Annotated in this window: 71 protein-coding genes and 1 tRNA gene; 30 read left to right on the plus strand and 42 right to left on the minus strand. The window is 66.5% G+C overall.

Annotation, left to right across the window (positions count from 1 at the left end; all coding sequences use genetic code 11):
- Positions 1-390: 390 nt before the first annotated feature.
- The 3 genes from HAV22_RS28245 to pepN all read right to left on the minus strand — a co-directional run bounded on the left by HAV22_RS28245 (position 391) and on the right by pepN (position 4,447).
- Positions 391-466: transfer RNA gene (locus HAV22_RS28245), tRNA-Thr, on the minus strand.
- A gap of 181 nt (positions 467-647) precedes the next feature.
- Complete coding sequence (locus HAV22_RS28250; protein WP_166864320.1) at positions 648-1,649, minus strand: class 1 fructose-bisphosphatase; 1,002 nt, start codon at positions 1,647-1,649, stop codon at positions 648-650.
- A gap of 140 nt (positions 1,650-1,789) precedes the next feature.
- Positions 1,790-4,447, minus strand: coding sequence for an aminopeptidase N (gene pepN / locus HAV22_RS28255; RefSeq protein ID WP_166864323.1), 2,658 nt, complete (start codon positions 4,445-4,447; stop codon positions 1,790-1,792).
- A gap of 216 nt (positions 4,448-4,663) precedes the next feature.
- Here pepN and HAV22_RS28260 point away from each other — a divergent pair, with 216 nt between their 5' ends.
- Entirely contained in the window at positions 4,664-5,299 is a 636-nt protein-coding gene (locus HAV22_RS28260) for a DUF4136 domain-containing protein (protein WP_166864326.1), read from the plus strand.
- A gap of 733 nt (positions 5,300-6,032) precedes the next feature.
- Here the strand turns inward: HAV22_RS28260 and HAV22_RS28265 are convergent.
- From HAV22_RS28265 to HAV22_RS28280, 4 genes are read right to left on the minus strand one after another with little or no spacing between them, the layout of a single operon-like run.
- A complete protein-coding gene (locus tag HAV22_RS28265) occupies positions 6,033-6,179 on the minus strand; it encodes a hypothetical protein (protein ID WP_166864329.1) in 147 nt (48 codons plus the stop codon).
- Complete coding sequence (locus HAV22_RS28270; protein WP_166864331.1) at positions 6,176-7,156, minus strand: quinone oxidoreductase family protein; 981 nt, start codon at positions 7,154-7,156, stop codon at positions 6,176-6,178. The genes HAV22_RS28265 and HAV22_RS28270 overlap by 4 nt, the downstream gene beginning before the upstream one ends.
- Before the next feature lie 17 nt (positions 7,157-7,173).
- Positions 7,174-7,554 carry a methylglyoxal synthase gene (locus HAV22_RS28275; protein ID WP_105376228.1) on the minus strand — a complete coding sequence of 127 codons (381 nt, stop codon included), beginning with the start codon at positions 7,552-7,554 and terminating at the stop codon, positions 7,174-7,176.
- Positions 7,555-7,571: 17 nt separating this feature from the next.
- The gene (locus HAV22_RS28280) at positions 7,572-8,501 is read right to left on the minus strand and encodes a DMT family transporter (RefSeq protein WP_166864334.1); all 930 of its coding nucleotides are present in this window, start codon (positions 8,499-8,501) and stop codon (positions 7,572-7,574) included.
- Positions 8,502-8,631: 130 nt separating this feature from the next.
- On the opposite strand from HAV22_RS28280, the gene HAV22_RS28285 reads away from it, so the two are divergent.
- The 4 genes from HAV22_RS28285 to HAV22_RS28300 all read left to right on the plus strand — a co-directional run bounded on the left by HAV22_RS28285 (position 8,632) and on the right by HAV22_RS28300 (position 13,468).
- Positions 8,632-9,441, plus strand: coding sequence for a DUF2182 domain-containing protein (locus HAV22_RS28285; protein WP_166864336.1), 810 nt, complete (start codon positions 8,632-8,634; stop codon positions 9,439-9,441).
- 103 nt (positions 9,442-9,544) lie between these two features.
- Entirely contained in the window at positions 9,545-10,270 is a 726-nt protein-coding gene (locus HAV22_RS28290; protein WP_166864340.1) for a YebC/PmpR family DNA-binding transcriptional regulator, read from the plus strand.
- Positions 10,271-10,330: 60 nt separating this feature from the next.
- Positions 10,331-11,602, plus strand: coding sequence for a phosphoribosylamine--glycine ligase (gene purD, locus HAV22_RS28295; protein ID WP_166864342.1), 1,272 nt, complete (start codon positions 10,331-10,333; stop codon positions 11,600-11,602).
- 126 nt (positions 11,603-11,728) lie between these two features.
- Positions 11,729-13,468, plus strand: coding sequence for an alpha-L-fucosidase (locus HAV22_RS28300; protein WP_208296406.1), 1,740 nt, complete (start codon positions 11,729-11,731; stop codon positions 13,466-13,468).
- A 62-nt stretch (positions 13,469-13,530) separates the two neighbouring features.
- Here HAV22_RS28300 and HAV22_RS28305 read toward each other — a convergent pair whose 3' ends face one another.
- From HAV22_RS28305 to HAV22_RS28315, 3 genes are all read right to left on the minus strand, one after another.
- On the minus strand, positions 13,531-15,693 hold the full coding sequence (locus HAV22_RS28305) for a sialidase family protein (protein ID WP_166864345.1): 2,163 nt from the start codon (positions 15,691-15,693) through the stop codon (positions 13,531-13,533).
- A 179-nt stretch (positions 15,694-15,872) separates the two neighbouring features.
- On the minus strand, positions 15,873-16,466 hold the full coding sequence (locus HAV22_RS28310) for a PEP-CTERM sorting domain-containing protein (RefSeq protein WP_166864349.1): 594 nt from the start codon (positions 16,464-16,466) through the stop codon (positions 15,873-15,875).
- Positions 16,467-16,526: 60 nt separating this feature from the next.
- Positions 16,527-18,881: a dockerin gene (locus HAV22_RS28315; RefSeq protein ID WP_208296407.1), complete on the minus strand. Its 2,355-nt coding sequence runs from the start codon at positions 18,879-18,881 to the stop codon at positions 16,527-16,529.
- Positions 18,882-19,423: 542 nt separating this feature from the next.
- Here HAV22_RS28315 and hemF point away from each other — a divergent pair.
- From hemF to HAV22_RS28355, 8 genes are all read left to right on the plus strand, one after another.
- A complete protein-coding gene (gene hemF, locus HAV22_RS28320) occupies positions 19,424-20,335 on the plus strand; it encodes an oxygen-dependent coproporphyrinogen oxidase (RefSeq protein ID WP_166864352.1) in 912 nt (303 codons plus the stop codon).
- The gene (locus HAV22_RS28325) at positions 20,332-20,991 is read left to right on the plus strand and encodes a nicotinate-nucleotide adenylyltransferase (RefSeq protein ID WP_166864355.1); all 660 of its coding nucleotides are present in this window, start codon (positions 20,332-20,334) and stop codon (positions 20,989-20,991) included. Before hemF ends, HAV22_RS28325 begins: the two co-directional genes overlap by 4 nt.
- On the plus strand, positions 20,991-21,677 hold the full coding sequence (rsfS, locus tag HAV22_RS28330; protein ID WP_166864358.1) for a ribosome silencing factor: 687 nt from the start codon (positions 20,991-20,993) through the stop codon (positions 21,675-21,677). Before HAV22_RS28325 ends, rsfS begins: the two co-directional genes overlap by 1 nt.
- 6 nt (positions 21,678-21,683) lie before the next feature.
- Positions 21,684-22,154: a 23S rRNA (pseudouridine(1915)-N(3))-methyltransferase RlmH gene (gene rlmH / locus HAV22_RS28335; RefSeq protein WP_166864362.1), complete on the plus strand. Its 471-nt coding sequence runs from the start codon at positions 21,684-21,686 to the stop codon at positions 22,152-22,154.
- 4 nt (positions 22,155-22,158) lie between these two features.
- Positions 22,159-22,779, plus strand: a complete 621-nt coding sequence (locus HAV22_RS28340) for a Maf family protein (protein WP_166864365.1) — start codon at positions 22,159-22,161, stop codon at positions 22,777-22,779.
- 143 nt (positions 22,780-22,922) lie between these two features.
- Positions 22,923-24,398 carry a ribonuclease G gene (gene rng / locus HAV22_RS28345; protein WP_166864367.1) on the plus strand — a complete coding sequence of 492 codons (1,476 nt, stop codon included), beginning with the start codon at positions 22,923-22,925 and terminating at the stop codon, positions 24,396-24,398.
- An 86-nt stretch (positions 24,399-24,484) separates the two neighbouring features.
- Positions 24,485-27,337, plus strand: coding sequence for a beta-galactosidase GalA (gene galA / locus HAV22_RS28350; RefSeq protein WP_166864370.1), 2,853 nt, complete (start codon positions 24,485-24,487; stop codon positions 27,335-27,337).
- Between the two features lie 391 nt (positions 27,338-27,728).
- On the plus strand, positions 27,729-28,832 hold the full coding sequence (locus HAV22_RS28355) for a glycosyltransferase family 9 protein (protein ID WP_166864373.1): 1,104 nt from the start codon (positions 27,729-27,731) through the stop codon (positions 28,830-28,832).
- Between the two features lie 533 nt (positions 28,833-29,365).
- Here HAV22_RS28355 and HAV22_RS28360 read toward each other — a convergent pair.
- From HAV22_RS28360 to HAV22_RS28390, 7 genes are all read right to left on the minus strand, one after another.
- On the minus strand, positions 29,366-30,175 hold the full coding sequence (locus tag HAV22_RS28360) for an ABC transporter substrate-binding protein (RefSeq protein ID WP_166864375.1): 810 nt from the start codon (positions 30,173-30,175) through the stop codon (positions 29,366-29,368).
- A 19-nt stretch (positions 30,176-30,194) separates the two neighbouring features.
- On the minus strand, positions 30,195-30,926 hold the full coding sequence (locus HAV22_RS28365) for an energy-coupling factor ABC transporter ATP-binding protein (protein ID WP_166864378.1): 732 nt from the start codon (positions 30,924-30,926) through the stop codon (positions 30,195-30,197).
- Entirely contained in the window at positions 30,923-31,633 is a 711-nt protein-coding gene (locus tag HAV22_RS28370; protein WP_166864381.1) for an ABC transporter permease, read from the minus strand. Before HAV22_RS28370 ends, HAV22_RS28365 begins: the two co-directional genes overlap by 4 nt.
- A gap of 9 nt (positions 31,634-31,642) precedes the next feature.
- Entirely contained in the window at positions 31,643-32,509 is an 867-nt protein-coding gene (locus HAV22_RS28375; RefSeq protein ID WP_166864384.1) for a formate dehydrogenase accessory sulfurtransferase FdhD, read from the minus strand.
- Positions 32,510-32,517: 8 nt separating this feature from the next.
- Positions 32,518-35,319 (minus strand): formate dehydrogenase subunit alpha, encoded by a 2,802-nt coding sequence (gene fdhF, locus HAV22_RS28380; RefSeq protein WP_166864387.1) that lies wholly within the window; start codon positions 35,317-35,319, stop codon positions 32,518-32,520.
- Positions 35,316-37,016 (minus strand): NAD(P)H-dependent oxidoreductase subunit E, encoded by a 1,701-nt coding sequence (locus HAV22_RS28385; protein WP_166864390.1) that lies wholly within the window; start codon positions 37,014-37,016, stop codon positions 35,316-35,318. The genes fdhF and HAV22_RS28385 overlap by 4 nt, the downstream gene beginning before the upstream one ends.
- Positions 37,017-37,203: 187 nt before the next feature.
- A complete protein-coding gene (locus HAV22_RS28390) occupies positions 37,204-38,880 on the minus strand; it encodes an OFA family MFS transporter (RefSeq protein ID WP_166864393.1) in 1,677 nt (558 codons plus the stop codon).
- A 132-nt stretch (positions 38,881-39,012) separates the two neighbouring features.
- Here HAV22_RS28390 and HAV22_RS28395 point away from each other — a divergent pair, with 132 nt between their 5' ends.
- Positions 39,013-40,533, plus strand: coding sequence for a class I adenylate-forming enzyme family protein (locus tag HAV22_RS28395; protein ID WP_166864396.1), 1,521 nt, complete (start codon positions 39,013-39,015; stop codon positions 40,531-40,533).
- Here HAV22_RS28395 and HAV22_RS28400 read toward each other — a convergent pair whose 3' ends face one another.
- A complete protein-coding gene (locus HAV22_RS28400) occupies positions 40,534-40,770 on the minus strand; it encodes a hypothetical protein (RefSeq protein ID WP_166864399.1) in 237 nt (78 codons plus the stop codon).
- 186 nt (positions 40,771-40,956) lie between these two features.
- On the opposite strand from HAV22_RS28400, the gene HAV22_RS28405 reads away from it, so the two are divergent.
- Both HAV22_RS28405 and HAV22_RS28410 read left to right on the plus strand, forming a co-directional pair.
- Positions 40,957-43,209 carry a family 1 glycosylhydrolase gene (locus tag HAV22_RS28405; protein WP_229421480.1) on the plus strand — a complete coding sequence of 751 codons (2,253 nt, stop codon included), beginning with the start codon at positions 40,957-40,959 and terminating at the stop codon, positions 43,207-43,209.
- A 266-nt stretch (positions 43,210-43,475) separates the two neighbouring features.
- A complete protein-coding gene (locus HAV22_RS28410) occupies positions 43,476-44,411 on the plus strand; it encodes a DUF535 family protein (RefSeq protein ID WP_166864401.1) in 936 nt (311 codons plus the stop codon).
- Between the two features lie 161 nt (positions 44,412-44,572).
- Here HAV22_RS28410 and waaF read toward each other — a convergent pair whose 3' ends face one another.
- The 3 genes from waaF to HAV22_RS28425 are packed head-to-tail and all read right to left on the minus strand — an operon-like array spanning position 44,573 to position 48,586.
- Complete coding sequence (gene waaF, locus HAV22_RS28415; RefSeq protein WP_166864406.1) at positions 44,573-45,625, minus strand: lipopolysaccharide heptosyltransferase II; 1,053 nt, start codon at positions 45,623-45,625, stop codon at positions 44,573-44,575.
- Positions 45,622-47,352, minus strand: a complete 1,731-nt coding sequence (gene msbA, locus HAV22_RS28420; protein ID WP_166864409.1) for a lipid A export permease/ATP-binding protein MsbA — start codon at positions 47,350-47,352, stop codon at positions 45,622-45,624. The genes waaF and msbA overlap by 4 nt, the downstream gene beginning before the upstream one ends.
- The gene (locus HAV22_RS28425; RefSeq protein WP_166864412.1) at positions 47,345-48,586 is read right to left on the minus strand and encodes an O-antigen ligase family protein; all 1,242 of its coding nucleotides are present in this window, start codon (positions 48,584-48,586) and stop codon (positions 47,345-47,347) included. The genes msbA and HAV22_RS28425 overlap by 8 nt, the downstream gene beginning before the upstream one ends.
- Positions 48,587-48,668: 82 nt before the next feature.
- Between HAV22_RS28425 and HAV22_RS28430 the strand changes: the two genes are divergently transcribed.
- Positions 48,669-49,478 carry a glycosyltransferase family 2 protein gene (locus HAV22_RS28430; RefSeq protein ID WP_371869770.1) on the plus strand — a complete coding sequence of 270 codons (810 nt, stop codon included), beginning with the start codon at positions 48,669-48,671 and terminating at the stop codon, positions 49,476-49,478.
- Here the strand turns inward: HAV22_RS28430 and HAV22_RS28435 are convergent.
- Both HAV22_RS28435 and dnaE read right to left on the minus strand, forming a co-directional pair.
- Complete coding sequence (locus HAV22_RS28435) at positions 49,429-51,048, minus strand: methyl-accepting chemotaxis protein (RefSeq protein WP_166864417.1); 1,620 nt, start codon at positions 51,046-51,048, stop codon at positions 49,429-49,431. The two genes, HAV22_RS28430 and HAV22_RS28435, sit on opposite strands and share 50 nt — an antisense overlap.
- Positions 51,049-51,478: 430 nt before the next feature.
- Positions 51,479-54,973 carry a DNA polymerase III subunit alpha gene (gene dnaE / locus HAV22_RS28440; protein ID WP_166864419.1) on the minus strand — a complete coding sequence of 1,165 codons (3,495 nt, stop codon included), beginning with the start codon at positions 54,971-54,973 and terminating at the stop codon, positions 51,479-51,481.
- A gap of 143 nt (positions 54,974-55,116) precedes the next feature.
- Between dnaE and HAV22_RS28445 the strand changes: the two genes are divergently transcribed.
- Genes HAV22_RS28445 through HAV22_RS28455 form a run of 3 tightly spaced genes read left to right on the plus strand, consistent with a single transcriptional unit; the run spans position 55,117 to position 58,045 of the window.
- A complete protein-coding gene (locus HAV22_RS28445; protein ID WP_443098494.1) occupies positions 55,117-55,962 on the plus strand; it encodes a sulfurtransferase in 846 nt (281 codons plus the stop codon).
- Positions 55,959-56,237, plus strand: coding sequence for a hypothetical protein (locus HAV22_RS28450; RefSeq protein ID WP_166864425.1), 279 nt, complete (start codon positions 55,959-55,961; stop codon positions 56,235-56,237). The genes HAV22_RS28445 and HAV22_RS28450 overlap by 4 nt, the downstream gene beginning before the upstream one ends.
- Positions 56,237-58,045 (plus strand): glycosyltransferase family 4 protein, encoded by a 1,809-nt coding sequence (locus HAV22_RS28455; RefSeq protein WP_166864428.1) that lies wholly within the window; start codon positions 56,237-56,239, stop codon positions 58,043-58,045. Before HAV22_RS28450 ends, HAV22_RS28455 begins: the two co-directional genes overlap by 1 nt.
- Positions 58,046-58,055: 10 nt before the next feature.
- Here HAV22_RS28455 and HAV22_RS28460 read toward each other — a convergent pair whose 3' ends face one another.
- From HAV22_RS28460 to HAV22_RS28500, 9 genes are read right to left on the minus strand one after another with little or no spacing between them, the layout of a single operon-like run.
- Positions 58,056-58,838 (minus strand): PIG-L deacetylase family protein, encoded by a 783-nt coding sequence (locus HAV22_RS28460; protein WP_166864429.1) that lies wholly within the window; start codon positions 58,836-58,838, stop codon positions 58,056-58,058.
- Complete coding sequence (locus HAV22_RS28465; RefSeq protein ID WP_166864432.1) at positions 58,828-59,688, minus strand: GNAT family N-acetyltransferase; 861 nt, start codon at positions 59,686-59,688, stop codon at positions 58,828-58,830. The genes HAV22_RS28460 and HAV22_RS28465 overlap by 11 nt, the downstream gene beginning before the upstream one ends.
- Positions 59,685-60,062 (minus strand): GtrA family protein, encoded by a 378-nt coding sequence (locus HAV22_RS28470; protein WP_166864435.1) that lies wholly within the window; start codon positions 60,060-60,062, stop codon positions 59,685-59,687. The genes HAV22_RS28465 and HAV22_RS28470 overlap by 4 nt, the downstream gene beginning before the upstream one ends.
- Positions 60,050-61,036, minus strand: coding sequence for a glycosyltransferase family 2 protein (locus HAV22_RS28475; protein WP_166864509.1), 987 nt, complete (start codon positions 61,034-61,036; stop codon positions 60,050-60,052). Before HAV22_RS28475 ends, HAV22_RS28470 begins: the two co-directional genes overlap by 13 nt.
- A gap of 32 nt (positions 61,037-61,068) precedes the next feature.
- On the minus strand, positions 61,069-62,736 hold the full coding sequence (locus tag HAV22_RS28480) for a hypothetical protein (protein WP_166864440.1): 1,668 nt from the start codon (positions 62,734-62,736) through the stop codon (positions 61,069-61,071).
- Positions 62,737-62,741: 5 nt separating this feature from the next.
- On the minus strand, positions 62,742-66,434 hold the full coding sequence (locus HAV22_RS28485) for a glycosyltransferase (RefSeq protein ID WP_166864443.1): 3,693 nt from the start codon (positions 66,432-66,434) through the stop codon (positions 62,742-62,744).
- The gene (locus HAV22_RS30920) at positions 66,434-67,711 is read right to left on the minus strand and encodes an FkbM family methyltransferase (RefSeq protein ID WP_208296408.1); all 1,278 of its coding nucleotides are present in this window, start codon (positions 67,709-67,711) and stop codon (positions 66,434-66,436) included. The genes HAV22_RS28485 and HAV22_RS30920 overlap by 1 nt, the downstream gene beginning before the upstream one ends.
- Entirely contained in the window at positions 67,711-68,958 is a 1,248-nt protein-coding gene (locus HAV22_RS28495) for an ABC transporter ATP-binding protein (RefSeq protein ID WP_166864446.1), read from the minus strand. Before HAV22_RS28495 ends, HAV22_RS30920 begins: the two co-directional genes overlap by 1 nt.
- Positions 68,955-69,668 (minus strand): ABC transporter permease, encoded by a 714-nt coding sequence (locus tag HAV22_RS28500; RefSeq protein ID WP_208296409.1) that lies wholly within the window; start codon positions 69,666-69,668, stop codon positions 68,955-68,957. Before HAV22_RS28500 ends, HAV22_RS28495 begins: the two co-directional genes overlap by 4 nt.
- 376 nt (positions 69,669-70,044) lie before the next feature.
- Between HAV22_RS28500 and HAV22_RS28505 the strand changes: the two genes are divergently transcribed.
- On the plus strand, positions 70,045-70,959 hold the full coding sequence (locus HAV22_RS28505; protein ID WP_166864453.1) for a PAS domain-containing protein: 915 nt from the start codon (positions 70,045-70,047) through the stop codon (positions 70,957-70,959).
- 79 nt (positions 70,960-71,038) lie between these two features.
- Here the strand turns inward: HAV22_RS28505 and HAV22_RS28510 are convergent, their stop codons facing one another.
- From HAV22_RS28510 to HAV22_RS28520, 3 genes are all read right to left on the minus strand, one after another.
- Positions 71,039-72,496, minus strand: a complete 1,458-nt coding sequence (locus tag HAV22_RS28510; protein ID WP_166864456.1) for a DEAD/DEAH box helicase — start codon at positions 72,494-72,496, stop codon at positions 71,039-71,041.
- Between the two features lie 369 nt (positions 72,497-72,865).
- Positions 72,866-73,483: an LON peptidase substrate-binding domain-containing protein gene (locus tag HAV22_RS28515; RefSeq protein WP_166864459.1), complete on the minus strand. Its 618-nt coding sequence runs from the start codon at positions 73,481-73,483 to the stop codon at positions 72,866-72,868.
- Between the two features lie 52 nt (positions 73,484-73,535).
- Positions 73,536-73,967 (minus strand): cupredoxin domain-containing protein, encoded by a 432-nt coding sequence (locus HAV22_RS28520; protein ID WP_166864462.1) that lies wholly within the window; start codon positions 73,965-73,967, stop codon positions 73,536-73,538.
- Positions 73,968-74,196: 229 nt separating this feature from the next.
- Between HAV22_RS28520 and HAV22_RS28525 the strand changes: the two genes are divergently transcribed.
- A complete protein-coding gene (locus HAV22_RS28525) occupies positions 74,197-76,464 on the plus strand; it encodes a CHASE domain-containing protein (RefSeq protein ID WP_229421481.1) in 2,268 nt (755 codons plus the stop codon).
- A gap of 25 nt (positions 76,465-76,489) precedes the next feature.
- Positions 76,490-77,788 carry a cytochrome P450 gene (locus tag HAV22_RS28530; RefSeq protein WP_229421482.1) on the plus strand — a complete coding sequence of 433 codons (1,299 nt, stop codon included), beginning with the start codon at positions 76,490-76,492 and terminating at the stop codon, positions 77,786-77,788.
- Between the two features lie 5 nt (positions 77,789-77,793).
- Here the strand turns inward: HAV22_RS28530 and HAV22_RS28535 are convergent, their stop codons facing one another.
- Positions 77,794-78,249: a glycine zipper 2TM domain-containing protein gene (locus HAV22_RS28535; protein ID WP_229421483.1), complete on the minus strand. Its 456-nt coding sequence runs from the start codon at positions 78,247-78,249 to the stop codon at positions 77,794-77,796.
- 268 nt (positions 78,250-78,517) lie between these two features.
- On the opposite strand from HAV22_RS28535, the gene HAV22_RS28540 reads away from it, so the two are divergent.
- The 4 genes from HAV22_RS28540 (at position 78,518) to HAV22_RS28555 (ending at position 83,617) form a co-directional block, all read left to right on the plus strand.
- Entirely contained in the window at positions 78,518-80,566 is a 2,049-nt protein-coding gene (locus HAV22_RS28540; protein ID WP_229421484.1) for a TonB-dependent receptor plug domain-containing protein, read from the plus strand.
- 11 nt (positions 80,567-80,577) lie between these two features.
- Positions 80,578-81,057, plus strand: a complete 480-nt coding sequence (locus HAV22_RS28545; protein WP_166864472.1) for a YfiR family protein — start codon at positions 80,578-80,580, stop codon at positions 81,055-81,057.
- The gene (locus tag HAV22_RS28550) at positions 81,054-82,919 is read left to right on the plus strand and encodes a putative bifunctional diguanylate cyclase/phosphodiesterase (RefSeq protein ID WP_166864475.1); all 1,866 of its coding nucleotides are present in this window, start codon (positions 81,054-81,056) and stop codon (positions 82,917-82,919) included. Before HAV22_RS28545 ends, HAV22_RS28550 begins: the two co-directional genes overlap by 4 nt.
- A gap of 116 nt (positions 82,920-83,035) precedes the next feature.
- Complete coding sequence (locus tag HAV22_RS28555) at positions 83,036-83,617, plus strand: DJ-1/PfpI family protein (protein WP_166864477.1); 582 nt, start codon at positions 83,036-83,038, stop codon at positions 83,615-83,617.
- Between the two features lie 21 nt (positions 83,618-83,638).
- Here HAV22_RS28555 and HAV22_RS28560 read toward each other — a convergent pair whose 3' ends face one another.
- Together HAV22_RS28560 and HAV22_RS31740 are read right to left on the minus strand one after the other, a co-directional pair.
- Positions 83,639-85,636, minus strand: coding sequence for an alpha/beta hydrolase family protein (locus HAV22_RS28560; protein ID WP_166864480.1), 1,998 nt, complete (start codon positions 85,634-85,636; stop codon positions 83,639-83,641).
- Between the two features lie 92 nt (positions 85,637-85,728).
- On the minus strand, positions 85,729-87,048 hold the full coding sequence (locus HAV22_RS31740; protein ID WP_166864483.1) for a GGDEF domain-containing protein: 1,320 nt from the start codon (positions 87,046-87,048) through the stop codon (positions 85,729-85,731).
- A 220-nt stretch (positions 87,049-87,268) separates the two neighbouring features.
- Between HAV22_RS31740 and HAV22_RS30925 the strand changes: the two genes are divergently transcribed.
- Positions 87,269-87,490, plus strand: a complete 222-nt coding sequence (locus tag HAV22_RS30925) for a hypothetical protein (RefSeq protein WP_208296410.1) — start codon at positions 87,269-87,271, stop codon at positions 87,488-87,490.
- A 69-nt stretch (positions 87,491-87,559) separates the two neighbouring features.
- Here the strand turns inward: HAV22_RS30925 and HAV22_RS28575 are convergent, their stop codons facing one another.
- Complete coding sequence (locus HAV22_RS28575) at positions 87,560-88,081, minus strand: DUF1579 domain-containing protein (RefSeq protein WP_166864486.1); 522 nt, start codon at positions 88,079-88,081, stop codon at positions 87,560-87,562.
- 10 nt (positions 88,082-88,091) lie between these two features.
- Positions 88,092-88,814 (minus strand): NIPSNAP family protein, encoded by a 723-nt coding sequence (locus HAV22_RS28580; protein WP_166864489.1) that lies wholly within the window; start codon positions 88,812-88,814, stop codon positions 88,092-88,094.
- Between the two features lie 81 nt (positions 88,815-88,895).
- Between HAV22_RS28580 and HAV22_RS28585 the strand changes: the two genes are divergently transcribed.
- Complete coding sequence (locus HAV22_RS28585) at positions 88,896-89,861, plus strand: helix-turn-helix transcriptional regulator (RefSeq protein WP_166864492.1); 966 nt, start codon at positions 88,896-88,898, stop codon at positions 89,859-89,861.
- Positions 89,862-89,916: 55 nt separating this feature from the next.
- On the opposite strand, the gene HAV22_RS30930 is transcribed toward HAV22_RS28585, so the two are convergent.
- Positions 89,917-90,300: a hypothetical protein gene (locus tag HAV22_RS30930; RefSeq protein ID WP_208296411.1), complete on the minus strand. Its 384-nt coding sequence runs from the start codon at positions 90,298-90,300 to the stop codon at positions 89,917-89,919.
- Positions 90,301-91,292: 992 nt separating this feature from the next.
- Here HAV22_RS30930 and HAV22_RS31580 point away from each other — a divergent pair.
- Positions 91,293-91,619: a tyrosine-type recombinase/integrase gene (locus HAV22_RS31580; RefSeq protein ID WP_371869771.1), complete on the plus strand. Its 327-nt coding sequence runs from the start codon at positions 91,293-91,295 to the stop codon at positions 91,617-91,619.
- A 37-nt stretch (positions 91,620-91,656) separates the two neighbouring features.
- Here HAV22_RS31580 and HAV22_RS28600 read toward each other — a convergent pair whose 3' ends face one another.
- Positions 91,657-91,980 (minus strand): hypothetical protein, encoded by a 324-nt coding sequence (locus tag HAV22_RS28600; protein WP_166864501.1) that lies wholly within the window; start codon positions 91,978-91,980, stop codon positions 91,657-91,659.
- Positions 91,981-92,467 lie beyond the last annotated feature (487 nt).

A 92,467-nucleotide genomic window follows, 5' to 3' on the forward strand; every position in this document is an offset into this window, starting at 1 on the left:
CTGCGAACTGCTCCTGTTGCGGTTGAATGCCGGGACTGCTGAATCCAGCAATCAAGTCGCCCAGCATAGCCTTTGCGCGGAACAAAGGCCAGCTACGACGGGGAAGATGATCGCACGAAACTAAACAGTTAAGGTCGTCGTACTGGATCTCGCTCGCAGCTAATATATGGCCAAGTGTTAGCGGCATCGACTGCAGATGAAATCCACAATACCCGCAAACATTCACTTAACATCCATAGGTGAAAAACGACCGAAACCCGCATGGAGACTAGGCCATGCGGAAACGTAGGCAAAGCTGAGTTACATGGCGGTTAGACGAACGGTGGAAAGCAGCAAAAAGAAAAAAAGGGTTACATGCTTTCGCCTGTAACCCTTTTTCTTACTGCTGTCTGGTGCCGCTGACCGGAATCGAACTGGTGACCTTCGCATTACGAATGCGCTGCTCTACCGACTGAGCTACAGCGGCTAAACCTGTACTACCGTTTAACCTGTGCCTGCATTACCTGCCATCAGACTGCTGGCGGCCCGAAGGCCATCGCTTGCTTGCTCATCCAGATGAGCTGCAGCGCGAAGGAGCCCGCATTCTAACAACAACTTCGAAAACTTGCTAGTCCGGCTCGGCAATTTTATGCAGGACAGGCCAAAAATCATTCCTGGTGGTAGCTCGTCACGCGCTCCACTTCGCTCTTCGAGCCCAGGAACACGGGCACGCGCTGGTGCAGCTTTTGCGGCGCGATGTCGAGGATGCGCTGCCGGCCGTCCGTCGCGGCGCCGCCCGCCTGCTCGACGATGAACGCCATCGGGTTCGCCTCGTACATCAGGCGCAGCTTGCCCGGCTGCGACGGGTCGCGCTGGTCGGCCGGGTACATGAAGATGCCGCCGCGGTTCAGGATGCGGTGCACGTCGGCCACCATCGAGGCGATCCAGCGCATATTGAAATCCTTGCCACGGGGACCGGTCTTGCCGGCCAACATTTCGTCGACATAGCGCGTGACGGGCGGATGCCAGTGGCGCTGGTTCGACATGTTGATGGCGAATTCCTTCGTCTCTTCCGGGATCTGCATGTCCTTCTGCGTCAGCACCCAGGAACCCATCTCGCGGTCCAGGGTGAAGCAGTTGACGCCGTTGCCCGTGGTGAGCACCAGCATCGTCTGCGGGCCGTACACGGCATAGCCGGCCGCGACCTGCTGGCTGCCGGCCTGCATGAAGTCGGCTTCCGTCGGCTGCGTCATGCCTTCCGGCGCCTTCAGCACGGAGAAGATGGTGCCGATCGACACGTTGACGTCGATGTTCGACGAGCCGTCCAGCGGGTCGAACAGCAGCATGTATTCGCCCATCGGGTAGCGGTTCGGGATCGGGTGGATCGATTCCATTTCTTCCGACGCCATTGCCGCCAGGTGGCCGCCCCATTCATTGGCTTCGAGCAGGATCTCGTTGGAGATCACGTCGAGTTTCTTCTGCACTTCGCCCTGGATGTTCTCCGTGTTCGCGCTGCCGAGGATGTCGCCGAGCGCGCCCTTGCCGACCGAGTGGGAAATGGTCTTGCAGGCGCGCGCCACCACCTCGATCAGGAGGCGCAGCGATGCGGGGATGTTGCTGTGGAGACGCTGTTCCTCGACGAGGTATTGCGTCAGGCTGACTCGTTTCATGGACTTCCTTCAGTTTGTGAAAATTCTTTGTTTGCGCTTGGAGCTGTCGTAGGGTGGGCGGCCTCCGCCCACGCGAAACGTTGCGTCATGCCGACTTCCGCGTGGGCACGGGGTGCCCACCCTACGCCAATACGTCCTTCTCAGTTGGCGAGGGCCTTGCCGACCACCTCGCGCACGTCGTTCGACAGCTTCGCCTGCCCCGCCACCTGCTGCAGCGCCCGCTTCATCCGGGCTTGCAAATCGGGCGTGTAGCGGCGCCAGCGGTCCATCGCGCGGGCCAGGCGGCTGGCGACCTGCGGGTTCAACGCGTCCAGCGCGATCACCTGCTCGGCCCAGAACGCGTAGCCGCTGCCGTCCGGCGCGTGGAAGCCCACCGGATTACCGGCGCAGAACGTCGACACGAGGCTGCGCGCCCGGTTCGGATTGCGCAGCGTGAACGCCTTGTGCGTCATGAGGTCGCGCACGCGGTTCACGTCCGTCGTCGGGGCGGCGGCCTGCATCGCGAACCACTTGTCGACGACCAGGGGCTCGCCCTGGAATTCGTCGTAGAAGCGCTGCAGGGCATCGCCCGCCGCGGGCGCGCGCGCATGCACGAGCGCGGACAGCGCGGACGCACGGTCCGTCATGTTCGTGGCGCCGTCGAACTGGCGCCGCGCCAGGTCGAGGCTCGCGTCGTCCGGCGCGGCGCACAGGTAGGCCAGCGCCAGGTTCTTCAGTGCGCGCTTGCCGATCGATGCGGCGTCCGGGCTGTATTCGCCCGGCGTCTGGTTGGCGTCGTACTGGGCCTCCAATTCCCCGCGCAGGCGGGTGCCGATGGCGGCGCGCACGAACTGGCGCGCCGTGTGGATGGCAAGCGGATCGACGACGTCCAACTGGTCCGCGATCATCGTTTCCGACGGCAGCAGCAGCGCCTGTTCGCGGAAGGCCGGGTCGAGCGTGTCGTCGGCGAGGATCTTGCGCATGGCGTCGATGAACACGTCGTCCACGTCCAGCTTCGGATCGGCATTGCCGGCGGCCGCGACCTGCCCGGACAGCTTCAGCAGGCGGCTCATCGCGAGGCGCTGGCCCGCTTCCCAGCGGTTGACGGGGTCGCTGTCGTGGCTGAACAGGTGCACCAGTTCGGCGTCGTTGTAGCCGTATTTCAGGATCACGGGCGCGGAAAAATCGCGCAGGATCGACGGCGTCGGCTGCTCCGCCACGTTCGTGAACGTGAAGGTCTGGTCGGCCTCCGTCAGTTCCAGCACGGCAGTCGTGCCGACAACCTTGCCGTCGACCGTCAAAGGCAGGTCGCGGCCGTCCCGGCCCAGCAGGCCCACGGCCACGGGGACGTGGAACGGCTGCTTCTCGGGCTGGCCGGGCGTCGGCGGGCACGACTGGATCAGGCGCAGCGTGTACGTCTGCGCCTGCTCGTCCCAGCGCGTTTCGGCCTGCACGACGGGCGTGCCGGCCTGGCTGTACCAGCGCTCGAATTGCGCCAGGTCGCGGCCGTTGGCGTCGGCCATCGCCAGACGGAAATCGTCGCAGGTGACGGCCTGCCCGTCGTGGCGCTGGAAGTACAGGTCCATGCCTTTGCGGAAACCGTCGCGGCCCAGCAGGGTCTGGTACATGCGCACGACTTCGGCGCCCTTCTCGTACACGGTGACCGTATAAAAATTATTGATCTCGACGAAGGAGTCGGGGCGGACCGGGTGCGCCATCGGGCCGGCGTCTTCCGGGAACTGGGCCTGGCGCAGGGTGCGTACCTGGTCGATGCGGGTGACGGCGCGGCCGGTGTTCGTGCCAATCATGTCGGCCGAGAATTCCTGGTCGCGGAACACGGTCAGGCCTTCCTTCAGCGACAGCTGGAACCAGTCGCGGCAGGTGACGCGGTTGCCCGTCCAGTTGTGGAAGTATTCGTGGCCGACGACGGCCTCGATGCCCTGGAAGTCGACGTCCGTCGCGACGCGCGGATTCGCGAGCACGAACTTCGTGTTGAAGATGTTCAGGCCCTTGTTTTCCATCGCCCCCATGTTGAAGTCGCCGACGGCGACGATCATGAAGCGGTCGAGGTCGAGTTCCAGGTCCCAGCGCTCCTCGTCCCAGCGGATGCTGTGCTTCAGCGACTGCATCGCGTAGTCCGTCTTGTCGAGGTTGCCCTCTTCCACCCACACCTGCAGCAGCGCCGTGCGGCCGTCGGCCAGCTCGAAATCCTCTTCCTGGCACACGAGGCGCGCGGCGACGAGGGCGAACAGGTACGACGGCTTCTTGAACGGGTCTTCCCACAGCGCGTAGCGGCGACCGTCCGGAAGGATGCCCTCGTCGATCAGGTTGCCGTTCGACAGCAGCACCGGGTACTTGTCCTTGTCGGCGCGCAGCATCACGGTATAACGGGCCATCACGTCCGGGCGGTCCGGGAAATAGGTGATGCGGCGGAACCCTTCGGCCTCGCACTGCGTGTAGAAACTTCCGTTGGACGTGTACAGGCCGCTGAGGGTAGTATTGCTTTCCGGAACGCAAATGGTTTCGATTTCCAGCGTCGCCTCTTCCGGCGCGTTGGGGATGCGCAGCAGCGTGCCCTCGATGACGTAGTCGCCCTCGACCAGCGTCCGGCCGTTCAGGCGCAGGCTCACCAGTTCGATGTCTTCGCCGTACAGCTCGATTTCGCGCTGGGCGCTGGCGGGATTGCGGCGCACCGTCATCCGGTTCGCGACGACGGTTCGGGCGGGGTCGAGGTCGAAGCCGAGTTCCACGGTATCGACCAGATAGCTGGGGGCGGTGTAATCCTTCCGGTAGATGGTCTGAGGCGTATCGGTGCGCATGGTCAGGTCCGCAAAGCCGTTGGTGGGATGCTTATTTTACCAACAGCTTCGCGTACGCTCCGTCCACCTTTCTTTTGTATCGCCATGTACACGCCGTAACCACGCGTAAATGTATCGACGAACATCACGCATCAGGAATAATATGGTCTCCTGAACAAGACCGATTACAGGATTGAAATCCGACACGAGGGGAATACCGAACCGATGGAGTCCATCATGAAACGCACCTTGATCGCCGCGGTCGCATCGCTGAGCCTGTTGCTGGGCGGCTGTGCGACGACGATCCGCAGCGATGTCACCACGTTCAACCAATGGCCCGCCCAGCTGCCCGACAAGAGCTACGCGTTCGAGGCGCCGCCGCCGCAGGACAATACGCTGGAGCTGCAGAGCTACGAAAACCTCGTGCGCGCCCAGCTCGCCCGCCTCGGCTTCCACGAGTCGCGGGAGGCGCCGGCGCTGAAGGTGTCGATGCGCTTCTCCACGATCGACGTGCCGACGCAGGTCATCTACCCGACGTTCGAGCCGATGTACTCGCCCCGCTTCGCCTACATGGGATGGCGCCGGCGCTACTGGGGCGGCTGGTACAGCCCGTTCTACGACCCGCTGTGGGGCCCGCTGCCCGCGTATGACGTGCAGGAGGAGCACCGCTACCACCGCCAAGTGCAGATCTCGATCGCGTCGGCGGCGGACGGCAAGCGCCTGTTCGACGTCACCGTGCGCAACATCAGCCGGCAGATGTCGACGCCGGCCGTGATGCCGGCCCTCGTGCAGAGCGCGTTCGAAGGGTTCCCGGGGCCTAACGGTGGCTCGCGTGTGATCGAGTTGAAGCAGGAGCCGCAGCAGAACGGTTGAATCGGCGCGGCGCATGGTGGGCACGGGGTGCCCACCCTACGTTCACTCGGCACATGGTGGGCACGGGGTGCCCACCCTACGTTCACTCGGCGCATGGTGGGCACGGGGTGCCCTCCCTACGTTCACTCGGCGCATGGTGGGCACGGGGTGCCCACCCTACGTTCACTCGGCGCATGGTGGGCACGGGGGGCCCTCCCTACGTTCACTCGGCACATGGTGGGCACGGGGTGCCCACCCTACGTTCACTCGGCGCATGGTGGGCACGGGGTGCCCACCCTACGTTCACTCGGCGCATGGTGGGCACGGGGGGCCCTCCCTACGTTCACTCGGCGCATGGTGGGCACGGGGGGCCCTCCCTACGTTCACTCGGCGCATGGTGGGCACGGGGTGCCCACCCTACGTTCACTCGGCGCATGGTCGGCACGGGGTGCCCTCCCTACGTTCACTCGGCACATGGTGGGCACGGGGTGCCCACCCTACGTTCACTCGGCGCATGGTGGGCACGGGGTACCCACCCTACGTTCACTCGGCGCATGGTGGGCACGGGGGGCCCTCCCTACGTTCACTCGGCACATGGTGGGCACGGGGGGGCCCTCCCTACGTTCACTCGGCACATGGTGGGCACGGGGTGCCCACCCTACGTTCACTCGGCGCATGGTGGGCACGGGGGGCCCACCCTACGAACACCACGTTGCCGTAGGGTGGGCTCCCCGAGCCCACCAGACACATCCCGTCAGGACAAATACGCCTCGGACAGGAACGTGATCCCCACGATCAGCAGGACGGCCAGCATCAGCACCACGAGCAATCGCCCGAAGCGCGGTTCCGTCGCCGGTTGCGGATCGACCGGTGGTTCATTGTCGTCGCTGAATTCTCTCATGGCAGCAATATCGTCTTGCCGGTCGTCCGGCGCCCTTCGAGGGCGGCGTGGGCCCGGGCCGCATCGGCCAGGGGGAAGCGCTGGTGGATCTCGATGCTCACCTGGCCGCTCGACACCATCGCGAACAGATCGGCCGCCATCGCCTCGCGCTCTGCGCGCGTGGCCGCATACGATTGCAAGGTCGGCCGCGTGAGGTACAGCGAGCCGCGCGCCGACAATTCGTTCAGCGAGAACGGCGGCACGGGTCCGGACGAATTGCCGAAGCTGACCATCAGCCCGCGCGGCCGCAGGCAGTCCAGCGAGCGCGTGAACATGTCCTTGCCGACCGAATCGTAGACGACGGGCACCTTTTCCCCGTTCGTGATCTCCAGCACGCGCTGCACGACGTCCTCGGTGTTGTAGTTGATGACGTGGGCCGCGCCGTGCTGCCTCGCGAGTGCCGCTTTCTCGTCGGCCCCGACCGTCCCGATCAGGTTCGCGCCCAGCGCCCGCGCCCACTGGCACGCGATCAGGCCGACGCCGCCGGCCGCCGCGTGGAACAAAATCGTCTCGCCTGGTTTCACTGCATACGTCTGCTTCAGCAGGTAGTGCACGGTCAGGCCTTGCAGCAGCATCGCGGCGCCCGTCTCGAACGAGATGTCGTCCGGCAGCCGGACGAGCACGTCGGCCGGCATCACGCGCAGCTGGCTGTAGGCGCCATTCGGGCGCGCCGCATACGCGACGCGGTCGCCCGGCCGCACGTGCGTGACGCCTTCGCCCACGGCCTCGACGACACCTGCCGCTTCCTGGCCGAGGCCGTTCGGCAGGTCGAGCGGATACAGGCCCGAGCGGAAATACGTGTCGATGAAATTCACGCCGATCGCGTGGTTGCGCACGCGCGCCTCGCCCGGGCCGGGGTCGCCGACTTCGACGTCGACGTATTCCAGCACCTCGGGCCCGCCCGTGCGGGCGAAACGGATCGCTTTTGCCGTGGTCATGGCCGCCTCCTGGCGAATCAGTCCGCCGTCGACTGCAGTTGCGACAGCACGAGGTGCGCGCTGGCGACGTTCGTCGCGCACGGGATGTTGTGCACGTCGCAGGCGCGCACGAGCGCATTGATGTCCGGTTCGTGCGGCTGCGGGGTCATCGGGTCGCGCAGGAAGATCACGCAGTCGATCTCGCCGTTGACGAGGTGCGCGCCGATCTGCAGGTCGCCGCCGACCGGGCCGGAATGCATGCGCGTCACCTCCAGGCCCAGCTCGTTGATCAGGCGCCCGCCCGTCGTGCCGGTGGCCGACAGCGTGCAACCGCGCAGGAAGTCGACGTATTCGGCGGCGAGCGCGATCATGTCGTCTTTTTTCTTGTCGTGGGCGATCAGGGCGATGCGAGGTTTCATGTTCCGTTCCGTTCGTTTTATGAGGTGGTTTTTTTCTTCGACAGCAGGTAGATCCCGCCCAGCACGAGGCCGGTTCCGGCCAGTTGCACGGTCGTGATCGGCTCCCCGAGGATGGCCCAGCCCAGGAACAACGTGGACACCGGACCGACCATGCCGGCCTGCGATGCCGTCGTCGCCCCGATGCGCTGGACGGCCGCCATCGTCATGAAGACAGGGAAGATGGTACAGAATATCCCATTCACGAGCGAGAGCTCGTAAACGGGCAGCGGCTGCACGAGCATGCTGGCGGGCCGCAGCACGAAGAACTGCACGATGCACGCCACGCTCGACGCGGACATCGCGTACGCGACGAGGCGCAGCGCGCCGATGCGGCGCACCATCTCGCCCGTGCCCAGCAGATAGATCGCGTAGCAAACCGCCGAGCCCAGCACGAGCAGCGAGCCTGTGACCGTGCTGCCCTTGCCGCCCACGAGATCGTGCGCGAACACGAGCACGATGCCGCAGTACGACAACGCCAGCGCCAGCCATTCCGCGCGGCCGATGCGGCGCTTGAAGAACAGCGCCGTGATCATGAGGACGAACGTCGGCGTGAGGAACAGGATCAAGCGCTCCAGGCCCACCGAAATGTACTGCAATCCGCTGAAATCCAGAAAGCTCGACAGGTAGTAGCCGATCAGGCCCAGGCCGCCAAGGCGCCAGCGGTCGCGCACGGCGATCGGCGGCTCGGTCCGCATCTTCCACAGCGCGACGGCCGCGAACACGGGAAACGAGAACATCATCCTGAACCCGATCAATGTGACGGCGTCGATGTGGTACCGGTACAGCAGTTTGGCGACGACGGCCTTCATGGAAAACAGAACGGCGCCGCCGATGGCGATCGCGAGGCCTCCCACGATGGACGGGTGTGTGGTCGGTGCAACGGAAACGTCGCTTGCAGTTTTACTCATCCAACGATTGTACGAGGAATCCATTTTGCCGGCTGAGGACGCCTCCGAACGCGGCCGGGCACACGCGGTCCAACTGCCATCGCTGCTCGACCGCTCGACCGCTCGATCAATACAGGAGGACCACCATGGCATGCCATTTCACGTGCGGCGCCGGCGCGCGATGAGCCGCGCGAGCGGCATCGAGCGCCCGGGCGCCGACCGCACCATCGTCCTCGCCCTGCTGGTGCTGCTCGCGGCACTGTGCTGGGCCTGGCTGCTGTTCGTGCCGTTCCACGCGGGCCGCCCGTGGCCGCCGGGCGCGGGCCCTGTCGGCGGTGCGCATGCCGCCCCGTACCGCGCGACCGACCTCGCGCGGCTGCTGGCGCTCTGGACCGTCGTCATCGCCGCGATGCTGCTGCCGGCCGCCGCGCCGTCCGTGCTGCTGTATGCGCGCGTCAAGCGGCTCGTGCGCGAGCGCCGGGTCTACCCGTCCACCGTCCTGTTCATGCTGGGTTATCTGTTCGTCTGGCTCTGCTGCGCGCTCGCCGCCACGCTGGCCGACTGGCAGCTGCACGATGCGGGCGCGCTCGACGAGACGATGGCCATCGCGCACCCGACGGTAGGCGCCCTCGCCCTCGTCGCGGCAGGTGTCTACCAGTGGACGCCCGCGAAGCACGTGTGCCTCGACAACTGCCGCGCGCCGCTCGCGTTCGTCCTCACACACTGGCGGGGCGGCGCCTGGGGCGCGTTCCGCATGGGCGTCGCGGATGCGCGCTACTGTACCGGGTGCTGTTGGCTGCTGCTCGCGCTCGTGCTGCCGGCGGGCGTGCTGAACGTGCCCGTGATCGCCGGCCTGATCGCCTTGATCCTGGCGGAAAAACTGCTGCCCGGTGGCCATGTCGTCGCCTGCGCGACGGGGCTAGTATTCGTCGGATTGGGCACGGTGTTGTTGTTTCCCTGACAGTTTTTAGGCGGGGTGCCTATGCTAAAATGTCGAGGATTATCATACCCGGGGCCTCCATGATCGCAGTTTGCCGAGGTCCCCTGCTCAAGGAAGACTCGACATGGCTGGACACAGCAAATGGGCCAACATCAAGCACAAGAAAGCCGCAACTGACGCGAAGCGCGGCAAGATCTGGACCCGACTGATCAAGGAAATCACCGTGGCCGCCCGCATGGGTGGCGGCGACGCCAACACCAATCCGCGCCTGCGCCTCGCGATCGAGAAAGCGGCCGACGCGAACATGCCGAAGGATAACGTCAACCGCGCCGTGCAGCGCGGCTCGGGCGGCCTGGAAGGCGTCAACTACGAGGAAATCCGCTACGAAGGCTACGGCATCGGCGGCGCCGCCATCATCGTCGACTGCATGACCGACAACCGCGTGCGCACCGTGGCGGAAGTCCGCCATGCGTTCAGCAAGTTCGGCGGCAATATGGGCACGGAAGGTTCGGTGTCGTTCATGTTCAAGCACGTCGGCCAGTTCCTGTTCGCGCCGGGCGTCAACGAAGACAAGCTGATGGAAGCGGCACTGGAAGCCGGCGCCGACGACGTGATCGCCGACGACGAAGGCGGCTTCGAAGTGCTGTGCGACCCGATCGCGTTCGCCGGCGTCAAGGAAGCGCTGGAGAAGGCCGGCTTCAAGGCCGACTCCGCCGAAGTGATCATGAAGCCGGATACCGAGACGGTGTTCACCGGCGAGGACGCGCTCAAGATGCAGAAGCTGCTCGACGCCCTCGAAAACCTGGACGATGTCCAGGAAGTCTATACGAACGCCGTAATCGACGAGTAAGCAGCAGTCTCCATTCAAGTTCAAGTTTAAGCAGGCATCGCCTGGCAGCGAAAGCAATCCATGAAAATCCTGGTAGTCGGCTCTGGCGGCCGTGAACATGCCCTGGCCTGGAAACTGGCCCAATCCGATCGCGTCCAGATGGTCTATGTCGCACCGGGCAATGGCGGCACCGCGCGCGATGCGCGCCTGGTCAACATCGACATCACCGACCCGGCCGCGCTGGCCGACTTCGTCGTCGCCGAGCACGTCAACCTGACGCTCGTCGGCCCGGAGCAACCGCTGGCGGCCGGCATCGTCAACCTGTTCCGCGCGCGCGGCCTGAAGGTCTTCGGCCCCACGAAGGAAGCGGCCCAGCTGGAAAGCTCGAAGGACTTCGCCAAGGCCTTCATGCATCGCCACGGCATCCCGACGGCCGAGTACAAGACGTTCACGGACGTCGCGCAAGCCCACGCCTACATCGACGAAAAGGGCGCACCCATCGTCATCAAGGCCGACGGCCTCGCGGCCGGCAAGGGTGTCGTCGTCGCCATGACCCTGGAAGAAGCGCACCAGGCGGCCGACGACATGTTGTCGGGCAACCGCTTCGGCGACGCGGGCGCACGCATCGTGATCGAGGAATTCCTGGCCGGCGAAGAAGCGAGCTTCATCGTCATGTGCGACGGCAAGAACGTCGTCGCCCTGGCCACGTCGCAAGACCACAAGCGCCTGAAGGACCACGACCAGGGCCCGAACACGGGCGGCATGGGCGCGTACTCGCCGGCACCGGTCGTCACGCCGTCGATCCACGCGCGCGTGATGCGCGAGATCATCAATCCCACGATCCACGGCATGGCCAAGGACGGCATCCCCTACAGCGGCTTCCTGTACGCGGGCCTGATGATCGACGCGGCCGGTGTACCGAAGGTCATCGAATTCAACTGCCGCATGGGCGACCCGGAAACGCAGCCGATCATGACGCGCCTGAAGAGCGACTTCGTGACGGTGCTGGAACACGCGTGCAACGGCACCCTTGACAAGGTCGAGCTCGAATGGGACCGCCGCACGGCGGTGGGCGTCGTGATGGCGGCGGCCGGCTATCCGGACGCGCCGGCCAAGGGCGACGTCATCGACGGCATTCCCGCCGAAACGCCGGAATGCGTCACCTTCCACGCGGGCACGCAGATCGTGGGCGGCACCCTGCAGACGTCGGGCGGCCGCGTGCTGTGCGTCGTCGGCCTGGGCGACAGCGTCAAGATGGCGCAGAAGCAGGCGTACGAGACGGTGGAGAAAATCCACTTCAACGGCGCGCAGTACCGCCGCGACATCGGCTGGCGCGGCATCAAGTCGGCTTGACGACGTAGCGCGCGCAGCGTGAAAAACGGGACACGGTGCAAACCTTGTCCCGTTTTTTTATCGTTGAGTGTTTAAAATATATAGAATACAATCGCCGCCATCCCACCGTCGAACGGAGCGTAGACCTTGAAGACCACGACCCTGGCACTGGCCGGCATCCTCGCCACCGCCCTTCCCGTCCACGCTGCGCTGCCGGTGCTCGGCCCGATGCCGGCCGTGCCGGCGAAGCTGGCCCCCGACAGCGCAACCATGGGAGACTGGCGCACCGCACCCGCGGTGCACCTGGACTTGCCGGTCACGGACGGCCCGTTCCAGCCGACGTGGGACTCGATCGCACAGCACTACCCGGGCACGCCGGCGTGGCTGCGCGAGGCCAAGTTCGGCATCTGGGTCCACTTCGGTCCGCAGGCGGCGGGCATGAGCGGCGACTGGTACGCCCGCCGGCTGTACGTCCCGGGCACGTCGGCCTACGCCAGCCACCTCAAGGCTTACGGTCATCCTTCGGAGACCGGCTACAAGGAGGTGCTGCGGGACTGGAATCCGCGCAAGCTCGACCCGGCCAGGCTGACGGCGCTGTACAAGGAGGCCGGCGCGCGCTTCCTGCTCATCCAGGGCGTCCACCACGACAATTTCGATTTGTGGGATTCCCGTTATCAGCCGTGGAATGCGAAGCGCCTCGGTCCCAAGCGCGACCTGCTCGGCGAGTGGGCGGCCGCGGCGAAGGCGAGCGGCCTGCGCTATGGCGTCGCGTTTCACCATGAATACACGTGGTGGTGGTGGCAGACCGCGTTCGGCAGCGACCCGACGGGCCCGTTCGCCGGCAAGCCGTACGACGGCGCATTGACCTTGGCCGACGGCAAGGGGCAATGGTGGGAAGGGCTCGATCCGCGCCTGCTGTACGGCCCGGACCTGCGCGAATACAAGGGCGTCACGGCGGCGGCACACACGGACTGGCAACCGCCGCCCGCCGGCATCTTCAGCCGCCACGGCGCCTATGCCGAGTGGTACGCGAAACGGTGGGCGCTGCGCATGATGGACGTGGTGGAACATTACGACCCCGATTTCATCTACACGGACGGCACGAGCGACCAGCCGTTCAGCGGCAACGGGACCGGGACCGGCATGAAGTCGGATGCCATGCAGCTCGTGATGGCGGATTTCTACAACCGCACGCTGAAGAAACGGGGCAAGGTCGACACGTTCAGCATCGTCAAATTCCATCCCAAATTCAACGGCACCGTCAGCACGGAGGAAGGCTCGATCCCGCAGGGCATCCGGAACGATGCACCGTGGATCGCGGAAACGGCCGTGGGCGACTGGTACTACGCCCCGTGGTTCACGTACGATTCGGGCGCCATGATCCGCTACCTGCTCGAACAGGTGGCGCGCGACGGCAACGTGGCGATCTGCATTTCGCCGCTGCCGGACGGTTCGCTGGACGAAGGCAGCATCCGCATGCTGAAGGAAGTCGGCGCCTGGATGCGCGTGAACGGCCAGGGCATCTATGGCAGCAAGGCCTGGGTGCGGCTGGGCGAAGGCGAGGACGGCAAGCTGCGCACCCTGCCCGCCGGGAAGCTCGGGAAGGAACAGGCCGACTTCGCGTTTGGCCCCCACGATTTCCGCTTCACGGTCGGCCGCGACGGTTCGCTGTACGCGTTCACCATGATGGTGCCGAAGCCCGGCACCACGCTGAAGATCACGTCGCTCGGATCGCGCGCGAACCTGCTGGGCAAGCCGGTCACGTCGGTATCCCTGGTCGGTCACGAGGGCGCTCCGCTCGCCTGGCGCCAGGACGCCGATGGCCTGGTCATCACGACCCCACCCGAGATGCCGTTTGCCACGGCCGTCGCATTCAACATTCGCTGACACGGCAAAAAAAACGGGACAGGGCCCACGGCCTCGTCCCGTTTTGTTGAGGTACGTGACGCTTACTGCGGACGGCCCGCCACGAGGCCGCGGCCCATCGTGCTCATGTACACGACACCGAACGTGTTCATGTCGCCGAAGACGACGCCGCCATCGGCACCGTACTGGTGGGCCCAGTCATTGATCTGCACCCAGCTGTTGCCCGTGTCGGTCGAACGGAACATCCCGCGCACGCCGTTCACGATGCCCCACATGAAGATGGTCGGGTACGTGCTGCCTGCGGCCGCCTTGCCGAAGCCGATGCCGCGGCATTCCGTCACGCTGTTGATCTTGCTGAACGACGAGCCGGAGTTGGTCGAACGCATCAGGCCGTTGCCGTACATCGGCAGCCAGATATCGCCCTGGATGCCGGGCGCCGTGCGCATGCGGGGATTACCCCAGGCGGACAACGTGGCGGTGTTGTAGAAGTTGGCGCCGCCGTCATAGCTGACCCAGACCTTGCCGTTATTGTTGTCGTAGGCATAGAACAGGTTGGAATTGACGGTGTCGGCCACGACGGTCGCACCGGAGATGTTCAGGTTGTTCACCGCGGTCCAGCTGTTGCCGTTGTTGACGGAACGGTAGGTGACGGTGGAACCCGACGGGCTGTGCAGCAGCACGCCGCCATTGGCCGACAGCGCCACCTGGCCCTGGCTGCCGTTGATGCTGCCGGAAACGAACCAGTTGACACCGCCGTTCAGCGACACCTGCACCTTGTTGCCGACGCGGGCCAGCACGGATGCATTACTGCCCGCGATCGCCAGGCCGGACGTGTTGCCCATGTACGGCTGCAGACGGGCGCCATAGCCCCACGTGTTGTAGTGGCGGAAGCCGTCGACGTCGCCGAGCCCTGTGATCAGCGGGCCGCCCGGCACGCTGACGCCGCCCAGCACCACGGTTTCTTCCAGGCCGTTCACGTTGAACGTCCAGTTCGGTTGCGCAGCACCGACATTGGTCGACTTGAAGATGCCGTTGCCGGACGTGACCCAAGCGGTCGCGCCGTTGAACGGGTCGAACACCACGGAGCCGGACCAATGGATGCCCGCGTCGACGGCCCAGTCGACCCCGCCGGTGGACTTGGTGCCGGTGGCCACGAGGTCCGTCCAGCTGCCGCCGCCATTGGCGCTGAGGAAGATGCGATCGCCATAGATGGTATTGCCGTCGGAACCGGCCCACTGATTCCAATAGGTATTGATGGTCGACACGAGCACGCGGTTGGCATTCGTGGCATCGACGCTGACGCCGCTGAACGGCGTGGTCATGCCGTTCGGGCTCACGTTGGTCCAACTGCCGTTGTTGACGTTGTACTTCATCACGGCGCCCTGGGTCATCGCATTGTCCGCGATCTGATTCGGATCGATGCCGCCTGGGCCTGCGCCATTGGCGTAGGTAATGTAGAGGTTGCCCTGGCCGTCGAAGGCGCCGCGCTGCGGCATCAGGTTGCCGGGTGCGCCGCTGATGGCATAGAAACTCTGGCCGCCGTTGTCGCTGCGGTAGAGGTTCGGCCCCGTATAGCTGTAGCGCGACACGCCCACGATGATGCGCTGCGCCGCGCCGTTGACGACGCTGGTCGGATCCGGGAGGACGAGGTTGACGCCGTTGCCGTTCGGCGTGGTCGTCACGTTGATGCCACTGAGGCGGGTCCATGTTGCGCCGGAGTCCCAGCTCTTGAACAGGCCGTTGTAGCGGGTGCCGGCGTACAGGACGTTGCTGGAACCCGGGTCGAACGCGAGGCGCTCGCCGCTCTGGCGGCCGTAGCCGTTGCCGTGCGTCTTGAACAGGGACGACACGTCGGTCGTCGTCCAGCTCGCTCCATAGTTCGTGGAGCGCATGATGACGGTCTTGCCGTTGCTGAAGTAGCTGGTGCCCGCCAACAGCACGATGTTGGCCGCGTTCTTCGGGTCGACCGCCATCGAATCGACGCCCATCAGCCCCATGTCGTCCTGCGACATCCAGTCCATCAGCGGCACCCAGCGCGATGCCGAGTTATCCCAGCGGTACGCGCCACCCACGTCGGTGCGGGCGTACACGACGCCTTGCTGCGTCTTGGCCGGGAAGATGCCGGTGACGAAGCCGCCACCGCCCATCGGTACATTGTTCCACGTATAGCCGGCCGAATTCTGCGCCGCCGCGCCGCCCGCGGCCATTGCCGCCGCCAGCACGAGCGTTGTTTTCATCCATTTCATGCTTGTCATCTCCTGATTATTTTTCCCCGATCGGATAGCGCGACGCGTGCCACGGGTAGGGCGACGCATCTGGGCAGCAGCGTGCGGCCCACGTCTCTCCTTTCTCGAGTCAGCCAGGATGGCGCCCGCGCGGTGGCGGGCAAGCAGGGATGCCGGCGGGCGCGGCCCGCCGGGAAAGATCAAGCGCGGCGACGACGCGCCAGGCCGCCCGCGGCCAGGCCACCCACCATCAGCGCCAGCGTGCCCGGCAGCGGCACGGCGCCGGCCGCCGTCACGTCGATGTTGTCGACCTGGGCGAAGCCGGAGGCGTCGACGGTCAGGCGCAGTTCGCTGATGCCCGTCAGGCCGCTCGTCCACGTGCCCGGGCCCTGGATGGCGCCGACCGAGACGCCGTCGGCCGACACGTCGGTGGTGTCGGGATAGTCGACGGAATAATCGAAGCCGTTCAGGTTGAACTTGCCGCCGCCGACGCGGCTCAGCGTCAGGAAGGTGCCGGTGCCGTTGTCGATGCCGTCGAGCCAGTTGAACGTCTGTGGCTCGTACGAGTAGGTGCCGATCGTGACCGCGCCCGGCGCCGCATTGGGCGCGTGCAGCGTCACCAGGAAGCCGGACTGCACGTACGTCAGGTTCGTGCCGTCATACGCCATATTGCTCGGGAGCGGACTGCCGCCGCCGTACGTCATCTCGGTCAGGTCGTCGAAGTTCAGGACGGTCGCGCTGGCGCTGCCTGCGGCCAGGAAGGCGATGGCGGCGAGGATGGATTTGAATTTCATGGGATTCTCCGAAAAAAGTCGATACGGCCGGCGCCACCGAGGGCGCCGGCCCTGCCGTCATCAGTAGCTGAAGACCACGCCACGGCCGTTGCCGCTGGCGTACACGCGTCCGAACACGACCTGGTCGGCCGCCAGGTTGCCGATGCCGGCGTACTGGTGCTTGTCGTCGTTGATCCGGCGCCAGGTCTTGCCGCCGTCATCCGAGCGATGCACGCCCCACGCGCCGTTGACGATGCCGACGATGTAGACCGAGGACGAATAGGTCGCACCGAAGGGTGCCTTGCCCAGCGCGATGGAGGATGCGCCAGGCACTTCGGGCGTCATCCACGTCGGGTTGTTGCCCCAGTCCTGAGTCGTCACGTTCAGGTTGGTCCACGTCACACCCGAATCGGTGGAGTGCAGGACGTTGTACCCGTCCGCCACCCAGATATCGCCTTCGGCGTTCGGATTGACGGCGATCGACGACGATCCGTAGCTCGCCACGCGCGCGCCGGCGCCCACGAACGTCGTGCTCTCGGTGAACGTGTGGCCGCCGTCCGTCGAGTACCAGAAGTGCGACGTGTCCGCCCACTGGTTCCACCATGCGCCGCCCGAGTTGAAGGCATAGACCTTGTTCGGGTTCTTGCGGTCGGCGACGACGCGGTAGCCGCGGCCGATACCCACGCCCGGCAGGGCCGGCAGGTTCGTGTAGGTCCAGGTCGCGCCATTGTCGGTCGTGTAGGCCGGCCGCGAATTCGACGGTGCCCAGACGGCCTTGCCCGGCGCGGTCACGGCGATGCTCGCTTCGCTGCCGCCCGCTGCGTTGGTCGCCGCATCCGGGTGTTCGCTCGCGAAATTCGTCCAGGTCACGCCGGAGTCGGTCGAATAGATGCCGTGGACGCCGTTTTGAACATAGCCGGGGACGCCGATCGCCGCGATGTAGGCGGGATTGGACCAGGCCGTGTCGATGCCGACGCCGTTGGCGAACTTGCCCTGCGGCTCACGCGTGGTTTTCTTGAGCAGGTCGGTCTGCACGTGCACGCCGATGTCGCCGGAGGCGTTCAGCAGCGTGTAGTTGGCGCCCTTGGGCGGCGTCATCAGGGTGAGCGTCGCGTTTTCCTCGATACCGTTGTTGACCTCGTTCCAGGACGGCGTCGGCGACGACGCATTCTTCGTTTCCCACAGGCCGCCGCCGGTGACGTGCGTGATGTGGTCCGGGTTGCTCGGATCGATCTCGACGTCGTCGATCCAGCCGGAGAAGCCCACGTCCGGCGAGTGCGGCATCTGCGTGGCGATCTCGCGCCACGTCAGGCCCGCGTCGTCGGACAACTGGACGATCGGCAGGCCCGCCCAGTTACCCCACGTATTCGAGATACCCAGCGCGATACGCGTCGTCGGGCCCGAACCGGAGACGGACAGGCCACCGATGCCCCAGTTCGTCCATTGACCCGGTTCGTAGCTCTTCAGCAGCGTCCAGTTGGTGCCGTCGAACTTGTACAGCCTGCATGGACCACCGGCACCGGGGCCGATGTCCTTCGTGAACGCCACATAGATCATGCCGTCCTTGGCACGGACCATGTGCGGGATGTGGAAGCCCGTCTCGGGCGTGGTCACGCCGGTCCAGGTCGCGCCGCCGTCGGTCGACTTGTACAGGCTCGCGCTCAAGCCTGCCGCGGCACCATAATCCGGCCCCACCGACACGTAGATGGTCTGCGTGGCCGTGCCCGAACCCGTCGTCGACGTGTCGAACAACACGCCCTCGATGCCGCCCGACGTGCGTCCGGGCAGCGAGCCGATCTGGTCGCCGGGGTATTGGAACGACGTCAGCGACGTCACCTGGTTCCACGTCTGGCCGTAGTCCGCGCTCTTCCACAGGCCGGACGTCCGGGTGGCGTAGTACAACACCGACGACTTGTTCGGATCGACCATCAGGCGCTCGCCGATGGCGCGGCCCGGGTCGTTGGCGCCGGTGCGGAACGGCAGGTCGACGTGCGTCCAGGTGTCGCCACGGTCGGTGGAAATGTACAGGCGGCCGTTCTGACCACTCCAATCGTACAAGCCGGTGCTCATGTATACACGCTTGTCGTCGTTCGGGTCCAGGGCCAGGGTTTCGCTGCCCATGTAGAAACCTTCCTTGACGCCGAGGCCGTCGGTGATCGCCACCCAGCTCGACGTCGTGGCGTTCCAGCGGTAGACACCGCCGATGTCGGTTCGCGCATAGACCACGTTCGGGCTCGTCGGGTGGTAGATCAGCCCGGGCACGTAGCCGCCGCCGCCATACTTCACGCTCTGCCATCGCGTACCCGTGACGTCGGCGCTGCCGACCGTCGCGGCAAAGGATGGCGACTGCGAGGACGTGCTGGTGCCGCTGCCGCCACCGCAGCCTGCAGCGATGCCGGCCACTACACAGGCAAGGGCGAGAGTTTGCTTCTTCATGCTTGGACTCCGAGAAAAAGTGAATCGTGACTACCGGGTTGGCGGACGAACCGCCCGTTTTGTTGCGATGCAGCAGTCCGCCGGGCGCGGACAAAGCCGGCCGCGCCTGCGGAAGATAAGAATGGAAGAGAGAGACGGACGATGCCGCCCAGCGCGCGTCGGCGCTATGGTCGTGGCGGGTGAGTGCGTACTGGCTTCAAAGCGGGTCTCCGATCGTTGTCGTTATTCGGTCATTTCCTTCCGGGTGCTTCCAGGACCCGGATGCCGGCCACTGGGCCGACACGGAAAAGCCGTTGCTGTTGAGATCGAGACTATTAGCAAAGCGTATGTACCGCTTGCAATTGCAACTACGAAAGCTTGAAATGTGCAGAAAATTGAAGAGTTTTATGCATGAGTGGTAGTGGTCGTGCTACCAAGCATATCGGGATATGTTAGCAGTTTCCGGACGGAAACTGATGTGATGACGTGTCGTCTATGACGATCTACCGCATCAGTGTACAATCTCCCGTTCGTTTATTTCTCTCATATTTCCACAATTCAACATGAGCACCCCGAATCCCGCCGCCATCAAGACGTGGCTGCTCGACCTGCAGGCGCGCATCGTGCTGGCGCTGGAAGAGGTCGACGGCAAGTCCTTCCTGCGCGATACGTGGGAACGGGCCGAGGGCGGTGGCGGCGTGTCGCGCCTCGTCGAGGGTGGAAATGTGATCGAACGGGGCGGCGTGAACTTCTCGCACGTGCGCGGCGCCAGCCTGCCGCCATCGGCGATGGCCGCGCGGCCGGAGCTCGCGGGCCGCGCGTGGGAAGCGATGGGCGTGTCGCTCGTGCTGCACCCGCACAATCCGTATGCGCCCACCGTGCACATGAACGTGCGCTTTTTCGAAGCGACGGCGGACGGCAAGGATCCGGTCTGGTGGTTCGGCGGCGGCATGGACCTCACACCCTATTATGGTGACGAAGCCGACGCGCGCCACTTCCACCAGGTCTGCCACGACGCGGTGGCGCCGTTCGGCGCCGAACTGCATCCGCGCTTCAAGCGCTGGTGCGACGATTATTTCTACCTGAAGCACCGCAAGGAAGCGCGCGGCGTGGGCGGCATCTTCTTCGACGACTTCAACGAACTGGGGTTCGAGCAGTCGTACGCCATGATGCAAAACGTGGGCAACGGCTTCCTCGACGCCTACCTGCCGATCCTGCAACGCCGCAAGGACCAGCCGTACGGCGAACGCGAACGCGATTTCCAGGCCTACCGGCGCGGACGCTACGTCGAGTTCAATCTCGTGTGGGACCGCGGCACGCTGTTCGGCCTGCAATCGGGCGGACGCACGGAGGCGATCCTGATGTCGATGCCGCCGATCGTCACCTGGCGCTACGACTGGCATCCGGAGCCGGGCAGCCCCGAAGCAAAGCTGTACACCGACTTCCTGCCGCACCGGGACTGGCTCGCTACGTGACATTCTGTATCGCCCTGCTGGGTGGCAGTTTCGATCCGCCGCACCACGGCCACGTCGCATTGGCCGAACTGTTCGCGCGCCTGCTGCGGCCGGACGAGCTGCGCGTGCTGCCCGCCGGCCAGCCGTGGCAGAAAATGAATGGCCTGGAAGCAGGCGACGCCGACCGCGTGGCCATGCTGGAGCTGGCCTTCGCGGGGAGCACGGCGCCGGTGACGATCGATACCCGCGAGATCGACCGCCACGGCGCCACCTACACGGTCGAGACCTTGCGCGACGTGCGCGCGGAAGCCGGCCCCGACGCCTCCATCGTCTTCGTGATGGGCGCGGACCAGTTGCAGAAGCTGGACACGTGGCGCGACTGGCGCGACCTGTTCGCGCTCGCGAATTTCGGCGTCGCCGCCCGCCCCGGCTACCGGCTCGACGATGCCGCGCTGCCGCCGGCGGTGGCGGCCGAACTGGCGCAGCGGCGGGCGTCGTTCGACGACGTGCGCGCGAGCAGCGCCGGCAAAGTCTGCCTGGCGCATACGCTGGCCGTCGACACCTCGGCCACGCAAGTGCGCGCGGCCTTGCACGCGACGCCCCGTACTGACATAAGCGCGCTGGTTGCGCCGCAAGTGCTAGACTATATTCAACAACATAACTTGTACAAAAACTAATGGATATCAAGAAACTGCAAACGCTCGTCGTCGACGCCCTCGAAGACGTCAAGGGCCAGGAAATCGTCCTGTTCGACACGACGCACCTGACCAGCCTGTTCGACCGCATCGCGGTCGTGTCGGGCACTTCGAATCGCCAGACGAAGGCGTTGGCCGCCTCGGTGCGCGACAAGGTCAAGGAAGCAGGCGGCGACGTGGTCGGGCTGGAAGGCGAAGACACGGGCGAATGGGTCCTCGTCGACCTGGGCGACATGATCGTGCACATCATGCAGCCGGCCATCCGCCAGTACTACCGCCTCGAGGAAATCTGGGGCGACAAGCCCGTGAAGCTGGGCGCCGCCAAGCGCAAGTCGACGACGGAAGGCCAGGATGCGGCTGCGCCGAAGGCGAAGTCGAAGCACCTCGCCGCCAACCAGGAACAAGAAGACGCGAAGCCGGTGCGCGAGCGCAAGCCGGCGGCCAAGAAGTCGGCCGATGCGAAACCCGCCGCGAAGAAACCAGCGGCGAAGAAGATCCCGACGGGCGCCACCGTGAAGGTCGCCGTGTCGAAGACCGCCGCCGCGGACGCGAAGGCCGCCAAGGCCGCGAAAGCCGCCGCCGCACCGAAGCGCGCGACGAAGGCCGCCGCCGACGCCGCCGCACCCGCGAAGAAAGTCATCCGCCGCGTCAAGAAAGCCGAAGAATAAGCGACGATGCAGTTGATCATCGCCGCGGTCGGCCACAAGATGCCGGCCTGGATCGAGACGGGCTTCGCGGAATACGCCAAGCGCATGCCCCCGGAGCTGCGCATCGTGCTCAAGGAGATCAAGCCCGTCGAACGGTCGGGCAGCAAGACGGCCGCCACCGCGATGGCGCTCGAGCGCGAACGCATCGAGGCCGTGCTGCCCAAGGGCGTGCGCATCATCGCCCTCGACGAGCGCGGCAAGGACCTGACGAGCGTCGGTTTGTCGCAGCAACTGGAAGCATGGCAGCAGGACGGACGCGACTGCGCCTTCCTGATCGGCGGGGCCGACGGCCTCGATCCGGAACTCAAGGCCCGTGCCGACGGTCTGATCCGCATCTCCAGCATGACGCTGCCGCACGGTATCGTGCGCGTGATGCTGGCGGAACAGTTATATCGTGCATGGTCAATCACCCAGAACCATCCCTACCATCGAGTGTGACCGAATGAAAGCGCTCGACAAGAAAATCTACCTCGCCTCCAAGAGCCCGCGCCGGCGCGAACTGCTGCGCCAGGTCGGCATCGATTTCGACATTCTCAGCCTCCGCACCGACCCGGTACGCGGCGTCGACGTCAGCGAGGACGCGTACCCGAACGAACCCGCGCAGGACTACGTCGCCCGCGTGGCGCGCGAAAAGGGCGCGTTCGCGTGGAACGTGCTGCACCTGCGCCGCATGCCGCTGCGTCCCGTGCTGTCGGCCGACACGACCGTCACCCTCGACGGCGAGATCCTGGGCAAGCCGAACGACCCCAGGGAAGCGTATGCGATGCTGGAACGCCTGTCGGGCCGCACGCACCAGGTGCTGACGTCGGTCGCCCTGCACTACACCGACGTGTTCGAGCAGGTGACGCAGGTGTCGGACGTGCGCTTCGCCAAGCTGACGCCAGCCGCCATCCGCGCGTATTGCGCGACGCCGGAGCCTTACGACAAGGCCGGCGCCTACGGCATCCAGGGCCTGGCCGCGCTGTTCATCGAGCATATCGAGGGCAGCCATTCCGGCATCATGGGCTTGCCCGTGTTCGAGACGGCGCAGCTGCTGCAGAAGGCGGGCATCAGCATTTTGTAGGGTGGGCCGGGGCGCGCAGCCGGCCTCCGCCCACGCGGACGTTCGCGGTTCGTTGACGTCACGCGTGGGCACGGGGTGCCCACCCTACGCGCGCGTTCTGCCGTGTATGATGTGGTTCTGGACAACAATGAAAACCCGGCCACATGACTGAAGACATCCTGATCAACATCACCCCCCAGGAAACGCGCGTCGCGCTGGTGGTTCAGGGTGCCGTCCAGGAGCTGCACATCGAGCGCACGCTCACCCGTGGCCTCGCCGGCAACGTCTATCTGGGCAAGGTCGTGCGGGTACTCCCAGGCATGCAGTCGGCCTTCATCGACATCGGCCTCGAACGCGCCGCGTTCCTGCACGTGGCCGACATCTGGGAAGCGCGCCCTCACGACGGCGCCAACGGCAGCAGCAGCGCGCCACCCACCCCGATCGAAAAAATCCTGTTCGACGGCCAGGTGCTGACGGTGCAGGTCATCAAGGACCCGATCGGCACGAAAGGCGCGCGCCTGTCCACGCAGATCTCCATCGCCGGGCGCATGCTCGTCTACCTCCCGCAGGACAAGCACATCGGCATCTCGCAGAAGATCGAGAAGGAAGCCGAGCGCGAAGCCTTGCGCGCGCGCGTCATGGGCCTGTTGCCGCCGGACGAGAGCGGCGGCTACATCGTCCGCACCCAGGCCGAGGACTCGTCCGACGCCGACCTCGCCGCCGACATCGACTACCTGCGCAAGACGTGGGGCGCCATCACGAAGGGCGCGCGTACGCGTCCCGCGACGAGCCTGCTGTACCAGGACCTGAGCCTCGCGCAGCGCGTCCTACGCGACTTCGTGCACGACGAGACGGCCGCGATCCTCGTCGACTCGCGCGAGAACTACGTCAAACTCGTCGAATTCGCGCAGGTGTACACGCCCGGCGTGTTGTCGCGCCTGCAGCACTACACGGGCGAGCGCCCGCTGTTCGACCTGTACGGCGTCGAGGAAGAGATCCTGCGCGCGCTGGGCCGGCGCGTCGACCTGAAGTCCGGCGGCTACCTGATCGTCGACCAGACCGAGGCGATGACGACGATCGACGTGAACACGGGCGGCTTCGTCGGCGGGCGCAACTTCGCCGACACGATCTTCAAGACGAACCTGGAGGCGGCGCACGCCATCGCACGCCAGCTGCGGCTGCGCAACCTGGGCGGCATCATCATCCTCGACTTCATCGACATGGAGAACAACGAGCACCGCAACGCCGTGCTGGCGGAGCTCAAGAAGACCCTGTCGCGCGACCGCACGAAGGTGTCCGTCAGCGGCTTCTCGGCGCTGGGCCTCGTCGAGATGACGCGCAAGCGCACGCGCGAATCGCTGGCCCACATCCTGTGCGAGCCCTGCCCCGCCTGCGCTGGCCGCGGCCAAGTCAAGACGAGCCGCACGATCTGCTACGAGATCCTGCGCGAACTGCTGCGCGAGGCCAAGCAGTTCAACCCGCGCGAATTCCGCATCGTCGCGTCGCAGGAAGTGATCGACCTGTTCCTCGAGGAAGAATCGCAGCACCTGGCCATGCTGGGCGACTTCATCGGCAAGCGGATCTCGCTGCAGGTCGAGCGCGGGTATCACCAGGAACAGTACGACGTGATCCTCATGTAACACCGCGTGCCGGTTGCGGAAAATCGTAACCGGCCTCGGTGGTTTTATGGTCGACAGCGGCCGCCGGCCTTGATAGGGTTACGGCCATGCCCAACAGACGCGACTTCCTCAAGAGCGCCGGCGCGCTCGCCACCACCTCCATCTTCGGCCAATCCGCGGCGTACGCGTCCACTGCACGCGCGCGCGCCGCGTCCGTGCCCGGGCGCGCGGTCGTGTCGCTCAACAAGGGCTGGCGCTTCCACGAAGGCGACATCGCCTTCCCCGTCATCCGCGGCCATGGCTGGACGTATGCCAATGCGAAGGCCGGCAGCGCAAGCGGCGCCGCGGCGCCCGGCTTCGACGATTCCGAATGGACCAACGTCGTGCTCCCGCACGATTTCGCCAGCGCCCAGCTGCCCGAGCAGGACGCCAATGTGTCGCAGGGCTACCGCAAGCGCGGCATCGGCTGGTACCGCACCCTGATCCGGCTCGACGAGGCCGACCACGGCAAGCATCTCGAACTGCAGCTGGACGGCATCTCGACGCTCGCCACCGTCTGGTTCAACGGCACGCAGGTCGCGCACGTCTGGAGCGGCTACAACGCCGTCTACATCGACCTGACGCCGTTCGCCACGTACGGCGACGCCCTGAACTCGCTGGCGATCCGCGCCGATGCGAACACCATGCAGGGCTGGTGGTACGAAGGCGCCGGCATCTACCGCAACACGTGGCTCGTCAAGCGCGAGCAGGTGCACATCGTCACGGACGGCGTGTTCGCCCATCCGGTATTCGCCGACGGCCAGTGGACCATCCCGCTCGAAGTCACGCTGTACAACATCCGCAAGGGCACGCAGCGGGTGCAGGTCGAGAGTGTCCTCGTCGATGCGGACGGCAAGTCCGTGGCCGCTTTCACCGCGCCGGCCGACGTCGGCGTGCTGGCGCACCAGGTCGTCACCGGCACGCTGCGCGTGGCGGCGCCCAGGCTGTGGAGCCTGGAAGAACGCAATCTGTACAGCGTGCGCACCCGCGTCCTGCAGGACGGCAAAGTGCTGGACGAAGTCACCACCCGCTGCGGTTTCCGCACGCAGCGCTTCGATCCGGAGCAGGGCTTCTTCCTGAACGATCGCCACGTCAAGCTGCAGGGCGTGTGCATCCACCAGGACCATGCCGGCGTCGGCGTCGCCGTGCCGTACGGGGTGCTCGACTACCGCATGCGGCGCCTGAAGGAACTCGGCGTCAACGCCATCCGCTGCTCGCACAATGCCCAGGACAAGCGCTTCTACGAGCTGTGCGACGAGCTGGGCTTCCTCGTGATGGACGAGAACCGCGTGTTCAACCCGTCGCCGGAACACGTCGACGAGCTCACCTGGCTCGTGCGCTGCCACCGCAACCACCCGTCCATCATCCTGTGGTCGGTGTTCAACGAAGAACCGATCCAGGGCACGGAACAGGGGTACGAGATGGTGCGGCGCATGGTCGCCGCCGTGCACGCGCTCGACACGTCGCGCCCCACCACGGCCGCGATGAACACGGGCCAGTTCGAGCCCGCCAACGCGGGCCAGGCAGTCGACGTCGTCGGCTTCAACTACCAATACCAGGCCTACGACGGGTTCCACCAGGCCTTCCCGACCGTGCCGATGACGTCGTCGGAAGACACCTCGGCCTTCCAGACGCGCGGCGAATACGTGACCGTGCCGGAGAAGCACATCTTCGCCGGCTACGACGACGATGCGTCGTCCTGGGGTTCGACGCACCGGGTCGGCTGGCAGGCGGTGGCCGAGCGTCCGTTCGTGGCCGGCGCCTTCGTATGGACCGGCTTCGACTACCACGGCGAGCCCACCCCGTACGAATGGCCGTCGAATTCCTCGTTCTTCGGCATCATGGACTTGTGCGGCTTCGCGAAGGACGCGTTCTGGCTGCACCAGGCCCAGTGGCGCAAGGAACCGGTGCTGCGCCTGGCGCCGCACTGGAACTGGGCCGGCAAGGAAGGCCAGGCGATCACCGTGATGGCGTTCCACAACATGGACGAAGTCGAGGTGTTCCTGAACGGCCGCTCGCAAGGGCGCCAGAAGGGCGACATCTACGCCATGAACCGCTGGCAGGTGCCGTATGCACCGGGCACGCTGGCCGCGGTCGGCTACCGCGGCGGCAAGGTCGTCAAGCGGTTCGAGGTCGAGACCACGGGCGCGCCCGTCACGCTCAAGCTCACCCCGGACCGCGCATTCCTGCGCGGCGACGGCCTCGACGCGCAACCCATCCAGGTCGAGGCGCTCGATGCGAAGGGCCGCCACGTGCCGCTGGCGCAGCACCAGGTCGTGTTCACGGTCGAAGGCGGCGACATCATCGGCCTGGGCAACGGCGATCCGAACGACACCAGCAGCGAGAAGGGCAACACGCGCGCGCTGTTCAACGGGCTGGCCCAGGTGATCGTGCAGACCCGTGAAGGCAGCGCGGGCCGACTCCGGCTGGGCGCCAGCGCGCCCGGCCTCAAGAGCGCCGTGCTCGACGTCGAGGTGCGCGCGGCCCAGCCGTGGGCCTACCAGGCCACGTCGGAACCGGTGCAGGGCCTCGACGGCTGGCGCTCCTCCCCGCTCAGCGCGGCTCCGGTCGATCCGAACGTGCGCCCCGCCGACACCGACATGAATTCGTGGGGCTGGGTCACGCCCGGCACCCGCGCCAGGCCGGCCGAACGGACCGGCTACGTGCTGTATGCCACGGACGCCTGGGCCTTCGCGCGCGTGCGCAAGCACGGCGGCACCCTGGAATTCGTCGAGGTGACGGGCCCGTGCCAGGTGTTCATCGACGGCAAGAAGGCCGGCGAAAAGACCACGGCCGCGCCGGCACCGCTGCGCATCCCCTTCCCGGCCGGCGACACGCGCTTCCACCTGAGCGTGCTGTGCCCCGTGACGGCCGGCCAGCCGCACGGCCTGAGCGGCGTCGTACGCCTGTTGTCGGCTTGATCACGACGGCGGGCGTCCCGGCGGCGGGCGTCCCGGTCGGCGTGCATCAACGCCGGCGTCATCCGGACGCCTGCCCGATCGCGTAAAATCCTGTCCGCAGCGCCGGCAAGGCGCCGCGCCGACGTCACCGCTACGACCGGGCATGTCATCCTGTCCAGTTCTGTTGCTCGCGCAGGACAATGCATCCAAAAGTATGGCTTGGGGCAACGCTATCGTCCGGTTTGGACTACAATTCGAGACAATTTGTTGAAGATTTTCGAGAGTTGGCGGTAGCGCACACCGACACCAGGCCTCCGGTGCGCGGCCAGCCGACCGGTTAGCGCTGCTGATCGCAGACTGATTCACCGCTGGCGGCGTCGGACAACAACTGGCAGGCGACCCGTAAGAGACAATGAACCTACCCCTCATTCCTTCCGATCTCCTCAAGAAATCGGACAAGATCCTGTTCATCGCCCACCTGGCGTTGGGCGACTACACGTATCTGCAGAACTGCTTCGAGGCGTTCGCGCGCGCCTACCCGCACCTGAAGCTGCACCTGTGGGTGGACGAGGTCCGCCGCACGAGCGACGCCTCGCAGTGGCCGCACCTGAAGAAGAACGTCCTGTACGACTGGCTCGACGCCTGCGACTTCATCGACAAGGTCTACAAGCAGAACTACTCGCCCGAGCTGTTCCGCCAGTCGATCGGCGAAGCGCAGCGCGAGCATTATCCGATCGTCGTCTCGCTGGGCACCCTGCGTCCGCACTTCTACGCCAACCTCGCGCGCGAGATCAGCCCGGACGGCTTCGTGTTCGGCCTGAAGAAACCGATGGGCCTGTTCGGTCTGCACCACTGGTTCAGCTACCGCAAGCTGGACGCGAGCCTCGACCCGGACGCCGCCGACCGCGCCACCGCGCCGCACATCAGCGACGTGCACGCGGAATGGTTCCGCCAGCTGGCCGCCGTCGACATCCCGCCCGCTGCGCGCATTCCGTTCGTGCACATCCCCGAGCAATTCGTGGAGGGCGCCAAGGCGCGCCTGCATGAATGGGGCTTCGACGCGCGCCGGGGCAAGCTCGTGTTCATCAACCCGTTCGCCAAGACGCGCAAGCGCTGCTGGCCCGTCGAGCGCGTGGCCGAGCTGATCGAAACGATGCGCGCGCAGCCGGAATGGCGCGATGCCTGCTTCGTCGTCAACGCCGTCCCGCAGGAAGTCGACAACGTGAAGGCGATGCTGGCCCGCCGCCAGCTCGATCGCACGGAACTGTTCAGCGCGAACGAAAACTTCTTCCAGCTCCCGGCGATGCTGGCCCAGTGCGACCTGATCGTGTCGGTGGAAACGGCCGTGATGCACCTGGCGAATGCCGTCGGCGTGCCGGTCGTCGCGCTGATGCGCCAGAAGACGCCGGAATGGGCGCCTGTCGACAAGGCCAACAGCACCGTCATCACGGCCGTTCAGCGGCATGACTGGGTCAAGGCGATTCCCGTCGATGCGGTGATGCACGCGTTGGCGTAAGCCCGTACGACCCCGTTGAGCGAGGGCCGCCGAGTGCGGGCCTTTGCATACGGTTGCTGGGCACGGGGTGCCCACCGTACGTTTGTTCACGCATACGGTTGGTGGGCACGGGGTGCCCACCCTACGTTTGTTCACGCATACGGTTGGTGGGAACGGGGTGCCCACGCTACGTTTGTTCACGCATACGGTTGGTGGGCACGGGGTGCCCACCCTACGTTTGTTCACGCATACGGTTGGTGGGCGCGGGTGCCCACCCTGCGTTTGTTCACGCATACGGTTGGTGGGCGCGGGGTGCCCACCGTACGTTTGTTCACGCATACGGTTGGTGGGCACGGGGTGCCCACGCTACGTTTGTTCACGCATCCGGTTGGTGGGCACGGGGTGCCCACCGTACGTTTGTTCACGCATACGGTTGGTGGGCACGGGGTGCCCACCCTACGTTTGTTCACGCATACGGTTGGTGGGCACGGGGTGCCCACCAACCGGCGGTCCTCGTAGGGTGGGCTCCCCGAGCCCACCATGCGAACCGTAGATTATTTCGCGTCCGGGAAAAACAACTGCTCCCCCGCCGGCTTGAACGATGCGATCCGCGCCTGCCCTTCCGGCGACGTGATCCAGTCGATCAGCGCCTTCGCGCCGCGGTAATTGATGCCCTTGTGCTTCTCCGGATTCACCGCGATGATCCCGTACGGATTGAACATGCGCTTGTCGCCCTCGACGAGGATCGCGAGCCCCGTCTTCGCCTTGTACGCGCCATACGTCGCGCGGTCCGTCAGCGTGTAGGCGTTCAACTCGGCCGCCATGTTCAGCACCTCGCCCATCCCGAGGCCGGCCGCCACGTAGTTGGCGCCCACAGGCTTCGTCCCCGCCTGCTGCCAATAGCCCTTCTCCATCACGTCCGTGCCGGAATTGTCGCCGCGCGAAATGAATTTCACGTTCGCGGCCGCGATCTTCTTGAACGCGGCGATGACGTCGCGGCTGCCCTTCACGCCCGCCGGGTCGCTCGCGGGCCCCGCGACGATGAAGTCGTTGTACATGACGTCATGGCGGTCGATGCCCCAGCCCTCCGCCACGAACTTGTCTTCCAGCTTGCGCGCGTGGACCAGGGTGACGTCGACGTCGCCGTTCTTGCCCAGCTCCAGCGCCTTGCCGGTGCCCACGGAGATCACGTCGACCTTGATGCCCGTCTTCGCCTCGAACGCGGGCAGCAGATAGCCCAGCAGGCCCGAGTTCTCCGTGCTCGTGGTGGTGGACAGGCGCAGCACCTTGTCCGATTGCGCGTGCGCGCACGGCGCCGCGATGGCGAGCGTCGCGATGAGGGCGAGGATGGAACGGCGGTGCATGGGTATCTCCTTGTTGTGATCAGCGGTGTTCGAGATGCCCGTCGCGCAGCTTCAGCCGCTGCACGCCGGGCAGGTTGATCAGGTCGCGGTCGTGGCACGCGATGACGACGCTGCTGCCCGCATCGACCATCGTCGGGATCAGCGCGAGCACCTGCTCGCGCGCGGCGCCGTCCAGGTTCGCCGTCGGCTCGTCCAGCAGCAGCAGGCGCGGTTGCAGCACCTTCGCGCGCGCCAGCGCCACGCGCTGCTTTTCCCCGCCGGACAGCTTGGTCGGATCGGTGCCGGCGAGGTGCGCCACGCCCGCCCAGGCCATCGCCTCCCCCACGACGGGCCGCACGGCTTCCGGCTTTTCGCCGCGCACGACCAGGCCGTAGCCGATGTTGTCGGCGACGCTCGTCGAGAACAGGATCGGGTGCTGGTGCACGTAGACGATGGCGCGGCGCAGCGCGCGCGGGTACGGGTGCACGCGCAGCACGTCCTCGCCGGCGAAGCGCAGGCTGTCGATCTCGGCCCGTTCCAGCCCGCCCAGCACGCGCAGCAAGGTGCTCTTGCCGGCGCCGTTCATCCCCGTCAGCACGTAGGCACTGTGCGTCGCGATCTCGAGCACGTCGATGTCGAACAGCAGCCGGTCACCGTGGCGCTTGCGCAGGCCGCGCACGCCCAGCAAGGCCTTGCGGCGCTCGTCGCGCTGCGGCACGTCCGCGTTCTCGACCACGGCCGCCGTGATCTGCGAATGGATGCCGACACTCATGCGCGCTCCCGCACCGTGTGGGCGTCGCCCTGCAGCAGCATCAGCGCGCCGTTCATCAGCAGCGCGATCGTGACGAGCACGATGCCGAGCGCGATGCCCTGCGCGAACTCGCCCTTGCTCGTCTCCAGCGCGATCGCCGTCGTGATCGTGCGCGTCTCGCCTTCGATGTTCCCGCCCACCATCAGCGCGCAGCCGACTTCCGAGATCACGCGGCCGAAGCCGGACAATACGGCCGCCATCACGCCGAAGCGCGCCTCGTGCAGCACGCGCACCATCACCTGCATGGGCGACGCGCCCAGCGCGATCGCGGTCTCCGCATAACGCGGGTCGAGGCCCTGCACGGCCGCGAGGGTGAATGCGAGCAGCACCGGCAGCGCGACGATGCATTGTCCGACCACGATGCCGGACTGCGAGAACAGCCAGTGCAGGCCGCCCAGCGGCCCGTGGCGCGACAGCAGCAGGTACAGCAGGAGGCCGATCAGGACGGTCGGCAGCGACAGCGCCGCCTGCGCAAGCCAGATGACGATGCGCCGCCCGGCGAAGCGCCGCATCGCGACGATGTAGCCGATCAGGATCGCAGGGGGCGTGGCCAGCAACAGGCCGACGATGCTCGTCTTCAGCGACACCCACACGATCCGCCACAGATCCGGGTCGCCCGTGAACAGCAGGGCGAAGGCGCGCGCGACGGCATCCGCGATATCGCTCATGGGCTGACGTCAGGCGGAGCGCAGGGTGCGCGCCGTCTCCAGGGCGGCGAGCCATTCGGGCTCGAAGACGAGGCGTTCCTCGCCGGACAGCAGCAGGAAATGGTGGCCGCTGCAGCGCGCCAGCAGCGACATGCCCACCTGCTCCGCCACCGCATGCCCCATCTGCGTCGTGCCCGAGCGCGACAGCAGGAACGGGATGCCCATCTGCGCGCCCTTGATGACCATTTCGGACGTCAGCCGCCCCGTCGTGTAGAACACCTTGTCGGCGCCCTCGACGCCTTCGAGCCACATCAGGCCGGCGATGGCGTCGACGGCATTGTGGCGGCCCACGTCCTCGATGAACCACAGCAGCTCGCCGTCGTGCGTGAACAGCGCGCAGCCATGCACGGAGCCGGCCTGCTTGTACACGGATTGCTGCGTGCGCACCGTCTCGACGATGCGGTGCACGACGGACTGGCGCAGCCGTGCGTCCGGCGGCAGCACGATGCGGTCGACTTCGTCCATCAGCCCGCCGAACACGGAGCCCTGGCCGCAGCCCGTCGTGACGACCTTCTTCGCCGTACGCTCCTCCACGTCGGCGATGCCGCCGCGCGTGACGACGGCCACGGCATCGACCGACCAGTCGACCTGCACGGACACGATGTCCTCGAGCGAGCGCACGAGGCGCTGGTTGCGCAGGTAGCCCAACGTCAGCGCTTCCGGCGCCGCGCCCAGGGTCATCAGGGTGACGAGTTCGCGCTTGTCGACGTAGACCGTCAGCGGCCGCTCGGCCGGGATGTACAGGGTCTCGCGGCGCCCGCGCTCGTCGACGGCCGTCACGGGATGCGTGAGGCTTACGCTGGCCTGCGAAAGCTGCGGCCGATAACAAGAGTTCATGCGAGAGATCATGCCTGCAATTCTGCCATGTCCCCCAGAATCTGGCCGCCACCGTAGGAACCCTGGTGCGCGACCTGCCCGCCCAGCTGCACGCGCACGGCGCAGTACTTGAATTCCGGGATCTTGCCGAACGGGTCCAGCGCCGCATTCGTCAGCCGGTTGATCGCCGCCTCGTAGTAGCAGAACGGGACGAACACGGCGCCGCGCGGCGTGCCGTCGTCGGCGCGCGCGTACAGCGCCACCTCGCCGCGGCGCGACGTGATCGTGATCACGTCGCCCGGCCGGCCGCCCAGGGCTTCCAGGTCGAGCGGGTGCACGAGCGCGACGGGGTCCGGTTCCAGCGCATCGAGCACGCCGGCGCGGCGCGTCATGCTGCCCGTGTGCCAGTGTTCCAGCTGGCGGCCCGTGATCAGCACGATCGGGTACTCGGTGTCGGGCCGCTCGTCGGCCGGGATGATGTCGGCCGGGACGAAGCGCGCGCGGCCGCTCGCGCGCGGGAACGTCTCCGTGAAGACGACGGGCTCGCCCGGATCGCCCTCCGCGCGGCACGGATACGTGACGGCGCCGTCGCGTTCCAGGCGGTCCCACGTGATGCCGGCGATGCTGGGCATCAGCTTGCGCATCTCGTCGAACACGGCGGCCGGGCCGTCGTAGTTCCACGGCAGCCCGAGGCGGCGCGCGATCTGCTGGATGATCCACAGGTCCTGGCGCGCGTCGCCCGGCGGCACCAGCGCCTGGCGGCCCAGCTGCACGACGCGGTCCGTGTTCGTGAAGCTGCCCGTCTTTTCGGCGAAGCTCGACGCGGGCAGGATCACGTCGGCCAGGTACGCCGTCTCGGTCAGGAAAATATCCTGCACGACGAGGTGGTCCAACGCGGCCAGTGCCTCGCGCGCATGGTTCGCGTCCGGGTCGGACATGGCCGGGTTTTCGCCCATGATGTACATGCCCTTGATCCCGCCGGCGAGGATGTCGTCCATGATCTCGACGACCGTCAGGCCGGCCTTGCCGTCCAGCTTCTGCCCCCACGCGGCTTCGAACTTCGCCTGCGCCGCCGGCTCGTCGACGCGCCGGTAGTCCGGATACATCATCGGGATGAGGCCCGCGTCCGACGCGCCCTGCACGTTGTTCTGGCCCCGCAGCGGATGCAGGCCCGTGCCGGGGCGGCCGATCTGGCCCGTCATCAGCGCGAGCGCGATCAGGCAGCGCGCATTGTCCGTGCCGTGCACGTGCTGCGAGATGCCCATGCCCCACAGGACCATCGCGCCCTTGGCCGTCGCGTACAGCCGCGCCACGTAGCGGATCGTTTCCGCATCGATGCCGCAGATCGGCGCCATCGCTTCCGGGCTGTAGTGCGCCACGTTCGCGGCCAGCGCATCGTAGCCGCTCGTGCGGTCGGCGATGAACGCGGGGTCGACGAGGCCTTCCTCGACGATCGTGTGCATCATCGCGTTCAGTAGCGCGACGTCCGTGTCGGGCTTGAACTGCAGGAAGCGGTGCGCGTGGCGCGCGAGGTCGGAGCGGCGCGGGTCGGCGACCACGAGCTTTGTCCCCGCCCTCGCCGCATTCTTCATCCACGTGGCGGCGACAGGATGGTTGACGGTCGGGTTGGCGCCGATGACGATCACGACTTCCGCCCGCGTCACGTCCATCACGGGGTTCGACACGGCGCCCGAGCCGATCCCTTCCAGCAGCGCGGCGACGGACGATGCGTGGCACAGCCGCGTGCAATGGTCGACGTTGTTGCTGCCGAAGCCCGTGCGTACGAGCTTCTGGAACAGATACGCTTCTTCGTTGCTGCCCTTCGCCGAGCCGAAGCCCGCGAGCGCCCGCCCGCCGTGCGCATCGCGGATGCGCGCGAGGCCGCCGCCGGCCGCGGCCAGCGCTTCTTCCCACGTCGCTTCGCGGAACACGTCCAGCACGCGGTCCGGGTCCATCGTGAAGTCGCCCCGCTTCGGCACGCCCTCTCGCCGGATCAGCGGCACCGTCAGGCGTTGCGGATGGTGCGCGTAGTCATAGCCGTAGCGGCCCTTCACGCACAGGCGGCCGCGGTTCGCGGGACCGTCGCGGCCTTCCACGCGGACGATGCGGTTGTCCTTCACGTGGTACGTGAGCTGGCAGCCCACGCCGCAATAGGGGCAGACGGAATCGACCTGCTTGTCGGGCACGGCGAGCGCCGCGCCGCGCGCGGGTGCCAGCGCGCCGGTCGGGCAAGCCTGCACGCATTCGCCGCAGGCGACGCACGTCGATGCGCCCATCGGGTCGCCCTGGTCGAACACGATGCGCGCATTCTCGCCGCGTCCCGCGAGGCCGATGACGTCGTTGACCTGCTCGTCGCGGCAGGCGCGCACGCAGCGCGTGCACTGGATGCAGGCGTCGAGGTTCACTTCGATGGCCGCATGGCTCGGGTCCGGTGCCGGCACCGCGCGCGTGGCGGGAAAGCGGGACGCGCCCACGCCGAGTCTTTCGGCCCACTGCGCGACCTCGTCGTCGCGCGTGCGGGCCGTGGCCGGCAGGTCGGACAGCAGCAGCTCCAGCACCATCTTGCGGGCGGCGACGGCGCGCGCGCTGTCCGTGCGCACCTTCATGCCGGGCGCCGGATGGCGGCAGCACGACGGGGCCAGCGTACGCTCGCCATCGACTTCGACGACGCACGCGCGGCAGTTGCCGGCCGGTTCCATGCCGTCCTTGTGGCACAGGTGCGGCAGGTCGATGCCGGCGCGCGCGGCCGCATCGAACAGCGTGTCGAACGGTTGGGCCTCGACGGCGCGGCCGTCGATCTCGAAGGTCACGTTGAGCACGTTCGCATTCATGATGCCTCCAGCTCGTGCGGAAAATATCGGATGACGCAGTCGAACGGGTTCGGTGCGGCCTGGCCCAGCCCGCAGATCGACGCGTCGCGCATCACCTGCGACAGCTCGCCCAGCAGCGCCGTGTCCCAGACGTCCCGCTCCATCAGCGCGACGGCCTTCGCGGTGCCCGCGCGGCACGGCGTGCACTGGCCGCACGATTCTTCGCGGAAGAAGCGCAAGGTGTTCAGCGCGGCCGCGCGCGCGGTGTCGCGGTCGGACAGCACGACGACGGCGGCCGAGCCGATGAAGCAGCCGTGGCGCTGCAAGGTGTCGAAGTCGAGCGGCACGTCGGCCAGCGACGCGGGCAGGATGCCGCCCGATGCGCCGCCGGGCAGGTAGGCGTAGAACGTGTGCCCGTCCTGCATGCCGCCGCAGTATTCGTCCAGCAGTTCCCGCATCGTGATGCCGGCCGGCGCCAGCTTCACGCCCGGCTCACGTACGCGGCCCGACACGGAGAACGATCGCAGCCCGCGCCGGCCGTGGCGGCCCTGGTTCGTGAACCATTCGGCGCCCCGTTCCAGGATGTCGCGCACCCAGTGCAGCGTTTCCAGGTTGTGTTCGAGGGTCGGCCGGCCGAACAGGCCCACTTGCGCCAGGTACGGCGGGCGCAGCCGCGGCATGCCGCGCTTGCCCTCGATCGATTCGATCATCGCGGACTCTTCGCCGCAGATGTAGGCGCCGGCGCCGCGGCGCAGCACGATCTCCGGCATGTCCGGCACCGGCGGGTCGGCGCGCAGCCGGTCGAGTTCCGTCTGCAGCATCGCGCGCAGGCCGTGGTATTCATCGCGCAGGTACAGGTAGATCGTCTCGATGCCCACGGCCCAGGCGGCGACGAGCGCGCCTTCGAGAAAACGGTGCGGATCGCGTCCGAGGTAGTGGCGGTCCTTGAACGTACCGGGCTCGCCTTCGTCGATGTTGACGGCCATGAGGCGCGGCCCCGGCTCGTGCTTGACGATGCGCCACTTGCGCCCGGCCGGAAAGCCGGCGCCGCCCAGGCCGCGCAGGCCCGATGCCATCAACGTGACGATCACGCTCTCGGGATCGTTGCGCCCTGCCCAACAGGCGCGCAGCAGGCGGTAGCCGCCGGCCTCGCGATACGCGGCGTAGTCGATGTGGCCCATGTGCACGTCCGTGGTGTCGCCGGCGCTCGCCGCCCGCACCGCGTCGACGGTCGCGGCGGTGACGGGCCGCTGGCCCACGAGCGCGGCGGGCGCGCCGTCGCAGCGGCCGATGCACGGCGCGGCCAGCACGCGCACGTCGGCGCCGAGGATCGCGGGCAGCCGGTCCAGCAGGTCGCGCGCGCCGGCCAGCTCGCACGACAGGCCCGCGCACACGCGCACCGTGAGCGCGGGTGGCGCGGGCTCGCCGTCGCGCAGCACGTCGAAGTGGTGGTAGAACGTCGCGACCTCGTAGACCTCGGACTGGGCCAGTTTCAATTCTTGCGCGAGTGCCGCCAGGTGGGGCGCCGACAAGGCGCCGTAGCGGTCCTGAATCTTGTGCAGGTGCTCGATCAGCAGGTCGCGCCGGCGTGGCGCGTCGCCCAACGCAGCCTGCACGTCGGCGAGGGCCTGCGGGTCGACGCGCCTTCCTTTCGGGGCCTCACGCTTGCGCTGGCGGCTCGGGCCTTGCGAAGCGATAGGGATGACGGGGTGGTTCATGGTCGATTCTCACAACGTGAAATGAGCGGTCATGCATGTGCCGGTTGGACGCGTGGGCACGGGGTGCCCACCCTACCCGTATCGCGTCGTGTTGCGGCGATCGTTGCGCCACACGTAGGGTGGGCGGGGAGGTAATGCCGGGGGCATTATCTCCGCCCACGCGTTCAACGCACGTTATCTACGCACGTCACTGGAACAGCACGATGGCCTTCTGCAACGTGATCCACACACCGATCAACAGCGGCACGCCGACCACGGCCCACGCCAGCGCCGCGACGAGCGGATTGCCGGTCGCCACCGTCCCCTCCTCGGCCGCGCCGCCGGCGATCCCGGCCACGCCCGGTGCGCTCGCGGGCGCGCGTCCGGACGCGCCGTCGCGCTCGTGCGCCAGACGTTTTTCTTCCGCCAGTTCCTCCTCGCTCATGAAGTAGCGCGCGGCCACCGGGCGCACCATCAGATTGCACAGGAAGCCCAGCACCAGCAGGCCTGCCAGCACGTACATCACCGTATCATACGCCTGCGCCTTCGGTACGCCATGGGCGATCTGGTATTCGCGGATGTAATTGATGAGGCTCGTGCCGACGACCCCCGCGGCGGACCACGCGGTCAGCAGGCGGCCGTGGATCGCGCCCACCATCTGCGTGCCGAACAGGTCGGCCAGGTAGGCGGGCACGGTCGAGAAACCGCCGCCGTACATCGACAGCACGATACAGAAGAACGCGACGAACAGCGCGAGATGGCCGCCGTGCGCCAGCGTGGGAATCGATGCGTACAGCACGAAGCCCAGCACGAGGAACACGAAATACGTGGCCTTGCGGCCGATGTAGTCGGAGCACGACGCCCACGCGAAGCGGCCGCCGATATTGAAGAGCGACAGCAGGCCCGTGAAGCTGGCCGCGATCGTCGCGATCTGCGCCTTCTGCGCCGCCGTCAGTTCGTTGAACGATGCCGCCACGCCGATCAGGCGGCCGCCGAACACTTCCTGCAGCAGCGGCGACGCCATCGCCAGGATGCCGATGCCGGCCGACACGTTCAGGAACAGCACGAGCCACACGAGCCAGAACTGCGGGATGCCCCACACGCGCTTCACGTGCACGTGGCGGTCGGTGATCATCGCGTTCGCCCCCTTGGCGGCCGGCGGCGTCCAGCCTTCCGGCGCCCAGCCGGACGCGGGCACGCGGTACGACAGCGCGCCGCCGATCATGAAGACGAAGTAGATGGCGGCCAGCGCGAGGAACGTCTCCCACACGCCCACCGAGGTGGCGGTGGCGAAGTGCTTCATGAGGCGGTCGGCCAGCGGCGCGCCGATCATGGCGCCGCCGCCGAAGCCCATGATGGCCATGCCGGTCGCCATGCCGCGCCGGTCGGGGAACCATTTGATGAGGGTGGACACGGGTGAGATATAGCCGAGCCCCAGGCCGATGCCGCCGATGACGCCCGAGCCGAGCCACATCAGCCAGATCTGGTGCAGATAGATGCCCAGCGCGGAGATCACGAGGCCGCCGCACCAGCACAGCGCCGAAACGACACCCGCCTTGCGCGGCCCGGCATGCTCGAGCCAGCCACCGAACAGCGCCGTCGACAGGCCCAGGAACACGAAGAACAAGGTGAACATCCAGCCCAGCATCGAGATCTTCCAGTCGCACGTGGTCGCCGTGATCTCGGCCAGGAAGTCCATGCCGGCCGGGCAGGCCAGCGATTCCTTGATGCCGACCGCCTTCGACAGCGGCAGCCAGAACACGGAGAAACCATAGGCCATGCCGATGCACAGGTGAATCGCGAGCGCGGCGGGCGGCACGAGCCAGCGATTGAAACCGGGCCGCGCCACGGTGTGTTCCTTGTCCAGCATATCCAGTAACGCCATGTTCCCTCCGTGTCGTTGGTTTTTCAGAATGTATATTTCTGGAAACATTTACAGCAGCGCGAGCGTAACACGTGTGGGCAAACGCAGCCATATTTACAGCGGGTATGCGGCCGCCCGGTTATCATCGCGGCCATGATCGACATCCCTTCCCTGCTGGCCGCCCTCCCCGCGCGCATCGACGCGATCGCGCGCACCGCGGCCGCGCGCACGCCCGACGCGCCTGCGCTCGTCGACGGTGGCCGCACGCTGACCTTCCGCGACCTGGAAACCCTCGTCGACCGCCGCGCCGACCAGCTGCGCGCCCGCGGCGTGCGGCCCGGCGACCGCGTCCTGCTGGCCAGCGAGAACTGCGCGGACCAGGTGGCGCTCATCTTCGCCGCGTCCGCCGTCGGCGCGTGGATCGTCAACGCGAACCCGCGCCTGACGGCACCGGAGCTGGACGCGATCCGCGACCACGCCGGCGCCCGCATTGCGCTGTACACGGCGGCCGTGTCGGCGGAAGCGGACGCGCACGCGGCCAGGGCCGGCGCCGTGTTCGACGACGGCCTGATGGTGGGCCCGCTGAACGCGGCCTGCGTGCCGGAAGAAGACGACAGCGTGGCCGCCCTCGTCTACACGACGGGCACGACGGGCAAGCCGAAAGGCGTGATGCTGAGCCACCGCAGCCTGCTGTTCGTGGCGGCCGTGTCCAGCCGGCTGCGGGGCCTCACGCCGGCCGACCGCGCGTGGGGCGTGCTGCCGATCTCGCACGTGTACGGCCTCACGTCCGTGATGCTGGGCACGCTCAGCGCGGGCGCCTGCCTGCACCTGGCGCCCCGCTTCACGCCCGAGGCCATGCTGGCGGCCATCCGCGACGACGGCCTGTCCATCGTGCAAGGCGTGCCCGCGATGTATGCGCGGCTGCTGGAACACGTGGGCGATGCATCTCCGCTGCCGTCGCGCCTGCGCTTCGCGTACGCGGGCGGTTCGCCGCTCGACCCCGCGCTGAAGGCCGCCGTCGAGCGCCTGCTGCGCGTCCCGCTGCACAACGGCTACGGCCTGTCCGAGGCGGCGCCCACCGTCAGCCAGACGCGGCTCGACGCACCGCGCGCCGACACCTCGGTCGGGCAACCGATTCCCGGCGTGGAAGCGCGCGTCGTCGACAAGGATGGGCGCGACGTGGCCGGAGGCAGCCCGGGCGAGCTGTGGGTGCGCGGGCCGAACCTGATGCGGGGCTATTACCGCGACCCGCAGGCGACGGCCGCGGCGCTGCGTCCCGGCGGCTGGCTGAACACGGGCGACATGGCGACGCGGGGCGCGGACGGCGCGCTGTTCATCGTCGGCCGCACGAAGGAATTGATCATCCGCTCGGGTTTCAATGTGTTCCCGCTGGAAGTGGAGACCGTGCTGAACGCGCACCCAGGCGTGACGCAGTCGGCCGTCGTGGGCCGCCTGGTCGCCGACGGCAACGAGGAAGTGATCGCCTACGTCCAGCCCGATCCGCGCCGCACGCCGCTTGAAGCCGAACTGCGTGCGTGGGCGGCCGCGCGGCTGGCGCCGTACAAGCGGCCGGCGCGCATCGTGATGCTGGATGCGCTGCCCGCCGCCGCGAACGGCAAGGTGCTCAAGCACGTGTTGAAGGAGATGGCTGCGGATATGGCCGCGCGGCCGTAGTCACCTGCGCCGCTTCTTCCAGTCGTAGCCGGGCCCCGTCACGTCGACGCCCGGATGCCCGACGACGTCCGGATGCTCGGAACACATCGTCACGAAGCGCACGCCCTCGCCTTCGCGCTGGCGCCGCCGCAAGTCTTCCATGAAGCGCATCGCCTCCACCATCGCCGTCGTCGCGAACGGCTGCGCATGCGGGGTATGGCTTTCCCCTTCCTCGATCGTCCAGTACACCATGTACATGTCGGCTCCTCCTGGCCGCATCGTGTCGGCGCGCGCCTGGCCTGTCAAGGCACACGCGTCCGCGTTATAGCGCGACTGACAATACGTAGGACTTGTCCTAAATCCGGCCTATATGTTCGCCACCCCACACAGGAAGCCGGGCCAGCCGACTAGGCTTACGTCTTGGATCAACAGCAGGACATGCATATGAATCTTAACAACCATATCCAGCCAGCAAGTTCGCCGCTCCAGCTCTGGGGCGGCCTCGAATGCACCGTCAACCGCGTACGCGATCAGTACTTCTCCCAAATGGAACGCAATGGACACGCCGAACGGCTCCAGGACCTGGAGCGCTTCGCGTCGCTCGGCATCCGCGCCATCCGCTACCCCGTGCTGTGGGAGCGGACGGCGCCCGACGGCATCGAGTCGGCCGACTGGTCGTGGTCCGATGAGCGCCTGTCCGCGCTGCAGCAGCTGGGTGTGACGCCCATCGTCGGTCTTGTCCACCACGGCAGCGGCCCGCGCCACACGAGCCTCGTCGCGCCCGACTTCGCCGAGAAGCTGGCCGAGTATGCGGGCGCCGTGGCGCACCGCTACCCGTGGGTCGAGTACTGGACACCCGTCAACGAGCCGTGCACGACCGCCCGCTTCTCCGGCCTGAACGGCGTCTGGTATCCGCACGACACGAGCGAGGAAGGCTTCATCCGCGCCCTGATCAACCAGTGCCGCGCCGTCGTCCTGTCGATGCGCGCGATCCGCGCCGTGAATCCGGACGCGAAGCTCGTGCAGACCGACGACTTGTCGCGCACCTACGGCACGCCCGAGATGGCGGACATCGCGAACTTCTTCAACGAACGCCGCTGGCTGGCGTGGGACATGCTGTGCGGGAAGGTCGACGCGGGCCACGCGCTGTGGGACTACCTGCTCGAGAACGGTGCGGGCGCCGACGAACTGCTGTGGTTCAAGGACAATGCCTGCCCGCCGGACGTCATCGGCGTCAACTACTACATCACGAGCGAGCGCTGGCTCGACCACCGCGCCGAGCGCTATCCGGAAAGCCACCGCACGCAATACCGCGGCATCCCGCACGCCGACATCGAATGCTCGCGCGTGCTCGCGACGCCGACGCCGGGCATCGGCCCGCTGCTGCAGGAAACATGGGACCGCTACGGCCTGCCGATCGCCGTCACCGAGGCGCACATCGACGCCAACCGCGAAGACCAGCTGCGCTGGCTCGTGGAGATCTGGAACGCGGCGCGCAAGGTCCAGCAGGGCGGCGCCGACATCCGCGCCGTCACCGTGTGGGCCCTGCTCGGCTCGTTCGACTGGAACTGCCTCGTCACCGCGTGCCACGGCTATTACGAACCGGGGCCGTTCGACGTGCGCGGCCCGCAGCCCCGCCCGACCGCCGTCGCCACCCTGATGCGCGAACTGGCGAGCGGCCGCCCCCTGTCGCACCCGGTGCTGCAGGGCCAGGGCTGGTGGCGCCGTCCCGGCCGCTTCCTCGCGAAACCCGTGGCGACGCGCACGGCCGTCGCCGACATCGCCGTACGCGGGGCGCTGCGCTCCACGTTCCCGCAGCCGATCCTCATCACGGGCGCGACGGGCACCCTGGGCCGCGCCTTCGCCCGCATCTGCGAGCGCCGCAACCTCGCCTGCCACGTGCTGACGCGGCAGGAGATGGACATCGCCGATCCGGCGTCCGTCGAGGCAGCGATCGTGCGCTTCAAGCCCTGGGCCGTCATCAATGCGGGCGGCTATGTGCGCGTGGACGACGCCGAGGACGACGCGGCGCGCTGCATGCGCGACAACGCCCACGGCCCCACCGTGCTCGCGCTGGCCGCCATCCGCCATGCGCTGCGCTTCATGACCTTTTCCAGCGACCTCGTGTTCGACGGCACGCTCGACCGTCCGTACGTCGAATCCGACACGGTCGCGCCGCTGGGTGTGTACGGCCGCAGCAAGGCGGATGCGGAACGGCGCGTGCTCGATTCCGACCCGCAAGCGCTCATCATCCGCACGAGCGCCTTCTTCGGCCCGTGGGACCAGCACAACATCGTCACGCAAGCTCTCGACGCGCTCGACGCCGGGCGGCCGTTCGTGGCCGCGTCGGACCAGGTCGTATCGCCGACGTACGTGCCGGATCTCGTCAACGCCTGCCTCGACCTGCTGATCGACCGCGAATGCGGCATCTGGCACCTGACCAATGGCGCGGCGCTGAGCTGGGCGGACCTCGTGCGTCGCGCGTGCGCGGCGGCCGGCGTCGACGACAGTGGGCTGGAAGTGCGCACGACCGCCGAGCTCGGGCTGCGCGCCGCGCGGCCGCGCAACAGCGCCATGAGCAGCGAACGGGGCTTGCTGCTGCCGTCGTTCGACGATGCGCTGGCGCGTTATCTGCGCGAACGCGAGATGGCGGAACGGCGCCCGGATGGCCTGGAATCGGCGCACTACGCCAGCTGATCCGGCCCGACCGGCAGCATTAATTTTCCCTGTGGAAACAACGGCTTCCCGTATCTGCGGGCAGTCGTTGTTGTGTTTTCATAATTCCGTCAATACTATATTTACCGTCGGAATTTCTTTAGTTACACTACGTTACTTAGCGTTACTTTACGCCACCCTAGTGCGACTACCATGTCCGACTTCCCTCGCCAGCCGCTACCCGCAGCATCCGGTATGTATGCAGGTTACAGCCTGTTCCCCTCGTCTGCCGCGGCCGGACGGTCGACATGAAACTCTATCGGGAAGAACATGGCTGGACCGAGCGCCTGATCGCCTCGGCGGCGCCGTCGGTCACCTTGCGCTCGGCCGTTCCGCCGCACCTGGCGGGCTTCAAGTCGGTGCGCGAACTCGCGAAGATCCGGCTGCGGGCCGTCCTGCATCCGCGCCAGACGCCGCGCTGGCTCCACCTGCTGAACGCGCACCCGGCCTTTTCGGAATACGTGCGCAACTGCCCGCGCTTCCTGTACAAGGTCTACCGCCCGTACATCAGCCACGCGCTGGATGCCAACGAGCGCCTGGAAGCGATCCGCGCGCACTACGACTTCATGTTCCGGCGTGGCCTGCGCGAGACGCTGGCGCGCGCCAGCGTCGGCCCCGTCGTGCTGGCCGAGGTACCCGGCAAGAGCGGCCTGCCGTACCAGGTCCAGTTGCGCACGGTGAACATGTTCGACCGCGAGGGCGAACTGGTGCTGCAGCTGACGCAGGACGACAAGGCCTTGTACACGGTGGCGTTCACCGTGGCGCCGCGGGACGGCAGCCTGGCCGTCAGCGTCGGCTGCATCCAGGGCGGCAAGACGGAGGATGCGCGCGAGGCGATCCGCACTGCCACGCGCGAACTGCACGGCATCCGGCCGAAGCAGCTGATGGCGACGCTCGTGCGCCAGCTGGGCCATGAATACGGCTGCGAACGGATGGTGCTCGTGTCGAACCGCAACCGCGTGATCTACAAGGCGATCCGCAACGGTCGCGTGCTGGCCGACTACGACCAGCTGTGGACGGAACTGGGCGCGCGGCTGCGGCCCGACGGCGACTGGGAACTGGCGTGCGCGCCGGTGGCGGCGCCGGACCTGGACGGCATCCCGTCGAAGAAGCGGTCGGAGGCGCGCAAGCGGCACGAGCTCGTGAGCCGGCTCGCTGCGGACGTGTGCCAGGCTTTACGATAGACGCAGGCGCGACGCAAACGTCCGCGTGGGCGGGGGGCCGCCCACCCTACGCGCCATTGCGGCCGTAGGGTGGGCACCCTGTGCCCACGCGGACGTTCGCGGTGTGTTAGCGCGTAGGGTGGGCACCCTGTGCCCACGCGAACGTGCGCGGTATGTCGGCGTCACGCCCTGACCGCGCTGTCGCGCTGCGGCACCAGCATCGGCGCCAGCTCGCTCCACACGCTGTCGACACTCATCCGGTTCATGCAATCGTGGTGCCCCAGCGGGCACTCGCGCTTGCGGCATGGCGAGCATGCCAGGCGCAGCGACACGGCGCGCGCCACGTCCGACAGTGGCGGCGCATAGTCCGGGTCCGTCGAGCCGTACAAGGCCACGACGGGACGGTTCAGCGCGGAAGCGATGTGCATCAGCCCGGAATCGTTCGAGACGACGGCGCGCGCCGTCGCCAGCAGGACGATGGCCTCGTCCAGCGACGTCTGGCCGGCCAGGTTCAGCACGCTGGACGCGGCCGCGCCCGCGTGGCGCTGCACCTGCTCGCACGTGTCGCGGTCGTTCGGGGAACCGAGCAGCACCAGCTGCACACCCGGCACGGCAGCGGCCACGCTGGCCGCCAGCGCGCCGTAGTAGGCGGGCGGCCAGCGCTTGGCGCTGCCGAATTCCGCCCCCGGCGCGAATGCGACGAGGGGACGCGCCCGGTCGACGCCGAGGCGCTGTCCCACCTGCGCCATCTCGTCGCCCCCGACGGCAAGGCTCGGGCGCACCGCCTTGCCCGCCGGTCCGGGCGCGCGCGCGAGGGCCGCATAGAACGGCACCATCGACCGGGGCGGATGGTCGTCGTGGTGCATCACGTTTATCATCCCGTAGCGCATCTCGCCCTTGTAGCCGACGCGGCGGCCGATGCCCGCGAGCCACGGGATCAGCGCATATTTCAGCGTGTTCGGCAGCACGTAGGCGTCGGCGTAGCCGCGCGCCGCGAGCATGCGCGCGCAACGCCACCGTTCGCCGAGCTGCAGAGCGCGGTGGCGGAACGGCGTCGCGAGGATCTCGTCGGCCTCGCGGATGCGGCGCCACACGGGCACCACGTGCGGCGGCGCCAGCACGTCGATCGCGCGATCCGGATGCGCCTGCTTGAGAAGGCGCAGCAGCGGCTGGGCCATCACGGCATCGCCGATCCAGTTCGGCGAGATGACGAGCGTGCGCGCCTTCCCGTTCATGTCTCTTCCACCACCGTGGAAAACTGCAGGCGGTACAGGTTCGCGTACATGCCGCCCTTCGCCAGCAGTTGCTCGTGCGTGCCCTGCTCGACGATGCGGCCGTGCTCCATCACGACGATCAGGTCGGCGCCCTCGATGGTCGACAGGCGGTGCGCGATCACGAACGTGGTGCGGCCGGCCATGAGGGTCTCGAGGGCGGCCTGCACGGCGCGTTCCGACTCGTTGTCCAGCGCCGACGTGGCCTCGTCCAGGATCAGGATCGGCGCATCCTTGTAGATGGCGCGCGCGATCGCCACGCGCTGGCGCTGGCCGCCCGACAGGCGCATGCCGTTCTCGCCGATGATCGTGTCGACACCTTCCGGCAGGCGCGCGACGACGTCGGCCAGGTGCGCGGCACGGATGGCGGCCTGCAGGCGCGCCTCGTCGACGTGCTCGACGCCGTACGCGATATTGGCCCGCAGCGTGTCGTCGAACAGCACGACGTTCTGGCTCACGAGCGCCAGCTGGGCGCGCAGCGACGCCATCCTGATGTCCTGGTACGGCACGCCGTCCAGCAGGATGCGGCCCGACTCCGGTTCGTAGAAACGCGTGACGAGGCTTACGAACGTCGACTTGCCGCCGCCCGACATGCCCACCAGCGCGACGGTCTGGCCCGGCTTGACGTCGAGCGAGACATCGTCCAGCGCCAGCGCCTGCGTGTTCGGATAGCGGAACTTGACGTGTTCGAAACGCACGTGGCCCTGCGCGCGCTCGATGGTGCGCGTGCCCGGGTCGTGCTCGACGGGCGCGTCGATCAGCTCGAACACGATTTCCGCGGCGGCGATGCCGCGCTGCATGGGGCCGTTCACCTCGGCCAGCGCCTTCAGCGGCGTCAGCAGCATCAGCATCAACGTGACGAACTGGGTGAATTCGCCGACCGTCATGTCGGCCTTCAGCGCCAGCACGACGACGACCGACAGCGAGATCGACGTGGCGATCTGCGTGACGGGCGTCGTCGCCGCGAACGCGACCGTCATGCGCTGGGAAAAGCCGCGCAGCGCCTCGCTGCGCTGGAAGAAGCGGCGGCTCTCGTACCGTTCGCCCGAGAACACGCGGATCACCTGGTGGCCGCGCGCGGCTTCCTCCACGACCTGCGTCATCTCGCCCGTCACGCGCGTGTTCTCGCGGTTCAGGTGGCGCAACCGCTTGCTCGTCGTGCGCACGATCACGGCCGTGAGGGGCACGACGACGATGGCGACGAGCGTCAGCATCCAGTTCAGCCACAGCAGCGAGCCGAGCAGGCCGACCACGACGAGCACGTCGCGCACGAACGAGATGAACACGGAGTTGATCATGTCCACGACCTGGCGCACGTCGCCGACGACGGTGTTGATCACCTTGCCCGTCGACTCTTCGTGGAAGCGCGCCACGGGCAGGCGCAGCAGGCGTTCGAACGCCTGGGCGCGCAAGTCGTTCAGGACGCGCGAGAGGACCCAGTTGTTGTAGTAGGCCGTGGCGAACGTGCCGATGCCGCGCAGGACGAAGATCGACACGAGCACGCCCGGGATCCACCACAGGCTGAACGGCACCTTGTGCTTGAAGCCCTTGTCCATCAACAGCTTCAGGGCCTCGCCCAGCAGCGGCTGCGTGGCGGCCGTCAACGCCATCGCGAGCAGCGACAGGAACGCGCGTCCGCGATATGGTTTCAGGATCGCCCACAGGCGCTTGATGATGACACTGTTATCCAATTTTTTCTTTCGCGTTCAAACAGAAGCCCATGATGAGGAACACCATGAGCGCATAGAACAGACTGCCCTTCATCGACCAGAAGATCACTTCCGTCAGCCCGAAACCGACGTACCCGAGCACGACCATCGCGCCGCCCAGCGCGGCGGCGAACTGCGGGGCGCGCGTGCCGTCGCGCAGCGCGCGCAGGAAGAACAGCAGCGGCGCGGCCAAGGTGGCGGCCCAGAACGAAAAACCCACCGCGCCGCCCGTCGCCAGCGCCTGCAGCCCGTCATTATGCAGGTGCGGCAGCTGCAGCACCATCGGGTCGAGCCGGCCCATGTGCGCATACTCGGCCAGGCGCGCGCGACACGCGTCGAAGTCCATGCCCAGCAGCGGGTGCTCGCGGATCAACATGGCAGCACCTTTCCACAATTCAAGCCGGGTGCCGACGTTAGTCCACACGTTGCCGCCCTCGTACCAGATCCGCGCATCGCTGACGCCTTCGGCGAAACGCTGCTGCACCCCCAGCGCCGGCGCGAACCAGGCGGTCGCCAGCAAGGCCACGCCGCCGGCCAGCAGCGCACGCACGCGGCGGCTGTCGATCGCAACCACGTGGCGCCCCAGCACGAGCGCCATCAACACGAGGGCCGTCCAGCCGCCGCGGGTGCCCGTCAATACGGACGCCACGAGGCCCGCCAGCGCGGCCATGCCGGCCAGCAAGGCGTCGCGCGCCCGGTCGCGCATGTCGATCGCGCCGGCCAGCGCCAGCAGCGCCAGCACGAGCGCGAGGTCGCCGAACGTGATCGAATTGATGAGCCCGCCTGGCCGGTCGACATGCAGCACGAAACGCTGCCAGGCGATGAATGGCAGCGCCGCCACCGCACCCGCGCTCGCCCCCCACCACAGCGCCCGGCGCGGCGCGCGCACGGCCACGACGAGAGCCAGCGCGCTTGCCGCCAGCAGCATGCGCAGCGGTTTTTCCAGCACGCTCATCTTTTCGCCACGCAACAGCATGCACGCGAGGATAAACAGGAAGTACAGGAGAAAGGCTAGCACGACCCCGCGTACCTGTGCCCAATGGCGCGCGAGCGCGTCACGGCACGGTTTGAAGGTGATCAAGGCGGTGGCCAGGAAGAGGAAACTCGCAGCGCTGACGCCGGGCGAGGTGACGAGGCTCGAAAACGGCAACAGGAAGGCCAGGGCGCCGACCCAGATCCGCATCGGCGCCCGCATGTACGTCGGATTACTGTTCATCGATGTTCTTGTGGGATACTCACGCCCCTGAATACGGCAGTGTACACTGGACCTTATGCGTCACGCACAGACTATCTCGGTCGTGATCACCACCTACAACCGGCCAGATGCGCTGGAGGCGGTGGTGCGGGCATGCTTCGTGCAGAACGACAAGAATTTTGAAATCATTATCGCTGATGACGGCTCGACTGCCAACACGGTTGCCTGCGTCGAGCGGCTCGCGGCGGACGCGCCCGTGCGCCTGCGCCACGTCTGGCAACCCGACGAGGGCTTTCGCGCCGCCATGGCGCGCAACCGCGGCACACTGGCGGCCAGCGGCGAATACATCATCTTCCTGGACGGCGACTGCGTCCCGCAGCGCGACTTCATCGCCCGTCATCGCGCACTGTCGCAGCCCGGCTACCTCGTGTCGGGCAGCCGCATCCTGATGTCGGAAGCGCTGACGCGCCGCGTATTGCAGGATGGGATCGACGTCGGCGCCGCGTCCCCGCTCACGCGCCTGCGGTGGCGCCTGCACGGCGACCTGAACAAGACCCTGCAGCCGCTGGGGTTGCGCTGGCCCGACGCGGGACGCACGTCGCGCAAGTTCTCCTGGCGGCGCATCAAGAGCTGCAACCTGGCCGTCTGGCGCAGCGACCTGGACCGGGTCAACGGTTTCGACGAGAGCTTCACGGGCTGGGGCCACGAGGATTCCGACCTCGTCGTGCGCCTGTTCCACTCAGGCGTGATGCGCAAGGACGGCGCTTTCGCCACCGAGGTGTTCCACCTGTGGCACCGCGAGGCGCAGCGCGACCAGGAAACGAGCAACCGCAACGTGGTCCTGGAGCGCGCTGCGAGCAAGGTTACGCAGGCAACGATCGGGTTGCGCGAGCACGCGCAACCGGCCGCGTAGCGGCCGCACGGGCCCGGGCCGGGGCCTGCGCCTCGATCCGGAAGACGCTCACCACCTGGGCCAGCTTCGCGGCCTGGTCCTGCATCGCTTCCGACGCCGCGGCCGCTTCCTCGACGAGCGAGGCGTTCTGCTGCGTCACCTGGTCCATCTGGGCGATGGCCTGGTTGACGTGCTCGATGCCTTCGCCCTGTTCCTGCGTGGCGTTGCTGATGGCGCCGATCATCGTGCTGACCTTGTTCACGCTGGCCACGATCTCCTGCATCGTGGCGCCCGCCTCCCCGACGAGCCTGGCGCCGTCGTCGACGCGGGCGACGGAATCGCCGATCAGCGCCTTGATTTCCTTGGCCGCGGCGGCGGACCGCTGGGCCAGCGTACGCACTTCGCCCGCGACGACGGCAAAGCCGCGGCCCTGTTCGCCCGCGCGCGCGGCCTCGACGGCCGCGTTCAGCGCCAGGATGTTCGTCTGGAACGCGATGCCGTCGATGACGGTGATGATGTCGACGATCTTCTTCGACGAATCGTTGATCGCCCCCATCGTATCGACGACGCGCGCGACGACGGCGCCGCCGCGCCCCGCCACCTCGGCGGCGGAATCGGCCAGCCGGCTCGCTGCGCGCGCGTTCTCGGCGGTGTGCTTCACGGTCGACGTGAGTTCCTCCATCGACGCGGCCGTCTCTTCGAGCGAACTGGCCTGTTCTTCCGTGCGGCTCGACAAGTCGAGGTTGCCGCTGGCGATCTCGCGCGATGCCGTGGCAATCAAGTCCGTGCCGGCGCGCACGTCGCCGACGATGCCGGCCAGCGCGTCGCGCATGCGCTTCATGGCGGCCATCAGGCTGGCATCAAGACCGGCGCGCACCGGCACGTCCATGCCGAGGTCGCCTGCCGCGATGCGTTGCGCCACGTCGACGGCAGCCTCCGGGTCGCCGCCGATCGAGCGCTCCACGCTGCGCACGACGAACCACACGATGGCCGTCAGCAGCGCGCCGATCACGGCCAGCCATGCGGCCGCACCTGCGAGCTGGGCGCGGAAGGCGTGGTCCAGGTCGTCGATGTACAGGCCCGTCATGAGGTACCAGCCCCACGGTTTGTACGCGGCGATATAGGTCAGCTTGGGCTCCGGCTTGTCCGAACCCGGCTTGGCCCACAGGTAGCTGACGAAGCCGCCGCCGCTCGCCTGGGTGGCGGCGATGCCGTCCACGTAAGGCTTGTGGCCTTCCGGATCGACGGTCTGGTCGATGGCCGTGCCGACCAGCTCCTGCTTGATCGGGTGCATCAGGACGTTCTTGTCGTCGTAGACGACGAGGTAGCCGCTCGTGCCGAAACGCAGCGCGCGCGTGCGCGCCAGCGCCTGCTTCTTCGCCTCGTCGAGAGGCAGCGTGCCGGCGGCGGCCAGGGCCGCGTAGTCCTTGGCGATGGAGGCGGCGATCTCGCCGGCATTCGACAACTGGATCTTGCGCTCCTCGAGGCGCAGGGCACGGCTCTGCACGGCGTTCACGGTGAACACGGCGAGCAGGCAGATCCAGCTGATGAGTAAGGGAAGGAAAAGTTTTTGGCGAAATGTAATTTTCATAGTGGTCAGCGCCGTCGTCCTGGCTTTTACAACGCGGAGAAATTTCCGCTAACCAATATATTTCGCCGGGCGTGGGCAAACGCCAATGGCAGGAATGCAATTACGCCTAAATAATTAAGATTCAGCCATGTGGGAGCGGCGGCCGTACAACACAGTTGGCAAAACGTCTTGCCTGTTCATAATGTGTCATGCGCGCAAAGGTGGGCACGGGGTGCCCACCCTACGATTGTTTTGGTCGCGATCGTGAATACATGCCGTAGCAAAGGTGGGCACGGGGTGCCCACCCTACGATTGTTTTGGTCGCGATCGTGAATACATGCCGTAGCAAAGGTGGGCACGGGGTGCCCACCCTACGATTGTTTTGGTCGCGATCGCGAATACATGCCGTAGGGTGGGCGGCCTCCGCCCACCATGCGTCAACGCGGCTTGATCAATACTCGACCGCGACGTCCTTCGCGCCGAGCTGCAACTCGAGCGCATATTTCAACTCGTCCGACGGCGCCACTCTCCACGCATCGCCCAGTTGCAGGATGCACGGGATGCCCTGCGGCGTCACGCGCAGGCTGACCGGGAGGCCGTGTTCGTGGCGGTACGGCTGCAGGATCTCGGCCAGCTTCGCCGGCGGGATCGTGCACGCGACGTCCATCTCCAGCTTGTGGCCGTACTGGATGCGCGCGGTCGCGATGTCGAACACCTTCTCCGCGGTGATGCGCAGGCCGCCGTTGAAGCGGTCTTCCGACACCTTGCCCACGACGAGCAGGAATTCGTCCTCGCGGAAAACGTTCTTGTGCTGCTCGAACAACTCGTTATAGATCGTGACCTCGACGACGCCGGACTTGTCGTCCAGCGAGACGATCAGGATCTTGCCGCGCTGCGTGAGCTGCGTGCGCACGCCCGTGATCACGCCGCACAGCATGCGGGGGTCGCGCGACGGTTCCAGGTCCTTCAGTTTCGTCTTGGCGAAGCGGCGCACCTCGGCCGCGTACGAGTCGAACATATGGCCCGACAGGTAGTAGCCCAGCGCCGTCTTTTCCTCGGACAGCTTCTGGCGGTCCGTCCACGGGGTCGCCTTCACGTAGTCGGGCGGCGCGACGAGGTCGGAATCGTCGCCGCCGAACAGGCTCACCTGGTTCGCGGAGGCTGCCGCCTGGTCGGCCACTTCGACGGCGAACGCGACGGACGCGAGCAGCACGGCGCGGTCGACGCCGAAGCAATCCATCGCGCCCGCGCGGATCAGCGATTCGACCGTGCGGCGGTTGATCTGCTTGCGGTCGACGCGCTTGCAGAAGTCGAACAAGTCCTTGAACTTGCCGCCGGACTCGCGCGCCGCGATGATCGCCTCGATGGCGCCCTGCCCCGCGCCCTTCACGCCACCGAGGCCGTAGCGGATGTTTTTCACGGGCTTGCCCGTGACGGACGGCGGTGGGCCTTCCGGCGTGAAGCGGAACTGCGATTCGTTGACGTCGGGCGGCAGGATCGTCAGGCCGCACATGTCGATCGAGTCCTCGACGAGGATCTTGATCTTGTCCGTGTCTTCCATCGCGAGCGACATGTTGGCTGCCATGAACGCGGCGGTGTGGTGGACCTTCAGGTACGCCGTGTGGTACGACAGCAGCGCGTACGCGGCCGCGTGCGACTTGTTGAAGCCGTAGCCCGCGAACTTCTCCATCAAGTCGAAGATCTCGTCGGCCTTTTCCGTCGTCAGCCCGTCCTTCGCGGCGCCGGCGCGGAAGATCGCGCGGTGCTCGGCCATCTCCTCGGCCTTCTTCTTGCCCATCGCGCGACGCAGCATGTCCGCGCCGCCCAGCGAGTAGCCGCCGACGATCTGCGCCATCTGCATCACCTGCTCCTGGTAGACCATGATGCCGTAGGTCTCCGAGAGAATGGATTCGGTGCGCGGATCGGGATAGTCGAACTTCTCGCCGTGTTTCCGTTTGCAGAAGTCCGGGATCAGGTCCATCGGGCCCGGACGGTACAGCGCCACGAGCGCGATGATGTCCTCGAAGCGGTCGGGCCGCGCATCCTTCAGCATGCCCTGCATGCCGCGGCTTTCAAGCTGGAACACGGCGACGGTCTTCGCATCCGTCAGCAATTTGTACGTGGGCCGGTCCGTCAGCGGCAGCTTGGACAGGTCGAAATCCTTGTCGGCCGGGTCGAGCGCGCGGATGTAGTTGACGGCGCGGTCGAGGATGGTCAGCGTGGTCAGGCCCAGGAAGTCGAACTTCACGAGGCCGGCGGCCTCCACGTCGTCCTTGTCGTACTGCGACACGACACCCGCATCGCCGCCCTGCGTGTACAGCGGGCAGAAGTCCGTCAATTTGCCCGGCGCGATCAGCACGCCGCCCGCGTGCATGCCGATGTTGCGGGTGATGCCTTCGACCTGCTGCGCGAGCTCGATCAGCTGCTTCACCTCTTCCTCGTTCTCGAGGCGTTCCTTCAGCATCGGCTCTTCTTCGATCGCCTCGGCGATCGACACCTGCTTGCCCGGCTTGAACGGGATCAGCTTCGAGATGCCGTCGCAGAAGTTGTAGCCGAAATCGAGCACGCGGCCCACGTCGCGGATCGCGCCCTTCGCGGCCATCGTACCGAACGTGGCGATCTGCGACACGGCGTCGCGGCCGTACAGGTCCTTCACGTGCTGGATCACCAACTCTCGCTTTTCCTGGCAGAAGTCGATGTCGAAGTCGGGCATCGAGACGCGTTCCGGGTTCAGGAAGCGCTCGAACAGCAGGTTGTATTTCAGCGGATCGAGGTCGGTGATCTTCAGCGCGTACGCGACGAGCGAACCCGCGCCCGAACCGCGGCCCGGACCGATCGGCACGCCGTTGTTCTTGCCCCACTGGATGAACTCCGCCACGATGAGGAAGTAGCCCGGGAACTTCATCTTGATGATGGTGTTGTTCTCGAACTCCAGGCGCGCCTCGTAGCGCGGCCGCTCCTTCTCGCGCTGTTCCTCGTTCGGATACAGCTCGATGAGGCGCTCTTCCAGCCCCTTCTTCGTTTCCGCGACGAGGAATTCGTCGATCGTCATGCCCGGCGTCGGGAAGTTCGGCAGCTGCGGCTTGCCGAGCGTCAGCGTGACGTTGCAGCGCTTGGCGATCTCCACGGAGTTGGCCAACGCGCCCGGCAAGTCCTTGAACAGTTCCGCCATCTCGGCCTGCGACTTGAAGCACATGCCTTCGTTGAAGCGGCGCACGCGCTTGGCGTTCGCCAGCATCTCGCCCTCGGCGATACAGACGCGCGCCTCGTGCGCGATGAATTCGTCCTTGCTGATGAATTGCACGGGGTGCGTCGCGACGACGGGCAGCCCCAGGCGGTTCGCCAGCGCCACCGAATGGCGCACCTGCTGTTCCTGGTTCTGCTGGCCGGCACGCTGGATCTCGACATAGAAATGGCCGGGGAAGATCTGCGCCCAGCGGCGCGCGCACGCTTCCGCCTTGTCCAGGTCGCCGTTGTCGATGGCCTGGCCGATGTCGCCGAACTGCGCGCCCGACAGCACGATGAGGCCGTTCGACTGCGGCACGTCCGGCTCCAACGTGGAAACGGAAGTCGCCAGCGCTTCCAGCCACTCGACGCGGATCTCGGCCCGGCCCTTGTACTGGTTCGTGAGCCACGCTTTCGACAGCAGTTCGCACAGCTGCAGGTAGCCGGTCTTGTTCTTGCACAGGATGAGCAGGCGGAACGGCTTGTCGCGGTTGTCGTCGTTCGTGATCCACGCATCCACCCCGACGATCGGCTTGATGCCCTTGCCGCGCGCCGCTTTATAGAAGCGCACGAGGCAGAACGCGTTGGCCAGGTCGGTGACGCCCACCGCGGGCTGCTGGTCCTTGGCGGCGGCAGCCACCAGGTCGTCAATACGGACGAGGCCGTCGACGATCGAGTATTCGGTATGGACGCGGAGGTGGGTGAAGATCGGGGAAGTCATCTTGTCATTTTACCCCGGACGGCCGGAATTGAGGGTTGCATCCAGGCACGGTGCGAGGCTTGACAAGCGCGCCGGACGTGCTCTTTCGACGGCTGCTGGCTTATAATAGTCGGCTTGTTCCCCGCTTCGCACTGTATTTTACGATCATGCACGTCAACATCGCCGCCTATAAATTCGTCTCCCTGGACAACCTCGACGAACTGCGCCCGCAATACCAGGCGCTGTGCGACGAGCTGGGCCTGAAGGGCACCATCCTGCTGACACCGGAGGGCATCAATATGTTCGTGTCCGGGCCGCGCGAAGCGATCGACGAGTATCTGGCGTGGGTCCGCAGCGACGCGCGCCTGGCCGACCTGGAGTGGAAGGAAAGCCTGTCGAACGAACAACCGCACCGCCGCATGCTCGTCCGCATCAAGAAGGAAATCATCACGATGCGCATGCCGCTGATCAAGCCGGAACTGGGCCGCGCACCGTCCGTGGCGCCGAAGACGCTCAAGCGCTGGCTCGACCAGGGTCACGACGACGATGGCGTCCCCGTCGTCATGATGGAAACCCGCAACGCGTTTGAAGTCGACGTGGGCACGTTCGACAACACGCTGGACTACCGCATCGACAAGTTCAGCGAGTTCCCCGAGGTCGTCGCCAAGCACAAGGATGAGCTCCAGGGCAAGACCGTCGTCACGTTCTGCACGGGCGGCATCCGCTGCGAAAAGGCCGCGATCCACATGCAGAACATCGGCTACGACCGCGTCTACCAGCTCGACGGCGGCATCCTGAAATATTTCGAGGAAGTGGGCGGCGACCATTACACGGGCGACTGCTTCGTGTTCGACTACCGCACCGCGCTCAACCCGAAGCTGGAGCCGACGGAAACCGTGCAATGCTTCGCCTGCCGCGCCGTCGTGACGCCGCGCCAGCAGCTGGCGCCGGAATACATCGTGGGCAAGTCGTGCCCGCATTGCGCGCACGCGGACCAAGCGCAGGCATGAGCGCAAAGCCGGTGCGTTCCGGCCTGGCGGGCGCAATGCGCGCGACCGCACTGTGGTGCGTACGGATCCTGACGCGCCAGGCGCGCGTGAAATGGCTGGCCCGCGCGGCGCTCGAGCGCTTCCCGGCCCTGCAGACGCGCCTGTACGGCGTACTCCATCGTCATGACGTACCGCCGCGCCGCGCCCATGTGCCGCAGGACGTCGGGGATCTGTCGCCCGATACGGAGGCCATGTATCGTGAATTGAAACGGCATTTCGCGGCGAGGACGCGCTGATGCGCATCGTGCTCGACCTGCAGGGCGCGCAGACCGCCAGCCGTTTCCGCGGCATCGGCCGCTATACGATGGCGCTCACGCGCGGCATCCTGCGCCATGCCGGCGACCACGAGGTGTGGCTGGTATTGAATGGCGCACTCGACGAATCCGTGGCGGCGGTCCGTGCCGGCTTTGCCGGTCTCGTGCCGCGGGAACGCATCCGGGTCTTCGAGCCGCCTGGCCGGGTCGCCGAAATGGACAGCCGCGCGGCGCCCCGCTGCCGTGCCGCCGAGATGATCCGGGAACAGTTCATCGCCCTGCTGGAACCGGACGTGGTGCTGGTGACCAGCCTGTTCGAAGGCTATGTCGACGACGCCGTCGGTTCGGTCGGCACGTTCATCGACGGTGCGCGGACTGCCGTCATCCTGTATGACCTGATTCCGCTGCTCAACCAGGATGTTTATCTGGGCTCGCCCGCGCAGCGGCAATGCTACATGCGCAAGATCGAATCGCTCAGGCGCGCCGGGCGCCTGCTGGCGATTTCCGATTATGCGCGTGAAGAAGCCATCGCCGCACTCGACCTGCCGCCGGACCGGATAGTGGCGATCTCGACCGCTGTGGACGAAAGCTTCGTGCCGGCCGAGCCGACCGCCGACGCACTGGACGCGCTGCGCCAGCGCTTCGGCATCACCCGCCCTTTCGTCATGTGCGCGCCCGGCGGCTACGATTCGCGCAAGAACCTGCCCGGACTGATTACCGCCTACGGCCTGCTGCCGGCCGATCTGCGTGCAGGGCATCAATTGCTCATCGCCAGCCGCCTCACCGACCACGACCGCGTGCAACTCGAAAAGCATGCGCAGTCGAATGGCCTGGCCAAGAACGAACTGATCCTGACCGGCTACGTCAGCGACGACATGCTGATCGCCCTGTACGGTGCCGCCGCGCTGTTCGTCTTCCCTTCCCTGCATGAAGGCTTTGGCCTGCCTGCGCTCGAGGCGATGGCCTGCGGCACGCCGGTGATCGGTTCGAACAGCACCAGCATCCCGGAAGTCATCGGGCTCGAGGAAGCGATGTTCGACCCGCGCCGGCCGGAAGCGATCGCCGCGAAGATGGCCGAGGTCCTGGGCGATCCGGCCTTCGGCGCGCGCCTGCGCGTGCACGGGCGCACGCAGGCTGCTAAATTCTCATGGGATAACACGGCGCGACGTGCGCTGCGCGCGCTCGAAGCGCTGGCCGGCACGGGCGCGCCGGTGCGGCCGCGCGCACGGGAGGCACTGCTGCAGGCGCTGGCCGCCATGCCGGCCCTGGCGGCGGACGACGCCACGCTCCTTGCGCTGGCATCGAGCCTCGCTTCCCTGCCGAAGCCGGATGCGCCGCGGCAATTGCTGATCGACGTCAGCGGGATGGACGATGTCCGACCGGTGCGCGAGCTGCTGCAGGCTTCTCCGGCAGGCATGCAGGCCGTTCCCGTGTTCCTCAGTGCGCAAGGCGGGGTGTGGCATTATCGTTACGCGCCGCGCCGTGCGAGCGAATTGCCCGGCATCGACGCCGACTATGTCGCCGACATGCGGGTAGCCGACCTGCGCACGGGTGACGTCCTCGTGTGCCCATGCGCCGACCTGCATGCGCTCGAGGCGGCTGTTGCAGACGGCCTATTCGACCACTTGCACCGGAACGGCATCACGCTGCATCTCGCCGCCGCCGACCCGCTGTCCGCGAACGTGCCGGCCTGGATGGGCAGCCTCGTCGCGCTCGCCGACGATGTCCACGCGGGGGACCCGGCCTGGCCGGCCATCGAAGCCCTGATTCAGTCCCGCTCCATGGCGTGAATCCGCGGCATCACGCGCCGCACCGGCGCCGCCATGCGCGCAAACGATCCTGCATGCGCTCCCACCGGCAGAAATTGCGCGCCTCGTAATAGAGCGTGCCCGCATGGGGCCGCTCCTCGATCCGGTCGAGACGGACGGGCTGCAACGTCTGCCGTCCATCGATCAGGTAATGGAGCAGCACGAACGGGAACAGGCCGATCCAGGTCTTCCACTGCGATGGATAGCGCAGGCACAGGCGCAAGTAGGCAAGGCGCCGCGACAGCGGTATCGCGGAAGACTCGACGGGACCATTCGCCGCCAGCGGCGCCAGCACCCGGAACAGGGGGCCGGGGCAGCGATAGCCGTTGTACAGGGCAAACTGGCGCAGGCGCGGGAGCAGACCCAGCCGGTTGGCGACCTGTGCTGCCAACGCGTGCAGCGCGTCGTGGTCATGATGGCCGCCTTCCCATGCAAGGACGTGGATCGCCCCGATCGTCTCGAACGAAGAGAACCATTGCCCGATCCACGCATCCGCCCGCTCCAGCGCCAGGTACAGCGCCCCGTCATCGATGCCCAGCTGGTCGCCCGCGAACACGATGTCGTCCGGTCCGACACCGAGACTGGCGAGCACCCGCGTCGATTCGGCGTTACGACGTGGCCCGGTGGCGGCGTTCCCCCGCGTCAGGTAGGCGCACACGACCCGTTGCCCGCGCCGGCGGCAGTCTTCGATCACATGGAACACGCCGAACTCGTCGTCCTGGTGGGCAAACAGGAACAGCGCGACGGATCCGGCGCGATGCGGCTCAATAGGCATCGAAATCGAGGAACGAGAAATTGATGCGCTTGTGGTCCAGGTGGCTTCCGGGCGTTGCAAGCGAACGGTAGATGAGGTTCAGCGGCGATGGACGCAGGCGCTGCGGAATGCTGGCATAGCCGCCCTTCCGCTTGACGTCATCGGGCAACAGGCCGAGATAGAGCCTGAACGGCGACAGGGGCGCGCCGCCGGTTGCCGGGGTCGCCGGCGACATATCCGCGGGCAGGGCAAGTTCCGCGTACGCGTGGATCCACGGCCCGAATGCACGCGCATGGAATTGCCACGCATCGCCGCGCCGGCGGCATGCCACCGGATTATGCGGGTTGGCGCAACGCCATTCCAATGCCTGCGTCGTCCACAGGCGCTCGAACGCGCATGGCCGCGCGCTGTCATCCACCGCACCGGTGCGCCCGACGCCGACCAGCGCTTCGAGAGGACGCACGAGCTGGAATCCGAGCTTGCGAATGAAGCCCGGCGTGCTGTTGGCGTTCGCCACGCCATAGACGCCTTCGAACCCGGCGCCGGCGGCGGCGTCGAAGGTCATCGCCGCCAGCTTCGTAAACAAACCTTGTCCCTGGAACCGGGGATGGGTCGCCGTATTCAGCGACAGCAGCACGCGGACGGTGCGCCCGTCGATGCGCGCCTGCGCCGGAATGCACACATAGTGCGCGGCAAGGACACCGTCTTCGCGCGCATCGAATCCGAACGCGTTGCCATCCGGGTTCTGCACGTACAGCCAGGCGATGTACTCCGGCGTGAACTTGTCCGTACCGGGAAAGCAGGCGGAAAACAGGGCGCTGTACTCGGCGAGCGTTGGCTGGTCAAACCCGATGGGAACAAATTGCATCATTTGAAGATCCAATGTTTACTCAGGAAGAAACCGTTCACTGCAACCACGGGCAACGATATCAGTTTTCCCGGTAGCGGCAACTGAAACAACATCAGCGACGCCCCCACGAAGGCCAGTGTGATCAGGTAATTCATTCCGACCACGCAAAGAAAGCGCGTCAACGTCCCCAGGGTGGTGACATTCTTGAAGGTCACCCTGGCATGAAACGCATAATTCACACCCAATCCCGCGAGGAATCCCGTTGTCGTGGCGGCGAATGGCCCCACCCCGTTCGCCAGCAGCAACTGCAGGAAACCGATATCCACCAGGGTGCTCAATACGCCGCCGGCGACGAACACCAGGAACTGCGGCGAAACCTTCATCACTCGTTGCATGGCAGTCGCTCGTAGCCGGCCGTTTTATGCAGCGGCCGCTTCGGCACCGATGCGATGTCGTCCGCCAGGAATGCCAGAATCAGCTGCACGCCCATCAGGATCGGCAACGCCGCCAGCATGACCGTGCCGGCCGGCGTTCCGACGCCCGCACGGGCCGATTCGATCCAGTGCACGATGCCGTACACCGCGCCGACCACCACCAGCGCAAGCCCGACCGGCAATTCGATCGAGGCGAGCGACATCGTGCGCAAATAATAGTTGTAGAAAATGCGTTTGACGAAATTACGGCTGTGCTTCACCAGGAACTCGGTCACGATCTTCGATATCTTGAGATTGCTGACTTCGTCGCCGTAGCGCGCATCCATCGGGACATCGACGACGACGGCGTGCAGGGTATTCAGCCGGAACAGCATATCGGTCTCGAAAAAATAACGGCGGCTGATGCGGTTGAACGGCAGATGGCGCGCGACACCCGCATGGATCGCGGTAAAGCCGTTCGTCGGATCGAACAGGTCCCAATAGCCTGACGACAGCTTGGTCATCAGGGACAACAATGCGTTCCCGACGAGGCGCACAGTCGGCATCGCGCGGATCTGCTCGAGGTCGAAGAACCGGTTGCCTTTGCTGTAATCGGCTTCGCCACGCAGGATCGGCGCGACGAACCTGGCGATGAGGCGCGGATCCATCTGGCCGTCGCCGTCGATCTTGACGATGACGTCCATGCCGTCCTCGATCGCCGCGCGGTAGCCCGTCATCACGGCGCCGCCGACGCCCTGGTTCTCGTCATGCTCGAGCACGCGCACGCGCGGATCGGCGCAGCTGTTGCGCACGAGCGCGCCGGAGCCGTCCGGGCATTTGTCGTCGACGACGTAGATACGGGTCACTTCCGGGCCGATGCCGGCGATCACGCCGAGGATGTGGCGCGTCACCCGGTAGCTCGGGATCACGACGGCGATGCGTCCGGGAGGCAGCATGTTCGCCACGCCGGCCGCGCCGCCGGCCGCCGTTACCACGTCAGGTCCCATCGCTTTGCCTCCAGGTCGAGCCGGCACAATCCGTTCACCGCGTGGCGCTGCGCGTACGCGCGGATGCGGCTCGTGTAGTCCGGCGCGTTCGGATTCTCGAAGTTCCAGTCCGGCGGATTGAACGACGCCACGCCGTTGATCGTCGGGATCTGGTGCAGTTCGCCGATCAGCATGGCGCTGACGTTGTGCGCATAGTGATTGTTGATCCATTCCGACATCGGCGTCGCCAATGCCTGGTGGGCCCAGCCGGACACGAAGAACGCCGTGCAGCCGGGCGGCGGCGCCGGCACGTCGACGCGCTTGACTTCGTCGGCGCGCACGAGCGCGATGTAGCCGTCGTTGATTTCCTCGGCGCCCAGCAACAGCACGAGGACGATCCAGATCGATGCCGGCACCTTCAACGTCGACAGATAATACGCCGCGATCAGCACGACGGGGAACAGCAGGAACATCTGGTACGCCGACACGACGCTCAGCGCGCGCGCACCGGGGAAGAATTTGTAGACGAGCCACCAGGCGCTGTGCCCGCCCACGTTCAGCGTCAGCAGCCACGTGCAGATCGCCGCGAGGCAGGCCGCGCGCAGCAGCGTGTCCACGGGCGCCGCGTCGCGCGTCCGCCGGCGCAGCACGTGGATGCAGCCGAACACGAACAGCAGGAACAGCAGCGGCGCGACCCCGGTGTTGTAGTACTCGCCGTTCGGCGCATAGCCGGGTGCGGCGAACGCGAGGAAGCGGTTGTAGATCTTCCCGAACAGCAGGTTCTCGTTACCGACCTGCAGCACGCCCGCCAGCGGGACGGTATTGCTCAACACGGTGTCGATGGGCCGCATGCCCGTCTCCTGCGATTTCGCCAGGTAGACGGTCAGCAGCGGCAGCAGCGCGACGACGGTCACCACGGCGACGATCGCCACGCCGGCCTTGTGCGCGACGATGTGCTGGCCGAGCGTCTTGCGGCCGGCGCGGCCGATGCCGTAGACGAGGAACGCCAGCAGGAACGTCGTGAAGAAGATGAAGAACCACGTCATGTAGAAGCACGTGATGCTCCACGCGCCGAGCACGATGCCGGCCGCGCAGCCGAAGCCGACGAAGCGGCGCCGCTGCCCGGCGTACAGCGCGCGCACGGCATGCCACATCAGCAGCGCGAGCACGGGCGCAAAAGCGATACTTGCGAGCTGCAGGCGCTGGCCATGGATCGTCAGGCTGTTACTGGCGGCGAACAGCGCCGCCGCGAACAGCGCAAGCCAGAACGGCAGGCGGAAGATCTGTCGGGCGGCGAGAAAGAACGTCCCGAAGCCGATCGCCCTGAACACCATGTTGGTCAGCTCCGTCGTCAGGAACGGATCGAAGCCGAGCGGGCGCACGAGCGCGTAGATCAGGCCGATCAGGAAGTAGCCGTCCGTGTGGCCGAGCGTCTTCGTATAAGGATAAAAATAATACAGCTGCGACCACGGCGCCCTGCCGTGCACGACGTTGGACCAGTGCTCCAGGATTGTCGTCATGATCGCCGCGTCGTAGCGGTCGCCGTACAGCACCGTGAACCCGTTGAAGATCTGGGTGCGGAACTGGACGAACAGTACGAGCGCCACGGTCAGGCAGATGGCGAGCGAGGCGACGAGGCGGGATGGCGGCGTGCGGGGTGTGAAAGACATTCAGGTCAGCTTTCGTGGAAGGAAGCAGCGGTAACGCCGTGCGCGCGGGCCCCTTCGGCCGCCGCCGCATGCAGCGCGTTCATCATGTTGTACAGGCGCTCGCCCAGGCGCGAATAGCGGTGCGCGGCCCGCCAGCGCCCCGCTTCCGCCTGGATGGCGCCCACGCGGGGCGCGCCGGCCGCGACGTCGTCCATCAGCGCGGCGATGCCCGCCGCGATCTCCTGCGGCGCCTGGCCGGGCAGGCGGAACGTGACGGCCTGCACGTCGTCGAAGATCGCCAGCGGCGTGACGGCGACGGGGCGGCCGCTCGCGAGGCCGTAGCGCACGGCACCGCTCGCGGACTCGCCCGTGTTCTGGTACGGGAAGACGATCAGGTCGGACGCGGCCAGCTTGCCGAGACTCGCGTGGTCGTCGAGGAAGTCCGTGCAAAAGTCGACCAGGTCGTCCACCATCAGCCGCTTCGCCAGCGCCTTGACGTCGGCCACGAGCTGCGCCGACTCCGCGATCGGATATTCCGCGTTGACCATGTTCAGCCGCACGTCGCGGCCTTCGCCCCGCAGCAGCGCCAGGGCTTCGACCAGCTGGGGCAATCCCTTGTGCGGCAGGAAGAAGCCGTACGACGCGATCTCGAACGTCTTCGCCGCGCGGCGCGGGGCCGGTTCTGGCCAGTCGAGGATCCCGTGCGGGAACAGGGTGACGTTGTCCAGCAGGCCGTGGCGCTTCAGGCGGTTCAGGTCGGCCGGCGCATGCACGAGCACGCGCTGGCACGCGCGCAGCGCCGGCACGAGGATTTCCAGCCGCTTGTGCGGCACGTGCGCCGGGTCGATCGTCGCGTGCAAGGTGACGACGACGATGCGTCCCGCGGCCCGCTGCGCCAGCAGGAATGCGGCCAGGCGCTCGAGCTGGAAGAAGCCGTAGTTAAACTGCAGCACGAGCGTCGTCACGCCGGCCGCGTCGATGGCGGCAGCCAGTTCGTCCAGGGTGTCGTGGTCGCCCTGCTCCCAGCAGCGCACGACCTCGGGGCCGTCGGCCGCCGTGCGCTCCGCCGCGTGCGCGGCCAGGATGGTGACGTCGGCCGGCAGATTGTGGATCAGGTGCGCCGAATACGTCGCGATGCCGCACTTCGTGTGCCAGCTCGTGACCCAGCCGATCTTCTGCTCGCCCGCATGGGCCGGCTGCGCGAATGCCCGCGCGGCGTCGACGAGGCGCTCGGCCACGTGGCGCCACGTGAACCGCTCCAGCAGCAGGTCGCGGCCGCGATCGGCCTTCGCGCGCCGCTCGGGCGCCGGCAGCGCGCGCACGTCGCGCATCGTGCGCGCGAGATGGTCCTGGTCGGGTTCCGCCCACACGGAGCCGAACAGCCCGAAGTGCGTCTGCGCGGGCGTGAACGTGAAGTCGACGAGCCAGGCCGTCTCCGGATTGCAGAAGTCGAGCTGGCCGCTCCAGCCCGTCGTGATGACGGGCAGGCCGGACAGCATGGCTTCCGCGAGCGGCATGGCGAAGCCCTCGGCGCGGCTCGGCGCGACGAGGACGTGGCATTCCTCCAGCAGGCCTTTCAGCTCGGCGTCGCTCAAGTCCTCCTCGAGGATGACGACGTCCGGGTACGCCGGATTGTCGCGGCGCGCGTCGGCCAGCCACGTGTGGATGTCGTTGTGCGGATTGGCGAACGTCTTGATGACGAGGGTGACGTCGTCGGCGATCGTGAACGCGTCGCCGTAGGCGCGCAGCAGCACGTCGGCGCCCTTGCGCGGGAAGCACGACGACACGTGCAGGAAGCGGAACGCGCGGCCGGGGCAAGGACGGGTGCGGTCGGCCCGCACGCGCAGCCAATGGTCGACGCCGCAGCCCGACGTGCGCATCGGCACGCACACGCCCTGGTCGACCATCACCTTCTGCACGTGCGTCGACAGGCACGTCATGCCCTGCAGGTGCGCGTTGAATGCGGTGGTCCAGTCATGGGGAAACGCCGACTCTTCCCACGCATAATGGTGCAGCAGGTTGAGGCGGCCGCGCATGTCGTCCACGCGCGGCGGATACAGGTTGCGGCTGCACACGTCGGCGTCTTCCTCGCGCAGCGATGCCACGCGCGCGTGCAGCGCCGCCAGCGCCGGATTCGCCTGCAGGAAGGCCGGATCGGGCGCGAAATCGCCCGGGCCCTCGGTCGAGTGCAGCGCCACGTCGTGCCCCAGCTCGCGCAGCGCCAGCGCCGTCTCGCGGTTCAGCAGGGCCAGGCTGTAGCTGCTGTCGAACGGCCCCTCGACGCGCCACGTCAGCTTGTCGGGCAGCACGCGGCCGCGCCGGATGCGGTCCGTCTGCTGCAGGTTGCGCGCCATGACGTCGGCCAGCAGCTTCAGTTCCTCGTCGTCCTGCACGCCCGCCGCGCGGTATTCGCGCGCCACGTCGCGCAGCAGGTCGCGGTAGCGGGCCGCCGACAGCGCCTGCTGGCGTTCCCACGGCATCGCGGCCGCCGGCGCGGCGTCCGCGACGAGTTTTTCCAGCGCAGCGAGCGCGGTCACGGCGCTGCGGTCCCACGAAAACGTGCGTGCCTGCGCCAGGCCGTGCTCGCGCAGGCGCGCGCGCAGGGCGTCGTCGGCCATCGCCTGCTGGATCTTGGCGGCGATCTGCGCCGGCACGGCGGGATCGAACAGCGCCTCGTCGCACCCGATGACCTCGGGCACGCTGGTGGCGTTCGCGCCGAGGACGGGCGCGCCGCACGACATCGCCTCCAGCACGGGCAGGCCGAAGCCCTCGTGCAGCGACGGGAAGACGAACAGCGCGGCCATGTTGTACAGCATGACCAGCTCGTCGTCGGACACATAGCCCGTCAACACGAGCTCGTCGTCGCGCAGCCCTGCCTGGGCGGCCAGCGCCTGCAGGTTGGCCTGGTCGCCGCGGTTGATCTTGCTGACGATGACGAGCTGGTAGGCCGCGCGGTACTGCGCCGGCAGCTGCGCGTACGCCTGGATCAGGCCGTCGAAATTCTTGCGGTGGTCGAAGCCGCCCGGCGCGTACATGAGGATGTCGCGCCGGATGTGCAGGCGCTCGCGCAGGGCGCGCGTCAGTTCGTCCGGGTACTGCATCCGCTGGAAGCGTCCGTCCACCGCCGTCGAGATGTTGACGACGCGGTCCGCATCGAGGCCCAGCGTGGCCACCGCCTCCGCGCGCGAGTAGGCCGAGATGGACAGCAGCAGGTCGGCGTTGCGCAGCGAGTCGATCTTGCGGTCGTAGTACTGGCGCAGCAACGTGGTCGGCAGGTAGACCTCGGGCTTCAGGTAGGGAATGAGGTCGTACAGGATGGCCGCCGTGCGCACGCCGGGCACGTCCTTGTCGATGCGCGTCACGGCGTCGTCGACATAGCCCTCGAACAGGCTCGTGACGAGGACGACGTCGGCCTGCATCTCGGCCAGGAAATGCGCGCGCACGTGTTCCGCCGCGCGCGCGCGCCAGCGGTTCGTCGTCTCGTGCTCGGCGACGGGACGCGGCACGTCGAACACGCGGATGCGCTCGGGCGGCACGAGGCCGGCGAACGCGGTGCGCAAGTCGTCCAGGCTGTCCGGGAAGGCGCCGCTCAGCGCCAGCCACACCTCGTGTCGTCCGGCATTACGGGCGATCGCCTGCGCGATCGATAGCGAATACCGGCCGATGCCGCGGAAGCGGCTTTCCGTCTGCGCGCCCTGGAGGTCGATGAGGATGCGCATTATTCGGCGTCCCCGTCGACGGCCTGCTTGAGTTCCGCGTACAGCCGCGCCGCGCGCGGCGACAGGCGCCGCGTGACGGCGGGCGCGCCGCCCTGCGACACGACGACGACGGGCGCCTCCGCCGCCTTGCCGGCCGCGGCGTCCGACCCCTGCCCCGTCACGACGCGCGCCACCCGGCCCGTCTGGCGCAGCGCCCAGCGTGCCACGCGGCCGGCGAAGCGGCGGCCGCGACTCGCATGCGTGTACGCGAAGCGCAATGGCTCCGTCACGCGCCACGATTTGCTCGCATACACGTGCCCGAGCTCGCCGCCCAGCGCGTCGACCTGCTTGCGCAGGTCTTCCGCCGCCTGCCACCAGAAATAGGCCTTCTGTTCGAGTTCCTTGATCTTGTCCCTGGCCGCGGCGGCCTGCCCGGACAGGGCGGCCAGGCGCGCGTCGAGTTCGGCCGCCCGCTTGGCCTCCCGTTCGGCAGCCGCGCGCGCCGCCTCGCTGGCGGCCAGTTCGGCGTCGCGCGCGTGCAGGCGGCTCGTGAGGTCGGCGACCTGGCCCCGATATTCCGCGACGGCCACGTTGCACAGGCCCCAGCTGGCCTGGCCGCTGACTTCCACGGCATCGAAGATGTTCGGCGGCGCCGAGAAGGCGGCGGCCAGTTCCGGATGCTCGTCCGCGATATAGAAACGGTTCAGGCCATCGAAATAGACGTAGCGGTAGCCGGCGGCGGTGACCAGGTGCTCCCACTTGTCGTGGTCCGTCTCCGTCGAATTCGGCACGGTGGCCTCGACGACGAGGACCCACGGCCGCAGGCGCGTGCTGTCCCAGCCGCGCAGGACCTGCTCCTCGAAACCTTCGACGTCGATCTTCAGCCAGTGGACATCCTTCCCGTCCAGCCGTTCCAGCGCCGACTTCAAGGTCAGCACCGGCGTCTGGAGGCGTTCGACCGCATAGCCCCGTTCCGCCTGGTGGCGTTCGGCATAGCCGGGAATGGCCGTGCTCAGGCCCGTATCGGCGAACACGTTCAGCTCGAGGACGCCCTCGCGCTCGCCCAGCGCCACCTGCAGCACCGTCTCGTCGGGCCGGTCCTCGCGCAGCAACTGCGCGAACGCCGGCACGGGCTCGACGTGCACGCCGCGCCAGCCGCGCTCATAGAACGCCCGGCTGACGGAATCGATGCGGGGATGCTGGGCGCCCACGTCGACGTACGTCCCGTCGGACACATGGCCGAGTGCACGCCACAGCATGACGTCCTCGAAATTCTGCGCGTACGAAAGAAAACCCATCACATGACCTTGACGTCGTTGCGCTCGATGACGAAGCGTGCATCGAGACTGGTGCTGCCGATGAAGAAATCGCGATCGACGTTGATGACGTCGAAGACCAGCAGGTTGTCGACCCACTCGTAGTTGTCGGACAGGTGCGTGTCCGAACTCACGAGCGCGGGCGACACGGAATACGAACCGGGACCGAGCGTGCACGTGAACGGCAGGCGGAACACGATCGTTTCACCGGCGCGCGGCGCCTCGACGATCTGGTGCGTGTGCCACGTGTTGGTGCCCCAGATGATGTGGCCCTGCTTGTCGCGGACCATGTACCCGAGCACGAGGCGCGGCAGGTCTGCGTGGACCGTCACCTGCAGGCGCAGCTCGACGCGCTGGCCGACGTTGACGACGGCCAGTTCCTGCGCCGTCGCCGCGTCGACCAGGCGCAGGTCGGCCACGCGCGCCTCGCCGGAGCCGCTGCGCGTCGTCAGCCAGCCGTTCCTGGCACGGCGCTGCTCGACCGTCAGCTTGGCGTTTTCCTTTTCCGTGATCATCGCGTTGTAGTAGTCGACGACTTCGTCCGGCACGCCGTCCTTCAAGACCCGTCCCTTGTCGATGAGGATGACGCGGTCGCACAAGGTGCGGACGTCGCTCAGGCTGTGGCTGACGAAGATGATCGACACGCCCTGTTCGCGGAACTGGCGGATGCGGTCGAAGCTCTTGTGCTGGAAATAGCTGTCGCCGACGGACAGGGCCTCGTCCACGATCAGCAGGTCGGGCCGGAACGCCGTGGCGACGCTGAACGCGACCCGCACCTGCATCCCGCTCGAATACGTGCGCATCGGCTGGTCGAAATAGGCACCGATCTCGGCGAACGCCTCGATCTCGGGCATCGCCCGGTGGATGTCGTCCCGGGCGTATCCCATCAGGCCGGCCGAGTGGTAGACGTTCTCGCGCCCCGTCAGGTCGCCGTTGAAGCCCATGCCCAGTTCCAGGATGGCGGCCACGCGGCCGCGCACGACGACCTGGCCGACCGTCGGCTGGATCGTGCCCGTGATCAGCTTCAGCAGCGTGGACTTGCCGGCGCCGTTCTGGCCGATGATGCCCACCGCCTCCCCCGCCGCGATCGAGAACCCGATGTCCTTCAGCACCCAGTGCTCGTGCTGAGGGTGCACGCCCGGGAAGAACCACGATGCGACCCGGCGCAGTTCGCTGCCCCAGCGGCGGTATGCCTTGCCGAGGCCGCGCACCTCCAGTTCGCCGCTCATAGCTGGTCCACCATTTCCGGGATGGCCTTGCGAAACAGGACGAGCGACACGAACAGCGACACGGCCGCGATGGCGGCGGCGCCGACCAGCGAGCTTGCCTGCGGCACGCGGTCATACAGGAGGATGTCGTGGTAGGCGACCACGATCGGCACCAGCGGATTGAGCGCCAGCCACGAGCGGTAGGCTTCGGGGATGATGTTCGCCATGTAGACCACGGGCGTGAACCAGTACAGGAATTGCATCGCGACGGGCACCACCTGCCCCACGTCGCGCATGAAGACGTTGAGCACGCCCAGGCCCAGGCCGATGCCCAGGCCCAGCGCGATCGTCAGGGCCATCAGCGCGGGCAGCGCGAGCAGCGCCGTGCCCGGCACATGCCCGAGCGCCCCGAAGATCAGCAGCACCGCGAAGAACAGCAGCACGTTGTTGACGAGCGCACTGCCCACGACGATGAACGGCAGCGCGATGCGGGGGAACGACAGCTTCTTGAGGATGTTGGCGTTGTCGATGAACAGCGTCAGGCAGCGGTTGACGATTTCGGCGAACAGCGACCAGCCGAGCGTGCCGGCCATCAGGTAGATGGCGTACGCATAGCGGTTCGTGATGCCGGGCAGCTTGGACGACAGCACGGCGGACAGGACGAAGGCAAAGATGACGACCTGCGCCAGCGGATTCAGGATCATCCACAAGCCGCCGAGCCGGCTGCGCACGAATTTCGTCCGCAGCTCCGTCCGTATCGACGACGATATGAAAAATCGGTAGCGCCATGCGCCCGACAACATGCCAAACATTGCTGGAATCCCTTTTGGACTGTTCTCTGACGAGGCAGGAGCGCCCAAAAAATAGTTCGCCAGAAAGAGAGCGCGTTGCTAGTTTACAACCGAAATATTTTAACTCATGTACAAAAATTGTGAAAAACGGTATATGTTTGTCAACAGGTAAAAGATGTGTCCAAGTGTTAGCGCAAGGACATCGGTCACCCGCCGCCGCACCTTTGCGGGCGTGCGCGCTTTAACGGTAGGCCCATCGTCACTCCCTTAGGATCGGCCCTGCAGTACATACCGAACCGTTCGAGGAATCATCTCAATGACGACAGGGCGCGACAAGGACGAAGGCCGGCACCGGCAACTGGACGAACAGGGCGGCGGCCAGAGCCATGGCGTGCTCGCCGCCGGCGAGGTCGAGGGCAATGCTTTCGAGCCGATGGGCAATCCGGGGGGCGTGTTCTGCAACGGCGCGTTCCTCGACCTGACCTTGTACAAGGAAGACGACGTCATCGGCCGCAATTGCCGCTTCCTGCAGGGCCCGGAAACGGACCGCCGCACGATCGACGAGGTGCGCAAGGCCGTCGCCGAGGAGCGCGCCGTCGACGTCCTGAACTACAAGGCCGACGGCACGCCGTTCTGGAACGCGCCGTTCATCGGTCCCATCTTCGACCAGGACGGCACGCTGCGGTATTTCTTCGCGTCGCAGATGGACGTCACGGAGCGCCGCCTGAGCCAGGAATCGCACCTGCAGGCGCAGACGATGGAAGCGATCGGCCAGCTGACGGCCGGCATGGCGCACGACTTCAACAACCTGCTGCAGGTCATCAACGGCAACCTCGAAGTCGCCTTGATCAGCCTGGAGCGGCCGGACATGGCGCGCGCCGGGAAGCTCACCCAGCAGCTGCTCACGTTCGCGCGCAAGCAGCGCCTGGAACCGCGGCCCGTCGACATCAACAACCTCGTCGTGGAATTCTCCGAGATGCTCGTGCGCACCTTGGGCGACCGGGTCGGCCTGTTGTTCACGGACGTGATCATGCCGGACGGGATGAACGGCCTGCAGCTCGTCGACGAGGTGCACCGCCTGCGCCCGCGCCTGCCCGTCCTCGTCACGACGGGCTATATGGACGAATTACCGGGACCGGGCCAGGCCCAGGGGGAGCGGTTGAACGTGCTCGCGAAGCCATACAAGCACGGCGACCGGGTCGAACGCGTGGAGGGGGCGCTGACAGCGTAGGGTGGGCACCCCTGTGCCCACGCGTGACGTTCGCGATGCGTTGACGTCCGCGTGGGCTCGGGGAGCCCACCCTACCCGTTCAGGCTTTTGGCAATCCGCCCAGCAGCGCAGCCAGCTTGGGCTTCGCCTTGTTCGATGCGGCCGGTGCCGGCGCCGCTTCCTTGCGCGGGGCGACGGACGGCTCGTACGGCTTGAGGAACCACGGATCGACTTTGTCGCGGCGCGGCGCGCCCATGCCGCGCGGGCCCGGGCGTTCCGTGCGCTCGGGGCGCTCGCCACGCGGGTGGTCCGTCTCGCGACGGCCGCCGCGGCGGTCGACACCCCGGTCCGCGCCGCGGTCGTGGCCGCGCGACGGCGTGAAGCCGGTCAGCTCGCCGCGGGTGATGGTCTGCTTGATCAGTTTCTCGATGTCGGCCAGCAGGCGCTCGTCCTTGTCCGAAAACACGGACAGCGCGTCGCCCGTCGCGCCGGCGCGGCCCGTGCGGCCGATGCGGTGCACGTAGTCCTCGGCGTTGTACGGCAGGTCGTAGTTGATCACGCACGGCAGGTCCGTGATGTCGAGGCCGCGCGCGGCGACGTCCGTCGCGACGAGCACGTCGATGTCGCCCTTCTTGAAGGCGTCGAGCGCCGCGATGCGCTCCTGCTGTGTCTTGTCGCCGTGGATGGCGGACGCCTTGATGCCGGCCTGCTCGAGATAGCGCGCCAGGCGCGAGGCGCCGATCTTCGTATTCGAGAACACGAGCACCTGTTTCAGGTCGCGCGCGCGGATCAGGTGCTCGACGACGTTGCGCTTCTGCTCTTCATCGACCTTGTACAGCACCTGCGTGATGGAGGTGTTCGTGGCGTTGCTGCGCGCGACCTCGATCGTCAGCGGGTCGTTCAGGAAGCTGCCCGCCAGCTTCTTGATCTCGGGCGAGAACGTGGCCGAGAACATCAGGTTCTGGCGCTTCTTCGGCAGCAGGTTGATGATGCGCTGCAGGTCAGGCAGGAAGCCCATGTCGAGCATGCGGTCGGCCTCGTCCATCACGAGCATCTGGACCTGGGCCAGGCTGATGTTCTTCTGCTCCACGTGGTCGAGCAGGCGGCCCGGCGTCGCGATGACGATCTCGACGCCGCGGCGCAGGATCTCGGTCTGCGGCTTCATGTCCATGCCGCCGAAGACGACGGTGGAGCGCAGCGGCGTGTGCTGGGCATAGGCCTTGACGTTTTCCGCGACCTGGATCGCCAGTTCGCGCGTCGGCGTCAGCACGAGGGCGCGCACGGCATGGCGCGCCGGCGACATGCTCGTGTTGGCGTGCGGGAGCAGCAACTGGATGATCGGCAGCGAGAAGCTGGCCGTCTTGCCGGTGCCGGTCTGGGCCGCGCCCATGACGTCGCGGCCCTGCAGGACGATGGGAATCGCCTGGGCCTGGATCGGGGTCGGGTGCACATAGCCCTGGTCCGACAGCGCACGCTCGATCTCAGGCGCCAGGCCGAAATCGGCGAAGCGCACGGTCGGCGCGCCGCCAGTTTCAATGGTGGTCGGTGTTTCAGACATGTTTTCTTTCGGGCAATGAATCGTTGCGTTCTACGGCCGGGCTACTGCCCTGGCAGAGCCAACGCGGGAAAACCGGGGTGACGGGACGCGCTTCGCGCGGCTTGGCCGGGAGCGGTGGTGGCTGCCTGGTCAGCGCCACACGGCGCCGCACGGACGTAGAGAGTCTAAATCGCGCTCAAGGTTACCTCAAATCGTACCCTCTGTATATGAAATCCGCGTTTTGGGGTGCAAATTACAATATTGTCATCTGCCTCGACGCATGGTGGGCGGGGGCCGCCCACCCTACGACAATCTCCGCCGTAGGGTGGGCATTTGAGGCCGGGGGCCTCAAATGAAACGTGCCCACCAACGTCGACCGGACCGGCACCGTTACGAAGTGATGAGGCCGTGCTCGTCGAGCACGTCGTGCAGCAGTTCCAGCCGGATCATGGGATTGTCGAGCATGAGCATGCTCTGCTTCTGGTCATTGGGCAGCGGCAGCAGCTCGCACCAGCGGTTGGCCACCCAGCCGCAATCGTCCAGGCGGAACGGCGGCTGCACGGGCCAGCGGCTCTGCGGCACATCGTGCAGCGACGCGAGCACGCGGTCGAGCGCATCGGACGCGCCCTTCAGGTCGGACGGGATGCGCACGATGCGGTCGTTTTCCACCAATTCGGCCTCGGCCATCCACAGGCCGTTCGTGCGGCGCTCGCTGGCCACCACGTTGAACCGGGCACCGCCGCGGCACACCACCTGCAGCAGGCCGGGCGTGGACGCCGTCGTGTCCTGCACGGACGCCAGCGTGCCCGCGGGCGAGAACCGCTCCTGTCCTTCCGGGGTGCGCACTTCCTGGCCATGGGTCAGCAGCACGACGCCGAACGGTTCGTTCTCGGTCAGGCAATGGCTGATCATGTCGAGGTAGCGCACCTCGAAGATCTGCAGCGGCAGCACGCCGTCCGGGAACAGCACCGTGCTGAGCGGGAACAGGGGTAACGTGATCGTGGCCATGCGCGCATGATGACAGATTCGCCGCGCGGGACGGTGCACGATTGCTGCCCTCTCAGTCGCCCGGCGCTTCGATCGGCAGGGTGCGGACGGCCTCGACGAAGGCCCGCAGGCGCCAGCCCAGCCGTGCCCAGCCGGGGTCCGGCTGGTTCGCCACCCGCACCGTGACGACCTGGCCGAGCGTCGCGTCGCACGCGTACACATAGTCGCCCGCCTGCTCGAACGGCAGGCGGAACACGCGGCCCGGCAGCACGAGCACCTGGCCGAAGACGTGCGGCGCCGTGTCGCGGTTGTGCAGCAGAAGGACGTCGCGCACGCCCAGGGTCAGGCGCACCTCGGCCGGCACCGGCGTGGCGCCTGCCCCGCCGGGCGGGAACACGAGGGTGCGCTCGCGCGTCGGATAGCGCAGCGGCGCGAGCGCCGCCCACAGCAGGACGGCGACGAGGAGCAGCGCGGCGCCCCAGCGTACGCGGTGCAGCAGGCTCATGCGGGCACCACTGGCGCGGGCCGGCTGACGGGGACGAATCGGAAAGGCATGGACTTAGCGTAAAACGCTCATTGTAGCCGGAGCGCGGCGCCGGCCTGTTGTGCGCCCGTCCCGTCCATACGGGCGTATCCTGCACGGGACGGCGCGCTTTGCCATGCCGGCAACGGACCCATGACCGTTCTTCCCTTGTCGAGAACAGCGTACCGCATCCATGCAGCATCGAAACACATTGCCCACATCGTCCAACCGTACGTCCCCGCGCAGCGCAGCCCACCTCCCCATCCTCCTGGCCATGCTCGCGTTCCTGGCCGCGCTGGTCGTGACCTACACGGTGGCGGGCAATGCGCAGCGGGCGGCGGCGGATGAACTGGCCGGCAATTTCAATTTCCGCGCGCGCGACCTGGCCGGCAGCATCGACCGGCGCATGGACGTCTACGAGGAAGTGCTGCTCGCCACGAGCGGCTTCCTGCGCGGCTCGGTCGACGTCGGCCGCGCCGAATTCGCCGAGTACTACGCCCAGCTGCGCCTGAACGACCGCTTTCCCGGCATCGAGGCCCTCGGCGTCGCCGCGCTCATCCCGCCCGGACGCCTGGCCGCCCACGTCGCCGCGATGCGCGCCGCGGGCTTTCCCGACTACGCGCTCAACCCGCCCGGGTCGCGGCCCGTGCTCACGGCGGTCACCCGCATCGAGCCTTTTTCCGGACGCAACCTGCGCGCCTTCGGCTACGACATGTTCAGCGAACCGGCGCGGCGCGCGGCGATGGAGGCCGCGCGCGACACGGGACAGGCGGCGGCCACCGGCAAGGTCGTGCTCGTGCAGGAAGGCGGCCGGGGCGAGCAGGCCGGCTTCCTGATGTACGTGCCCGCGTACCGCGCGGGCCTGCCGCACGACACGGTCGCGGCCCGGCGCGCCGCCATCGTCGGCTGGGTCTACGCGCCGTTCCGCATGCGCGACCTGATGCAGGGCCTGGGCGGCGAGCACGCGGGCGACTTGCAGGTCGAGATCTACGACGGCCTCGCGCCCACGCCCGACGCCCTGCTCTACCGCTCGCCCGCCGCGCAGCCGGCCGGCCGGCGTCCCCTGCTGAGCTACCAGACGGCGGTCGACAACGCCGGCCGCGCGTGGACTGTCGTCGTGCATTCGACGCCCCGCTTCGAGGCGGCGCTCGACCACCGCACGACGGTCGCGATCGCGCTGACGGGCATCGGCCTCGGCGTGCTGCTGGCGCTCGTCGTGTGGCTGCTCGCGTCCGAGCGCCGTCGCGCGCTGCAACTGGCGCAGGGAATGACAGTCGAACTGCGCGCCTCGCGCGACCGTATCGACGCGGAGCGCGAGCGCGTCCGCCTGATCCTGCAGACGGCGTACGACGCCTTCATCGCGATCGCGCCGGACGGCCGCATCACGGACTGGAACCTGCAGGCCTGCAAGCTGTTCGGCTGGCGCGAGGACGAAGCCGTCGGCCGCAACGCGCTCGACCTGCTGCTGCCGGAACCCGAGCGCGACCCATGGCGCGCCTGCCTGGACGAGTTCGCGCGCACGGGCGCGTGCGCGCGGCTGGCCGGCCCCACGGAAGCGGCGGCGCTGACGCGCGACGGCCACGCGATTCCGGTGGAGATCGCGATCACGGCGCTCGCCACGACGCAGGGCTACGGCGTCACGGCGTTCGTGCGCGACATCCGCCCGCGCAAGGAAACGGCCGAGCGCGAACACCAGCGCCAGCAGCGCCTGGAGGAAGCGCGCGCCGCGCTTCTGCGCTCGCAGAAGCTGGAAGCCGTCGGCAAGCTGACGGGCGGCGTGGCGCACGACTTCAACAACATCCTGCACATCATCAGCGCCAACGTCCAGCTGATGCTGCGCAGCGAGGACAACGGCCGCAAACGGCTGCTGAACATCCTCGACGCCGTCGAGCGCGGCAAGAAGCTGGCCGCCCAGCTGCTCGCGTTCGCGCGGCGCCAGCCGCTGCACCCGAGCGTCGTCAACCTGGCCCAGCTCATCGAACGCATGGACACGCTTCTGCACCGCGCGGCAGGCGACAGCGTCGCGATCGACATGGCGATTCCGCCCGACCTGTGGAACGTCCTCGTCGACCCGAACCAGCTCGAGAACGTGCTGCTGAACCTCGTCATCAATGCGCGCGACGCGATGGAGGGCGGCGGCCAGGTCACCATCCGGCTCGCCAACCTGACGGTCGATCCGGCCGACCAGCTGGCCTACCCCGGCATCCGGCCTGGAGAATTCGTCACGATCGCCGTCAGCGACGCGGGTACCGGCATGCCGCCCGACGTGATGGAGCGCGCGTTCGAGCCGTTCTTCACGACCAAGCCGGAGGGCAAGGGCACGGGCCTGGGCCTGTCGATGGCGCACGGTTTCGTCAAGCAGAGCGGCGGCCACATCCGGCTGGCGAGCAAGCCGGGCGCAGGCACGACCGTCACCATCTACCTGCCGCGCGCCCTGCAGGACACGCCCGATCCGGCCTTCGTACCGGTGCCGCATTGATCACGACCGACCCGCTGGAGACAGTTTGAGCAATACCGATTTCCCCCACCACCACGCCGACGCCCTCGATGCCGCACCGCACACGCCCGGCGTCGACAACACGTTCGCGTTCCTCGCCGAAGGCTACGACTTCATGCCGCGGCGCCATGCAGCCCTCGGCAGCGACACGTTCGCCACCCGGCTGATGCTGCGCCGCGCGCTGTGCGTGCGTGGAGAAGACGCGGCGCGCATGTTCTACCAGCCCGGCCGCTTCACGCGCCGCCACGCGCTGCCGGCGACGACGATGGCCCTGCTGCAGGACTTCGGCAGCGTGATGGCACTGGACGGCGACGCGCACCGCAAGCGCAAGGCCATGCTGATGTCGTTGTTCGGACCGCTGGAGCGCCAGCGCCTCGTCGGCCTGGCCGCGGCGGAATGGCGCACGCAGTTCGCGCGCTGGCCGTCGGAGGCGCGCGTGGTCGTGCACGAGGCCGCGCAGGAAGTGCTGTGCCGGGCCGTCTGCCGCTGGGCCGGCATCCCCGTCAGCGCGGGCGAAGCGGCGCAGCGCGCCCGCGAATTCGCGCGCATGATCGACGGCGCCGGCTCGGCCGGTCCGCGCAACTGGCGCGGCCTGCTCGTGCGCACGCGCACGGAGCAGTGGGCGCGCGCCCTCGTCGACGCCGTCCGCGCCGGGCAAGTGCAACCGGCGTTCGACAGCCCGCTGAACGTCGTTGCCCGCCACCGCGACGCCGACGGAGAACTCATGAACCGCAAGCAGGCGGGTGTGGAACTCATCAACCTGCTGCGCCCGACGGTGGCCGTCGCGCGCTACGTCGTGTTCGCGCTGCTGGCGCTGCACGAGCATCCGCACTGCCGCGCGCGCATCGCGGCCGGCGACGACGACTATGCCACGTGGTTCGTGCAGGAAGTGCGCCGCTTTTATCCGTTCGTGCCGGCGATGGGCGGCCGCGCACTGCACGGCTTCGACTGGCACGGACTGCACGTCAAGAAGGGAACGTGGGTATTGTTCGACCTGTACGGCACGAACCGTCACCCGGCCTTGTGGGGCGATCCGGACGTGTTCCGCCCGGAGCGTTTCGAGCGCTGGCAGAGCAGCGGCTTCGACTACGTGCCGCACGGCGGCGGCGACCCGTATTCGGGCCACCGCTGCCCCGGCGAAGCCGTCACCGGCGACCTGGTCCGGTCGGCCCTGCAGTTGTTTTCGGAGGAGATCGCCTACGACGTGCCGCCGCAGGACCTGACGGTCAGCCTGCGGCGGATTCCGGCGCTGCCGGCGAGCGGGTTCGTCATCACGAACGTGCGCGCGCCGGGTTCAGGAACTTAGGCGAATCAGCGGACGAGGCGGCCGTCCAGCACGCGCACGTGTTCGCCGTTGTGGAAGCGCGGCGCGCCCTTTTCCGTGAACGTGCGGTAGCTACCGGTGGCCATCTTCACGCGCACGTCGGTATAGGTTTCGGCCTTCATGTTGCGCTCGATGCGGTTGCCGGCATAGGCGCCGCCGACCGCGCCCGCCACCGTGGCGAGCGTGCGGCCGCGGCCGCTGCCGACCTGGTTGCCCAGCAGGCCCCCCACGACGGCGCCGCCCACGCCGCCCACGCCGCTGGCGCTCTCGGGTTCACGTTTGTACGTATGGTTCGACACGACGGTGCCGCAGTTGCGGCATTCCGCTTCGGCGCGCGCGTGGTGGTCGGGTGCGGCCTGGACGGCGAACGGCGTGGCGCTGGCGGCGGCGAGTGCGGCGGCCAGGACGGTGCGCGTGATCAGACGGGTGGTGGTGCGTTGCATGGTATTTCCCCTTATCGTTGTAACAAACATATACACAGATTAACTGCCGGGAATCAATCTGGAAATAGTGAAACAGTATCAATTGCAAGCGAGTGTAACTTCCCTGTTTTGGTGCATTATGGAATGATGCGTACCATAAACATCAGAATTCTGTCTTTTTGATGCAACTTCGGATGCCAGTGCGCCGAAGTTTCTCTATAGTACAAATAAGTGATTATTTGAAACAATTTGAAGGAGACGTGCCGTTACCGACGGCCGGCGTCATCCCATGTCCGAACGCATCCCGCCGCACGCCGCCGTCCTGCCCCTCCTCGCCTGCACGCTCCAGTTGACCTGCGCCCATGCGGCGCCGGGCCCGGCCGGGACGGATACGCCCGCGGACGGCGCGGGCGACATCCGCACGCTGAGCACCATCCCGCTGGAAGACCTGATGCAGATGCGAGTGGTGACGGCCGCGTCGAAATTCGCCCAGCCGATCAGCGACGCGCCGTCGTCCGTGGTCGTGCTGACGGCCGCGGACATCCGCGACTTCGGCTGGCGCACGCTGGCCGACGCGCTGGCCACGCTGCCCGGCCTGTACGTGACGAACGACCGCAACTACGCCTACCTGGGCGCGCGCGGCTTCCTCCGTCCGGGCGACTACAACAGCCGCTTCCTGCTGCTCGTCGACGGCGTGCGCGTCAACGACGCCGTGTACGACCAGGCCCTCATCGGCACCGAAGGGCTGCTCGACATGGACATGGTCAAGCGCATCGAATTCGTGCCCGGTCCCGGCTCGGCCGTGTATGGGTCGAACGCGCTGTTCGGCGTGATCAACGTCGTCACCCGCGACGGCAGCGGCCTGTCCGGCGTGCGAGGCACTGTTGCCGCCGGTACGCAGGGCGAGCGCAAGGCGCGCACGAGCTACGGCTGGCACGGACAGAACGGCGCCGACGTGCTCCTGTCCGCCAGCGCGTATCACCGCACGGGCCGCGACCTGTACTTCCCAGAATTTGACAAGGCCGACTCGCCCGGCACCAACAACGGCGTGGCCAAGGGCCTCGACTGGGACCGCGCCCAGAATTTCCTCGTCAAGGGCAGCTTCGGCGGCGTGACGCTGTCGGCCAGCCACGTGGCGCGCACCAAGGGTGTGCCGACGGGCTCTTTCGGCGCCGTGTTCGGCATGCCGGACCAGACGCGCGACACGCAGACGAGCATCGGCCTCACGTGGAGCGCCCAGGTCGCGCCCGCGCTGGCGCTCGCGGCCCAGCTGCACTCGGGCCAGGCCGATTACGTGGGCGCGGGGTGGTATCCGGACGAGGCCGGCGCACCCTCCCTGAACATCGACGGCGCCCACGCGCGCTGGTACGGCGCCGGCGTGACCGCCACGCTGACGAACCTGCCGCACCAGAAGATCGTGCTCGGCGCCGAACTGGGCCGCGACGCGCGCCGCGACCAGTACAACTACAACGCCCAGCCATACAAACGGATCCTGGACGACCATCGCGAGGCCAGACGCAGCGCCGCGTTCGTGGAAGACGAGATCCGCCTGCCGGCGGGCTTCCTCGTCAACGCGGGCGTGCGCTTCGACGACCACGAGACGCCCGACGTGCACCGCTACAGCCCGCGCGTCGCGGTCGTGTACAAGGCGACGACGTCCGACACCGTGAAGCTGATCGCGGGCAGCGCGTTCCGCGCGCCCAACGCGTATGAGATGTACTACGCGACGCAAGGCTCGAGCGGCCAGGTCGCGAACCCGAACCTCCAGCCGGAACGCGTGGCGACGCGCGAGCTGATGCTGGAACACGTTCTTTCCGGCGGCGGCCATGCGACCCTGTCGCTGTTCCGCAGCGAGGTGAGCGACCTGATCAGCCAGCAGCCCGTGAACGCGAGCGGCATGCTTATTTTCCGCAACATCGACCATGCCGACGCCCGCGGCCTCGAGGCGGCGCTCGACCGCGACTTCGGTCCCGTGCGCCTGCGCGCGAGCTATTCGTGGCAGCTGGCGCACGGCACGGACGGCGCCGCCATGATCGATTCCCCGCGCCACCTCGCCAAGGCCAACCTCACGGCGCCGCTGGGCTGGCGCGGCGGCCGCATTGGCGCGGAACTGCAGTGCAGCGGCAAACGCATGGCCGACGAGGGCACGGCCGGCGGTTATTGCGTAGCCAACGTCACGGTCTCCGCGCTGGAACTGCTGCCGCGCACCGAGCTGTCGCTGAGCGCATACAACGCGACGGACAAGCGCTACGCCGACATCGCCGGCCCCGCCTTCATCCAGCCGGCGCTCGCGCGCGAAGGCCGGACGCTGGCGGCGAAACTGGACTGGCGATTCTGACCGTGGTCCGCATGCTCACCGTCCTCGCGCTGACCGCCGGCCTCGGGCTGGCGGCAAACGCATGCCTGGCGCAGGTCGATGGCGTGGACCTGAAGGCGGCCTACATCTTCAACTTCGCCCTGTTCACGACCTGGCCGGACGGGAATGCGAAGGCGCCGCTCGTCGTGTGCGCGAGCCCCGACAATGCGCTGTGGCCCCGCCTGCAGGCGCTGAACGGCAAGCCCGTCAACGGCCGGCCCTGGACCCTGACCGACCTCGCGCACCCGAAGGCGCAGCGCTGCGACATCGCCGTGCTGGCGCGCACGGTGGAACGTCCCGCGCTGCCGACCATGGGCACGCTGGTCGTGCGCGACGGCGCCGGCAGCAAGGCCGCGATCACGCTCGTCGAGGACGACGAGCACATCCGCTTCGACATCGACACGCAGGAAGCGGCCAGGAACGGCCTGCGCTTTTCCTCGCACCTGCTGCGCCTCGCGAGGAACGTGCTATGAACCCGACCGCCGCACGACGCCCCGGGGACCTGAGCCGCATGGTCGGCCTCGGCCAGCTGCTGGCCGCGGCGGCCGCGCTCGGCGTCGCCTGCTGCATCCTGCTCGCCTACCAGTTCGTCGCGCTGCGCCGCAGCCTGACGGACGACCTCACGGTGCAGGCGGCGATCATCGCCGACAACGTGGCGGCCACCCTGATGTTCCGCGACCAGGACGCCGCGCACGAGATGCTGCGCTCGTTCCGCCACTCGTCGTTCCTCGCGGCCGCCACCGTGTACGACCGCCAGGACGTGGAATTCGCCGCGTACCGCAACGGCGCCGTTGACGAGACGCCGCCGCTGCTGCGCGACTGGACGCTGTTCGCGCCGCTGTCGGTGGCGCGGCCGGTCCGCTACCGCGGCATGACGCTGGGCCGCGTCGTGCTGACGGCGGACACGGTCGGCATCCGCAACGGCCTGCTGCGCTACGGCGCCCTGCTCGCGCTGGCCTCGCTGGGCGCGCTGGTGACGACGTCGCTGCTCACGCGCCGCTCCAAGGCGCGCATGCGCCAGGCCGAAGCGCAGCTGAAGCACCTCGCCTATACCGACACCGTGACCGACCTGCCGAACCGCCGCTGCACGTACGAGGCACTGGAACTCGAGATCGCGCTGCTCGCCGAGGCAGGCGGCCGCGTGGGCCTGCTGCTGATCGACCTCGACAACTTCAAGGTCGTTAACGACACGGCCGGCCACGCGGCCGGCGACCACCTGCTGCGCCAGGTCGCGAGCCGGCTGCGCTCAACGGCGCGCCCCAGCGACCGCATCGGCCGCATCGGCGGTGACGAATTCGCCGTGATCGTCGCACCGCTGGACGATCCGGACGAACTGGAACGCGTGGGCCGGCGCATCGTCGCCGCGCTGCGCGAGCCGCTGCAGGTCGAGGGCATGGAAGTGAGGCCCACGGCCAGCATCGGCGCCTGCGTGTTGCCGGACGACGCGCGCACGATGAGCGAGCTGCTCAGCAATACCGACGCCGCGCTGTACCGCGCCAAGGCCAACGGCCGCGACACGTTGGCCGTGTTCGAGCGCGAGATGATCGTCGCCACGCAGCGGCGCGCGCGCTTGGAACGCGACCTGCGCCGCCACCTCGACGCGGGCCTGCTGGAACTGTGCTACCAGCCGCAATTCGCCTGCGGGTCGCGCAAGATGGTCGGCGTGGAAGCGCTGCTGCGCTGGCCCCATCCGGAGCAGGGCTATATCTCGCCGGCCGAATTCATTCCCGTCGCCGAGGAAACGGGGCTGATCGTCGAGATCGGCAAGTGGGTGCTGGAGCGCGCCTGCATGGACGCCGTCGCCCTGCACCGCCAGACCGGCACCTGGCTCAGCATGGCGGTGAACGTCTCCGCGCGCCAGCTGCGCGACAAGGACTTCATCGGCGTCGTCGAACGCGCGCTGCTCGCCACGGGCATGCCGGCCGACCGGCTGGAGCTGGAGCTCACGGAAAGCATGCTGATGGAAGACCTGGACGGCGCCGTCGACTTCATGCACAACGTACGCGCGCTGGGCGTGCGCCTGTCGATCGACGACTTCGGCACCGGCTACTCGTCGCTCGCCTACCTGCAGACCTTCCCGATCAACCACCTCAAGATCGACCGCAGCTTCGTCCGCCTGCTGCCCACGTCCGGCACGACGATCGCCGGCGCAGTGATCGCCCTCGCCCACGGCTTCAACCTGACCGTGGTCGCGGAAGGCGTCGAGGAGCCCGAGCAGTTCGACTGGCTGCGCCAGGCCGGCTGCGACTACGTGCAGGGCTACCTGCTGGCGCGCCCGCTGCCCCTGGCGGCACTGCGCGCGCGCGTGCTCGAGGAACGGGTGCCGGCTGCGTGAGCGGTCCGCCCCGGGCAACGAAGCGTGCCCAAAATCAAGCCTTACGAGCCCGGCGCGACGATGGTATCTTTGTCGAGGTCATTCCGACACCCCAGGGAACCTCGAAGGAGAATACGATGGCAGCGAAGAAGATCCTGTTGTTGACCGGCGATTTTGCGGAAGATTACGAGACCATGGTGCCGTTCCAGACGCTGCAGGCGGTGGGCCACACCGTGCATGCCGTTTGCCCCGGCAAGAAGAAGGGCGACAAGGTCAAGACCGCGATCCACGATTTCGAAGGCGACCAGACCTACACCGAAAAGCCCGGCCACCAGTTCGCGCTGAACGCCGATTTCGCCGAGGCGAACGCCGACGACTACGACGCCCTCGTCATCGCGGGCGGCCGCGCCCCGGAATACCTGCGTCTCGACCCGCAGGTCATCGCGCTCGTGCGCGGCTTCGCGCACGCCGACAAGCCCATCGCCGCCGTCTGCCACGGCGCCCAGGTGCTGGCGGCGGCCGACGTCATCCGCGGCAAGCGCGTGTCCGCGTATCCCGCGTGCGCGCCGGAAGTCCGGCTGGCGGGCGGCGACTATGCAGACATCGCGGTCGACGCGGCCGTCACGGACGGCAACCTCGTCACCGCCCCGGCCTGGCCCGCGCATCCGCAGTGGATGGCGCAATTCCTCAAGCGGCTCGGGACGGAGATCGCGCTGTAACGAAGCCGCCCGCGGCGGCGCTCAGTCCGCCGCGTGCGCCAGGTTCTTGTCGAGGAAGGCGTCGACGCGCTTCCAGAAGTCGATGCTGTCCTCCTCCCGGCGCCAGCCGTGGCCCTCTTCGGGATACACGACGTATTCGACGTTGGCATTCGTTTTCCTGACGGCGTCATGCATCTTGGTCGCGTGCACGACAGGCACGCGGCGGTCGTGGGCGCCGTGGGCCATCAGTAGCGGCCGGCGGATGCGGGTGGCCTGCGCCAGCGGCGACACGTCGTCGAACGCGGACGGATCCTTGAGCGGGTCACCGATCAGCGTCTTCATGTCGTACCGGAGCGCATCCTGGGACGCGTCGCTCTCGACGTCCGTGAACATCAGCTTGATGTCCGACACGCCCGCCCACTCGACACCGGCGCGGAAGACGTCCGGATTGCGCGCAAGGCCCATCAGCGTCGCGTAGCCGCCATAGCTGGCGCCCATGATGCCGATACGCTTGGGATCGGCCCACCCCTGCTTGACGGCCCAGGCCGCGGCGTCGGCGAGGTCGTCCTGCATCGTCCGGCCCCACTGCTGCCAGCCGGCGCGGAAGTGCGCGCTGCCGAACCCCGTGCTGCCGCGGAATTCCGGCTGCAGCACGACGTAGCCGCGCGACGCCAGGAACTGCGCCTCGGCGTCCCACTCCCACGATCCGCCCCGCACGTACGGGCCGCCGTGCACGAGCACGATGGCGGGACGCGGTCCGGCGGCCTTGTCCGGCGGCATGGTCACGTAGACAGGAATCTGCAGGCCGTCGCGCGCCGCATAGTGCAGGAAGTCGCGCTTGCCCATCTGCTTGCGGTCGATGGCCTGGTGGGTGCTGCCCAGCCCGATGATATGGCCATCCGCAGGTGTGTACAGGTAATAGGCAGGCGGCAGGCGGTCGGACTTGGACGTGACGACGACGGCGGCCGGCTCGCGGCAGTCCCGTGGGCACGTGACGCGGTTGCCGGCGCCCGGCAACAGGGCGTCGACCTTCTTCTGGATCGCCTGCATGGCCGGGTCGATCCAGGCCGTGGAAGCGGCATCGGACACGAAATGCACGCCGAGGATTTTCTTGTTGGCTAAATCCTGCTCGACACTGCCCGTGAAATCGAAGCCGTCGATGTCGACGAACGGCTCCTTGTCGAGGGTCTTCTTGTCCAGGTCGAAGGTGAACAGGGCCGTCCGTCCCTTGTAGCCGGCGCGCACGTACAGTGTGTTCCGGTTGTCGAACATCAGCGGATCGAAGATCTCGTCCTGGAGGCAATCGCGGTTACTGATCTCGCTCCACGGCCCCTGCTGGCCCTTCCGGTAATAGACGATGCACCGCCCTTTGCCCCGCGTGACGGCCACGCGCGGCTGGTCGGCCGCGTCGAACAGCCAATCCCGGACGAGCTCCGGCTGCGGTCCCGTGAGCATGTCGGTCAGCACGCGCGTGCGCGTGTTGAGGCGGAACGGATGGATCGCCTGCGGTTGCTGGTCGATGTTGTTCCAGCTGAGCTTGCCGACGATGATGTCGTCCGAACCGTCGTGCGTCACGTCCATGAACATATAGTCGGCCGTCAGCACCCGGTCCTTGATGAACGAACCCGTCGTTTCCTGTTTATGGTCCCAGTGGCCGGAGATCAGGTGCGTCAGGTTGGCACCGTCGCGGTCGACGGCGATCTGGTCGTCGTTGCCTTCGAACTCGATTTGCGTGTTCTTCAACGTCAACGTGAGCCGTTGATCGTTGATCCATTCGATATGCCGCAGGCGCAGGCTGTCGAACCTGGCGACAACGGTGACCTTCTCCAGGTTCGCCGTCTCCCGAACAACGAGTGCCTGCTTGCTGTCACTCAAACGGTTCAGCAGTGCGACATAGCGCCCGCTGGGCGACAGCGTCACGAAACTGACGTCGGGATGGGCGAAGAAACTCTCGACGGGAGGACGGTCAGCGGCATGCGCGCACGTGTGTACGGCAAGCAGTGCCACGGCCGTGAACATGGACAACAGGTGACGGTTCATCAGAAGAATTATCGGTTTGATAATTCTATATGGTTGCTCCGCCAACAACTTTTGTCAATAGGAAATTTCTGATCCTGCGCGCGACGTGGCCATCAAGCCGCAGTGGCAGCCACGGTCAGCTCGCCCGGGATATGGGCGCACACGCGGTCGCGGCCGCTCCGCTTGGCGCGATACAGTTCCTCGTCGGCATTCTTGATGACGACGCCGACTTCGTCGTATTCATGATGCTGGGCGACGCCGAACGAGGCCGTCACGCGCAACCCTGCGGGCCACGTGTGGTGGTGCAGCGCGTGGCGCAGGTTCTCCGCCAGGATCTTCCCCTGGTACACATTGGTCATCGGGCAGACGATCAGGAATTCCTCGCCGCCCCAGCGCACGAGCCGGTCGGACGAGCGGATGCCGGATGCGATGACGTTGGCGAATTTGCGGAGCACGTCGTCGCCCACGTCATGGCCATGCGTGTCGTTGATGGACTTGAAATGGTCGATGTCGATGAAGATCACGGCCATCGGATCGGCCAGCAGGCTCGATGTGCTCATCAGCGCCGCGCGCAAGCCTTGCCGGTTCAGCACGCCGGTGAGCGGATCGATATACGCCTGCCCCGCCAGGTCGCGCGCTTCGAGTTCCAGCGCCTTGTTGACGGTACTGAGCAGTTCGATGGCCGCCTCGCTGTCCTTGAGCTGTCCGCGCAGCGAGAGCGTGAGTACGGCCAGCCAGCCGACGGCGCACGCGACCCACGCGCCCACCAGCCACAGCAGCAGGGTATCCCGGCTGATCAACTTGCCGTGCAGGCGCAGGCTGTGCACGGTCAGGATACGCTCGCCTTCGCCGCCGCCGAAATTGGACAGCAGATCGAGGTACACGATGTTGTCGAGGTTGACGATGGAATGTTCGATCGGCGGTTTCGCCATCTCCTTCCACCATTGCGCCACGACGAACCAGTTCATCGGGATCACCATGTGGCCGTTGGACGGCAGGTCGAGCGATTCGACTTGTTCGACCTTGTACGATTGCCACGTGTCGAACCGGGTGTACCCCTCCTCCACCTCGGACACGACGACACCGAATTTCATTGGGCGCGGCCCGGCATACGTCGCATCCACGATCATGTAATCGAAGCGCGACATATCGATGCCCTTGGCGCCCTTCAGGAAATCGAAACTCAGCTTGCAGTGGGGCCAGTCGATCTTCTTGTCGAGGCGGCAATGCATGACGAGATCCTGCCCCTTGCGCTCGACCCATCCCTGCGAAGCGCCGCCTTCGGCCCGGTCGTCCGTGACTTTCACGGGAAAATGACCAGCGCCCAACTCGAGCACTTCCTCCATGCCAACGTGTTGCCAGACGAGCAACGCGATCGTCAACAGCAGCAGGCCGCCAAACACATAGCGGGCGTGCCCCAGAAGACGGGCCACAGGCTGGAGCGAGGATGCAGCAGAAGAGGCCGACATGATTGGTTAACGTAAATATTCATTGCGATATATCAAGATACCTTACCGTTTCGGTGCGTGCAATACGACAGCGACCGTTTGTTTCTGTTTTGTTGCCTTTTAGTAGGGCAGACCTGCTACGGAACGGTGCATTCATTAACAACCGCGTAACCTGTACGTTTCGACCACGCGGGGAAGCGGAGTCATGCAAAATGAGCCATTCGACGTCGACATCGCGCTCGACCGCATCGAGGAAGCCGTCCGTTCGTGGCCCAAGGCAGCCTTATTCCAATTGTCGGACGAAGGATATATGTCGACGTTCGAGCAGCTGCTGGCCTGCATCATCTCGATCCGCACGTATGACGAGGTGACGCTGCCCGTGTCGCGCAGGCTGTTCGCGCGCGCCCGTACGCCGGCGGCCAGCTGACCTGGGTGCCGTTCGGGAAGCACATCTGTACGGGGACCCGGCCGCGGTGTTCGACGTGTCCTGTGCTGGTCATGTGTGCGCAGATCGGCGTGACGGATCATCGCTGCGTTCGAAGTCCATGATCCAGTTCGTTTCCCATGTCGCACCGCCGTCCGCGGAAAACGCCTGCTGCCAACGGGCGCTCGCGGCGGTGATGTCCGTCCAGAGGAAGCGCACGCGGATCGGCTTGCCGTCCAGGGTGTCGTCGGCGAAAAAGGTACCGGAACCGCCCGCGAAGGCGCCGACGACCGCGGTGCCGAGGTCGTGGGGATGGCGGCTGTCGAGCCACCAGATGGACCAGCGCCGCGTGGACGGATCGTAGGCGCGGATCGAGGACGCACGATACGTCCCGGACGGCAGCGCCAGCACGTTGTCGTCGACGTTCGCCTGGCCGTCCAGGATCGGTCGCATGGTACATGTCCCGTCAAACACATCCCACTCGTCGCATCCGGCAAGCCGTTCCTTCAGGCGCCGATGGTGGACGACCCAGTGGCCGACGAGGAAATCGAAATCGGATCGGCCGTCATGGTGGTCATGGTTGTATGCGTTCATGGCGGGATCCTCATGCGTGGATGGCCGAGCGGGCGGTCTGGGCAAGCCGCATGGCGTGCGGCGTTTTCGCCAGCCACGGCGATAACGCCGGCGCCGCGTCGCGCTGCCAACTGCCGCCGGCCACGAACGCGTCGTGGCTCGCCTGGTCCTCGAACACCGCCACCCCGACGAGGACGTGTTCGCCTTCCCGCACGGGCAGCCTGGGGAAATTGTTCGGACTGTGTTCGGTGACATACCAGCCTTGTGCCAGCGCTTGTGCGCGCCGGAGTGTAGGCGCCATATGCTCGCGACAGAAGTCGAGCAGTGCCGGGCCGGCTGCCTCGCGGAGGCTGAACACGGTGACGTCGACGAGCCCCTTGGGCGCCGCCCTTCTCCCGGGACCGACCGCGAGGCCGGCGCCGTGCCACGCCGGCCGCAGCAGCAGGACATCGTCGGAGTCGACCATCGTCGCGTTCGCCGCATCGCGGTGGGCCGCCCATATCGAGCCGCCATAAAACCCCCGCAGGCCATGCGCGCGCGACGCCATGTCGGCAAAGCCGCGCAGCCAGACGAAGCGATCGGGATCGTCCAGATCGCGGAACTGTCCCATCACGCGCATGCCCTCCCTTTCCTGCGATTCGATGAACTCGCGGTCGAACAGTTCGACCAGCACGTCGCGTTGCCGCGGATGCAGCGTGTACTGGCGCAGCTCGACGACCTGCGGATCGTTCGGTGGCGGATATTCATAAGTCATGACGCTCTCCTCGTTAAGTTCGGGGTCATCACAGTATCGAATACAATATCTGCCATCTGATGTCATATATTCCGCCCGACCATGCGTGCCAGCCGGCTGCTCTCCATTCAGATGATGCTCGAGACGCGCGGCCCGATGAGCGCCACCGAGCTGGCCGATGCGCTGGAGATTTCGGTCCGCACGCTGCACCGCGACATCGACCAGCTCACCGCGGCGGGCGTGCCGATCTACGCGGAACGCGGCCGCACGGGCGGATTCCGCCTGCTCGACGGCTGGAACACGCGCCTGACCGGCCTGACACCCGCGGAAGCGCAAGTCGTGTTCCTCAGCGGCCTGGCCGGCCCCGCAGCCGACCTCGGCCTCGACAAGCCGCTGCAGGGCGCACGGCTCAAGCTGCTCACGTCATTGCCGGCCGCATCGCGTGCGGAAGCGCAGAAGATGCAGTCGCGCTTCCATCTCGACCCCGTCGACTGGTACCGCGAGGCGGATGCGGTGCCGCACCTGGCGACCGTCGCCGACGCCGTCTGGTCGGAACGGCAACTGAGCATGTCGTATGAAAGCTGGCGCGATGAAGTCGAGCGGGTCGTGCATCCGCTGGGTCTCGTGCTGAAGGCTGGGGCCTGGTATCTCGTTGCGGCATCGGATGGCAAGCCGCGCACGTATCGGGTCTCGAACATCAAACGCGCCGCAATGCTGGAGTCGCGCGCGCGGCGGCCGGCGCGGTTTGATCTGGCGCGGTATTGGGCGGAGTCCGTCGCGCGGTTCGAGTCGGAGCTTTATACGGATTATGCGGATGTGCTGGCCACCCCAAGCGGGCTCAAGCAGTTGCGGTACCTGAATGCGGCGGTGGCGCGGGCCGTGGCGGAGGCGCGGCCTTCGCGGCGCAAGGATGGGCGAGTGGCGGTGCGGGTTCCCATCGAGTCGGTCGAGCATGGCGCCGGGCAGTTGTTGCGGCTGGCGCCGGAGGTGGAGGTGACGGGGCCGGGGAGACTTAAGAGAGCGATAGTCTCCCGGCTTCAACACGTATCGATATTGTACGGTTGCTGACCAGCTTGAGCAAAACGAGCCGAGTAATTTCAACGCCGTTTGGCCCAACAGACGTTCAGCGTAAAGACACTACTGCAGGGTCATCAATGACGCAAAACATTTTGCCGTTACGGGAAACCTGCAACGTTCCAAGCACTAAAATATAACTGCCGGAAAAGTCCTCTTCCTCGTCCAAACGAAACCGCTCCATGATCTCTTGCTTATGCTCTAGCGGCAAACAAAAACTCATCTCAGCGCGACCGCCGCTGTTCAACCACAGAACTCCGTCGGTGCCATCCCGCGCATCTGTTAGCTGTCCCCAATAACCTCTGAACTGCCCCGTATACTGAGGGGTTACGTTGCTCAAATGTACGAAGAAATCCCGGGCCAGAAGCTCAGGCTGATCATTGACCGCGATGAGTTGATCAGAGTAACGGAAATTAGGTGCGGTGACCAACATCCGAAGTAAGGTACTCAGGCGCCGATGCATCTGCGCTGCACGGGGTCCACCTTCACCAATATATCGGCCGCCGCGCGGGCGTCTCGGACCTCGTTCATTTTGGTCCAAGTGCACTTCGCCACCTTGCCCACCGAACGCTAGCTCAACAACAATTCTGTCACCGGGATTAAAGGCTTCGTCCTGATCATCCCCGACACCGGGCAATCTGATCTCATTATCAGCCGCCGCCAGGACACAGCCGTCTTCATGTGGACGTGCTCCAAAGCAGGCGCCGCGTCCACTTCGCGAAGCCTTTCGGAAAAAAGCCGGGAAACCGCATGCTTCACAGACCAGGTGCCTCCGCTTCCGCTCTAACTGAAGAGCCGTGAGACTTGAAAATTCTACTGCAGTATATGTATGTCCGTCGTCGGTGCAAATTGCCGTGTCCATATGTCCAATCCAAAGTTGGAGTAGCCGATTTTGCACAACAGAAACGAATATGTAAACACCTAAATATTGATCTAAATCAACATAACCGAATCTAGCATTTGCACGCTTGCAGTGCGTACTGACCGGTACTGCTCAATTAAAGAGTCGACCGCCAAAACTCTTTCAAACGCCAGGACCGTGGCGGAGCCGTGTCGAGGCGCCAATACATTGTCTACTGAATTATGCGCAGGACTGTTCGTGTTGGGAATCTCGTATTACACAAAAGGTAATCTCTAGGATTTGCTTTTCATTTTAGTTAACTTACTTGTTTCATCAGAATTCAGGTAATACTGAGTTACGCTTGGATAACTTCAGGTAAGTCCGCCAACGCTGGGCCTGGCTGAGTTCGCAGGCGCTCCATAGAGGCAAGATAAAGCTTGTCAAGGTCTGGGGGATCTCCAAGGTCGACAACGCGCCATCTATATCCTCTCGAGTTAAGAGCAGAACTTGGTTCCGCAACAGATAGTCGTCGTCTAGGACGACCTGTCTTTTTCGCGAAAACCAAATCCGGCAAAGTACGCTCTGTGCCCATACGAGAGGAATTAGAAAAAGCAATCTTTGATCATTTCGACGCACATGGAACGGGAGAAAGGGTATTTGGCTACGCATTCTCAGCATTCCGAGAAGGTCTCGACCGCGCAAAAATCACCTTGCCAGATGGGCAACTTACCCACTCATTACGACATTCTTTCGCAAGCCACTTTATGATGCACGGTGGAAATATAATTGCGCTGCAGAGAATATTAGGACACGCAAGTCTGACAATGACTATGCGATACGCGCATTTAGCTCCAGAGCACCTTCAAGAAGTAAAGAACTTAAATCCGATAGCTCTTCGTGAAACTGCATAAAGTAAGAAAATTTATTTTTATTTTCTGACACACCTAATTAAATCTGCCACATATTCGCGGTAGGATCGAATTTTTCTTCATAATCACAAATCGCATGTATTTTGCATATCTTAGATAGATCACCTAGTTGCAAAACATAATCTGTCGAATGATTATCAGCCGCTGGCGGCTCAAGACCATTTGAGACCAATTCCGCCCTAACATTCTCGACGTCAAAGAGACGAGCTCGGCCAAACAAAAACCGATACTCAGACTGGTAAGCATACCCACTCACTTTCGTCATAGCAATTCGGTCTGGCAAAGCCCACTCAATTCCTGATGGCTCATCAAATGCCCGATAGGCCACTGGTCCCTGCAACATCTTGAATTTTCTGGTTGAGACTCGATTACGTAACGCGGAGCGTAGTTTCGCTGCAAATATATCGGGTCGTACAATCTCAATACAGACATCAGACTTGAACTCAAGGGCCAACTTAGTAGAATTTATCTGACTTGCACAAAAGATAAACATCTCCTTAGTCTGCACTATCGTCCGAAAGTGCATGTCGAGTCTCTGAAACGCTCCGGCCGTATGGTTGTTTATCACGAGTCCGCCGCCGGGCTTATAGACGTGTGCTCCTTCAAACCTGTCACCACGGACTTGATCAGCTTCATAAGCTTGGTAGTACGCTAATGTTCTGAAGAGGACTTTCCCTTCAATAAACGCTTGCAGGTACTTAGATGTTTAGTTTCGTGCGATCATCTTCCCCGTCGTAGCTGGCCTTTGTTCCGCGCAAAGGCTATGCTGGGCGACTTGATTGCTGGATTCAGCAGTCCCGGCATTCAACCGCAACAGGAGCAGTTCGCAG

This window comes from Telluria antibiotica, from assembly GCF_011682055.1.
Classification (GTDB): domain Bacteria; phylum Pseudomonadota; class Gammaproteobacteria; order Burkholderiales; family Burkholderiaceae_D; genus Telluria; species Telluria antibiotica.

Excerpts from the sequence above, each read along its gene's own strand:
- rlmH (WP_166864362.1), top strand. The coding sequence starts at position 21,684 with ATGCAGTTGATCATCGCCGCGGTCGGCCACAAGATGCCGGCCTGGATC.
- HAV22_RS28405 (WP_229421480.1), top strand. The coding sequence starts at position 40,957 with ATGAATCTTAACAACCATATCCAGCCAGCAAGTTCGCCGCTCCAGCTC.
- HAV22_RS28375 (WP_166864384.1), bottom strand. The coding sequence starts at position 32,509 with ATGAACTCTTGTTATCGGCCGCAGCTTTCGCAGGCCAGCGTAAGCCTC.
- HAV22_RS28275 (WP_105376228.1), bottom strand. The coding sequence starts at position 7,554 with ATGAAACCTCGCATCGCCCTGATCGCCCACGACAAGAAAAAAGACGAC.
- HAV22_RS28460 (WP_166864429.1), bottom strand. The coding sequence starts at position 58,838 with ATGCCTATTGAGCCGCATCGCGCCGGATCCGTCGCGCTGTTCCTGTTT.
- HAV22_RS28520 (WP_166864462.1), bottom strand. The coding sequence starts at position 73,967 with ATGAGCCTGCTGCACCGCGTACGCTGGGGCGCCGCGCTGCTCCTCGTC.
- HAV22_RS28450 (WP_166864425.1), top strand. The coding sequence starts at position 55,959 with ATGAGCGCAAAGCCGGTGCGTTCCGGCCTGGCGGGCGCAATGCGCGCG.
- HAV22_RS28385 (WP_166864390.1), bottom strand. The coding sequence starts at position 37,016 with ATGAACCACCCCGTCATCCCTATCGCTTCGCAAGGCCCGAGCCGCCAG.
- HAV22_RS28600 (WP_166864501.1), bottom strand. The coding sequence starts at position 91,980 with ATGTTGCAGGGACCAGTGGCCTATCGGGCATTTGATGAGCCATCAGGA.
- HAV22_RS28280 (WP_166864334.1), bottom strand. The coding sequence starts at position 8,501 with ATGAGTAAAACTGCAAGCGACGTTTCCGTTGCACCGACCACACACCCG.
- HAV22_RS28355 (WP_166864373.1), top strand. The coding sequence starts at position 27,729 with ATGAACCTACCCCTCATTCCTTCCGATCTCCTCAAGAAATCGGACAAG.
- HAV22_RS28305 (WP_166864345.1), bottom strand. The coding sequence starts at position 15,693 with ATGAAATGGATGAAAACAACGCTCGTGCTGGCGGCGGCAATGGCCGCG.
- HAV22_RS28425 (WP_166864412.1), bottom strand. The coding sequence starts at position 48,586 with ATGAACAGTAATCCGACGTACATGCGGGCGCCGATGCGGATCTGGGTC.
- HAV22_RS28470 (WP_166864435.1), bottom strand. The coding sequence starts at position 60,062 with ATGCAACGAGTGATGAAGGTTTCGCCGCAGTTCCTGGTGTTCGTCGCC.
- HAV22_RS28315 (WP_208296407.1), bottom strand. The coding sequence starts at position 18,881 with ATGAAGAAGCAAACTCTCGCCCTTGCCTGTGTAGTGGCCGGCATCGCT.
- HAV22_RS28260 (WP_166864326.1), top strand. The coding sequence starts at position 4,664 with ATGAAACGCACCTTGATCGCCGCGGTCGCATCGCTGAGCCTGTTGCTG.
- HAV22_RS28545 (WP_166864472.1), top strand. The coding sequence starts at position 80,578 with ATGCTCACCGTCCTCGCGCTGACCGCCGGCCTCGGGCTGGCGGCAAAC.
- HAV22_RS28370 (WP_166864381.1), bottom strand. The coding sequence starts at position 31,633 with ATGAGCGATATCGCGGATGCCGTCGCGCGCGCCTTCGCCCTGCTGTTC.
- HAV22_RS28410 (WP_166864401.1), top strand. The coding sequence starts at position 43,476 with ATGAAACTCTATCGGGAAGAACATGGCTGGACCGAGCGCCTGATCGCC.
- HAV22_RS28360 (WP_166864375.1), bottom strand. The coding sequence starts at position 30,175 with ATGCACCGCCGTTCCATCCTCGCCCTCATCGCGACGCTCGCCATCGCG.
- HAV22_RS28435 (WP_166864417.1), bottom strand. The coding sequence starts at position 51,048 with ATGAAAATTACATTTCGCCAAAAACTTTTCCTTCCCTTACTCATCAGC.
- HAV22_RS28505 (WP_166864453.1), top strand. The coding sequence starts at position 70,045 with ATGACGACAGGGCGCGACAAGGACGAAGGCCGGCACCGGCAACTGGAC.
- HAV22_RS28540 (WP_229421484.1), top strand. The coding sequence starts at position 78,518 with ATGTCCGAACGCATCCCGCCGCACGCCGCCGTCCTGCCCCTCCTCGCC.
- HAV22_RS28475 (WP_166864509.1), bottom strand. The coding sequence starts at position 61,036 with ATGCTGCCTCCCGGACGCATCGCCGTCGTGATCCCGAGCTACCGGGTG.
- rsfS (WP_166864358.1), top strand. The coding sequence starts at position 20,991 with ATGGATATCAAGAAACTGCAAACGCTCGTCGTCGACGCCCTCGAAGAC.
- HAV22_RS28585 (WP_166864492.1), top strand. The coding sequence starts at position 88,896 with ATGCGTGCCAGCCGGCTGCTCTCCATTCAGATGATGCTCGAGACGCGC.
- HAV22_RS28495 (WP_166864446.1), bottom strand. The coding sequence starts at position 68,958 with ATGAGCGGCGAACTGGAGGTGCGCGGCCTCGGCAAGGCATACCGCCGC.
- HAV22_RS30920 (WP_208296408.1), bottom strand. The coding sequence starts at position 67,711 with ATGGGTTTTCTTTCGTACGCGCAGAATTTCGAGGACGTCATGCTGTGG.
- waaF (WP_166864406.1), bottom strand. The coding sequence starts at position 45,625 with ATGAACGGGAAGGCGCGCACGCTCGTCATCTCGCCGAACTGGATCGGC.
- HAV22_RS28485 (WP_166864443.1), bottom strand. The coding sequence starts at position 66,434 with ATGCGCATCCTCATCGACCTCCAGGGCGCGCAGACGGAAAGCCGCTTC.
- HAV22_RS28395 (WP_166864396.1), top strand. The coding sequence starts at position 39,013 with ATGATCGACATCCCTTCCCTGCTGGCCGCCCTCCCCGCGCGCATCGAC.
- rng (WP_166864367.1), top strand. The coding sequence starts at position 22,923 with ATGACTGAAGACATCCTGATCAACATCACCCCCCAGGAAACGCGCGTC.
- HAV22_RS28270 (WP_166864331.1), bottom strand. The coding sequence starts at position 7,156 with ATGACCACGGCAAAAGCGATCCGTTTCGCCCGCACGGGCGGGCCCGAG.
- HAV22_RS28265 (WP_166864329.1), bottom strand. The coding sequence starts at position 6,179 with ATGAGAGAATTCAGCGACGACAATGAACCACCGGTCGATCCGCAACCG.
- HAV22_RS28580 (WP_166864489.1), bottom strand. The coding sequence starts at position 88,814 with ATGACTTATGAATATCCGCCACCGAACGATCCGCAGGTCGTCGAGCTG.
- HAV22_RS28550 (WP_166864475.1), top strand. The coding sequence starts at position 81,054 with ATGAACCCGACCGCCGCACGACGCCCCGGGGACCTGAGCCGCATGGTC.
- purD (WP_166864342.1), top strand. The coding sequence starts at position 10,331 with ATGAAAATCCTGGTAGTCGGCTCTGGCGGCCGTGAACATGCCCTGGCC.
- HAV22_RS28310 (WP_166864349.1), bottom strand. The coding sequence starts at position 16,466 with ATGAAATTCAAATCCATCCTCGCCGCCATCGCCTTCCTGGCCGCAGGC.
- fdhF (WP_166864387.1), bottom strand. The coding sequence starts at position 35,319 with ATGAATGCGAACGTGCTCAACGTGACCTTCGAGATCGACGGCCGCGCC.
- HAV22_RS30930 (WP_208296411.1), bottom strand. The coding sequence starts at position 90,300 with ATGTTGGTCACCGCACCTAATTTCCGTTACTCTGATCAACTCATCGCG.
- HAV22_RS28510 (WP_166864456.1), bottom strand. The coding sequence starts at position 72,496 with ATGTCTGAAACACCGACCACCATTGAAACTGGCGGCGCGCCGACCGTG.
- dnaE (WP_166864419.1), bottom strand. The coding sequence starts at position 54,973 with ATGACTTCCCCGATCTTCACCCACCTCCGCGTCCATACCGAATACTCG.
- HAV22_RS28465 (WP_166864432.1), bottom strand. The coding sequence starts at position 59,688 with ATGATGCAATTTGTTCCCATCGGGTTTGACCAGCCAACGCTCGCCGAG.
- HAV22_RS28535 (WP_229421483.1), bottom strand. The coding sequence starts at position 78,249 with ATGCAACGCACCACCACCCGTCTGATCACGCGCACCGTCCTGGCCGCC.
- galA (WP_166864370.1), top strand. The coding sequence starts at position 24,485 with ATGCCCAACAGACGCGACTTCCTCAAGAGCGCCGGCGCGCTCGCCACC.
- HAV22_RS28555 (WP_166864477.1), top strand. The coding sequence starts at position 83,036 with ATGGCAGCGAAGAAGATCCTGTTGTTGACCGGCGATTTTGCGGAAGAT.
- HAV22_RS28390 (WP_166864393.1), bottom strand. The coding sequence starts at position 38,880 with ATGGCGTTACTGGATATGCTGGACAAGGAACACACCGTGGCGCGGCCC.
- HAV22_RS28560 (WP_166864480.1), bottom strand. The coding sequence starts at position 85,636 with ATGAACCGTCACCTGTTGTCCATGTTCACGGCCGTGGCACTGCTTGCC.
- hemF (WP_166864352.1), top strand. The coding sequence starts at position 19,424 with ATGAGCACCCCGAATCCCGCCGCCATCAAGACGTGGCTGCTCGACCTG.
- HAV22_RS28515 (WP_166864459.1), bottom strand. The coding sequence starts at position 73,483 with ATGGCCACGATCACGTTACCCCTGTTCCCGCTCAGCACGGTGCTGTTC.
- HAV22_RS28250 (WP_166864320.1), bottom strand. The coding sequence starts at position 1,649 with ATGAAACGAGTCAGCCTGACGCAATACCTCGTCGAGGAACAGCGTCTC.
- HAV22_RS28575 (WP_166864486.1), bottom strand. The coding sequence starts at position 88,081 with ATGAACGCATACAACCATGACCACCATGACGGCCGATCCGATTTCGAT.
- HAV22_RS28365 (WP_166864378.1), bottom strand. The coding sequence starts at position 30,926 with ATGAGTGTCGGCATCCATTCGCAGATCACGGCGGCCGTGGTCGAGAAC.
- HAV22_RS28455 (WP_166864428.1), top strand. The coding sequence starts at position 56,237 with ATGCGCATCGTGCTCGACCTGCAGGGCGCGCAGACCGCCAGCCGTTTC.
- HAV22_RS28285 (WP_166864336.1), top strand. The coding sequence starts at position 8,632 with ATGCCATTTCACGTGCGGCGCCGGCGCGCGATGAGCCGCGCGAGCGGC.
- HAV22_RS28290 (WP_166864340.1), top strand. The coding sequence starts at position 9,545 with ATGGCTGGACACAGCAAATGGGCCAACATCAAGCACAAGAAAGCCGCA.
- pepN (WP_166864323.1), bottom strand. The coding sequence starts at position 4,447 with ATGCGCACCGATACGCCTCAGACCATCTACCGGAAGGATTACACCGCC.
- HAV22_RS28480 (WP_166864440.1), bottom strand. The coding sequence starts at position 62,736 with ATGTCTTTCACACCCCGCACGCCGCCATCCCGCCTCGTCGCCTCGCTC.
- HAV22_RS28400 (WP_166864399.1), bottom strand. The coding sequence starts at position 40,770 with ATGTACATGGTGTACTGGACGATCGAGGAAGGGGAAAGCCATACCCCG.
- HAV22_RS28340 (WP_166864365.1), top strand. The coding sequence starts at position 22,159 with ATGAAAGCGCTCGACAAGAAAATCTACCTCGCCTCCAAGAGCCCGCGC.
- HAV22_RS30925 (WP_208296410.1), top strand. The coding sequence starts at position 87,269 with ATGCAAAATGAGCCATTCGACGTCGACATCGCGCTCGACCGCATCGAG.